84 protein-coding genes and 2 tRNA genes (1 of these 86 only partly in view) are annotated in these 115,343 nt (G+C 49.2%); 24 read left to right on the forward strand and 62 right to left on the reverse strand.

Annotated features, from left to right (window positions below; all coding sequences use genetic code 11):
• Positions 1 to 343: 343 nt before the first annotated feature.
• The 28 genes from Q0R57_RS00295 to Q0R57_RS00430 form a co-directional block, all read right to left on the reverse strand.
• Positions 344 to 1,567 carry a nucleotide sugar dehydrogenase gene (locus Q0R57_RS00295; protein ID WP_294742688.1) on the reverse strand — a complete coding sequence of 408 codons (1,224 nt, stop codon included), beginning with the start codon at positions 1,565 to 1,567 and terminating at the stop codon, positions 344 to 346.
• A 62-nt stretch (positions 1,568 to 1,629) separates the two neighbouring features.
• Complete coding sequence (wecB, locus tag Q0R57_RS00300) at positions 1,630 to 2,805, reverse strand: UDP-N-acetylglucosamine 2-epimerase (non-hydrolyzing) (RefSeq protein WP_294742690.1); 1,176 nt, start codon at positions 2,803 to 2,805, stop codon at positions 1,630 to 1,632.
• Positions 2,806 to 2,927: 122 nt separating this feature from the next.
• Positions 2,928 to 4,055, reverse strand: a complete 1,128-nt coding sequence (locus Q0R57_RS00305; protein WP_294742692.1) for a hypothetical protein — start codon at positions 4,053 to 4,055, stop codon at positions 2,928 to 2,930.
• 440 nt (positions 4,056 to 4,495) lie between these two features.
• Positions 4,496 to 5,371 (reverse strand): DUF2806 domain-containing protein, encoded by an 876-nt coding sequence (locus Q0R57_RS00310; RefSeq protein WP_294742695.1) that lies wholly within the window; start codon positions 5,369 to 5,371, stop codon positions 4,496 to 4,498.
• 219 nt (positions 5,372 to 5,590) lie between these two features.
• On the reverse strand, positions 5,591 to 6,310 hold the full coding sequence (locus Q0R57_RS00315; protein ID WP_294742696.1) for a hypothetical protein: 720 nt from the start codon (positions 6,308 to 6,310) through the stop codon (positions 5,591 to 5,593).
• Positions 6,307 to 7,371, reverse strand: coding sequence for an AAA family ATPase (locus Q0R57_RS00320; RefSeq protein ID WP_294742698.1), 1,065 nt, complete (start codon positions 7,369 to 7,371; stop codon positions 6,307 to 6,309). The genes Q0R57_RS00315 and Q0R57_RS00320 overlap by 4 nt, the downstream gene beginning before the upstream one ends.
• A gap of 1,098 nt (positions 7,372 to 8,469) precedes the next feature.
• A complete protein-coding gene (locus Q0R57_RS00325) occupies positions 8,470 to 8,787 on the reverse strand; it encodes a hypothetical protein (protein ID WP_294742702.1) in 318 nt (105 codons plus the stop codon).
• The gene (locus Q0R57_RS00330) at positions 8,784 to 9,077 is read right to left on the reverse strand and encodes a hypothetical protein (protein WP_294742705.1); all 294 of its coding nucleotides are present in this window, start codon (positions 9,075 to 9,077) and stop codon (positions 8,784 to 8,786) included. Before Q0R57_RS00330 ends, Q0R57_RS00325 begins: the two co-directional genes overlap by 4 nt.
• Positions 9,078 to 9,413: 336 nt before the next feature.
• Entirely contained in the window at positions 9,414 to 9,887 is a 474-nt protein-coding gene (locus Q0R57_RS00335; protein WP_294742707.1) for a hypothetical protein, read from the reverse strand.
• Positions 9,888 to 10,152: 265 nt separating this feature from the next.
• Entirely contained in the window at positions 10,153 to 10,500 is a 348-nt protein-coding gene (locus Q0R57_RS00340) for a DUF86 domain-containing protein (protein ID WP_294742710.1), read from the reverse strand.
• Positions 10,493 to 10,786 carry a nucleotidyltransferase family protein gene (locus Q0R57_RS00345; protein WP_294742713.1) on the reverse strand — a complete coding sequence of 98 codons (294 nt, stop codon included), beginning with the start codon at positions 10,784 to 10,786 and terminating at the stop codon, positions 10,493 to 10,495. The genes Q0R57_RS00340 and Q0R57_RS00345 overlap by 8 nt, the downstream gene beginning before the upstream one ends.
• A gap of 756 nt (positions 10,787 to 11,542) precedes the next feature.
• A complete protein-coding gene (locus Q0R57_RS00350; protein ID WP_294742715.1) occupies positions 11,543 to 12,028 on the reverse strand; it encodes a DUF3990 domain-containing protein in 486 nt (161 codons plus the stop codon).
• Positions 12,022 to 12,453, reverse strand: coding sequence for a DUF3791 domain-containing protein (locus Q0R57_RS00355; protein WP_294742717.1), 432 nt, complete (start codon positions 12,451 to 12,453; stop codon positions 12,022 to 12,024). Before Q0R57_RS00355 ends, Q0R57_RS00350 begins: the two co-directional genes overlap by 7 nt.
• Before the next feature lie 76 nt (positions 12,454 to 12,529).
• Positions 12,530 to 13,717 (reverse strand): NAD-dependent epimerase/dehydratase family protein, encoded by a 1,188-nt coding sequence (locus tag Q0R57_RS00360; protein WP_294742719.1) that lies wholly within the window; start codon positions 13,715 to 13,717, stop codon positions 12,530 to 12,532.
• 299 nt (positions 13,718 to 14,016) lie between these two features.
• Positions 14,017 to 14,940 carry a FimB/Mfa2 family fimbrial subunit gene (locus Q0R57_RS00365; RefSeq protein WP_294742722.1) on the reverse strand — a complete coding sequence of 308 codons (924 nt, stop codon included), beginning with the start codon at positions 14,938 to 14,940 and terminating at the stop codon, positions 14,017 to 14,019.
• 646 nt (positions 14,941 to 15,586) lie between these two features.
• Positions 15,587 to 16,048 carry a hypothetical protein gene (locus Q0R57_RS00370; RefSeq protein ID WP_294742725.1) on the reverse strand — a complete coding sequence of 154 codons (462 nt, stop codon included), beginning with the start codon at positions 16,046 to 16,048 and terminating at the stop codon, positions 15,587 to 15,589.
• Between the two features lie 216 nt (positions 16,049 to 16,264).
• Positions 16,265 to 17,305: a hypothetical protein gene (locus Q0R57_RS00375; RefSeq protein ID WP_294742727.1), complete on the reverse strand. Its 1,041-nt coding sequence runs from the start codon at positions 17,303 to 17,305 to the stop codon at positions 16,265 to 16,267.
• A 169-nt stretch (positions 17,306 to 17,474) separates the two neighbouring features.
• Entirely contained in the window at positions 17,475 to 18,329 is an 855-nt protein-coding gene (locus Q0R57_RS00380; RefSeq protein WP_294742730.1) for a hypothetical protein, read from the reverse strand.
• 9 nt (positions 18,330 to 18,338) lie between these two features.
• Positions 18,339 to 22,349, reverse strand: coding sequence for a glycoside hydrolase family 2 TIM barrel-domain containing protein (locus Q0R57_RS00385; protein WP_294742733.1), 4,011 nt, complete (start codon positions 22,347 to 22,349; stop codon positions 18,339 to 18,341).
• A gap of 11 nt (positions 22,350 to 22,360) precedes the next feature.
• Entirely contained in the window at positions 22,361 to 24,088 is a 1,728-nt protein-coding gene (locus Q0R57_RS00390; RefSeq protein ID WP_294742735.1) for a RagB/SusD family nutrient uptake outer membrane protein, read from the reverse strand.
• A 134-nt stretch (positions 24,089 to 24,222) separates the two neighbouring features.
• Positions 24,223 to 27,534, reverse strand: coding sequence for a SusC/RagA family TonB-linked outer membrane protein (locus Q0R57_RS00395; RefSeq protein WP_294742738.1), 3,312 nt, complete (start codon positions 27,532 to 27,534; stop codon positions 24,223 to 24,225).
• A gap of 13 nt (positions 27,535 to 27,547) precedes the next feature.
• Entirely contained in the window at positions 27,548 to 29,323 is a 1,776-nt protein-coding gene (locus Q0R57_RS00400) for a fasciclin domain-containing protein (RefSeq protein ID WP_294742739.1), read from the reverse strand.
• Between the two features lie 30 nt (positions 29,324 to 29,353).
• Positions 29,354 to 31,399, reverse strand: a complete 2,046-nt coding sequence (locus Q0R57_RS00405; RefSeq protein ID WP_294742741.1) for a fasciclin domain-containing protein — start codon at positions 31,397 to 31,399, stop codon at positions 29,354 to 29,356.
• Positions 31,400 to 31,436: 37 nt separating this feature from the next.
• Positions 31,437 to 33,203 (reverse strand): RagB/SusD family nutrient uptake outer membrane protein, encoded by a 1,767-nt coding sequence (locus Q0R57_RS00410; protein WP_294742743.1) that lies wholly within the window; start codon positions 33,201 to 33,203, stop codon positions 31,437 to 31,439.
• Between the two features lie 34 nt (positions 33,204 to 33,237).
• A complete protein-coding gene (locus Q0R57_RS00415; protein WP_294742747.1) occupies positions 33,238 to 36,585 on the reverse strand; it encodes a SusC/RagA family TonB-linked outer membrane protein in 3,348 nt (1,115 codons plus the stop codon).
• Between the two features lie 74 nt (positions 36,586 to 36,659).
• Positions 36,660 to 39,545: a fasciclin domain-containing protein gene (locus Q0R57_RS00420; RefSeq protein ID WP_294742749.1), complete on the reverse strand. Its 2,886-nt coding sequence runs from the start codon at positions 39,543 to 39,545 to the stop codon at positions 36,660 to 36,662.
• A 230-nt stretch (positions 39,546 to 39,775) separates the two neighbouring features.
• The gene (locus tag Q0R57_RS00425; RefSeq protein ID WP_294742752.1) at positions 39,776 to 43,108 is read right to left on the reverse strand and encodes a hypothetical protein; all 3,333 of its coding nucleotides are present in this window, start codon (positions 43,106 to 43,108) and stop codon (positions 39,776 to 39,778) included.
• A gap of 214 nt (positions 43,109 to 43,322) precedes the next feature.
• Positions 43,323 to 44,345, reverse strand: coding sequence for an aspartate-semialdehyde dehydrogenase (locus Q0R57_RS00430; RefSeq protein ID WP_294742755.1), 1,023 nt, complete (start codon positions 44,343 to 44,345; stop codon positions 43,323 to 43,325).
• Positions 44,346 to 44,468: 123 nt separating this feature from the next.
• Between Q0R57_RS00430 and Q0R57_RS00435 the strand changes: the two genes are divergently transcribed.
• The 3 genes from Q0R57_RS00435 to Q0R57_RS00445 are packed head-to-tail and all read left to right on the forward strand — an operon-like array spanning position 44,469 to position 48,160.
• Positions 44,469 to 46,604: a cation:proton antiporter gene (locus Q0R57_RS00435; protein WP_294742756.1), complete on the forward strand. Its 2,136-nt coding sequence runs from the start codon at positions 44,469 to 44,471 to the stop codon at positions 46,602 to 46,604.
• Positions 46,605 to 46,625: 21 nt separating this feature from the next.
• The gene (locus Q0R57_RS00440) at positions 46,626 to 47,318 is read left to right on the forward strand and encodes an ABC transporter ATP-binding protein (protein ID WP_294742759.1); all 693 of its coding nucleotides are present in this window, start codon (positions 46,626 to 46,628) and stop codon (positions 47,316 to 47,318) included.
• The gene (locus Q0R57_RS00445; protein ID WP_294742763.1) at positions 47,315 to 48,160 is read left to right on the forward strand and encodes a S1-like domain-containing RNA-binding protein; all 846 of its coding nucleotides are present in this window, start codon (positions 47,315 to 47,317) and stop codon (positions 48,158 to 48,160) included. The genes Q0R57_RS00440 and Q0R57_RS00445 overlap by 4 nt, the downstream gene beginning before the upstream one ends.
• Positions 48,161 to 48,170: 10 nt before the next feature.
• Here Q0R57_RS00445 and Q0R57_RS00450 read toward each other — a convergent pair whose 3' ends face one another.
• The 22 genes from Q0R57_RS00450 to Q0R57_RS00555 form a co-directional block, all read right to left on the reverse strand.
• Positions 48,171 to 49,034 (reverse strand): hypothetical protein, encoded by an 864-nt coding sequence (locus tag Q0R57_RS00450; RefSeq protein WP_294742765.1) that lies wholly within the window; start codon positions 49,032 to 49,034, stop codon positions 48,171 to 48,173.
• 116 nt (positions 49,035 to 49,150) lie between these two features.
• Positions 49,151 to 50,587, reverse strand: a complete 1,437-nt coding sequence (gene asnS, locus Q0R57_RS00455; protein WP_294742767.1) for an asparagine--tRNA ligase — start codon at positions 50,585 to 50,587, stop codon at positions 49,151 to 49,153.
• Positions 50,588 to 50,602: 15 nt separating this feature from the next.
• Entirely contained in the window at positions 50,603 to 52,030 is a 1,428-nt protein-coding gene (locus Q0R57_RS00460) for a pseudouridine synthase (RefSeq protein WP_294742769.1), read from the reverse strand.
• Between the two features lie 83 nt (positions 52,031 to 52,113).
• Positions 52,114 to 53,475: an adenylosuccinate lyase gene (gene purB, locus Q0R57_RS00465; protein ID WP_294742772.1), complete on the reverse strand. Its 1,362-nt coding sequence runs from the start codon at positions 53,473 to 53,475 to the stop codon at positions 52,114 to 52,116.
• Positions 53,476 to 53,685: 210 nt separating this feature from the next.
• Positions 53,686 to 53,760: transfer RNA gene (locus tag Q0R57_RS00470), tRNA-Val, on the reverse strand.
• 290 nt (positions 53,761 to 54,050) lie between these two features.
• Positions 54,051 to 55,184, reverse strand: a complete 1,134-nt coding sequence (locus Q0R57_RS00475; RefSeq protein ID WP_294742773.1) for a hypothetical protein — start codon at positions 55,182 to 55,184, stop codon at positions 54,051 to 54,053.
• Between the two features lie 35 nt (positions 55,185 to 55,219).
• Positions 55,220 to 56,389 (reverse strand): OmpA family protein, encoded by a 1,170-nt coding sequence (locus tag Q0R57_RS00480; protein ID WP_294742775.1) that lies wholly within the window; start codon positions 56,387 to 56,389, stop codon positions 55,220 to 55,222.
• A 153-nt stretch (positions 56,390 to 56,542) separates the two neighbouring features.
• A complete protein-coding gene (gene mutL, locus Q0R57_RS00485; protein WP_294742778.1) occupies positions 56,543 to 58,384 on the reverse strand; it encodes a DNA mismatch repair endonuclease MutL in 1,842 nt (613 codons plus the stop codon).
• A gap of 17 nt (positions 58,385 to 58,401) precedes the next feature.
• Positions 58,402 to 60,078 (reverse strand): OstA-like protein, encoded by a 1,677-nt coding sequence (locus Q0R57_RS00490; protein WP_294742780.1) that lies wholly within the window; start codon positions 60,076 to 60,078, stop codon positions 58,402 to 58,404.
• A 38-nt stretch (positions 60,079 to 60,116) separates the two neighbouring features.
• Entirely contained in the window at positions 60,117 to 61,526 is a 1,410-nt protein-coding gene (locus tag Q0R57_RS00495; RefSeq protein WP_294742782.1) for a peptidylprolyl isomerase, read from the reverse strand.
• Positions 61,526 to 62,953, reverse strand: a complete 1,428-nt coding sequence (locus tag Q0R57_RS00500) for a peptidylprolyl isomerase (protein WP_294742783.1) — start codon at positions 62,951 to 62,953, stop codon at positions 61,526 to 61,528. The genes Q0R57_RS00495 and Q0R57_RS00500 overlap by 1 nt, the downstream gene beginning before the upstream one ends.
• A gap of 36 nt (positions 62,954 to 62,989) precedes the next feature.
• Positions 62,990 to 64,471 carry an IMP dehydrogenase gene (gene guaB, locus Q0R57_RS00505; protein WP_294742785.1) on the reverse strand — a complete coding sequence of 494 codons (1,482 nt, stop codon included), beginning with the start codon at positions 64,469 to 64,471 and terminating at the stop codon, positions 62,990 to 62,992.
• 179 nt (positions 64,472 to 64,650) lie between these two features.
• Entirely contained in the window at positions 64,651 to 66,837 is a 2,187-nt protein-coding gene (gene recQ / locus Q0R57_RS00510; RefSeq protein WP_294742787.1) for a DNA helicase RecQ, read from the reverse strand.
• Between the two features lie 21 nt (positions 66,838 to 66,858).
• Positions 66,859 to 68,097, reverse strand: a complete 1,239-nt coding sequence (gene clpX, locus Q0R57_RS00515) for an ATP-dependent Clp protease ATP-binding subunit ClpX (protein WP_294742789.1) — start codon at positions 68,095 to 68,097, stop codon at positions 66,859 to 66,861.
• Between the two features lie 3 nt (positions 68,098 to 68,100).
• Positions 68,101 to 68,763, reverse strand: a complete 663-nt coding sequence (gene clpP / locus Q0R57_RS00520; RefSeq protein ID WP_294742791.1) for an ATP-dependent Clp endopeptidase proteolytic subunit ClpP — start codon at positions 68,761 to 68,763, stop codon at positions 68,101 to 68,103.
• 105 nt (positions 68,764 to 68,868) lie between these two features.
• Positions 68,869 to 70,224, reverse strand: a complete 1,356-nt coding sequence (gene tig, locus Q0R57_RS00525) for a trigger factor (RefSeq protein WP_294742792.1) — start codon at positions 70,222 to 70,224, stop codon at positions 68,869 to 68,871.
• A 140-nt stretch (positions 70,225 to 70,364) separates the two neighbouring features.
• A complete protein-coding gene (gene lptB, locus Q0R57_RS00530; protein WP_294742795.1) occupies positions 70,365 to 71,162 on the reverse strand; it encodes an LPS export ABC transporter ATP-binding protein in 798 nt (265 codons plus the stop codon).
• An 89-nt stretch (positions 71,163 to 71,251) separates the two neighbouring features.
• Positions 71,252 to 71,743: a C-GCAxxG-C-C family protein gene (locus Q0R57_RS00535; protein WP_294742797.1), complete on the reverse strand. Its 492-nt coding sequence runs from the start codon at positions 71,741 to 71,743 to the stop codon at positions 71,252 to 71,254.
• Positions 71,743 to 73,473 (reverse strand): acyl-CoA dehydrogenase family protein, encoded by a 1,731-nt coding sequence (locus tag Q0R57_RS00540; protein ID WP_294742800.1) that lies wholly within the window; start codon positions 73,471 to 73,473, stop codon positions 71,743 to 71,745. Before Q0R57_RS00540 ends, Q0R57_RS00535 begins: the two co-directional genes overlap by 1 nt.
• Before the next feature lie 2 nt (positions 73,474 to 73,475).
• Positions 73,476 to 74,498 (reverse strand): electron transfer flavoprotein subunit alpha/FixB family protein, encoded by a 1,023-nt coding sequence (locus tag Q0R57_RS00545; protein ID WP_294742801.1) that lies wholly within the window; start codon positions 74,496 to 74,498, stop codon positions 73,476 to 73,478.
• Between the two features lie 6 nt (positions 74,499 to 74,504).
• Entirely contained in the window at positions 74,505 to 75,377 is an 873-nt protein-coding gene (locus Q0R57_RS00550; RefSeq protein WP_294742803.1) for an electron transfer flavoprotein subunit beta/FixA family protein, read from the reverse strand.
• Positions 75,378 to 75,574: 197 nt separating this feature from the next.
• Positions 75,575 to 76,153, reverse strand: a complete 579-nt coding sequence (locus Q0R57_RS00555; protein WP_294742805.1) for a phosphoribosylglycinamide formyltransferase — start codon at positions 76,151 to 76,153, stop codon at positions 75,575 to 75,577.
• Between the two features lie 756 nt (positions 76,154 to 76,909).
• On the opposite strand from Q0R57_RS00555, the gene Q0R57_RS00560 reads away from it, so the two are divergent.
• Entirely contained in the window at positions 76,910 to 78,265 is a 1,356-nt protein-coding gene (locus Q0R57_RS00560) for a glucose-6-phosphate isomerase (RefSeq protein ID WP_294742807.1), read from the forward strand.
• 35 nt (positions 78,266 to 78,300) lie between these two features.
• Complete coding sequence (locus tag Q0R57_RS00565) at positions 78,301 to 79,017, forward strand: HAD hydrolase-like protein (protein WP_294742809.1); 717 nt, start codon at positions 78,301 to 78,303, stop codon at positions 79,015 to 79,017.
• Here Q0R57_RS00565 and Q0R57_RS00570 read toward each other — a convergent pair.
• A complete protein-coding gene (locus Q0R57_RS00570; RefSeq protein ID WP_294742810.1) occupies positions 79,014 to 79,583 on the reverse strand; it encodes a DUF4738 domain-containing protein in 570 nt (189 codons plus the stop codon). The genes Q0R57_RS00565 and Q0R57_RS00570 overlap by 4 nt on opposite strands.
• Positions 79,584 to 79,759: 176 nt before the next feature.
• The gene (locus Q0R57_RS00575) at positions 79,760 to 80,320 is read right to left on the reverse strand and encodes a DUF4890 domain-containing protein (RefSeq protein ID WP_294742813.1); all 561 of its coding nucleotides are present in this window, start codon (positions 80,318 to 80,320) and stop codon (positions 79,760 to 79,762) included.
• Positions 80,321 to 80,491: 171 nt separating this feature from the next.
• On the opposite strand from Q0R57_RS00575, the gene Q0R57_RS00580 reads away from it, so the two are divergent.
• Positions 80,492 to 81,154: a DUF4230 domain-containing protein gene (locus Q0R57_RS00580; protein ID WP_294742814.1), complete on the forward strand. Its 663-nt coding sequence runs from the start codon at positions 80,492 to 80,494 to the stop codon at positions 81,152 to 81,154.
• 3 nt (positions 81,155 to 81,157) lie between these two features.
• The gene (locus tag Q0R57_RS00585) at positions 81,158 to 81,772 is read left to right on the forward strand and encodes a DUF4230 domain-containing protein (RefSeq protein ID WP_294742816.1); all 615 of its coding nucleotides are present in this window, start codon (positions 81,158 to 81,160) and stop codon (positions 81,770 to 81,772) included.
• A 25-nt stretch (positions 81,773 to 81,797) separates the two neighbouring features.
• On the opposite strand, the gene tsaA is transcribed toward Q0R57_RS00585, so the two are convergent.
• Genes tsaA through sprA form a run of 3 tightly spaced genes read right to left on the reverse strand, consistent with a single transcriptional unit; the run spans position 81,798 to position 91,026 of the window.
• Positions 81,798 to 82,472: a tRNA (N6-threonylcarbamoyladenosine(37)-N6)-methyltransferase TrmO gene (tsaA, locus tag Q0R57_RS00590; RefSeq protein WP_294742819.1), complete on the reverse strand. Its 675-nt coding sequence runs from the start codon at positions 82,470 to 82,472 to the stop codon at positions 81,798 to 81,800.
• A 4-nt stretch (positions 82,473 to 82,476) separates the two neighbouring features.
• On the reverse strand, positions 82,477 to 83,478 hold the full coding sequence (gene mutY / locus Q0R57_RS00595) for an A/G-specific adenine glycosylase (RefSeq protein ID WP_294742822.1): 1,002 nt from the start codon (positions 83,476 to 83,478) through the stop codon (positions 82,477 to 82,479).
• 51 nt (positions 83,479 to 83,529) lie between these two features.
• On the reverse strand, positions 83,530 to 91,026 hold the full coding sequence (gene sprA, locus Q0R57_RS00600) for a cell surface protein SprA (protein WP_294743002.1): 7,497 nt from the start codon (positions 91,024 to 91,026) through the stop codon (positions 83,530 to 83,532).
• A gap of 185 nt (positions 91,027 to 91,211) precedes the next feature.
• Here sprA and Q0R57_RS00605 point away from each other — a divergent pair, with 185 nt between their 5' ends.
• Complete coding sequence (locus tag Q0R57_RS00605) at positions 91,212 to 91,580, forward strand: hypothetical protein (RefSeq protein WP_294742825.1); 369 nt, start codon at positions 91,212 to 91,214, stop codon at positions 91,578 to 91,580.
• 463 nt (positions 91,581 to 92,043) lie between these two features.
• On the opposite strand, the gene Q0R57_RS00610 is transcribed toward Q0R57_RS00605, so the two are convergent.
• A complete protein-coding gene (locus tag Q0R57_RS00610) occupies positions 92,044 to 92,787 on the reverse strand; it encodes a hypothetical protein (RefSeq protein WP_294742827.1) in 744 nt (247 codons plus the stop codon).
• A gap of 374 nt (positions 92,788 to 93,161) precedes the next feature.
• On the opposite strand from Q0R57_RS00610, the gene Q0R57_RS00615 reads away from it, so the two are divergent.
• On the forward strand, positions 93,162 to 94,175 hold the full coding sequence (locus Q0R57_RS00615) for a hypothetical protein (RefSeq protein ID WP_294742829.1): 1,014 nt from the start codon (positions 93,162 to 93,164) through the stop codon (positions 94,173 to 94,175).
• Here Q0R57_RS00615 and murQ read toward each other — a convergent pair.
• Positions 94,172 to 94,960 carry an N-acetylmuramic acid 6-phosphate etherase gene (gene murQ, locus Q0R57_RS00620; RefSeq protein WP_294742832.1) on the reverse strand — a complete coding sequence of 263 codons (789 nt, stop codon included), beginning with the start codon at positions 94,958 to 94,960 and terminating at the stop codon, positions 94,172 to 94,174. The genes Q0R57_RS00615 and murQ overlap by 4 nt on opposite strands.
• A gap of 3 nt (positions 94,961 to 94,963) precedes the next feature.
• Complete coding sequence (locus Q0R57_RS00625; RefSeq protein ID WP_294742835.1) at positions 94,964 to 95,719, reverse strand: amidohydrolase; 756 nt, start codon at positions 95,717 to 95,719, stop codon at positions 94,964 to 94,966.
• A 146-nt stretch (positions 95,720 to 95,865) separates the two neighbouring features.
• Between Q0R57_RS00625 and Q0R57_RS00630 the strand changes: the two genes are divergently transcribed.
• The 9 genes from Q0R57_RS00630 to trpA all read left to right on the forward strand — a co-directional run bounded on the left by Q0R57_RS00630 (position 95,866) and on the right by trpA (position 104,776).
• Complete coding sequence (locus Q0R57_RS00630; RefSeq protein ID WP_294742837.1) at positions 95,866 to 97,407, forward strand: glycine--tRNA ligase; 1,542 nt, start codon at positions 95,866 to 95,868, stop codon at positions 97,405 to 97,407.
• On the forward strand, positions 97,407 to 98,039 hold the full coding sequence (locus Q0R57_RS00635) for an FKBP-type peptidyl-prolyl cis-trans isomerase (RefSeq protein WP_294742842.1): 633 nt from the start codon (positions 97,407 to 97,409) through the stop codon (positions 98,037 to 98,039). Before Q0R57_RS00630 ends, Q0R57_RS00635 begins: the two co-directional genes overlap by 1 nt.
• A 281-nt stretch (positions 98,040 to 98,320) precedes the next feature.
• Positions 98,321 to 99,526, forward strand: coding sequence for a tryptophan synthase subunit beta (gene trpB / locus Q0R57_RS00640; protein WP_294742845.1), 1,206 nt, complete (start codon positions 98,321 to 98,323; stop codon positions 99,524 to 99,526).
• Between the two features lie 23 nt (positions 99,527 to 99,549).
• Positions 99,550 to 101,004 (forward strand): anthranilate synthase component I family protein, encoded by a 1,455-nt coding sequence (locus Q0R57_RS00645; protein WP_294742847.1) that lies wholly within the window; start codon positions 99,550 to 99,552, stop codon positions 101,002 to 101,004.
• Between the two features lie 4 nt (positions 101,005 to 101,008).
• On the forward strand, positions 101,009 to 101,572 hold the full coding sequence (locus Q0R57_RS00650; RefSeq protein ID WP_294742849.1) for an aminodeoxychorismate/anthranilate synthase component II: 564 nt from the start codon (positions 101,009 to 101,011) through the stop codon (positions 101,570 to 101,572).
• Positions 101,573 to 101,620: 48 nt separating this feature from the next.
• Positions 101,621 to 102,619, forward strand: a complete 999-nt coding sequence (trpD, locus tag Q0R57_RS00655) for an anthranilate phosphoribosyltransferase (RefSeq protein WP_294743004.1) — start codon at positions 101,621 to 101,623, stop codon at positions 102,617 to 102,619.
• A gap of 50 nt (positions 102,620 to 102,669) precedes the next feature.
• A complete protein-coding gene (trpC, locus tag Q0R57_RS00660; protein WP_294742851.1) occupies positions 102,670 to 103,407 on the forward strand; it encodes an indole-3-glycerol phosphate synthase TrpC in 738 nt (245 codons plus the stop codon).
• The gene (locus Q0R57_RS00665; RefSeq protein WP_294743008.1) at positions 103,407 to 104,006 is read left to right on the forward strand and encodes a phosphoribosylanthranilate isomerase; all 600 of its coding nucleotides are present in this window, start codon (positions 103,407 to 103,409) and stop codon (positions 104,004 to 104,006) included. Before trpC ends, Q0R57_RS00665 begins: the two co-directional genes overlap by 1 nt.
• Positions 104,003 to 104,776 (forward strand): tryptophan synthase subunit alpha, encoded by a 774-nt coding sequence (gene trpA, locus Q0R57_RS00670; protein WP_294742854.1) that lies wholly within the window; start codon positions 104,003 to 104,005, stop codon positions 104,774 to 104,776. Before Q0R57_RS00665 ends, trpA begins: the two co-directional genes overlap by 4 nt.
• 57 nt (positions 104,777 to 104,833) lie before the next feature.
• Here trpA and Q0R57_RS00675 read toward each other — a convergent pair.
• Positions 104,834 to 104,907 (reverse strand) — tRNA-Val (locus Q0R57_RS00675).
• 176 nt (positions 104,908 to 105,083) lie between these two features.
• Between Q0R57_RS00675 and Q0R57_RS00680 the strand changes: the two genes are divergently transcribed.
• Positions 105,084 to 105,890, forward strand: a complete 807-nt coding sequence (locus tag Q0R57_RS00680; RefSeq protein WP_294742858.1) for an AAA family ATPase — start codon at positions 105,084 to 105,086, stop codon at positions 105,888 to 105,890.
• A gap of 2 nt (positions 105,891 to 105,892) precedes the next feature.
• Positions 105,893 to 106,915 (forward strand): DUF4435 domain-containing protein, encoded by a 1,023-nt coding sequence (locus Q0R57_RS00685; RefSeq protein WP_294742861.1) that lies wholly within the window; start codon positions 105,893 to 105,895, stop codon positions 106,913 to 106,915.
• On the opposite strand, the gene Q0R57_RS00690 is transcribed toward Q0R57_RS00685, so the two are convergent.
• The 3 genes from Q0R57_RS00690 to dxs are packed head-to-tail and all read right to left on the reverse strand — an operon-like array spanning position 106,887 to position 111,606.
• Positions 106,887 to 108,341, reverse strand: a complete 1,455-nt coding sequence (locus Q0R57_RS00690; RefSeq protein ID WP_294742863.1) for a TrkH family potassium uptake protein — start codon at positions 108,339 to 108,341, stop codon at positions 106,887 to 106,889. The two genes, Q0R57_RS00685 and Q0R57_RS00690, sit on opposite strands and share 29 nt — an antisense overlap.
• Positions 108,335 to 109,693, reverse strand: a complete 1,359-nt coding sequence (gene trkA / locus Q0R57_RS00695; protein WP_294742865.1) for a Trk system potassium transporter TrkA — start codon at positions 109,691 to 109,693, stop codon at positions 108,335 to 108,337. The genes Q0R57_RS00690 and trkA overlap by 7 nt, the downstream gene beginning before the upstream one ends.
• A complete protein-coding gene (gene dxs / locus Q0R57_RS00700; protein ID WP_294742867.1) occupies positions 109,690 to 111,606 on the reverse strand; it encodes a 1-deoxy-D-xylulose-5-phosphate synthase in 1,917 nt (638 codons plus the stop codon). The genes trkA and dxs overlap by 4 nt, the downstream gene beginning before the upstream one ends.
• A 198-nt stretch (positions 111,607 to 111,804) precedes the next feature.
• Here dxs and Q0R57_RS00705 point away from each other — a divergent pair, with 198 nt between their 5' ends.
• The 4 genes in view from Q0R57_RS00705 to gcvPA are tightly spaced (at most 43 nt apart) and all read left to right on the forward strand, a layout consistent with a single transcriptional unit that may run on beyond the window.
• Positions 111,805 to 112,458, forward strand: coding sequence for a lipoate--protein ligase family protein (locus tag Q0R57_RS00705; RefSeq protein WP_294742869.1), 654 nt, complete (start codon positions 111,805 to 111,807; stop codon positions 112,456 to 112,458).
• Between the two features lie 14 nt (positions 112,459 to 112,472).
• Positions 112,473 to 113,576: a glycine cleavage system aminomethyltransferase GcvT gene (gene gcvT / locus Q0R57_RS00710; protein WP_294742870.1), complete on the forward strand. Its 1,104-nt coding sequence runs from the start codon at positions 112,473 to 112,475 to the stop codon at positions 113,574 to 113,576.
• Positions 113,577 to 113,619: 43 nt separating this feature from the next.
• Positions 113,620 to 114,000, forward strand: a complete 381-nt coding sequence (gene gcvH, locus Q0R57_RS00715) for a glycine cleavage system protein GcvH (protein ID WP_294742872.1) — start codon at positions 113,620 to 113,622, stop codon at positions 113,998 to 114,000.
• A gap of 36 nt (positions 114,001 to 114,036) precedes the next feature.
• On the forward strand, positions 114,037 to 115,343 hold the 5' portion of the coding sequence (gene gcvPA / locus Q0R57_RS00720) for an aminomethyl-transferring glycine dehydrogenase subunit GcvPA (protein WP_294742874.1). The gene runs 4 nt beyond the window's last position; only the first 1,307 of its 1,311 coding nucleotides appear in the window; the start codon lies at positions 114,037 to 114,039; the stop codon falls past the right edge of the window.

The raw sequence follows: 115,343 nt of genomic DNA on the forward strand, positions 1-115,343 counted from the left end.
ACCCGCTGTTATTGAACCTTTATTTTATGAGAGACCAGCGGGAAACCCGCCCTTATGGTTTCATATTTGCCACTTCGTTGACTTTCCCCTTCGGGCCGTCGAGCTAAACCTTCTTGCGTTTCGCCCGCGACCCCTTCGGCGTTCAGGATTCATGTACTAAGTCAAACACAGTTAAACCTAAAATGTTAATTGTTAACTGTTAAATTGCATTTTTGCTTCTTATTACTGAAGCCTTGCTTTTGTCATTATTAAAAAATCCGCTCTCTTCGAAGATGTGAGCGACACCTATATAGAGAAACCAAGGGGGGGGGGGCAAAATGCACTTCCTTTGGTTTCTTATGCCTTAAATATGATATACTCCTTCAAGTGGACAAATATTATGGCAATCCAGAATAACCTTACCCTTCAGCTTATCCCAATTCTGCTTGATGTGGTCGTGCTTCACCATAATCACCACCATATCGACCTCGTCCAAGAACTGGTCGAAGTCCAGAATCTGGTTCTTCACTATCTCCTTCTGGGTGAAGAAGGGATCGAAGGTCTTCAAGGGGCGAGCTAAGTGTCGCTCCTGAATGTCGAGCATCTGGAGTGTGGGGCTCTCACGGATGTCATCCACATTCTCTTTGTACGTAAGTCCGTATAATCCGACTCTCCGATTATCCGTTATATTGTGCTCCTCCATAATCTCATGGATGCGCTCCAGCACAAACACGGGCTGATAGTCGTTGGTCTTCATCGACTCGTCGATCACCTTAGCCAGCTGGGGATAGTCGCCCACGAGGAACCAAGGGTCAACACTGATGCAGTGGCCACCAACGCCAGGACCGGGCTGCAGGATGTTTACACGGGGGTGCATGTTACAGATCTTGATGATCTCGTACACGTCCATATTGTCGTGACGGCAGATACGAGAGAGCTCATTAGCGAAAGCGATGTTCACGGCACGATAGGTATTCTCAACCACCTTGGTCATCTCTGCGGTACGGATGTCGGTAACGACAATCTCGCCCTGGCAGAAGCTGGCATAGTACTGCTTTACCTTCTCGCCAATCTCCTTAGAGTCGGCACCAATGGTGCGGTTGTTATGCAGCAGCTCATACACCATGTTGCCGGGGATGATACGCTCAGGGGCGTGAACGAGGTTGATGTCCTCACCTATCTTAAAGCCGTTCTCCTCGATGACAGGACGCACGAACTTGTCGATAGTGCCGGGGCTGACGGTAGATTCAACGACTACGGTAGCGCCCTTGGGGCACACCTTCATCACTTCCTTGACGGCTGCCACCACATAGCAAGCGTCCACCTTCTTCGAGAACTTGTCGTAAGGGGTAGGAACGCTGACGATGTACATGTCAGTCTTCTGATACTCGGTGGTAAACTTGATGCCGGCCTTTACGGCAGCAGCAAACAGCTCGTCGAGACCGTCCTCCTTGAAGGTGGTCTTGCCAGCGTTCAGTGTGTTCACCAACTCTTTGTTGTAGTCTGTACCAATGACCTCCACACCGTGAGAAGCCATCATCAATGCTGTGGGCAATCCAATATAGCCCAGTCCAATTACGTTAATCATATTACTATTGAATTTAATTCTTATTTTCTCATTCGTTTTGGCAGAAGCCAAGCTCCTGTCATTTATTGTACTTCGTAACGATCTACGGCTTCGCCGTTGAGGGCACGAACAATGCGGTTACAGGCTTTGCCATCGCCATAAGGGTTGACGGCCTTGGACATCTTCTCGTAAGCTACTGCATCATCAAGGAGAGTACTTACTTCGTTTACAATGAGGTCGTGGTTTGTGCCAACGAGATGCACTGTGCCACTCTTCAGCGCCTCGGGGCGCTCTGTGGTGTCGCGCATTACGAGCACTGGCTTACCAAGGCCTGGGGCCTCTTCCTGAATGCCGCCTGAGTCGGTGAGTACAACGGTACTCTTCTCCATCAAGTAAACGAACTCCAAGTACTGCAGGGGCTCAATGAAAAAGAAATTGGGGCGGGTAAGGTCTTCACCAAACACCTCGTGAATGGGCTTGCGCACATTCGGGTTGAGGTGCATAGGGTAAACGAAATCTACCTCAGGATACTTCTCGCTGAGATCCTTCATGGCTGTTACCATGCTAATGAAGCCATCACCAAAGTTTTCTCTTCTATGTCCGGTAATGAGCACCAGCTTCTTACCACCATCCAGACGGGTGACATCGTAACCAGCATCCTTCAGCACATTGATTTGCTCGTCAGCCAGAGCCTTGTCGGTCTTGAGCTTATCAACCACCATGTGGAGGGCATCGATAACGGTATTACCGGTAACGAAGATCTGGCCTTGGGCCTTCTCCTCCTGCAGGTTATGCTCACTGAGAGGTGTAGGGGCAAAGTCGTATGTAGCAATACGGCCAGTAATCTGGCGGTTCATCTCCTCGGGCCAAGGCGAGTAAATGTTATGAGTGCGCAAGCCAGCTTCTACATGACCAACAGGTATCTGCTGGTAGAAAGCTGCCAAGGCAGCAGCTGTACTTGTTGTAGTATCACCATGAACTAAAACAACATCAGGCTTGCACTCCTTAAATACATCACGCATACCCGTGAGCACACGGGCAGTGACATCGTAGAGGTCCTGCCCCTGCTTCATGATGTTCAAGTCATAGTCGGGCTTGACATCGAATATGGTGAGTACCTGGTCCAGCATCTCGCGGTGCTGTCCCGTAACGCATACTATGGTTTCAAACTCATCGGGGTGTTTCTGGAACTCCTTTACCAGCGGGCACATCTTAATGGCCTCTGGGCGAGTGCCAAACACTAACATTACTTTTTTCATATCGTTACACTGAAATATATTTTATTATTTAAGTCACACAGATATCACAGAAATTATTTCTTTGTTGTCAGGAGCCTAGCTCCTGTCAGTAAATAATTATTTGTCGTAAAAAAATTGGGTTGTCAAATCCATTGAAGGCATCCTTTTGCATTAGAGTTTGCTAATGATAGCAAATAGGTCTGCATCTGGGGCGCTTTGTTATCAGCATTGGAATTCAAATATACGAAGGTACTGGTCTGTGTCAGATTGCCTCCATCACCAAGTATGCTTTTGTCTTCAATATATATAATTCCCGTCACCTTCCTTGTAACCTCAAAAATTGTTTCATTACCTAGATAAGTTGGTAATAGTGTATTCATGAGGTCTGATTTCCCTTTATAACCGTTAAAGAAACTATCAGAAAGATTCTCATAAAACTTTTTGTTCATTCCAGAAAATTCAGTGATTATATTGTTATACCAAGGAAACAAAACCATCACCAAGAAGAAAGGCTTATCTAAAAGGAACTTATCCGAATATTTAAACATCTGATGCAGAATATGCTTTGCATGAATCTCTGAATTGTATGAGCTTGTTGTTCCTACAATCCCTTTATCCTTGATTCTGAACAATACATTACAAACCTTACTCTGATACGTTGAATGGTTCGTTTTCAACTCAGTACATAACTCATTCAACAACTTACCGTAGTTACTTTCATAATCCCTGTAATCAGAATCTATGTCATATTCTGCTGCTATCAGATAATTAGAAACACCTGTTTTTTCTATTGCTTTTCTTATGATATCATCAAAGAGTTGCCTTGAAATATCAGCTAAACGCTTAATATCAAAATATACATCATACTCGGGTATATAGCCATCAGCATTTGTATTGCTTCTATTGGGGAATTTGGAAGCAAGTGATTGTACACCTGCAATATTCTTGTCCATCTCTATGGGCTGAGTGAGGATGTTATTTTGCAAGGTGTCAAATGCTGGTAGTTCTGCATAGGCACCCGTATAGTTAGCATTCTTTCCATTTGCCACCTCTTTCAACGTTGTTTTGAGATGGGCCAAAGAGGGCGTTCCTGAGAATTTGTTTTTCAGCCTCACCAGGCGATCCTCAAAGTTCTTTTTGAACTCATCAAAATCGCCTTTATAATTTAATGCCCCTATTATGTTATTTGACATTCGGTCATTGGGTATCTGAACGAATCCTGTTCCAAAGACTTTGTCAAGTAATTGCTGATAATGCTCCTTGTCGGTCATAGCATTAATTTATATTGCTCCCCTTTATTGGATTGCTATCTTTATATATTGTTTCAAGTCCCGCTGAAGGTATAGCTCGACAGCCGAAGGGAAAGTCAAATAAAGGAAATAGCAGAAAATGAATTTAACACCACAGATAACTATTTTATTGTATCGCAAATTCCACAGATGGTGCAGATATTATCACTTCATTGTCAGGAGACAGGCTTCTGTCATGTATGGAACCTCAGATCTGAAGTACGAGTTTTCGTAAGGTCCTTTTCGAACACGAATTGCATGGATTACACGAATTATCTATTGTCACACAGAGCAATATTATTTCATCTTACAATTATTTCAATAGGACACTCTTTGAGGGTGTTTCTTAACCCCTCCACGTCTATCATGTTTGAAGGTAGGTAGGGCTTTACGTAATAAATCCAACTTGTCATGACCCCCATCTATAGAAGGGTCGCCTTTGCCAATTTACTGCTATTTATTTTATCCACAAGACTTTGTGCAAAAGTCATGTCTGTTTCCACATTTACCAATCCACATATTTGCATACCCGTATCAGTAAATGTCATCACTTTCATGTGATAAGGATTATCTCCAACTTCCAAATTGAGGCTACATCCTTTCATTTTAAGAACAACATCCTTGTCAAAAACCACTTGACAATCACTCGAATTAAGAAATCCGCAATCCACCAAAGACTGATATTGATTCATAGGGAGAATTTCGTCTTGTAACACGAAATATGGTATATAAGCATCTTCTAACGTGTATTTACAGAGGTTCACAAACCACTCTGCTTCATGCTTCTCTAACTGCTTAAGATATGTCAGAGTTCGTTTGAAATACTTTCCAGGTGATTTAATCTCTCCAGCAAGTATCTTTGACCAGATTACTCGTATCTCATCATCAGAACAATCTTTTGCGCAATCATAGAAGTGAGCAGACCATTCATCACTTGGTAAAGTAGCAGGCAACTTTGACGGGTCAATGCCTTGGAACTCTGCCATTGCTCCTCCATATATTTCAGCAATATTATGGAGTTCGTTACGATCTCTTGAAGTTCTAGCAACATTAATCATATCCTGAGCCATTGCCTCCTTAAAAGCAATTATTGCATTCTGACTTGAACGCTCTTGCTCAATCACCATTTTTGCTCGTTCGTCCCTTTTGAACACATACGGATGCATTAAGGAACTGATGCCTTTATCAAGGCAATCAATCACTCGCTTAAGGGGCTCACTGAGTCCTGCCAAATCTTTTATGTCCATCGTAAACAATGATTTGCTTTCTTTCTCTTCTTCCCTCTCATCAATTGCCATACTCAATACTAATTATTAATATGTTCCTTTATTATTCGCTTGCACATTCCTAAGGTGTTGCATATATTGGGAAAACTAGGTTAAAAATGCAAAATAGCTTTCGCGACTGTCAGAGCAGATTCATTAGAACAAAACCCTATTGTCTCTTACGGCTTTCCATCTCCCCCACTATTCCTATCGTCAAGAGGAATAAGAATCCAACTTCAGACATTTGTTGTCTCAAAAGAATACAGAATCATAGAATTCGCGGAATGACTTACATTTCCCAGAATTATACAACGCTTCGAAGTCCGATTGATTCAACTTAAAGACTATCTCTTTAATCTCACGCCAATGCTTACTATAGCTTTTACCTACCGATTTGAAAATGTCTTCCAGTTTTGCATATGGATGAAAATATTCTGTCTGAGGATCACGATTCACATCAACGCTAGCTTTAGTTATCAAGCCATCAGCATCTAAACTACTATCTATCTTCTGAAAAACATCGCTCAAAGCCAACAACCAAGCCTCTGTCTCCATGACTGCAAATTGAACACGAATAAAGCCTGTGTTATCTAATTCTTCAAATGGTTCTTGTATATCCTTAATAAAATCCGCAATATTCTGTTGATCAAGATGTCTGCCATACAGATTGATATAACTTTCGCTATATACATCTCTTAAACCTACTACTTTATCAAAGCCTTGGTCCATATGACCTTGGAATCTTCCACGAATATCAGAAACAACCGATGTATCAGAACCCGAATCATAAATTAAGAAATAGTCAGGTGCATCATCAGCTCCGAAATCTCTAAGGTCATTTGCTGCATCCTGAGGGTCTAAGTTCAAACATTCTATCTGTACCTTCGTCCAGTCCCATTGGTATTTCTCGCCTATCAACTGATAAACAAAGCCTGCCTCAGTTATTCCTTCTACATATATGGCAACCTTCATACTTCCTTAGCTTTCTCAAGATATCTGTATATGAAGTCAGTACTAAGCATATCGAAATTATTCAGTCCCATCTTCTTAAACTTCAGGAACATATCAGGATGAGTTTTCTTACTAATGCCTGTTGTATGTTCACCATCACGCTGCAATATTACCCAGTAATCTAAATTGACTGCATTCATCAGGAAATTATCGTTTGAAGTAACAATCAACTGGATATCATGCGCCTCACAATAATCAAAGATAATCTTACTCAATTTACTAGACCTACTGAAATCAAGTCCCTCACCAAGATCATCCACAAGCAATGTCCTAGCTCCCTGCTCGGTAGAAAGGTATGCCATATAAGCAAAGATATATAACACACGAAGCATTCCATTAGATAACAGGGCTGAGTACAAAGGAGTATTCACTCCATGTTCTTTTACTATCACTATATTAAACTTATCGGAAATCTTGAAGGGTTCAATTGAGTCTATCTCATAATCCAGTTCCTTCATCTTGCTGATTACAAAATCCCTCTTTTCCTCTATTTGATAAATCTTCTCATACATATCTGAGAAATTAATCTTTTCATTAAATAGACTTGGGATTTCATAGGATTTAGTAGAAGACAATTCACTGAAAGAATAGCCTTTCAACTTCTCTGCCCACTGCATGATAGACTCAAACTCCGGATAATTCTTCGTATCCCGCTGAGATTGAACACACAACTTATTAGCTGGAGGATTTACCTCTGTATTGCCTATAAAAGCATGTTCTTTGTTTCTGGAAATAATCTTATCTGTGCCTCTATAAAGTGTTTCATCGGTGATTACATTGTCTGTATAATCGTAGCCATACGTCAAAATCGTGTTATCATCCGTCACGAACTCCACCTTACACCAATGTGAAGGAGTCGCTGCATTAACATCACCATTTAGGAATCTGACAAACAAGATAATAGCATTCAACGTCTTGGACTTGCCGACAGCATTCCTGCCGACTATCAAATTAAGATTACCAAAGGACACTTTATCAAGCGCCCAACTGTAATCACTATATTCAAACGACGTTATCTTCATTTTAAACTTTGTTACTTGTTATTTCAGTTTTCAATCTCTACAACCACACGCTTACAACGCTTGACGCGACGGATGTTATTAGGTGCAAAGATACTAATTTATTTTGAGATTTCTCTTAAAAAATAATAAAAAGTTGAAACTCCACACGGAAAAGAGGTTTTTTATTAGGTCACACAGATCACACAGATGACACAGATTATTTTCTATTCTCCCGTCACCCTTCACCACTCACCATTGACCATGATAAGGGCACACAGATAACACAGATGACACAGATTATTTCTAAGGTCGCAGGGAAGACATGTTTTTTCTTATGTCACACAGATACCACAGATAGCACAGATAACTTAAATGTCCCGCAGAAAGAAAAGAAATAAAAGAAATATTTCCATCAGACTTCAGACATCAGCCATCAGACTTCTTGCGTACAGACATTGGTTTTCCTTGTTCGCAAAATGTGATTTAGCGAACATAACGAATTGATTATAAGCTTATTAGGCTTACCAATGAGCTCATCTGCGCTTGCGGAGTCCCGAATAACCAACACAAAAGAGGGCCATCTTCCGACGGCAGAATCACCTGTTTTTAGGGTCTTGCGACCTGTTTCGGGTGCAAAGATACTAATTTATTTTGAGATTTCTCTTAAAAAATAATAAAAAGTTGAAACTCCACACGGAAAAGAGGTTTTTTATTAGGTCACACAGATATCACAGAAAGCACGGAAATATTTTTAAAGGTCACACAGATATCACAGATAACACAGATTCTATTATATCGAAAAAAAACTGGAAAAACACTTTTTGTGTTTGTAGCTCTTATAGAGCTCTAGTGATAAATGCTATGCCTTTGTCTTTAAGAACGAGTTCTTAAGCCTAAGTCCTACCAATTATCACATAACTTCGTTATTACAAACATCAAAAAGAAAAAACAACGCTTCGCTAAAAAACCTCTCTGTTCTCAGTTAATCGCAGCCTTGACTTCGTCGAGCCTGCTACCGCTCGGCAATGCCTGAGAGCGAGCTCTCGTCATTGCTCTCGCTTACTCGCAGCCTTCATGTTGACTATGTCGACATGAGACGCGACTCGGCAATGATCAAATTCATTTGTCATTGCTCTCGCTGCTCCTCATGTTTTGAGCGTGACAGGCATCCACAACCGTAATAGTATCATTGTCAATAGTGTAGGCGAAGTACCACTTGTCGGTGTTGGCCATGTGGTAGCCTTTCCACCTTGCTATCGTAGGTTTGCGCCTCAAAAGGCCATTCTCTATCTGGAACATGGCATCAACGGCAGCATCGATATTCCTGTGCATCAACCATTTAGAGTAAGTATGTCTATACTTCTTGGCCACATTATAGTAAAAAGAGCGTATCTTACGCTGAGCCAGAGGCTTAATCTTGTAACGATACTTCATCATGGCTCGGCATACACCTCTTCTATCATCTGATGCAGATCAGCACGAAAAGTCTCAAGGTCTATGGTTTCTTCTTCATCAGAAACCACATCCTTATTCTCTTCCTCTACCTCCTGCCAGATTTCACGGCACACATCATCAGGAATCAAGTCGCTCTGCGGCATCTTGCGCAACTGCTGGACATGTTCATCTACCAGCTTCTGGACCCACAAATGGATTGCCATATTGCTATCCAGCTCCGGCATCATCTCCCGCAGCACAGCCTCATCAACCTTTACACTAACTGTACACATAGTTGTTGTTTTGTTTCTTGGGTGCAAAGATAGGAAGAATTATTGATATTCGCAAATTTTGTCACACAGATATCACAGAAAGCACAGATTTTTTCTATTCCCCCGTCACCCTTCACCTTTCACCCTTAACCATGATAAGGTCACACAGATATCACAGATTACACAGATTTCTAATTGTCCCGCAGAAATGATGGAAATAAAAGAAATGTTTTAAACTAAGAAACGAATTGGAATAATTAGGAATAATTAGAATAATAATATCTTAAGGGCACACAGATGACACAGATCTCACGGATTGGGAATTATATGTTTTACCCTTACTTGTCCTCTCGGGGCTTAGCGTGTACCTGGCATATCGCCACTCCAGCCATGGCCAAGATCCCAGTGCTCGTCATACACGAACTCGAAGTACGGCAAGTGGAAGGTATCCTCAATCAACTGCGAGAGCTCCTCCTGCACAGGCTCAGCCCAATGGCCAACGAGCACAATGAACTTGTCGATATTCCAAGCCACACGCCCACGAGGAACTTGGGTATAGTCGCCCGTGAACTTAGAGGGGACATGCTTTGCCTGAGCCTTGAAGTATTCCTTCATCCAAACTTGACGATGCAAGCGAGGATAGTTAATAAAGGGCACGCCCTTCTGGGCTGCCTCCTCTACCTCGCGTGGGGTAATTTCCTTCTTGCCAACGCCAAACAGCGTGTGATCCTGAGGGTCGTACCAGAAGATGCCAATTGAGGGCATCTCCTCGTCGAACGACTTCATATCCGCCATTTGGGCCTTGCGGTCTTTATCGTTGAGTTGAGTCATAATTCTATCGTTGTTTTGGTTCTTGGGTGCAAAGATAAAAAGAATTATTGATATTCGCAAGATTTTGTCACACAGATATCACAGATAACACAGATTCTATTATATCGAAAAAAAACGGGAAAAACACTTTTTGTGTTTGTAGCTCTTATAGAGCTTAAGTGATAAATGCTATGCCTCCGTCTTTAAGAACGAGTTCTTAAGCCTAAGTCCTACCAATTATCACATAACTTCGTTATTACAAACATCAAAAAGAAAAAACCGACGGTTACGGATTATTAGAGCGGAGGATTTCTTCTATTTGCCCGGTAAGCGAAGGGATGATATTCTTGGCCACATCCCAGACAATATAATAGTTGACTCCCATATAATCATGAACAAGTCTGTCGCGCATACCCGCCATCTCACGCCAAGAAATGCTCTGCCAAGCATATTTCACATCAGCAGGAATCTTCTTCGTGGCTTCACCAATGATAGAGAGGCTACGAGTAACTGCCCGCTTCAAGGTTTCATCCCTTAAAAACTGGTCTTGCTGCATTTCAGGGGTTATCACCGAACGTATATAGAGACATTCGTCGAGGATATGCTGAAGATATGGTATATACGACTTATACATACTCTACTTCTTTAAGAATGGTCTCACCGATATAGGGGCTAAGGCCCTTCTTCGTGACAACATCAAGCTTCGTCTTGCCAAAGGCATCCTGAAGCAGGTTACAGGCATTGATATAATTGAGATATGTTTCCTCACCAGCGTTGAAGTCAATCAGAATGTCTATATCGCTCTTAGGCGTGTTCTCACCACGTACAGTGGATCCGAACAATCCCAACTGACAGACACCCACTGCCATCAGTGGCGTCTTCAATGCCAATAAACGTTTCTTAATTGTCTCTTTTTTCATATCCAAATTATTCTACTGTAGAGTCTTGCGACCTATTTCGGGTGCAAAGATAGGAAGAATTATTGATATTCGCAAAATTTTGTCACACAGATATCACAGAAAGCACAGAAATATTTAAAGGGCACACAGATAAACATGTTTTTTAAGGTCACACAGATTCCACAGATAGCACAGATTTTATTATAGCGAAAAAAACTGGAAAAACACTTTTTGTGTTTGGAGCTCCTATAGAGCTCTAGTGATAAATGCTATGCCTTTGTCTTTAAGAACGAGTTCTTAAGCCTAAGTCCTACCAATTATCACATAACTGCGTTATTCAAACATCAAAAAGAAAAAAAGAACGGGAATCATAGAAACTATGACTCCCGTGATTTATGAAGTAAAATGTTATCTTCTGCTGTTATTCTTCCTTACGAATTCCCAGCTTTCTATTCATTTTCTTTTGTTATAATAGAATAGGTTCTTCCTGGGTCGTGTAGTCCACCATAAGGCTTCACAAAACCATTATCTACCAATGTTTTTAAATGTGAACTAATTTCCAGTTACTCTCCAACTACTCTCCAACTACTCTCCAATTGAGGTGACAAAGGACAGTGCAATTAGATGTCTGAGGGATGTCTGATGAATGTCGTTAAGATGGCTGAAGGCTGATGGAAGAAGGCTGAGAGATGTCGGATGTATGATGGAAGAGGGCTGAGGGATTTGATGGAGATTCGTTTTCGAGCACGAATCTCTAAGAGAGATAATGATTATATTTTAGTCATTTACAACGTAACTCTCCACAAAACGCAAGGCATTAATGACACGAGGCGTATGGAAGGAGAGTTGGTTGTAGGTTTTATAGGCCTTGAGTTCAGAAATAGCGGCAGGGGCATCCAGGACGCCACTCTCATAAAGATTCACTACGGTGAACACTTTATCGTTGGCCACAGGACCAAATACAAGGTCATAATTGTGCTCAACACCTTTACGACTGTCAACCACAAAGTTTAGCCAGGCCTCATCGGGCCCGTGAAACTCGCGAATATTCAACTCGGGATTTGTCAGAAGACTGTCGTCCACCTCAAAAACAGACACGATTCTCCGGCCTGTCTTTGCCCTGTCTATCTTTATGGAGGTCCAGTGCTCAGCCTGCTCCTTCTGGGTAGTTGTATAGAAACCGCGGCCAAAATCTGTCTTCTTCCTGCTCTTACGAAGGCTGGGCTTGCGGACCTCAACATTTGAACCATGAAACACTAGCATCTCTTTTTTCTCCTCTGAATAAAGCGATCCAACTCGTCAATCACATAACCCGTGCCTTGTGTATGAAGAAGGTCGTAATGGTCTATCAGATAATCATCTGCATCGTAGCGCTTCAACAAGGCAAGAGCCTGAAGACCTGTAAGGCCTTTTGCCAAAGCATATTTCTCTAAGCAATAAGTATAGAACTCGAACTCCTCATGCGTCACTTTCTTACTCTCGGCATTGCGCGCTGACTCAAACTCATCGTAGAGAGCCTCGGTGCTAAGATACCACCACTTGGCTCCTTCGTCATATAACCGGTCGTACATGGGATTGGAATATATGTACACAAGGGCTTCCTCCAGAGCAATACGCTTCCTCTGGGACACATATTCTGCCAACCGCGATATCTTGATTGGAACTATCTGTTCTTCGTAAACGCCCATAATGGAGATGGATGAGAGATGTCGGATGTATGATGTGTATTCTACCCCCAACGAAAGACAACCTCATAAGTGCTGTTTAGCTTCTTGTTCCGTAGAATTCAGCGTACCATTCAGCGAAATGGCGGAGGCCCTCGCGTAAGGTGATTTTTGGCGTAAAGCCAAAATCTCTTTCCAGAGCCGTACTATCTGCATAAGTGACAGGCACGTCACCAGGTTGCATCGCAACCAATTGCTTGTGGGCCTCGAAGTCAAAGTCCTGGGGCAGCACGCCGGCACGGACAAGCTCCTCCTGAAGGATAGTAACAAAGTCGAGCAGGTTCTCGGGCTGGCCGCCACCGATGTTATAAACGGCATAGGGAGGAATGGGCAGGCCATCCTCACCCTTCTTGCGTTCAGGGGCGCCTGCCATGACACGGACAATGCCCTCAACGATATCATCTACATAGGTGAAGTCGCGGCGGCAGTTGCCATAGTTGAATATCTGGATGGTTTCGCCCTTCAACAGCTTGTTGGTAAAGCCAAAGTAGGCCATATCGGGACGACCGGCAGGGCCATAGACGGTGAAGAAGCGCAGGCCTGTAGAGGGGATGTTATACAGCTTGGAGTAGCAATGGGCCATGAGCTCGTTGCTCTTCTTGGTGGCTGCATAAAGGCTCACGGGGTTATCCACGCGGTCGTCGGTAGAGAAGGGCACCTTCTTATTGCCGCCATACACGGAGCTGCTGCTGGCGTACACCAGGTGCTCCACGCCACGATATGTCTGATGGTTGATGGCTGATGGCTGAGCATTCACATCTTCCTTCTTACATCTTACTTCATCCATCGAGTGTCTGCAGGCCTCGAGAATATTGTAGAAACCAATGAGATTGCTCTGAATGTAGGCATCGGGATTAGTGATAGAATAGCGCACACCGGCCTGGGCAGCAAGGTTTACCACCACCTGAGGCTTGTACTGGCTGAAGAGGCTGTCGACAGTCTCCTTTGAGGCGATATCGCCCTTAATGAAGACAAAAGACCCCCTCTTATCCCCCTGCTTAGGGGGAAGGTCTGAAGTCCTCCCTAAACAGGGAGGATTTAGGAGGGTCTCTATTTCCTTAAGGCGCCACTCCTTGAGGCTGACATCGTAATAATCGTTCATATTATCGATGCCAACGATGGTTGCATTATCCAGGTCCTTGAACAGGCGCTTCACCAGGTTGCTACCAATGAACCCAGCCGCCCCTGTCACAAGAATAGTTTTTCCATTCAGATTGATTCTTTCCATTTATTTTCTGTTTTTTTATTTTGCGGCCTATACTCAGCCGGCATGATTGGTTTCTTCATCGCACCTTTGACCATGATTAGGTCACACAGATATCACAGATCTCACAGATTTTATCTATTCTCCTTGACCTTCGGTCTAGTCTGCTCACGCTCGACAGAGTCGATGCAAGCATCACTCTGCACTCGCTTACTCGCAGCCTTCACCACTCACCATTGACCTTCGGTCTAGTCTGCTCACGCTCGACATAGCTCAAACAAGTTTGGCTCTGTTCTCGCTTACTCGCAGCCTTCACCTTTCAACTAGAAAGTTACCTCGTACCCGGGACCCCAGTCGGTGTTGAGCTTGATTCCGAAGGAAGAGGAGCCAGGGGTGAAGAGCTTGCCAGACACTATGGTGATATTGTTGCGCTTGAAGGGCACATCCTTCACTACCTTGGTGAAGAGCACATTATCACCGGCATCGAGCACTTCGATGGTGATATCAATCCTTTCTTCCTCATCATCAGCACTGGCCAGGAGTGGGCAACTATTGACCTTGATAGTGCTACCCACAGCCGCAGAAGGCGAGTTGGTCTGCCAGAAACCTGTGTTGCTAGTGGCCAGTCCTGTGGTAGGATTAAAGCTCTTGCCACCCTTAGAGTAGGTAGTGCGAATCTTAGAGATTCCTGCCGGACGACCATCAGTAGACTGGATGGTGAGCATGGCAGTGATACGGTCGAGGGTGACATCGAAGTCCAACGGAGAAGTGTTGGTCACTGTGATGCTCTGTACCTTGCAGAGGGTTTCTCTCGGACGCTCACTGGTATAGGCTGCCTCTGTAGGGCTGGTGAGTATAAACCCATCGCCATCGTAATACCCACGACCGATGGCCACCATCGTATAATGGCCTACGGGCAGATTGCAAGTAAACTCACCAAAGGTGGTATAGGTGCCTCCATCGGCCTTATATTGTGTCTTAGAATACGTTATGGAACCTGCTGCATCAAAAAACACCAGGTCGATAGCCCCTACCCCTTGGTAACTGGCGGGATCATCAGCAGCACGCGTTGTGCCGCCTTCAGCGGCCAGACTCTCCATCACGATGGAGAAATCATTGACATGAACCGTAACTGGGGCAGTGACATCACTGCCTTCAACGGGTTTTTCTACTTCATCATCATTACAATCGTTGCTGCAAGCAGCAGCCAGCAGTGCAAAAACTGCCACGAAAATTGTCTTTTTCATTGTTAGTTTGGTTATTATTTATTATTGACTAATATCATGATTTTTCACTCATTTTCTGAAACTGGTCGGTTATGACATAACTATTTCTTGTCCGCGTAAATACTATTACCGAACGTAACACATTGATTCTAAGCTTATTAGGCTTATCAATTAGATCATCTGCACCTGCGGAGTCCCGAATAACCAACACAAAAGCATGCCATCTTCCGACGGCAGAATCACCTGTTTTTAGGGTCTTGCGACCTGTTTCGGGTGCAAAGATACTAATTTATTTTGAGATTTCTCTTAAAAAAAACAAAAATTTGAAACTCCACACGGAAAACACGGAAAGCACAGATATTTTTCTATTCTCCCGTCACCCTTCACCACTCACCCTTCACCATTGACCATGATAAGGTCACACAGATATCACAGATAACACAGATATATTTTTAAAACCACGAATTTCTTGCGTCCCGATGGTAGCAAGAATCGCACGAGATTTGTCGAAGACCCCCGAGTGCTCGCAGTAATGACACGAATATTAATGGAAAATTAATGGCTATATTAACGGGAATTATATGTTTTACCCTTACTTGTCCTCTCGGGGCTTAGCGTGTACCTGGCATATCGCCACTCCAGCCATGGATTGAATAGATTAGCCCTCCTAGGCGGAAGCCGTTCCTCCCAATTCAATGGGAGGACACTCCGCATACACGAACTCGAAGTACGGCAAGTGGAAGGTATCCTCGATCAACTGCGAGAGCTCCTCCTGCACAGGCTCAGCCCAATGGCCAACGAGCACAATGAACTTGTCGATATTCCAAGCCACACGCCCACGAGGAACTTGGGTATAGTCGCCCGTGAACTTAGAGGGGACATGCTTTGCCTGAGCCTTGAAGTATTCCTTCATCCAAACTTGACGATGCAAGCGAGGATAGTTAATAAAGGGCACGCCCTTCTGGGCTGCCTCCTCTACCTCGCGTGGGGTAATTTCCTTCTTGCCAACGCCAAACAGCGTGTGATCCTGAGGGTCGTACCAGAAGATGCCAATTGAGGGCATCTCCTCGTCGAACGACTTCATATCCGCCATTTGGGCCTTGCGGTCTTTATCGTTGAGTTGAGTCATAATTCTATCGTTGTTTTGGTTCTTGGGTGCAAAGATAGGAAGAATTATTGATATTCGCAAAATTTTGTCACACAGATATCACAGATCTCACAGATTTTTTCTATTCTCCCGTCACCCTTCACCCTTCACCCTTCACCTGTCACCCTTCACCTGTCACCCTTCACCTTTCACCTTTCACCCTTCACCCTTCACCCTTCACCTGTCACCCTTCACCTTTCACCTTTCACCTTTCACCTTTTTGGCTTTAAGTTCCTTGACCTTTTTGAGGAGCTGGCGGATGATGTCGGGACAGTCGTCGGGATGGGACTTGCGATAGCGCTTAACGGCATCACGGAAAATGGGGTTGCGCGTGACCACAAAGAGCACTAACATGAGATAGGCATCGGTAGCTGATGCGGCCTCAGTATTCTCGCCAAGCCACTCACGGAGCTGAGAGGTATAGGCATCGCGAGCTTCTGCATCGTGGAGGAGATAGGCACAGAGGAGCATCAGGGCCGTGAAGCGCTTCTGGTCGTCAGGATTGTCAATCGAGATCTCGGAATAGCCATACATACGCGTGACACGGGAGGTGTCACGATGGGCTTCCAACTCAGAGACCTTGCGACAGTACTTATTATCGAGGATCTCGACCATCTCCTTCTCGAAGTTCTTCAGGAGGTTGCCACTGAGCAGGCGCTCCTTGCTGGCATCATCGAAGATGACATCGCCCTCCTTCACATCGGTGAAGTTGACACTCCACTGGTTGTCGGCAATATCGATGCGCACCGTCATATTGAGCTTGCCCTTCTTGACAGCCATCTTGGTGATGGTGCCTTTCTTGCCCACCCAGGGCGCCATCTGCACACAGACGGTATCACCCACAGTCATCTCGTCGATGGCATGACCAAAGAAGAACTTCAGCTGGCGACTCTGGATGGTCTCGCGCAACAGCTGCATCTCGGAGGAGGACACCTTGATGGGCTGGCCCTCATGATTGCGATAGTGATACATACGCAAACGCGCACCACGGTTCCAGTCGGAATCGACGATACTACGGATGTGCTCCTCGGTGGCATGGATAAACACGAAGTTATGGAGCTCATTACGGATGGCCTGGTCATCGGGCAGACGTTGCATCATCAAAAACGGAATGAAGTACTCCACCGGCTCAGCGTCAGCGCCAAGCAGGGAAGCCTCGTTCTCCTTCTGCAACATGATGTCGATGAGCTGGGGCTTCAAGTGGAGCATCACGTACCACGATTTAATATTTTCGCACACAGATATTATTTTTTAATGTCACACAGATATCACAGATAGCACAGATTATTTTCTATTCTCCCTTCACCCTTCACCATTCACCTTTCACCATGATAATGTCACACAGATATCACAGATAGCACAGATTTATTTTCTATTCTCCCTTCACCCTTCACCCTTCACCTTTCACCTAGAACGTGTAGTGTATATCACCTTCCCAGTCGGTGTCGACATCGATGGTGGAGGAGAGGGTCTGGGCGTTGGAGTCAGAGAAATAGGGACCGGAGAACCAGGAGATCTGGTTCTGGATCATGGGGATGTCGAACTCTTTCTCGTGGAGGATATTCGTATTGGCATCATACGCTGTCACCGTGAGATGGATAGTGCCTGTGGTGTCGTGCAGGAACGTGTACAGGTCGAACTGTTTCTTGCCCGCAGAGGCACTGAACTCAAGCGTCTGGGTGCTGTTGACACTGCCAAAGCCCGTAGCTGCATTGAAGGCACCACTGCCGCCCTTATACTGGAAGCGTAAGGTGGATACGTTCTGAGGATAATCGTCGGTGATGACAAAACGACAGAGCGACACATTGCGATGAAGGGTCACAGAGAGGTTCTGAGTGGTATCGCCAATAGTCACCTCCTGATAGTAATAGAAGGTATCGGTATAGCCTGTAGCATTGGTGAACTGAACCTTGGCGGGGTCAGTCATCGTGGGGTTACCACTGGCGCTATGACCCACGACCAACACCTTATAGGTGCCCTTGGCGAGCTGGAAGGAGGCCTTGCCGAAATCGGCTTCGGCAGAGGTCTGGTTGACCTGCTTGACACGAGAGCCTTCCTCGTCGTAAACGGCAAAGTTCAGGCGTGTGCAGGCATCAGCAGCAGGGGTACGGGAGATGGCAGAGAAAGGCGTCTGCTCCAGTTGGAACACACTCACCACGAGATTGGCCTCTGCGTCCTGCCCTTTCTTTCCGGCTTCGAACTCCGGTTTCTCACAGCCTAACAGGAGAAGGGCGAGAAGACAACAAGAAATGAGTTTTTTCATCACTGTATTTTACTTTAAGATTTTCTTTCCTTGCGAAAGATAGAGGCCCTTGGAAGGGTGAGACACCTGACGGCCCTGGAGGTCATAGACCACCAGGGACTGGGAGGTTTTTAGTGTGGTCACAGGCTGAATGGCCGTGACATCAGCCTCAGCCTGGATGCCTACTTCAGCAGCAGAGGTCCATGCCTTGCCGTTGATCTCGCTCTTAGCCACGAACTTCAGGTAACGCGCCACCTTGGGGGTCCTGAGCTTAGCCACCTGCAGAGAGGTGGTGTTCTTGAACTCACCCGAAGCCACTGCCGTACCCCAGGTCTGACCATCGGTACTGAGATAGACCTCATAGGCCTTGACCATACCATTCTGAGAGCCATCCTGACGAGCCAGATAGGTAAAGGCTGTGACCTTATAAAGGGCTGACATATCGACAATCAGGGTGTGTGGACACTGGGGCTCACTGCCCTGATACTCCGTGTGCCAGAACGTGTTGTTCTTGCCATCGAAGGCCAGCTTCGCCTCGTTGCCACTATGTTGGCTGTCAGCACTGACCAGTTTCCAGGCGCTCTTGTTGACATAATAGTCGAACTCATAGGTTGCCACAGGACTGGGCAGCAGACCATCGGCTGTGCAATAGGTTTGGATGGTGCAGGCATCAACATGATTAATCAGCGTTGAGTATTTCTGATACTCGCCACCATCGATGCTGTAATAGATCTCAGCATTCTTGGTGGGAGTGGTCATCTTGATGCGACCATTGGACTGACGCTCAACCTGCACGTACGAGCACATGGGGAGCTCGTAACGAGCGAGGGAAGATGTCTGATGTAAGATGGAAGATGTAAGAGGTCGGAGGAAGAAACGGAAAGAGGTGGGAGCCATGCGGAGCTCATAGCGCTCGAGGACCTCAGGACCACAGCTGGCATTACCCAAGCCACGGGTAGCAGCATCGAGAGACACCACGGTGGTGTTACAGGTCTTGAACTGATAGGTGTGCTTAGAACGATTACCACGATCGGTATAGTTATCCTCTGCACGGAAATGAACAGCAGAGGCTGCCATCTGGTCGGGGGCTACAAAGAGCATACCCGTGCCCTCATCATTGGTGACAGAGAGCCAACGCACCTCTTGTTTGGTGCCATGTTCCTGCGGCAGGATATAATCCTCGCGCTGGGCTGTCACTGTGCTCTGCCAGATACCAGGCAGACAGGCTTCCTTACGGTCGCGATAGCTATCCCACGGACCACGACCAAACCATGCAAGCTGTTCCATGCCAGCGGGCATCTCCAAGCGGAAGCCCATCTTGGGGATGATAGCACCCTCGGTAGAGGGACGAATCATCGCGTTGACCATCAACGTACCATCAGCACACACCACAAAGCCCAGGGTGACTGCAAACGACACGCCATTCTTACCGGTATGGGTGCTGTTCATGGTGAGGGTCACCGTCTTCTTATCGTCAGCCGTCTGCACATCTGTGCCTGTGCCTTTGACGGTAAGTTTACGCAGGCCCATATTATCCCAGCTGCCACTCTGATGGCCATCATTATCGGTTGGCAAACGGAAGACATTGAGCAACAGGGGTTTGCTGACCAGCTGCACATCATGATAGGTATAGCTGGAGAGGGTGCCCTGCGTCTTGCTGAACACCGCCTTGAACTGGCCATTGGAGATGGTTACTGAGGAAGTGTTCTCTGCGACCTCCAGGTTCTCGCAGCTGCTCAGGGCTGACAGGTCGTACATAGGCTTCTCGGCAGTCTGGATAGGGAGTTTCTCCTCGGCTACGATGTAGCCGGCTTCAGACCAGAGAGTGGGTTCTTTCTGAGAAGCTACGAAATGGAGGAAAAATTCTTTTTCAGGTGAAGGGTGAAGGGTGACAGGTGAAAGGTCGATAGTGATAGTTGTACTATCATTGGGGGCGACCTCCTGATCGATGGGGACTGTGGCAAGGACGGTGCCTTCCTCATCCTCGATGGTATAACGCACATCATAGGTGGTGCTGGGCAGGAAAGCCATCTTGTTCTTATAGCGGAACTGATTGGTCTTGCCCTTGATGGCCTTAAACTCCAGGGGCTGATAGACCTTCTTGGTGTTATACGACTTAGCCGTGAGGCTCCAGTCGGGACGTACCAAACCATTGATGCAGAAGTTACCATCGTTGGGATTATCACCAAAGTCGCCACCATAGGCCCAATACTCCTGACCAGAAGAGGTCTTGGTGAGCAGACCCTGGTCCTTGAAGTCCCAGATGAACTCACCCGTGAGACAGGTATATTTCTCGTAGAGGTCAAACATATCGCGCACATTACCCATGGAGTTGCCCATAGAGTGAGAGTTCTCGCACTGGATATGGGGGCGCTGACCACTCTTGCCCTGACGCTGTGAGCCTATCATATTGATATAGTCCCAGCTGCCATACATCGAAGAGGAGACATCAGCATAGTCGCTATTGCCCTCATAATGCGTCAGGCGCGTCTTATCGAGCGCCTTGATGGCCTGCGCCACATATTTGAAGTTCTCGCCACCGCCACTCTCGTTGCCAAACGACCAGATGAAGATACAGGGGTGATTGCGCATCCAACGTACATGGTTCTCGGAACGCTCTACCATGGCATTGCGGAAGAGCTGGACAGAGGAGAGCTTCTGATAGGCATGACACTCCACATCAGCCTCGGCCAGCACATAGAGGCCGTACTTATCGCAGAGATCATAGAAGATAGGATCATTGGGATAGTGACTGGTGCGCACTGCATTGATATTGAGGCGCTTCATGGTCTTGATATCCTCTTCAATCTCAGCATCAGTGATGGCACGACCATTCACAGGAGAAAAATCATGGCGGTTGACACCATGGAACACCATGCGCTTGCCATTGATAATCAGCGCACCATCGCTACGGATGCCCACCTCACGGAAGCCCACCTTACCACCACGGATATCCTTGACATGGCCCTCGGCATCCTTGAGCGTCAGGATGAGATCGTAGAGATATGGAGATTCAGCGGACCACAAATGTGGTGCGCTGACCTCCAAGGTGAAAGGTGAAAGGTGAGAGGTGAAAGGTGAGGATTCTGATTTGAGAGGTGAAAGGTGAGAGGTGAGAGGTGAGGTTTGAGAGGCGATAACTGTGGCGCCATCGAGGATTTTGGCCTCGAGGGTCATGCCATCAGTGATGGCACCCTCAATGGTGCACTGCACAGAGGCAGTGGCATTGACATACTGGTTATCGAGATCGGTAGTGAAGAAATAATCTCGGATCTGGACCTTGGGGGCTGCCCACAGGAAACAGTGACGCTGGATACCCGTGAGGCGCCAGTAGTCCTGACACTCAAGGAAAGAGCCACTGGTGAAGCGATAGACCTGGAGGGCCATGACGTTCTCGCCCACTGTGAGATAATCGGTAATATTAAACTCGGCCGGCACATAAGAGTCCTCGCTATAGCCCACACGCTGTCCGTTGACCCAGAGATAGAAGCCATGCCCTACCCCATTGAAGCGCACATAGACATCATGGTCGGTGAGCATCTCAGCAGACACGTTGAATGTCTTGCGATAGGTGCCTACCGGATTGGGCATGCTGCTGTTGTACTGGAACCAATCGGGGCGACTGGCCATGACACTATACGTGGACTCGTTGAACGAGAAGGGATAGGCCACATTACAATAGAGGGGCTTATCCCATGACTTGTTGTGGTGCAAGCCCCACACCTGCCAGCTGCTGGGCACATCGATATCGGTCCAGGAGGCATCGTCATAGTCCTTGGCGCACATGGCTGCCGTGGCTTTTGTGGGTGTGTTGACCCAATAGAACTTCCACACGCCATCGAGCGACTGATAGTATGGCGAGAGCTTAGGATTGTTCTGCTGTACATCAGCCTCGCTGGCCATGGGCAGTGCCACGGTGTGTGACACCTCACGATTGACACTGGTAATGGCAGGGTCGTCCCACTCCTTACCCGTTTGTGCATAAGTGGCACTGAGGGATGTCAGTGCCACTATGCCAAGAATATTTCTTCTTAGATTCATGCGTTGCGGTATTATTTAAACGGCAAGTACCAGTTCTTCTTGTCTGTCAGGTCCTTCTTAGGGTTCTTGTAAGCCAGCTTACGGGCCAGCCAACGTGAACCGAAGTCAGCACCATAGAGGCCAGCCTCGTTCTTATGGAGCGCCATACGAGTGAGGTCACCAAAACGATTGCCTTCGAAGGCCAGCTCGAGGGCCATCTCATCACAGATGATATCCTCCATGGCATTGATGGTATCGTTGAGATTGCCTGTGGGCGTGATGCCAAAGGCCGTCTTGAACTCGTTGAGCTTCACAGTGACCAGAGAGTCCATCTGATAAGGTGAGAAAGCACCCTGGGTGTAGTTGGTACCACGGCTGTGGATACCCCAGTTGTTGTCGAAGACAGCACTGTTCTCGGTGGACAGGAAGGGCACCTTGGTGGTGAGGAACTCGAGCGTTCCCATACGACCATCGTAGTTGCTGGGATGGAAATAGTTATACGTGGCTGCAGGGTCATCCTTGATACCATCCTTCAGGATGGCAAAGGCAGCCTCAGGCTGTTCCATACGGTTCAGGGCCTCTGCCAGACGCAGATAGATAGTGGCTGTGCGATAGATGGGCACGTTGGCACTGAAGAACTTGGTCATGACAGAGAAGATAGAGTCTTCCTTGGAGACCTGCTTCATGGTGACATACTGGCGCATATCGCCCAGCTCCAGCGTCTTCACGATATCTGTTGCCGTGCTTGGCATGTAATACCACAGCTGCTGTTTGTTGAGCTGGGTATAGGTCTTAGAGGCATCAATCTGACGTTCTACGAGATAACGATCATTCGTTGATGTCACATTGGTGTTGTAGAAGTCATAACCGAAATAACGAGGCAGCTCTGTGACCTCACCACGGAACTTATTAGAAGCCAGGGGGATGTAGGTCACGATATCCTGCGGGCTGGACATGCTGAAGATGTTGCTCCAGTCGAAGCGGCTCTCGTCATTGGCATTACGGTATAACTCAATATCCTTGGGCAGTGTCTCCCTGTCAATCTGACTGAAGTCACCAGGATAGAGATAAGCCTGATGGATGACCAGCTTGTTCATCAAGATATAGTTGAAGTAATACTGGGCAGCAAGGGCATACTGATGGGTCTCGAGGAACAGGTCGCCCAGCACTGCATCGACAGGCAGCATAGCCTTGGATGAGTTGATGGTCTTACCCTTACCATCATCGATATTGCCATAGGCAGGCACAGGTGTGCCACTGTACTTCATCATCTCGGGAGACAGCTCATCGCAGATGCCCTGGAGGTCCTTGGTGGGCAGGTTACGATTAGCATCGCCAATGCTCACCAGCGGGTCGGTATAGAAAGGTACCTCGCCATAGGTCTTGGCCAACTGCATATAAGCCCAGGCACGTACTGCCAGCGCCTCCACATACTCGGGGATGGCCACCTTACGGCTACCAGTGAGCAGTGTGGTGTCACGATGGGCAATGTAGTAGTTACAGTTGTTGATGACACGGTAGTACAGATAGGCCGAGTCGTACTTGTTGGTGACATCAGCTGAGAAGTCAGCCAAGTCGAGCAGGTCGGCCTCTGTATAGGCATTGGTAGCCACCAGGTCGCCTCGCATCTCACCAGTGAGCACATACTGGTCGGCAGCCTGCTGTAAGCCCTTGAGGATGCCCAACGTATAGAACATAGAGTCGGTCTTCTGGTCGAGAGCAGGGTCAAAGATCTGACGGTCAGACTCTGTCTCGAACATATCCTCACAACTACTTAGCAAAGGTAAAAGGGTAAAAAGGCAAAGAGGTAAAAGCAACTTCACCAAACCCTTCTCCTTATTGAAAATGAATGTATTCATAAGTTTTTCTGTTTTTACTTTTTACTGTTTTACCTTTACAAGTTAATTCTCATGCCAAGGGTGAAAGCACGTCCCTGAGCCACATTGCCAGCATCGATGCCCTGATAGAGCACAGCATTGTTGACAGAGAACTCAGGATCGCTACCCAGATAACGGGTCACGGTGAAGAGGTTATTAGCCTCAGCCCATACGGAGAGACCCTGCAGCCAGTCGAACTGTACAGGCACCTTATAGCTGAGACGGAGGGTCTTCAGACGAATATAAGAGCCATCCTCGATCCAACGGTCGCTGAAGCGACTGTTGCCCATGGGATCACCATAGGTAGCACGAGGCACCTCAGTCTGCTGTCCCTCAGCACGCCAGCGGTTGGTCATCGTGGTGGACTGGTTATAGAAGTTTTTACCACCCTCGAGGATGCTACGCTGATAGTTGTACACATCATTACCCAGCGAGTAGTTGATGCCCATGTAGAGCGACAGGTTCTTCCAGGTGATATTAGCGAAGATATTACCATAGATATCGGGGTTAGGATCACCGATGATGGTCTTATCAGCCTCGGAGATCATGCCATCGCCATTGAGGTCATCGAACCACACATCACCAGCCTTGAAGTACTGGTTGGTCTTGGTCTCATCCTTCAGATAGAGATAACCCTCAGGATTCTCAGCTGTGACAATACCCACACGGGCTGCAGCATCATTGCTGAACACGCCCTTGGTGCGATAGCCATAGAACACGCCCAGAGGCTGTCCTACGATGGTAGCGATATTGTCGGTGCCATAGATAGAAGAGGTATAGCCCTGAGCTGACTGCTGACCACCCACATAGATAAGGTTATCGTTAGGCAGCGACTTCACCTCGTTGACATAATGGCCCATAGAAGCACCTACCTCCACCTGCAGTGACTTAGCCACGATGGGCTTGCCAGTGACAGACAGCTCGAAACCAGTGTTGGTGAGTGAGCCACCATTGCTCCAGTAGGTGTTGATACCTGCCACAGGATTATCGAAGTTCTTCAGGGTGAGCAGGTTATTGGTGCGATGGTGATAATAGTCGAAGTCAACACCCAGGCGGTTGTTGAGGAAATAAGCCTTGAAGCCCACGTTCAGCTTACGAGTCTGCTCCCAGGTGATCTCCTCATTACCAATATTATTGAGCTGGGCAGCAGAAGCCTTCCACAGGTACTTACCTACACCAAACGAGGTACGGGCAGCATAGTTGCTGATATCATCGTTACCGCTGAGATCCCAGCCAGCACGCAACAGCAGGTAGTTGATGCCCTTGGTCTTGGGGAACCAGCACTCGTTAGTGATGGCCCATCCCAGCTGTACGCTGGGGAAGAGTCCCCACTTCACGCCACCAATCTTGATGCCATCAGCCTCCTTACCAAAGCGGCTGCTGCTCTCCACGGCCAGTGAAGCCTCAACGAAATAACGATTGCGGTAGTTATAGTCAACGTTGGCATACCATGTGAGGCTGCGCCACTCGTCGTTAGCACCTGTGGCACCATAGAAGTCCATATTGGTGCTCAGGTTAGGCGTCTGGTCATTACCAGCGCTGGAGTACATTCCATCAGGCTGGTTGTCATCGAAGGCAAACGACAGGAAGCGTGCACCTACGAAGGCGTTCACATAATGCTCGCCCATCTGTTTCTCCCACTGCAGACGCGTATCACTGCTGATGCTGGTCTCCTTGGAGAACATAGACACGACCTTGTTCTGTACCCTACCGATACCATCGATGAGGAAGGTGGGCATGCCATCCTTCGGACGATAATAACGCTGAGAGATACGATCAAGCGTATAGCTGAAGGTCTCGGTGAGCGTCAGCTGGCGATTGATCTCATAACGTGGTGCGATAACTGCATTGAAATGTGTAGACTCCATACGGTTCTTGTTGATGGCGCTACCATTGGCGAGCAGTGCCGTGGGGTTACCCAGGCTGAGGTTCTCGTCGAGCATGGTCAGGAAGTCATCAGCATCAGACAGCGTTGAAGAGAAGCTACGTGCCACATTATTATAGGTATAAGGATTCAGGATAGGAGACTTGATCAGCGCCAGGAATGTGGGTGATGACACAGGACCTGCTGTGAGATCCTCAGGAGCACCATTGTCGAACACATCACGATTGATCTTGGTGTAAGACATATCGAAACGTGTGGACAGCTTATCGAGGATGCTGATATCCGTGTTGAAACGCACATTCAAACGGTTGAAGCCATTATCCTTGGCAGTGCTCTGACCATCGGTATAACCCAGTGAGAGGTTGTACATACCGATATTATCACCACCCTGCACATTGATGTTGTAGTTCTGCGTCATGGCAGTGCGATAGACCTCCTTGGTCCAGTCGGTATCATTATGGTACATGCCATAGTAATACTTCGTAGGATCATCGATGAGGAACTTAAAGGTGGTGGGGTCTGTGAACTGACTGATGGTGGGATAGGTTCCCAGCATCTCAGAAGCATAGAGACGATACTCTGCTGCATTCATCAGACTGGGCAGGCGAGGCTGCAAAGAGACACCCACACCCACGTTAGCATCGATACGGGTGGCCATAGAGTGACCACGTTTGGTATCGATGAGGATGACACCATTACCACCCTTGGCACCATAGAGTGCCGTGGCATTCTTCAATACCGTGACCTTCTCGATATCCTCGGGGTTGATGTTCAACAGCAGGTTGGCATAGTCGCCATCATGCAGAGCAGCACGTGTCTGCTGCATATCCTGGACAACACCATCGACAACAATCAACGGCTGTGCATTGGCTGTCAGAGAGTTAAGACCACGGATGAACATGGCAGTGCCATAGCCAGGACCACCAGAACGTGTGATGGCACGCACATCGGCACCAAGGACACCCTCGATATCGGTCTCGATGGTCTGTGATGTGGTGTTAGGCAGGCTCTGAGAAGCCTGAGCGGTGATATCCGTCTGGTCGGTGTACATAGGACGATAACTGTCGGGCAGCATCTCAATACGTAATACACGTCCTGCAGGACCGATACCCACCTGCTGGCTGAGATACTCTGGGGTGTGGACATAGAGTGCCGTGGTGAAGGTGGGCACCTTGATCACGAACTCACCATTATCGTCGGTCATGGCGGTATAGTTGGCATTACCCAGGGCCCTGACCATGATACCAGCCAACGGGGTCTTCGTGGCAGCATCCACACAGATACCCTTTACCTCCATGGTGGGATAGGTGGGCAATACTACTTTCTTTTCCTTTTTCACTACCGGTGTCTCTTCTTCAGTCATGTCCTCATCGTCTTGAGCGAAGACAGGCATGGCAGTAAAAAGACCTAAAAGAGACAGGAATAAAATATTGTATCTTTTCATAACTCAATCTGTTTTAATTGTAGAGACCTCGGTCATATTTATACTCGGGGTGAGCCTTGATATAGTTGTCAAGGTCCTTCGGACGAAGGATGATGCAGTCAATACGCATGGTACGGTCATAGGTGGCCGCCTGCTTACTGCTCACACGACTTCTGATACGCATATAGGGGGCGTAGCTCTGATCAGAGGTGTACAGTCCCACATACGATGTCTTGAAAGTGATATCGCCCACATAGGTGGTATCAACCTTTGCCGTCATGCCCGGTACGTTCTGCAGGGTGTCGACAGCAGTGTCAATATCCTTGATCACCTCCTCGGTCATCTTTCCTTTCTCGTCAGCATAGGCAAAGGTGAACTCCAGGTGGTTCTTCTTCAGCGGCTCTGCATAGTACTTACTGTTGATGTTAGCAGGTACGAAGACCACATAGACGCTATACTCTGTAGAACGTACATTGGGGAGGTAGAAGAATATCTCGGGGTTCACAGACTTACTGGCCGGTTCCACCTCGATATACCTGTTATTAGAGATGGTGCCCAGCACCTCCTCGTTCTGTTTGTTGACAGTCTTGATGTCAGGCTCGCCATTGACACTGGCATAGTCAGCCCAGTAGGTAAAGTTTTCTGCCTCAAGACGGATCTCGGGGTTCCAGATGGTCCAGGTGCGCATGCGCAGGGTATCGTCAGTGGTCACCCACAAAGAGCCGTTACTGTTCTCGATACGTTTGGTATTGGCAAACAGGTCGGCAGCATCCTCACCATACATCTTCACACGGCTGGTAGATACCAAAGAGTCGCAGTTGAGGGTCTCCCCTTCCTTGAGGTTCTTCAGCTTCTTGTTGTCGTAGATGTTATTGTTATAGAACAAGCTGGAGATCATGGCCACCTTAGAGATAGAGTCCTGCATGGCCACAGCATCCTGGATCTTCACCTTCTCGACAACCCTTGAGTCAGCAGGTTTCTCGATGAACTCGAACTCGGGCACATAGTTGAAATAGCTATGGATGGTAGCCATGGCCTTGTCCCATGCCTTATTGGTAGGAGCAATCATGGTGTAGCTACTATCCTCTTTGTTGATATAAGCGTCGTATATCTCGAGGAGATCATTGTGCTCGTAATAGACCGTGTCGAGATAGGTCTGCTCACCATTGGTCACAGGACCTTTCTTACTCTTGGTCTCGTCGATCTTCTTTTCATCGAAGCTTAAGATATAGCTGCTGATAGAGTCGATCTCATCATCGAAGTTGACGAGAGACTCATAGATGCTTGACAGGAAAGGCAAGCGTCCCTTAATGGCATGGAGTGTACCATTGCTGCAGCTGCTGAGGTTAGGAGTAACCAATGAGACGCCCTGGATATCATACTGTGATGACCCAGAGAAGAGCATCTTCTTCTCGTTGAGCATATAGATGCTCTGGTCAAGCTGTCCTGAAGCCGGATAGTTGTTACGAGCGATATGGTTCTCGATGAACTCTCTGGTGATACGGTCATTGCTCTGATTAGACAATGTGGCATAGTCGAAAGAGTCATCGACAGGAGCCCATACCGTGAAGGTCTGAGAGGCTGACAACTGTTCATCGTAGCCTGTCTTCTTCAAGAGTGAGGCAAACTGTGAGAGATTGCCCGTTTTCTCTATGTTCTGCCACAGGGAAGAATGCTGTGACTCCAACACCGACGTGTTGGCATCAAAGTGGTCGTCCCAGTCAGAGCATGCCGTGAGGGTCATGGCAGCCACAACAGTGCAGCATGCCATGCCCTTCCAGCCGTTATATAAATTCTTGATACTCATCATAATCGTTTATTTTCAGTTATCAGTTATCAATTAGTACATATCCTCAACGTAAGTCGTACTATTGTAGACATTCTCAGGGCAGAACTCAATATAGTCCAGATGGAACTGAGCACTGTTATCGTCGAGCACGCTCTTGAAGCGCAGCCAATGGTCGCCCTGCTCCAGCTTACCCTTGTAGATGATGCGACGCAGGTCCTTAGGATTGTTGCGGGCATAGTTACCAGAGTTAACACCTACGGTATAATAGAGAGGACCACGCATATAACCCAGGTTACGCATGTTAGCATCGCTCTCCACGCCCTTGTCATCGAGCTTAGACCAGTCGCACCAGCCTGTATAGACGTCTGGTGTCAGGTTAGCATTGTTGGCGGGGATGATACGCATATCCAAGGGGATATCCAAGGCCTTCATGGTGTTCAGGTCGGAAGAAGAGCCCATGTAGATCTGCACCATACCACGCTTAGCCTCTGCGGTATAACCCATGCGCAGCTCATAAGTACCATCGGGTACTGGCGGGAGACGCATAGCGAAGTCATAGTTACCTTCACCCATCAGCTCGTCACCCTGATAGTTACTCCAGCCACTGCTCTGTCCGGGCAGGTACAGCATCACGGTAGAGTTGTTATAGATCTTCATGTTCTGCAGGAAGCCAGAAGCCAGACAGATATAGTTACCTGACAGCTGCGCAGCGGACCAGTTACCTTCCTTACCACCATTCAACGCCTTCACCTCTTTATCAGAGATACGACGGAAAGAGTTGGACATCATCTCACCAAACAGAACAGTGTCATCGAAGCGCAAGCGCTCGTTCAGCGCACCACGAGGCACATTCTTGTTATAGGTGAGCATGCCCTTGATGGGATGGATATAACCATTAGAAGGAGCAATCTGTGCCTTCTGTCCTACCAGCTCGATGCCGGGGAACAGCACCGTGTGCATATCCTTTGTGCCCAGCTCAGCCACCTGATTAGTCAGTGAGGAGTTAGCCTCCCAGCGGTTCATCATCAGCTTACCACTGTTACGGGTAATCTTAACCAGCGTATAGGGCAGCATGGTCTCGTAATACTCTACCAGGGTGACCTTCGAGATCTGGTTATGATCATTGGTCAGCTTGTCATAAGGAATCTTATAGCTCAGGATGTGATAGCGCACAAACATGCTCAGCACGTTCCACGGGTTCTTATAGTCTGTGCCTGTGCTGATCTGAATATTGTTGTTGCGTACATAGTCGTACCACTCCGCACAGTTCTCATACTCCTGTTTGGCGTAGGCAGCCATCGTTTCGACATCAGTGATGCCCATCTCTGCCAATACATCATCCGTCTCGGCAAAGATGGTATAACCCATCTCACACTTCTCAGGCACATAGAAGCCATAAGACTTCTCGATGGTGCCGAAGTCATGACTCGTCTCTGTGAGCGAGTCGGCCAGACCAGTAGCCTTCAGCGCATTAGAGAATACGGTGTAGATGTCACTGTGAGCTTCCATCTCACCAGCAATCAACTGGTTAGAGCGGGTGATTACATGGTCGATCTCATGGAGCACACCATTCTCCAGGTCCTTGTCGATACCGTCTTTCAGAATCATGGCATCACGGTTGATGGCCACACACTTTGCGATAGAGTCGAATGATGTGGTGATCTCACGACCAAGGATGGTCTTGATGGTCATACCATTACCCATATAGACACTCATCACTTCCGTTCCCAAGAGGTGGAACAGGGCGATATCCTCACAGAGAGAGTCTGTCAGGCCTTCCAGTCCAGGTCCTGTCATACCGTTATGCGGCAGCTCCTTATTGCTCATGTCAGCATAGAGGCTGTCAACATAGGTCTGCACTGCCTCGTTGCTGGGTGCAAAACAGGTATATGTGCCATAGGCAGCCAGGATCTTATCGTAGCCAATACGCTTCAGAATATAATTGAAGTTGCTATACTGCTCACTACGATTCTCCAAATAATCCTCGATGGTCTCACCCGTAAAGGTATAGAGGTTTGACTCATCAATATCCTCCTTACAGGAATTGAAGATTAAAATATTAAGGAATAAAAATATAAAAATACTCAATCGTTTCATAATTGTAACCTTTCTAATTCTTTAATTTTTTAATCTCTTAGTTCTTTGAAGTAGATTTCTCCTGAATCCACACGGGATTTTGCTTCAGCAGGTTGTTCACCTTCATCTCACTCTCTAAGACAGGCCAATAGAGATAGGGCTCGATGTCCATCTTATAGGTAACAGCATCGCCCTCACCAGCCTTATACTTGCGGGTGATGAACTCCGTCATCTGCTTGCGCAGCTTAGGAGCAGTAGCCTGACTGTTCAGGGTCTCGAAGATATCAACGCCTTCCATGCCACGATAGCAATAGCGCAACAGGTCGAACCAGCGCTTGCCCTCGAAGCAGAGCTCACGTTCACGTTCTGCCAAGACCAGCAGTTCCATATCGTCCTTGGTAGGATAATCAGTTACATTCAGAGAGTCCTTGGCATTCTTCACCATAGAGCGCTTGTTGACCACCTGCACCAGGTTGAATGCCTGTGTCAGCTTGGCAGCATCAGCATCTGTGGCCATGGCCACCAGGGCTTCTGCCTTCATCAGCATCAGGTCTGTGATACGATATACAATCCAGTTCTGCTGGTAGTTATCAAAAGATCTTGAGCTACTCTTGTTCATGCTTGCTGTGGTGACAGTAGGAGAGCTCTCTGCATAGACCATCTTTCGGATAGGCAGCTGCTCAGCCTCGGTATTGTTGACATCCACCTTATAGACATTGTTCCAGAAGCGATAGTCATTCTCTGAGAAGTACACCTTCTGTCCCTGGGCCTTATTAGCTGTTGCCTCGATAGAGTTAAAGATCTTTGATGCCATCAATGTGCCATCGGTAGCATCCTTGTTCATCTTGTAATAGTGAGACTCCAGCGCGCTGTTAGAGTTGTTCACACCATTATACTGCCACTCCAGGATGCTCTCGCGAGAGTTCTGATAGTCGGGATGGAACAGCTGCAGCAAGGCCGTCAATCCTGTGAGCAGATGATAACGGTCTTCTTCGCCCGTACCAATCTTGTCGGTGTTGTTCAGCTTATAATAAGCGTCCTTGGAGTCAATGACCTTATCCACACACTCCACCACCTTCTGGTAGTCTTCGTTGCTGTGGGTCATAGAGGCGCGCCACAGATAGATGTCGGCCATGATAGCATCGACAGCATCGAGGGTGATATAACCCCAGTTACGCCAGTCGTTCTCGCCATAGCCGCCAGACTTCATGATATACTTACGTGCCTCCTGCAGGTCGTCAAGACAGTACTGCAGCACCTCGCCAGGAGCGCTCTGCGGCAGGTACTCCACCTGACTGTCGTCTTCTACAGAGTGCGTGATGTAAGGCACATCGCGGAAGGCTCTGACCAGATAGAAATAACAGAGTGAGCGCAGGGCCAGCATCTGTGCACGTACCACCTGATAGTCGCCCTCGGTAAACTCAGGGTCAAGCTCCATGACCTCTGGTGCATGGTTCAATACGATATTACAGTTGTTGATGACCTTGTAGAAATGCTCCCAAGAGCAGTAGCCCATTGTGGGGAGGATGTTCAGCGCATTGATATTATCCAGCGTCGTGTTGTTATAGGATGACAGCTTCACCAGCTCATCAGAGCGGTAGGCTCCCCAGATGATGGCACGGGTCTGGATCTCGCTATTGATCATACTCAGATAGCAGCCATCCACCATCTGGTCGACATCAGACTTGTTCTTCCAGAAATTCTCACCTACGATACGGTCGGTGGGATATATGGTAAGAAAGTCGGTGCAACTGGAGAGAGCTACGGAGAGACCGCAGCAAACGAAGCCAGCAGCAAGATATTTCTTTATATTATTTGTAATCATAATGTTGTATATTCTATGTTCAACGTTCAAGGTGTTAGAATCCCACTTGGATATTCAGAGTCACTGACTTGCTTCGTGGTGTCTGTGAATTATCGTAGGCAATACCCCATGAACCAGGAGAGTGCTCGGGGTCGGTGCCGCTATACTTGCTCCAGCACAGCAGGTTCTGGCCGGAGAGACTCATATTCAACCTGCGCAAGCCAAGTGCCTTCAGCGTCTTCTGCTTGAAGTTGTAGGACAGCTGGACATAGCTCATACGGACAAACGATGCATCTTCCACATAGCGGTCGCTACCCAGGAAGTTGTAACCCGTGTTGAACATGGCACGTGGAATCTCGGTGACATCACCGTTCTTACGCCAGCGCCAGTTCACAGCAGAGCTCTGGTTGTAGGCATCGAACATCTGCTCCAGACCCATCTTGGCGCTGTTGACCACCTTACATCCCTCACGGTAGTTGAAGCTGGTCTTCAGTGTCCAGTTGTCATACTGGAAGTTGAATCCGAAACCACCATTGAGATGAGGGTTAGAGTTACCAAGATAGACTACGTCGAGCGAGTTGATCTGACCATCGTGGTTGATATCCTCGTAGATAGCATCACCACCCTGGAAGCTGTATGTAGATGTTCCTTCGCTGAAGTTATAGACCTGACGGATAGGATTACCCTTGGCGTCCATCATCACCTTACCATCCTTGTCGATGGCGATAGGAGCCGTCTTACCAGATGCCAGGAAGTCATTATTGATATAATCACGGAACTCTGCATCCGTCCAGCCATTGCTGGTCTTCATGTTGGTGAGATACTCATAGGTGTACTGGTAAACGCCCTTATAACGCAGACCATAGATAGAACCCAGAGGATTACCCTTCTGGATACGGTTCATATACTGACCACGGCTGTCGAAGTTCCACTCAGAGTTGATGCTCTCGAGCACGCTCTCGTCCATCTCCACGATCTCGTTGAAGTTCTGAGAGATGTTGAAATTAGCCGTTACAGAGAACTTGCCAATCTTGATGAACTTATTAGCCTGGACGTTCAACTCCCAACCCTTGTTGGTCATCTCGCCCACATTAGCCCATGTGAGGCTTGAGAAACCAGAGGTAGAGGGGATACGCACGCCACCCATGAGCAGGTCCTTGGTGCGCTTGAAATAGTAGTTGAAGTCACCAGTGATACGGTCATCCAGGAATCCGAAGTTACCACCAATATTATACTGTGTGGTACGCTCCCACTTCAGGGTGTTGAGCTGCAAGCCTTCCAGATAGGTGACGCTATGGGTATTGTTCATACCACCATAGACGCCATCGGTCTTATACTTGGCATACTGCAGATACTCTGATCCAGGGGGACGACCCACGATACCCCATGAGGGACGGAATGACAACATGCTGAGCCAGCTCTTTGACCATTTCATGAATGGCTCATCGCTGATGTTCCATCGGCCAGAGAGACCAGGGAACCAACCCCATTTCTTGTCGTCACCGAACTTCGTGGTACCATCGGCACGTAGAGAGAAGTCAACCACATATCTCTCCTTATAAGAAAGGTGTCCTGTGTAGATCATTGACATAGAGCGCCACTGACCGTTACCAGAGCTCATGCTCTCGATGTTGACATCGACAGTGGGAGAGGTGATGCCATTAGGTGTGTTTCTGTTGACAACCGTCTGGTTGTTATCATTACCAATGGTCATTTCCCAACGTCCCAGCATAGTAGCATAGAAGTCCTCGTTCTTGAAATGCGGGGTGAAGGTCAGGGTGTGACGTGTGGTCACTGCCTGAGAGTTATAGTCGTAAACCTCATTACGGTTGTACTTACCATCAGTATGACCCTTGGTCTCCAGAGAGCCTGGCCAGAACTTTGGCTCGCTCTTAGAGAAGATATCCAGGTAGACCAGACCCGTGTACTTCAGACGGGTATGCTGGTCGTCCTTGCTCAGCAGGTCATAGTCGAGCTTGAACTCAGGCGAGATACGATAGGTCTTCTCCTTACGCCAAGCCAGGTTAGCAATGGCAACAGGGTTACCCAGGTCACGAATCTTGCTCAACTGCAATGATGATGTACCAGCAACATAAGAACCGATATCGTTGTTAGCACCTAAAGGCAGCATGGCATAGTATTCATCCGTATTGCTGCCATCGGCATTCTGACGATATACGCTCATGTTTGGCGCAATCTTCTGGGCACGTCCCAGGATGTTATCATCATAGTTACGGTTGTTAGCCGTATAGGTGAGCGGGAAGGTGGTACTGAACTTGATACGGTCACTCACGAAATAGTCCAACGCCAGTTTCGTGGTGAAACGGTCCAGCGTCTGCTTGATGATAGTACCATTCTGATGGTCATAACCAGCAGACACACGGAAGTTAGCCTTCTCACCACCACCAGAGATGGTTACATAGTGATACTGGCTCCATGATGTCTGTGTGACCTCATCAACCCAGTCGGTATTGTTGTTCCAGTTCTCGAACTCTGCCCACGAGCGGTTGTAGTTAATCTCGTTGATATTCGTTGTGGCAGAAGAGCTCTGCTGGGGGTTATAGTACATCTCCTTGAGCATCATGGTGTAGTCATCACCATTCAGCAGGTTATAACCCTTAGGCTGCCAGCTGGCCTGCACACGGAGAGAGTAGTCTACTCGCACAGCACCACGTGCACCACGTTTTGTGCGGATAGAGATAACACCGTTAGCACCGCGAGAACCCCAGATTGCCGTAGCAGCAGCGTCCTTCAGTACTTGGATATCCTCGATATCAGAGGGGTTCACAGAAAGCAGTGAGGCATAGGTCTCCTCGTTAGCATTCTGGAAGTCGAAGTTCTCGTCAGGATTATCGAAGATGTTATCATCGACCACAATCAGCGGGTTAGAGTTACCATTGATAGAGGTGACACCACGCAGACGCATGGTAGTACCGGCACCCAGGTTACCAGAGTTAGAGATAATATCCAGACCGGCAATCTGACCTTGCAGGGCCTCATCGGCAGAGGTAAAGGCAAGACCTTCCACCTCGCTCATGTTAAATGTCTGTGCGGCCACAGAGACCTCCTTCTCAGGGATGGCCAGACCACCCTGGTTGAACTTACGCTTGGCAGTAATGGTTACCTCCTTGATCTGCGTTGCATCCTGCAGGGTTACATTAAACTTCGTACGTGTGCCAATGGCGAGTGTCTGCGTCTTGTAACCCACATACGATATTCTCAGTTTGTTCTTTGCATTCTTTACGGTCATCGAGAAGTTACCGTTGAAATCGGTCTGTGCGTTAGACACGATACGGTTGTTATTATCGATTTCCACCACGTTACACATCATGATGGGACCCATAGCATCGTTCACAGTACCCGAGATACGAAGCTGCTGTGCATGTGCGCTGATAGCGAACATGAAAATATTAAAAAATGCAAGTATTAAAATATTTCGTAGTCTCATAATCTTTCAGTTTTTAATTCTTCCTTTTTCTAATATTTCAAAGTCACATCATAACGGTCAAAGAAACGACTCTCGAACTGCTTACGGTAGGCACCAAGACGCGCTCTGGAGTTAGCACCATTCCACAAAGCGTCGTAACGAGCACCATCAGCATGAGAATTCAGCGGAGTACTGATCTGATGTACTACGGCAAACGAAGAATTGTTGATGACATGCGACTTCTTATTCAATTCGTAGTCGCGAGCCATAATGTTCACATACTTTGATGTACTGCTGGCATCAATAGTAATAACCTGACCAGAGTTGTCGGTAACAGTCATCTGACCACCACCACCGCCTACTGTCAGGCGCTGACGGATACCCAGGGTATCGGTACAAGCGGTAGAATAGACACCTGCGTCAATGACATTGTCAGAATAGACAGAGTTGTCCTGGAAGTGATAACGGATAAAGTCGTTGATGGCCTCAACCATTGCCAGAGCCTTGTCGCGAGCAGCCTGAATCTCAGGACTGATGTTCTTAGCGGCCTTCTCTGTCTCGAACTGATCCTTGATAGGATCGTAGATGGCCTTGATATCGCTCCACTTGGGCAGACCCAGGGCATAAGCCTTCTGCATAGCGTCGTTGTCAGGCGCATATACCGTATAGTTATATGAGTTGAAGTAGTTCACGTTATCGGTCAGACCATTCTTATTGGCAAAGGGATGATAGGCCTCATAACGGAACTTCTTTGTCACATCGTTCTTTTCTGCCAGACGGTCGCTGGCAAACATCATCAGCTCATCCATATCCAAATCGCTACACAGCGTCAGGAACTCAGAGAAGCGTGCTGTAGTGGCGCTATCCTCTTCGAGCACAGCCAACACAGAGCGCTGAGGAGCCTGGATGATATGGTCAATGGCATAGGCACTACCGTTTTTCTGGGGATAGACCTGTGTGATGGTTGACACAGGAACGCTTCCTTCAATCTGAGCGCCACTCTTCACCACACCATTCTCAAACAGTACTGCGCCACCATGCTTGGTCTTATAGAACTTGTTGCCATTGGCTCCCATCACCTCGCCATCGCCAAGGACGATGGTGTGATAGTTCAGGATATCCTTGAACTGTGATGTGAAGGCAGAAGAAGTCACACGACCGACAGAGTCGCCAATCTCCCACTGTCCTTCAGCATTCTTCAGGCATTTCCATGCTGAGCAATATACGAAAGGTGTCTTGTCCTGATAGTAGAACTTCAGGGCACGAGGCTCATCATCTGACAATGACGAAGGATCAATATAATAACGCTCGAAAGCATCGTCGGTAGGGATAAAGAAGCCGTAGTTAGCACTCATAGCCAACAGATAAGCATAGTAGTTCAGGTTGAGTCCCAACGGTGTGGTCTTCTTACCATCGTTGACAGCCACCCTCATAATGCGCATGTTGCTCTTCAGCGTAACAGGAGCCGACACAGCCACCAGCGAAGGAGGAGCAAACATCTTGTTCAGCATGTAGATGACACCATTGTTGGCAATCTTCACATTATACTTATTATCCTTACGGTCGAGCACATTCAGCGAGATACCCATGGGGTCGTTAGCCTCATCCATCACATTGCCGAACTTCGAAGGCACGTTGCCCACGAAAGAACGCTTCATGAGGTTGTCTACCAGCTGCTGTACGTTCAGCAAGGGGATAGAGTCGATATTCTCGGCCAGATGTTCTTTATCGTTCTTGACCACGCCACCTTCCTTGACGCCAAACTCCTCCATCAGGAACTTACCCTCGCCATTGATGAAGAACTCAGCCAAGGCAGAGTCGGTAGGAGCAAACATACAAGCGATGTCGCTATAACTGTCTTCGCCCGTACCATTGTCGTAGTTGTTCCATCCCGGGTCGTATGACAAGCCATTGTCAACAGTCACATTATTGGGATCTTTCATCAGCGATGCACCCTGAGAATAGCCGCTCAGGTATCGCATCTGGAAGATACTGTCAATCTGTGGCAGATTGTTGGCCTGGGCATAGTCATTATAGTTGCGGGTGGTACCTGCATCATAATAGGGAGCTGCAAAGCGGTCGAGCATACGACTGAAGAGCGAGCTCTCGCTGCTATTGCGAAGCACCTGAGCCATGTTGCCCGGTGGCACCAGCACGTCTTCCATCTGGTGGATATAACCGTTCTTACAGGTAATATCAGCACTGATAATCTTATTGCGGAAGACATAGGCAGAATGCTCGGTCGGGTCGTATTTGGTACCTGTGATGACTTCGAAGTCGCTGTCTGCGCCACGTGTGGTGATACCATTTGTGGTCATCTGCTCTTCTGTGAAGTGCACCATCATTGGACGGGTATTATCCATGACCAGATGAATACCGCGATTATAATATTTTTTCCAATAGTCGTTGTTGAGAGGCATCTCAGACTGATCTTTCAGATAGGTGATGGTGTCAAGGACCGTGGAACTGGTCAGATGTTTCATGGCCATACCTGGAACGATAGGTTCGTCGGAAGTACCTGAAATGTTTGACAACATCTCAACCAACAGGGCATTGTCGAGCATCGATGCATAAAGCAGCTGCTTCTTCATGGAGACTGTCAGGTCGTCATAGGACTTGACACCCCACTGGTTGTTAGCATAAAAGCGTTCGAAGGCCTCATCATTAGCCACGAACACAGTCTTAGAACCCGTTCTGGACATTGTTTCTGCGTAGCCCAAATCATCAATCAACCTGAGGTAATTGTTGAAAGAACCCGTCAGAACAAGACCGTCCGACTTCTGTAGGGATTCTGGATTCTTCAGGGCTTCGTAGATGCTACCTCCAAGCCATGAGGGGTAGTTACCCTCATCGTCCAGGTCGTAGTCATCCTTACATGCCGTGAATCCCCCACAAATCATGGCAGCGGAAAACGCAATGCATATCTTCCTTGCCAAAACACTAAAGCGGTTATTCATACATTTTTAAGTTATTAATTGTTTTTAAAATTTAATCCCTCTTTTATATATTGTGAAGCACATCTCTCACGCGTGCGTGTATATTAATAAGGTGTGCTTTCTTTGTTTTCATCTTTGTTGGGCTATCCTATCGGACCGCCATTAAGTTTGTTGTTTTGTATGAAAGCCCTGTGCTCTCTGTTGAAAGCACAGGGCCTATAGTTATACGATCATTTCATCATAATCTTCATAGCCTTGCCATTGCGAACAACGATATTCAAACCGCGCTGCAGCTTGCCCGTCTTCACACCGGCAACAGTATAGATACCGTCAGCAACGGTATTGTCGTTCATGATGGTCTCGATACCTGTCAACGGACCTTCCCATCCTGTGTTGTCACCCTTGGTGATGAGTGTCAGCGTCCATCCGCCCACAGAATACCAGTTGCCTGCGAAGACCTTCTCCGTCTTGCTTGCCTCGGTGCCGCACATGGTACCAATGAACAGCTCGTGGTTGGTCACCACCAGGTCGGTAATCTCCTGATGCTTCCAGCCGCGTCCCTGTGAGCTGTTGGCATTGTAGATGTCATACTGCAGGTCGGTAGCAACACCCTGATCCACAGCATCCCTTGCCTCTTCCCAGATAGGACCGTACTTATCGCTGGCAATAGCGGGCTCGCCAGTGCTCTCGTCGATGTAGTAGTCCAGAGGAATCTCTACGAAGATGGTGTCGGTCACACCAGCGAAGATGTAAGCACCCTCAGCAGGCGTACGGGTATAGACACCCACCTTATAGGTTCCGTTGGGCAGGTCTTTCACCAGCTGCGAGGCCTTGAAGCCAATGAGACCGATATGTGTGGTCTCGCCAGTAGTCTCGTCGTTGATATCCTCAGAGTGATAAGAGTCGAAATAGCGTGTGCCAGTACCGTCATACCACTGTCCGCTCTTCTCGCCATTGCCATCGCCATTACCCAGCACGATGTCCCATCCGTCGAGGGCCTCAGCATTAGGATTGGTGATATAAACGGTATAGTCGTCGGCATTGGTATCGTCCCAGATATTCTGCTTCTCCACGCCAATCATCGCCTTCTTCAGGTCGCTGACATAGGTATCGACAACGCTCTTGGGCTGCATCTCGGCCGTGAGTGAAGCCATCTGTTCTGCCATCAGGTCGGTGAGCACCTTCTTACCAGTGGGCTGGGCAGCGCTAGCCACCTCGTCGGCCTCACGATAGACAGGAGCATAGGTGTTCACGTAGTTCTTCAGCAGCTCTACGGTAGCATCCATCTTGGTATAGGTAGCCTCGTCGCTGGCAATCCACATCATCACATAGTTATAAGCAAAACGGGCGATAGGCATTGAAACACCGAAGGGCTCATGGTCTTCCACTTCCCTACCCTCGATAAGCTCCTTCACCCAAAGCAGGGTCTTGCTGCTCAGCAGGTCAGGATTCTCGTCGATGGTCTCCTGTGTAGGCAGGTAGTCATAGTACTTTGCCTCACTGGTCTTGGCCACGTTCAGAGCTTCGGTCATCACATTGATGGCATTCACATAACCCTGTACGTCCTTCTCGGCCTTGTTGAAATAAGCTGCGAGGGTATCGTTCAGCGCCTTCTTGTCAGCAGCGAAGTGCATGGTCTCTGCCAGCTGGACAGCCTCAGTACCAATGGTATTATAGGTAGCCTCCAGCGCCTGGAGCATATCAGCTTCGGTAGCCTCGCCCAGATAGTAGAGCTTGAAATTGGTAGCGCAGAACCAACCTGTAGCACCGCTGCCAGTACCAGTACCTTCGGCACCGATGGTCAGCTTGCCGTCAACCACCAATACCTTGTCCTCGGCAGTCATGCTGATGGTCTCCCACTCGTTGGTATCCATACCTTCAAAAGAGAGTGTCTGCGTAGAAATCTTCTTGCCTGCGGTGGTCTGTGCATAGACATGCTGGTCGTTCAGGCAGCCAGACTGTGTAATCAGGTCGGCAGCCACTGTATAGTAACCATTAGGCAGGTCGGTGATGGTCTGTCCCACAGACTCGATACCTGTGAAGTTGTTGTTCCAAGCATTCCAGCAGCTACGCTCTGCCTTCCAGTTCAGACGGTTGTCGCCACCGCCAGCAGTACTGTTGTTCACCCAGCCATCGCTGTTCAGGTCAGGACTTGAGGCGCTACCATCAATATAGCGGTCCTCGCTAGTCTCCTCGTCATACCTCTTGGGGAATACCCATGTATTATCCTGCCACAGAGGTTCTGCATCGGTATTGATGAACCAGGGATGCTGGATGAAGATGGTATAGTCAGCAGGATTATCAATGGTAGCCACCTGCGACAGGTAGTAAGCCTTGATAGCTGCTGTAGCCTCTTCTACGGCACCCAGAATCTGAGCCACCACGTCAACGCCCTCGCCAGGCTGATTCTGCTTGTAGCCCAGAATCTTCTGGTAGGCTGCCTCAAACGCGGTCTTACCGGCATAGTTAGTGGTCTTGAGCAGGTTATCCATCTTGTTCAGCATGGCATTGACGGTTGACATCTCGGCAATGGCCTGACGGAACTCTGCCACACGGGCGTTGGCTGCCCTCAGCGCAGCCTCCATCTCGTCGGCATCACCTCCCATAGCGTCTTCAATCTCGAAGATATAGTCTGTTATATAGGCTGCCAGACCGTCAAAACGGGCACCAGCGGCAGTATTGGCCAGGTCCTGACACTCAACAGCCAGGTCGTCAAGGTCTGACTTCAGCAGCTCCTCGCGGTTGGCCTCACCTATCTTATAAAGCTTGATACCATCGATAAACACCCAAGGGGTATTGTTCGAGCTGGAATTAGCAGCCTGGAATCCAAACTGGATAGTAAACTCTGCGGTGGGAGTAAACTCAAACTCGTGCTTGGTCCATTCCTTGGCTGTCAGCGCTGCACCACCTTCTTCCTTGAAGACCTCCTTACGGCAAACGATCTGAGACAGGTCGGTAGCAGTAGCCGAGGTGCCATTGTTGACGTTGATGGTCCAGTACTCAAGACGATACTTGGCGCAAGGCAGATTCACCACCTGCTTGTAGGCAAACGAGTTACCCCATCCGGCACGGAGGTAAAGGGCACCGTCGCCACCTTCGAAAGCAGAAGGCTTGGCTGGAACGCTCAGATAGCCAGTGCCATCGTCGGCAATAGGTACTGCAGTAGCACCAAGCTCATAGGGAAGAACACCGAAATAAACCCATTCGCAAGCCTTACTCTCAATGCGTGGATTGGGTTTATCAGGATTGTCAAGATTGACCCACTCCCATCCCTGAATCTGACCAACGAAACCGTTGGTAGCATCGAAGGTACGACCGTCTTGACGGCTCTTAGGGGTCGTAGGATTCACAATAGCATAGAGCGAACCGTCAGCAGCAACACCTGCTAAACTACGGTCACTCAGCACTTTAGACTGGTCGACGATCTCCTTCTTGGAGCCATCGGCCTGCCAAGTCAAGTCAGCATCAAAGCTGGCATTTTGGATGTAATGGGTAACATCCTCTTGTGCATACGATGATATCGACATCATCGCACTCACAATGAAAAGTGATAGTTTTTTCATTTGTAGTAAAAGTTAGTTAGAATAGTAAAAATAAATTAATATTAATTTGCAGGTGCAAAAATACAAAAAATCTTTTAAACTACCGCACTTTCTTCTAAAAAAATTAAGAAAAGGGCTTTATAGGGCAAAAAGATAGGGCCTTTGAAGCAAAGACCCTATCAGAATGAATATAAAGATGTAATTCGTGTCGTATTTTTTTGCGAACTCCGTGATATTATGCGAAGCAGGGCAAATCTTTCTTCTGCACCAGATATTCGCCAATCTGCACGGCATTGAGGGCCGCACCCTTGCGAATCTGGTCGCCAGAGAGCCAGAAAGTGAGACCATTCTCGTCAGAGATATCCTTGCGAACGCGTCCCACGAACACATCATCCTTGCCAGCAGTCTCCAGAGGCATGGGATAGACGAGGTTTGCAGGGTCATCGACCAGCGTACAGCCAGGAGCTGCAGCGATAGCTTTCTGGGCCTCCTCAACGCTGATAGGCTTCTCAGTCTCAATCCAAACAGACTCAGAGTGAGAGCGTAACGAGCTGACACGCACACACATAGCCGAACACTTGGCATCGGTATGCATAATCTTACGCGTCTCGTTGTACATCTTCATCTCCTCCTTGGTATAACCGTTGGGCTGGAAGACGTCAATCTGGGGAATGACGTTGTAGGCCAGCTGATGCGGGAATTTTTTCACCGTCTTCACCTCGCCAGTCTCTACCATCTCCTTATACTGCTGCTGCAACTCGGCCATAGCAGCGGCACCAGCACCAGAGGCACTCTGATAAGAAGAGACGTGGATGCGCTTGATGTGCGAGATATTCTCCAGCGGCTGCAGTACAACCACCATCATAATAGTGGTGCAATTGGGGTTGGCAATAATGCCACGAGGGCGCTTCAGGGCATCCTCAGCATTGCACTCAGGCACCACCAAGGGCACATCGTCGTCCATACGGAAGGCTGAGCTGTTGTCAATCATCACGGCACCATACTTGGTAATGGTCTCGGCAAACTCCTTCGAGGTGCCAGCACCAGCAGAGGTGAAGGCAATATCGATATCCTTGAAGTCATCATTATGCTGCAAAAGCTTGACGGTGAGTTCCTTGCCACGGAAGGTGTATTTGGTGCCGGCAGAACGCTCAGAACCAAACAAAACCAGTTCGTCCATAGGGAAATTTCTCTCGTCGAGCAGTCTCAGGAACTCCTGACCAACGGCGCCGCTCGCGCCTACAATAGCTACTTTCATATCCTGTTTATTTAATTTTTGCGTGCAAAATTACAACTTTTCCGCCAATAATCTATCATTTTGGCAGAAAAATTTGGTTTTTAACCAAGGATTTGCAGAAAAATGAGTATCTTTGCAAACAAAATGCAAACACCAGACATCATAGAGCCGCTGATAAAGGACCCCACGCTGATTTTCTTCGTGGTGCTGCTCATCATTCTCTTCGCACCTATTGTGATGAGTAAGCTGCGTATTCCGCATATCATCGGCATGGTGCTGGCTGGTGTACTCATTGGCGAGCACGGCTTTAACCTGCTGCAACGTGACATCTCGTTTGAGGTGTTCGGACAGGTGGGTCTTTACTACATCATGTTTCTGGCTGGTCTGGAGATGGACTTGGAGAGTATCAAGAAGAACTCGAAACGCCTGGTTATCTTCGGGCTGCTCACCTGTCTGGTACCGCTTATCCTCACCTATGTAATGTCCATCAGCATACTGGGATACTCGGCAAAAGCCTCGTTCCTGCTGGGATGTATCATGGCCTCGAACACGCTGGTGGCCTACCCTATCATTGGACGCTATGGTCTGCAACAGAACTCGAGCGTGATGCTCAGTGTAGGATCGTCCATGCTCTCCTTGTTTATGGCGCTGGTGATGCTGGCAGGACTGGTAGGAACGTTCAGCGAGGACAGCGGATGGCTGTTCTGGCTACTTTTCGTTGTGAAGTTCGCAGCATTCTGTGCTGGCAGCATCTTACTGATACCCCGTCTGACACGTTATTTCCTGCGACGCTATAGTGACTCCGTGATGCAGTATATCTTCGTCATCGCCGTCATGTTCCTTAGTGCTGCGCTGTCAGCCTTTATCGGGCTGGAGGGCATCTTTGGTGCGTTCTTCTCCGGACTTATATTAAATAGGTATATACCGCACGTGTCGCCCTTGATGAACCGCACTGAGTTCATTGGTAATGCCATCTTCATTCCCTACTTCCTGATTGGCGTGGGAATGCTCATCAACCTGCGGTCGCTGACTGGTGGAGCAGAGATTTGGGGTATCGTACTGCTCATCGCTTTCTTCGGCACCTTCGGAAAGGCGCTGGCTGCTTATGTCTCAGCCTTACTGTTCAGGCTGACGAAAGCAGAGGGTCACATGATGTTCGGACTCACCTCGGCACATGCCGCTGGCGCCATTGCTATGGTGATGGTTGGTAGAAGACTGCTCATGGATGACGGGACGACACTGGCTGACGATAATATGCTCAATGGTGTGGTTATCATGATTCTTGTCACCTGCGTCATCTCAACCCTGATGACAGAACATGCTTCTCAGGAAATCGTGTTCAACGAAAGGGCACTGCCCGACATGAAAAAGCCTCAGCAGGACGACGAGAAGATCATGGTCTGCGTAAAGTATCCTGAGATTGCCCCGCAGCTGCTGGAGCTGGCACAGCTGACCAAGAACCAGAAGCTGAAACGCGAACTCGTAGCACTCAACGTGGTTTACGATGGAGAGAACAGCGCCAAGGACCGTGAACAGGGCATACAACTGCTGGAACTGCTGCAACGTCAGGCCAGCGCCTCGGATATTCAGATGCAGACGCAAGTACGACTGGCCACCAACATTGCCAACGGCATCAAGCATGCTTTCCGTGAGAGTGGCTGCTCTGAGATTGTGATGGGTATGCACGTTCACACCGAGGTGACCAAGAAGTTCTGGGGAGAGTTCATCCAGAGCCTCTACAACGGCCTGAACCGTCAGATTCTACTGATGCGATTCACACAGCCCCTCAGCACCCTGCGCCGCATTCAGGTGGCCGTGCCCAGCAGGGCTGAGTTCGAGCCTGGCTTCAATCGCTGGCTGGAGCGTCTCTGTCGTTTTGCAGGTCAGCTGGACTGTCGCGTGCAGTTTCATGGTCGCGAGGACTCGCTAAAGCTTATCAAGCAATACATCAACAACCAGCACCCCAACGTAAGGGCAGAATACACACAGATGTCGCATTGGAACGAGCTGCCCAATCTGGCCAGCCATATTGCCAATGATAATCTCCTGGTAGTCGTTACTGCCCGTAAAGGCACCATCAGCTATAAGACAGCCCTCGACCGTCTGCCCGATGAACTCACCAAGTATTTCTCGGGTACTAACCTGATGATTATCTTCCCTGACCAGTATGGTAATACGAAGGAAGAGAAGATGAGCTTCACCGAAGCCCAGCACCACGAGGAGAGCAGTATCTACGACACCCTACTCCACTGGTTTCAGAAGTCACACAACGCCCACTAACCCATTAGACCCATAATTCCCATGATAAAAATAGAAAATATCACCAAGAGCTTCGGCTCACTACAAGTGCTCAAGGGCATTGACCTCCACATCGACAAAGGCGAGGTGGTGAGCATCGTTGGCCCCAGCGGAGCCGGAAAGACCACACTCCTACAGATCATAGGCACCCTTGATAAGCCCGACACTGGTTCCGTATGTATCGACTCTGTCGATACCAGCACCCTCTCGCAACGCAAGCTGGCCGACTTCCGCAACAAGCACCTGGGCTTCGTGTTCCAGTTTCATCAACTGCTGCCAGAGTTCACAGCTATCGAGAACATCATGATTCCATCCTATATCGCTGGAACCTCAAAAAAGGCAGCAAAAGAACGTGCCACAGAGCTCTTGCAGTTTATGGGGCTGGCCGACCGCGCCAACCACAAGCCCAACGAACTAAGTGGTGGCGAGAAGCAGCGTGTTGCTGTGGCCCGTGCCTTGGTCAACAACCCTGCCGTTATCTTGGCAGACGAGCCCAGTGGTTCACTCGACACAAAGAACAAGGAAGAACTGCATAAGCTTTTCTTCGACCTTCGCGACAAATTCGGACAGACCTTCGTCATTGTCACACATGATGAGCAACTGGCTACCATCACAGACCGCACTATCCACATGAAGGACGGTTTGTTAGACACTCCTGTGAGTATCATCAGTCCTTTAAATTCCACAGAACCATGATTAAGCTCGGAGACTACAACACCCTGAAAGTCATCAGACATGCTGAGCAGGGACTCTATTTAGAAGGCGACGAACAGAGTGGCGACATCCTGCTCCCTAAGCGATATGTGCCGCAGGGCCTGTCTATTGGGCAAGATATTGAGGTATTCCTTTATTTAGACCAGGACGAGCGCCTCGTAGCCACCACAGAACAGCCGCTGGCCAAGGTTGGAGAGTTTGCCTGTCTGGAGGTAGCATGGACTAACCAATACGGGGCTTTCCTCAAATGGGGGTTGATGAAAGACCTCTTCTGTCCCTTCCGTGAGCAGAAACAGCGCATGGAGGTGGGCAAGCACTATGTGGTCTATGTGATGGAAGACACAGAGACCCATCGACTGATGGCCACTGCCAAGGTGGAGAAGCATATTGAAGTACCATCTGTTGAGGAACTGCCACAGCTCACTCATGGCACTAACGTGGATTGTCTTGTTTGGCAGAAGACCGACCTGGGCTTTAAGACCATCATCAACAACCGCTATCAGGGACAGATCTATGATAATCAGATATTCCAGTCTCTGCATACTGGCGACCGTCTCTCGGCCTATGTGGACCATGTGAGGCAGGATGGAAAGATTGACATCACGCTACAGCCTACAGGGCGTCAGCACACGCTTGACTTTGCCGAGGTTCTATTACGTTATCTCTACGAAAACGATGGCCACTGCGACTTAGGAGACAAGAGCGATGCCACGCTTATCTACGACCGCTTCAAGGTATCGAAGAAAGCATACAAAAAAGCCATCGGCGACTTATACCGCCGACGACTTATCACTATTTCTGACGAGGGGATTGCTCTCGTCTAAGACTTTTCTATTAGAAGATTCTTCCTACCAAACGGACGGTAAGCTGCGGATAAACCGTAATCTTACTGAGGATATCGAGAACCTCGTCACCATCGTTGCCGAGGTCTTTCTTCTCCAGCTTCTTCTCGCCATCGCTACCATTCAGATAAATCTCAGGCTTGCCCCAGAACTGCACACCAAAGTCAAAGTTACAGGTCAGGCGACTGTTCTTTGGCACCATACGGCCAACACCAATACCTACATAAGGACGAACCGCGTTCACCTTAATACTGGCATCCACATGACCATTCTCATCAGGAGCCAAGAAGTAGTCGCCCATCTCTACACCAATGCGAGGCAGTGAGCCACCATGAAGGGCTGCAAGAGCAGCAAGGTCAGCTGGCATAGGAGTTGCCTGCACATCCTTGTTCCAGTTTGCGATACCTATGAAATCGGCATTATCCTTGTTCTGCACCGTGATAATCTCTTTTTTACCGAAATATAGACCTGTAGTAACGCGGAATGCGTTCTTGAAAGGATGGATATCGAACAACAGATGACCTGCGCCCAAACCTGTCTTACCCTCAATCTTCACTTTGTTATTAGGAACAGCATAACGGGCAGGGACATCACTCTTCTTGAATGAAGACTCAAAACCAATATTCACATCAAAGTCCTTCGAAACAGAAGGGAAGATGTCCATACCACCACGAATGGTGAGATAATCGGTAATATCAGAACCTACATCGATGGTGATACCCGTGAGACCAAAACCAACGCCAACACCTACATGCTCGAAGATGTTGTTGCCATTCCATTCATTCCACTCCTGTGACTGTGCCTGCATGGAGGTAACACCCAGCAGCATGCAACCTAAGACCAATAATTTCTTCATAAGCTTAGTTTTTTAAGTTAATATTCGTTTCTGGGTGCAAATATAAGCAAAATAATCGAAACGACAAATAATTATAACAAAAAAAAAAGGAAGCGGGTGCTTCCTTTTCTTTATTCTTAGAACTCTGCAGACTTCGGTGTGCGTGGGAAAGGTATCACGTCGCGAATGTTCTGCATACCTGTTACAAACAGGATGAGACGCTCGAAACCTAAGCCGAAACCTGCGTGAGGGCATGAGCCCCACTTGCGGGTGTCGAGATACCACCACAGATGAGTCTTGTCCATCTGGCGACGCTCTACCTCGCTCATCAGCTTATCGTAGCTCTCCTCACGAACAGAACCACCGATAATCTCACCAATCTGCGGGAACAGCACGTCAGTACCCTGCATGGTAGGACCAGGAGCCACAGCGCCCTTGTAGCCTACGCTACCCTCGCCCTGCTCTTCATTCTGCTTCATATAGAACGACTTGAAGGCACGGGGATAGTCAGTCATGATAACGGGCTTCTTGAAGTGCTCCTCTACGAGGTAGCGCTCGTGCTCAGAAGCGAGGTCATCGCCCCAGTTGCAGGGGAACTCGAACTTCTTGCCGTTCTTGATAGCCTCCTGCAGGATCTTGATACCCTCAGTATAAGGCAGGCGAACGAAGGTCTCCTTCAACACGCCTTCCAGACGCTCTATCAGCGTCTTGTCGATCATCTTATTAAGGAATGCAAGGTCGTCCTTACAGTTATCGAGGGCCCACTTCACACAGTACTTGATGAAGTCCTCTTCAAGGTCCATCAGCTCTTCCTGGTCAATGAAGGCCACCTCAGGCTCCACCATCCAGAACTCTGCCAAGTGACGAGGGGTGTTTGAGTTCTCAGCACGGAAGGTAGGTCCGAAGGTGTAGATAGCACCCAGAGCCGTAGCTCCCAGCTCACCCTCTAGCTGTCCACTAACGGTCAGTGAGGTCTGCTCGCCAAAGAAATCATCGTCGTAGATAATCTTTCCCTGCTCGTCCTTCTTCAGGTCGTAGAGGTTCTTGGTGGTCACCTGGAACATATTTCCTGCGCCCTCACAGTCAGAAGCTGTGATCAGCGGGGTGTGGAAATAATAGAAGCCGTGCTCGTGGAAATAGGTGTGAATTGCCATCGCCATATTGTGACGGATACGCATCACAGCACCAAAGGTATTGGTACGCAGACGCATGTGAGCATTCTTACGCATGGCCTCAAAGCTCTGACCCTTCTTCTGCATAGGATAGTCATTGCCGCAGAGACCGTAAACCACCAGATTGGTAGCCTGAATCTCTGAAGACTGACCAGCACCCTGGCTCTCTACCAAGATACCCTCGGCACAGATACAAGCACCAGTCGTGATGTCTTTCAGCAACTGCTCATCGAACTTAGTGGGGTCGACCACCACCTGAACGTTGTTGATGGTAGAGCCATCGTTCAATGCTATAAAGTCTACTGCCTTTGAAGAGCGATGCGTGCGCACCCAGCCTTTCACGCAGACTTCCTTTCCAAATTCCGTGCTTTTCAGCACGTCAATTATCTTAGTTCTTTTCATATTATTAATTAATCACTATTCGTAAGATCCCATACGCAGACGGTCTACCTCTTCCTCGGTGAGGTAACGCCAGTCACCACGACGCAGGTTCTTCTTGGTGAGACCAGCAAACTGCACACGGTCCAGCTTCAGCACCTTATAGCCGAAGCTCTCGAAGATACGACGTACGATACGGTTCTTACCTGAATGGATCTCGATGCCAACCTGCTTCTTATCCACGGGATCAGCATACTGAATATCGTCAGCCTTGATTTCACCATCATCGAGTGTGATACCCTCAGCAATCTGCTGCATATCGTGAGCCGTCACATTACGGTCCAGATAAACATGATAGATCTTCTTCTTCAGGAACTTAGGATGGGTCAGTTTAGAAGCCAGGTCGCCATCATTGGTCAGCAGCAGCACACCAGTAGTGTTTCTGTCGAGACGACCAACGGGGTAGATACGCTCAGGACAAGCATTCTTCACCAGATCCATCACAGTCTTGCGCTGCTGGGGATCATCGCTCGTTGTCACATAATCCTTGGGCTTATTGAGCAGTACATATACCTTCTTCTCAAGCAATACGGGCTCTTCGTGGAACTTCACCACATCAGTACGCAGCACCTTGGTACCCAGCTCGGTAACAACCTCGCCATTGACGGTCACCACACCTGCCTGGATGAACTCATCGGCCTCACGACGGCTGCAAACACCTGCATTAGCCAGGAACTTGTTCAGACGGATAGGCTCACTGGGATCGTAGTTAACCTCCTTATACTCAATACGTTTCTTCATTGAGTACTTAGCATTGGGATCGTAGTCGGCTGTACGCTGACGGAAGCCACCCTGAGGACGCTGGCCATAGCCGCCACGCTGCTGATAGCCACTACGTGGCTGACCGTATTCACCTTGGGGCTGAGGACGCTGACCATAGCCGCCACGCTGCTGAGGACGCTGCTGGTAGCCGCCACGCTGCTGATAGCCACTACGTGGCTGACCGTATTCACCTTGGGGCTGAGGACGCTGGCCATAACCGCCACGCTGCTGATAGCCGCCCTGCTGGCGAGGCTGGTAGCCCTGCTCGTCGCCATCCTGATTGTAACGGGGACGATAGCCACCCTGAGGACGCTGCTGATAGCCACCACGCTGCTGACCATAGTCACCCTGCTGGCGGGGCTGATAGCCACCATTATTGTAATTATTATTAGGACGGGGACGATAGCTACGCTGAGGGGCCTGACTCTGCAATCCTGCACCAAAACCCTCAGGACGGAAGCCGCCCTCATCTTCTTGACCTTGTTTGTTAAAACCGGCACGTTCATAGTTGACAGGACGCTGACCAGTGTGAATACGTGGACGGGGCGAACGTCCTACTGGACGAAACTCTTTCTGGTAACCCTCACGGCTAGCGCTACTGTCCACCTGCTGTTCTTCTTGTTTCTTTTCGTTTTCAAAATCCATAATTCATAAATCTTTTAATAGGTTAATATGTGCCTCACGGCTTTTTACTCTGTTTACTTTTATATAATTGTTATTAATCACATTTACACTCCAGTGTAGTTCCAAGGCGTAATGGCCATCAATTCCTGCTTCACCTCGTCGCTGACCTCAAGCGTCTGAATGAACTCGTGGATGGTCTGTTCGTCCATCTTCTTATTCGTTCTCGTCAGAGCCTTCAGCGTCTCGTAAGGATTAGGATAAGCCTCACGACGAAGGATGGTCTGAATAGCTTCTGCCACCACAGCCCAGGTATTCTCAAGGTCTTCATGCAGCTTCTCTTCATTGAGAATAAGCTTACGCAGACCCTTCAAAGTGCTCTGGAAAGCGATAAGAGCATGACCCATAGGCACTCCAACATTACGAAGTACAGTAGAGTCGGTCAAATCGCGCTGCAAACGACTAACAGGCAATTTCTGTGCCAGGAAGCCCAGAATAGCATTAGCTATGCCAAGATTACCCTCACTATTCTCATAATCGATGGGGTTCACCTTATGAGGCATCGCGCTTGAGCCTACCTCACCAGCCTTGATCTTCTGCTTGAAGTACTCCATTGAGATGTACATCCAGAAGTCGCGATCCAAGTCGATAATGATAGTGTTGATACGGCGCATAGCGTCAAAGATAGCTGCCAACCAGTCGTAGTTCGAAATCTGAGTGGTATACTGCTCACGCTCCAAGCCCAGTTTCTCGCTGACAAACTTATTGCCAAATTCACGCCAGTCATATTGCGGATAAGCCACATGATGAGCGTTATAGTTACCCGTTGCCCCACCAAACTTGGCTGTCACAGGAACATCCTTCAAGCCATTCAGCTGCTCTTCAAGGCGATAGACATAAACCATGATCTCCTTGCCCAAGCGAGTAGGAGAAGCAGGCTGTCCGTGAGTCTTGGCCAGCATAGCCACATTCTTCCATTCCTCAGCATAGTCGTGAAGCTGCTCGATGAGCTCCTCCAGCAGAGGCACATACACCTCGTCGATAGCCTCCTTCACAGAGAGAGGCACGCTGGTGTTGTTGATATCCTGAGAAGTCAGGCCAAAGTGAATGAACTCCTTGAAAGGATTCAAATCCACTGACAGACTCTTCGATATAGCATCAATCTGTTCCTTGATAAAGTACTCTACGGCCTTGACATCATGATTAGTCACAGACTCAATCTCCTTCACGCGGGCAGCATCCTGCTCGCTGAAGTTACGATAGATGTCACGAAACCGTTCAAAGAGACTATGGTCAAAGTTCTCCAGTTGAGGAAGAGGCAATTCACAGAGTGCGATGAAATACTCTATTTCCACGCGAACGCGGTAACGAATCAATGCATACTCAGAAAAATAGCCTGCCAGTTGTTCGGTTTTGTTTCTGTAACGGCCATCAATAGGCGAGATGGCAGTCAGTACGTCCAGTTCCATTTAATGTTATTAATTCCTAATTATACTATGTTGTGTTATCACATTATCCAATGAGATTGCAAAGGTACAAAGAATAAATGAGAAAAGAGAAATGAGAAATAAGAAATTTCAAGCAAAGATACGCTTTTTTTGATATTTAACAAATATCACACCACAAAGGAGCCGAAAAAGAGAAGAGGTTGCAACATTTCTGTTGCAACCTCTCTTTTGTGGGCGTTGACGGATTCGAACCGCCGACCCTCTGCTTGTAAGGCAGATGCTCTAAACCAACTGAGCTAAACGCCCTCACTTCTTGTAAGCGGGTGCAAAGGTACGCACTTTTTTTGAAACCACCAAATTTTTTCGCACTTTTCTTGCTATTTTATCTAAAAAAAGCATTTTTGCGCCTAGAAAACAACATTTAATCCTCAATTAAACACTATCTTAATACATTTACAAAGTAAAACATGTTTTACTTTCGCCTGGTCTATTCCCTACTCCACGTTAGATAATGTCTGGATACATAATAAATAAAAGAATGCCATGCAGGAAACCTGCATGGCACACTTTATTTAGTGTTATAACAATCTAATTAATTAGTTGCTACCACCACCGTGGGTCTTAACTTCCTCAGGAGTTGTGGTCTCGATAGAAACAGAGGTTGTAACCTTACCGTAAACAGTGACCTCAAGATTCTTCTGAGCAGAATTGAACTTGTAGGTCTTAACAACCTGAGAAGCCTTTACAGTAGCAGTACCATCAACCTTCTCCCAAGCAACAGTCTTAGAAACCTGTTCTGTATTCTCTCTACCGAACATCTTCTTCAGCAGCTTCTTAGCGATAAGAGAATTCTTAGTCTGCTCATCAGCCTCATAACCATAATCAACCTTAAGGGTAGCCTTACCATCGCTTGCAGCTGCAACAGTCTCATACTCCTTAGTTGTAGTGGTCAGATCACCACAGGTAATAACCAAGAGAACGTCCCAAACAGAGAAGTGAGGAATGTCAGCGGTAAGTTTGTCACCATCCCGAGCAGGAATAACAACATCGTTACCGTTCTTAACATTAAATTCATAACCAGCACTTCCAGGGATATTCAAAGAAACCTTAATAGGAGAGCTGAATACAGCGCCATCAGGTTTGCACTCGATAGCCAGAGGAGCCTCTGCGACTTTGTCATTCTTCTTAATACCATCAACAGAAGTATTAGTTGCATCGGGAGTGAACACGGTGATTGAATAGTCACCAGTAGCAGAAGCGTTAGTATTGGTAGCACCATTGAAGTCAATAGAAGCATCAACACCAGTCTGCTCAGCGTTATCACTACCATCAGTATTGTTCACAGTTCCAGCAGGAGCAGCCTCAGCAGTAGCCTGAGGAACGCCCTTACCTGCAGATACCAGTTCGATATCGAAGTACAGAACAGCACCGTCCTGGAAGTTGAAGCTGATAGTCTTAGTCTGACGACCGTCAGCAGAAACCTTGAACTGACCACTTGCAGGAGCATTGGTAATCTCTACATTCTCACCAGTCTTAGAGAAATTGAAGCCTACACCCTGAACCGTTGCACTTACGTTAGTGTGAACGAAAAGTGTACGAGTCTCCAACTGAATAACATTGTTCACGACAGTGGTCTCTTCCTGCTCCTCACCGCTGTGGCATGAAGTCAAAGCCGTTGCCACGCAGAGACCAAGAGCGAGACTAGCGAATTTCAAAACATTCTTTTTCATCTTTGTCTTATTTTTATTATTTCTTTTATACTTACTTATTTAATGCTAACAACAGCACGACGGTTGTAAGATACGGGTGAGATATCGTCTACACCACCAGCAGCAACAACCTGAATCTTGCTCTCAGCAACGCCCATCTTAACGAGCTCGTCCTTAACGGTGTTAGCACGCTTCTCAGACAGAGTCTGGTTGAAGCTAGCGCTACCAGTCTGAGAGTCAGCATAACCAGTAACTACGAGAGACTTGTCGCTATTCTTTGCGAGGTCAGCCAGAGCCTGCAGGTTAACGAGGTCCTTCTTAGAGGCAACCTTAGCCTGACCGATGTTGAAGAATACAGATACGGGAGCAGCAGAAACCTCCTTAACAGTGATAGTCTTGGGAGCCTCGGGCTTGGGCTGGTTCTTCAGCAGGTTGTTCAGACGAGCGTTCTCGGCGTTAGCGTCAGCGAGCTGAGCGTTGAGAGCGTCGATCTGGCTCTGATGGAGAGCGTTGATAGCGTCAACATCGGGCACCTTGTCCCAAGTAGCCTTACCCAGGTTGAAGGTCAGACCAACCTCAGCAGCGAAGTAACGATCGGTAGAAGGAATGCTGTGACCATAAGCATCACCGTTGCCAGCGTTGAAGCCAGGCTTTGCGGGGAATACATCGTCATCAGAGATATTGAAGCTGAGGTCGATGTTGAAAGCAACATGCTTAGACAGCTTCCAAGTGTTCAACAGACCAAGGCTTCCAGCATGACCGTTAAGATTGTCATCAAAGTTACGGATCATACCAACACCAGCGTAAGGAATCAGGTTCCAAACACGAGTCTCATTGTAACCACAGAACAGATTGCTCAGGTTGAACAGAACCTGCTCCTGAACGTTCATGAACTTAATGGCATTGTTGCTAGCGTCCTCTGACTGTACGTTGCGGCCCCAGATACCAGTAGCCTTTGTACGAAGTCCCAAGCCGGGAGTAAACCACTTACCAATAGCAACAGAAGCACCAAGGTTACGACGGAAGTCCTTAAACAGACCCTTAGCGAAGTCATTTCCCTTTTCTTCGTTTGTGTAGAATGCACCATAAGCGAGATCAGCTGAAATGAACCAGTTGCTCCAGAATGAGTTTGTTGCAACGCTATACTTCAGAGAAGCTGCGTCTTCCTGTGCCATACCGGCAACAGATACACCGGCAAAAGCCAGTACCATCAAAAACTTTTTCATACAATTTTAGTATTTTATAAAACAATAATATCAATAATTTGGTTGCAAAAGTAGATAATTTATTTTAAACTGCCAACAAAAAAGGCAACAAAATGCATTTTTAACATAAAAAAACTTTAAAAACCGTGATTTTTTCACAATTTTAGAGTAAAATTAGCCAAAAAGCTGTTCAATATCATGTTGAGGCATTATACAGAGTATTGTATGCCCATCTGGGGTGTAGTTTACATTAGGACAGGAAAAGAGCTCATTGACAAGATGTTCCATTTCCTCATTACTCAGGACCTGCCCATAAGGAACAGCTGCATGGCGAGCCAGACCGAGGGCCAGAGATGCATATACACCCTCAGCGTCACTACATCCTTTGTCAATAGCATCAGCCACCACACTACGAACTAAGTTCACAGGATTCAGTCCTTCGAGTCCTGAAGGGATGCCATTAACCACGAAGCTACCCCCGCCAAGGAATGTGATATCAAACCCCATCTGCCTGAGGTCTGGCAAGAACTTCTGTACCAAGATGCTGTCAGAAGGAGAAAATTCTATCATCTCAGGGAAGAGCACACGCTGTGAACTGGCAGGCTTCTGCCTCATGGCACTCATATATTGTTCATAGCGGATGCGAATATCTGCTCGCTGCTGGTCAATAATCATCAGGCCAGACTTTACTGCCGTCATGATATACCGTCCCTTATATTGATAATGTACGGGCGACTTCTCAGAGATAAGCATATCTGAGAACCCTTCACTCTCAACTTCAGAAAACAGTTTGCCTTCCGTTTGCTCTACAACAGGTTGTTCGTATAGCTTCTCCCAATCTGGCAAAGCTGATGACTTGGGCTTCTTGTCATAAGAGCCAGAACGTGTACTTTTAGGGGAAGATGATTCGAAGGGGTTATAGGTAGGACTATAATGTACCTGCGGCATCTGCACCGATTCATGCTGGGGGTCAAATATCGGGATATCTGGACGACCTTCCGTATCAAAGTTAATGGTAGGAACATCACAGAACTTACCAATGGCATCCTTGACTGCAGCTAAGAGAATCTGCCAGATGTTCTGCTCATTCTCAAATTTGATTTCTGTTTTCGTAGGATGGATATTGACATCTATGCCAGAAGGATCTACCTCTATGTAAATCAAATAAGGAACCTGCATCCCAACAGGCACCAAGCGCTCGAAAGCACTACATACTGCCTTATGGAAATAAGGATGCTTCATGAAACGGCCATTGACGAAGAAATAGTCATGACCTCCTTTCTTACGAGCCGACTCTGGTTTTCCTACGAATCCCGTAATACGACAAAGGGACGTCTCCACCTCAACAGGCAGCAAATCCTGACTCATCTTCTTTCCAAAGACATCAGTGATACGCTGTTTCAGACTGCCTGCCTTAAGACTCATCAGTTCCATCCCATTACTATAAAGCGTGAACTCGATAGAGGGATAGACCAGCACGATACGCTCAAAGGCTATTAAGATATTATTCAGTTCCGTCGCGTTTGTCTTGAGGAACTTACGACGAGCCGGAACATTAAAGAATATATTATCGACCTTGAAATTACTACCCACAGGACATGAGGCTGGTTCCTGTCCAGTTACCCGAGACCCTTGAAGTGTGAGGCGCACGCCAACATCCTCAGTTGCCATACGAGTAGTCAGCTCCACCTGCGACACAGCAGCTATTGACGGTAATGCCTCGCCACGGAAGCCCATCGTCTGAAGAGAGAACAAATCTTCGGCTTGACGAATCTTAGAGGTGGCGTGACGTTCAAAAGCCAAACGGGCATCCGTTTCAGACATACCACAGCCATCATCAATGACCTGAATACTCGTACGACCTGCATCAACAACCAGCACTTTGATATGACTGGCACCAGCATCAACAGCATTCTCAACCAGCTCCTTAATCACAGAAGCTGGTCGCTGTATAACCTCACCAGCAGCAATCTGGTTGGCTACCGAATCTGGTAATAACTGTATGACATCACTCATAACACTCTGGTAATTGACTATAGGGTCTTCACTTTATCTTGCTTCGTTCCTGCTCCTCTCCTTCGCAGCGTCTTCAGTTCTGTTCCAGGCTTCTTGGGTCGCCAGTTGAAGATATCCTCCTTTGAGACTGGCCTGACATAGTCAAACCAATAGAAGCCATCCAGGAAACGTTTCTCTGGTGGTATCTGTGACATAGGATACATGACTCCTTCGGCCTTGGGCGTCCAGATACTTCCCAATTTCTTTTTTATCATCAGCATACGCAGTTCACTGGTAGTCAGGCTGACCAGTCCTTCGTAAGTACTGTCCGACTCATTCACTGGATAGTAGACCGCCAGGACATTATCTACTGCCCTAGCCTCGTGAATCTCGCCATCCACGAAGAATGCAAACATCTCTTTCGACGACACCTGATTGAAAAGATCTGGGTCAGGCAGTTTCTCTACAGAAAGCGCCTGATTGATAACATGAGCATGGTCCACCACAGAATCGTTCAGAAACAATTCTATGACCTCACCTAAGAGTTGCTGATTCTGATTCCACACGATAGGATCACGATACATGGTGATACACGAGTCTTTCGATATGTACACCATCGAGTCACACACAGCCTGAACGTCTTTCCTATACGCGCGTACCTTATTATACGCGTATAGCTCCCTGTAAACAGAGTCAGTATCCAGATTATACGAGAATATCTTGAAGGTATCCGCATGGATAAAAAGCGTGTCGGGCTGTGAGTAGTCAAATGACACAGCACTATCGGTAGACATTGCATAGCCTGTAGCATCGTCATAGTAGCCATAGTTACAGAGGAGTCCGTTACGATTGACGGAATCTGTATAGACCACATTCCAGAATGCCTCACTGACGCTTGTCTTGCCATCATACCATATACTGTCTCCTACCAACGATTTCCCCTCATTATGTAACACCGACCGCTTCAGGAGCTCAGCCTGCTCAGTATCTGTGTTATAATAACCCATCTCAGAGTAGATATGGCTTTTGCCAGAATAGATGTCCGAGGGTCCCATCACATTAGCCAGCTTGGTTCGTGTATTATATGCTAACGTATCTGTGAGTAGTGTCGAGCTCTTATCCACCATCTTCACCTGGTCGGTGAAGAAAGCATCTTTCGTATCAGTGTGATATTCACCATGTATAGAGGTCAGCGTCGTTGTTTTATCTACCAGTTTTCCCCCGTCATTATAATATCCCATATTATCAATACGGTCGAAATATAGGGTATCGGTATAGAGCGTTGTGGCACGATTGCGAAGTTCCACCTGTTTGTCAGACGAGAACACCTTGGCTTCCATGAACTTATTATTACCATCATAGTAGCCATAATCGCTGGTCAGCGACAGCGTGTCTCCCTGCACCATTCGTACGTTACCCCACGCCTCAAACGAGTTGCTAGCCTCAAAGAAATTAGCGCTGTCACAATAAAGATGAGCTCCATCATGTTCAAACTCTACCTTTCCACGCAGCACCTGAGCATCGTTATTACGCCATTTATCATACCACAGCTCATCAGCATGAACCAGATAGACACGTTTTCCTTCGGTTTTCTTCAAAGGCTTCACAGGAAGTGAGGTCGTGCCAGCAAACACCATCAAACATAGCGCACACAGAAGCATCACAACGATGCTTCTGCTGCCTTTTATATTATTATGAGAATGATTGTTTCTCAAACCTCAAATATCAAACCTTAAACCTCAAAAAACGCAAATCACCTATTCCAGCCTTCATACTCGAACTGGCAGTCCTTATAGTCCTCACCCAAACGCACGTAGGTACTCTTGATTTTTTGGACCACCCAATCGTGAAGCATCTTCTCACGTCGCTTCTCCATCACCAGTTCCTTCATCACCTGGAAATCCTCGGTGATAGTAGCTTTATGACCTTCAGTACGACTCTTCAGCTTAGCAATGACACACACCGTTTTTCCCTGGTCATTAATCATAGGGAATGCTGCTGATATCTGTCCCACCTTCAGTGTGTCCACTACCTTTGCCACCTCAGGAGGTAAATCCTGCAACTGGAAACGTGATGTCTGTCCACTTTCCGAACGGTTAGCCATCAGTCCTCGGTTGTTTCGGGTATCCTTGTCATCAGAGAAAACAGTGACAGCATCTTCGAACGAGAAATGATCAGGAACCGTGATAAGCTGACTACGAATCATCTCTGGCACCACATTGGCGCGGATGGCATCGGCAATTGTATCAAGACGCGAAAGACAGATATTTACTGCCGAGTCGCTCACCACTGGTTTGCGCAGAATATGACGTACCTTAATCTTATCACCTCGTTTGTCTATCAACTGGATGATATGATAGCCGAACTCCGACTCCACAATCTTCGACACTTTAGTAGGGTCTGTCAGGTTGAAAGCCACAGCAGCAAAAGCAGGATCCAACAGGCCTCGACCTGTATAGTCCAGTTCACCACCCTGACGGCGCGACCCTGGGTCTTCAGAATAAAGACGAGCCAGTGTTGAGAACGATGTCTCACCTTTGTTAATACGATCAGTATAATCTCTCAGCTCATCCTTCACGCGGTTGATTTCCTCTATTGATACGCGTGGTGTCAGTGCAACAATCTGCACTTCCACCTCTGTAGGAACATAGGGGATACTATCCGTCGGCATGTTCTTAAAGTAACGACGCACTTCTGCAGGTGTCACCACGAGATCCTTTACCAGATGCTCCTTCATGCGCTGAATCAGCAACTGGTCACGCAGGTCATCATGCATAGACTGACGCATCTGACTCATACTCTGCTTTCTGTACTCCTCAAGTTTCTCGCGTGATCCAATCTGCTGAATCATATAGTCCAGACGACGCTCTGTCGCTGCAGAGATTTCTGTTTCCTTAACCTCTATACTGTCGATGGCAGCCTGATGCAGAAACAATTTTTGCACGGCCAGATGCTCTGGGATGGCACAATCAGGATCACCGTTCCAGCGCATACCTTCCATCGCAGCCTGAATACGAGTCACCTCCACCTCACTCTTCAAGATGGCTTCGTCGCCTACAACCCAGATAACTTCATCGACCACCGAACTAATGCTATCTTTCTGCTGTGCACAGACAGGTAGCAAAGAGAACAGCCCGGCCCAAAGAATAAGATATTTCTTCATTAGTGCTTATTGACGGTTTTCAACACCTCTTCATTGACTTTAACGGCATATTTACGACGCAGGTCAGCCACCCACTCTTTCTCCAGAGCCTCCTGATAGTCTGCTACCACCAGACCACGCACATCGGTATAGTCCTCAGGTCCTTTCTTCAACAGCTTGCCATAGACGGCATCAATGGGATAGTCAGTCAGATGGGTCACCGTTGTGTCTTTCTTGAACACGATGCTGTCAATCAGAGCGTTATCACCTTTCTTAAATATACCTTTCTCCACACGGATGCGGATAACAGAGTCAGCATTGAAAGTAGAACGCAAGGCCTCTGCCCACTTATCAAAAGCAAGCTTCTTCACGCAGTCACGCACGGCTTTCACATCGCCCAGCTCCTTCACATGATAGGCCATACCCTTATAACGAGGCTCGTCCCAGGTATAGTTCTTCTTGTTTTTCTTGTAGTAGTTAGCCAGTCCGGCCTCATCCTTTGCAGCTTTCTCCCACACTAAGTTATTGCTGATCTCATAGAGCAGCAGACCATCGTGATACTCTTTGATGAGGTATTTCATTTCCTGGTCCTGAGCCGACAGCTCGTCTGCTTTCTGCTCCATCAGCTGAGCCTTCGTCACGGCACCATTGCTGGACTTCACCATATCGTTCACTTTCTGCGAGGCAATCTGGTCGCGCATATTGCGCTGCTCCATGAACTTGAGAATATTATCGTGATGGAACTCGAAGGGCTCCAGCATCTTACGTTCCTTCATCAGAATCACATGATAACCGTAGGGAGACTGGATAACACCCGACATCTCACCAGGCTGCAAGGCATAGGCAGCATCCTCAAACTCCTTAACCAGTCGACCACGCTGCACGAAAGGCAGTAAGCCACCTTCACGGGCAGAACCAGGATCCTGCGACACTTTCTTTGCCAGTTCTGCAAAATCGGCACCATTTTTCAGAGCCTGATAGATAGAGTCTATACGCACCTTGGCAGCGTCCCATTCGGATTGTGGTGCCTGTTGTTTAGCCATTATCAGAATATGAGCCACCTGAATCAGTCCATCAGGACCAATCTGTTCCACTGTCTGGTCATAAATCTTATGGGCTTCAGCCTCCATATCAGCATCCGTCACAAAAGCAGGCAGTACCTGCTGGTCACGATACTGTGCAAACTCTGCTTGGAACGACTGCAACGTGTCATATTTTGCATCGAGTGCAGCAGCCACTTTCAGCTTATAATTAATAAAGAGGTCTACATATTCCTCAACACTTTTCTTGTCGATGACACCCTCTGAATTGTTCTTATTAAAAGAATACTCAAATTCCGAACGCAACACAGGCACACCGTTGATCGTCATGATAACGGGATCATCGGCAGTCTGCGCACTTACAGATGCGCAAGCCAGTAACCCGGCAAAAAGCATTTTCAGTTTCATAATACGTAAAAGTCGTAAAAATCTTATTTAAAAGTATCAGTCGTTTGGCCTTGAATAGTTAGGAGCCTCACTGGTAATCGTGATATCATGTGGATGACTCTCCATCACGCCAGCGTTGGTGATGCGGGTAAACTTGGCATCATGCAGCTTCTCGATAGAGGCGGCACCACAGTAACCCATACCCGAGCGAAGACCACCCGTCAACTGGTAGATTACCTCCTGAACAGTTCCTTTGTAAGGCACACGACCTGCGATACCCTCAGGTACCAACTTCTTCACATCCTTTGTGTCAGCCTGGAAATAGCGATCCTTAGAGCCATGCTCCATAGCTTCCAGCGAACCCATACCGCGATAGCTTTTGAACTTACGTCCATTAAAGATAATGGTCTCACCAGGACTCTCCTCCGTACCTGCCACCAGCGAACCAATCATCACACTTGAGCCACCAGCTGCCAGTGCCTTCACGATATCACCAGAATAGCGCAGACCACCATCAGCAATCAAGGGAACGCCTGTGCCTTTCAGGGCGCTGTACACATCGTAAACAGCACTCAGCTGGGGCACGCCGACACCAGCAACCACACGCGTGGTGCAGATAGAGCCTGGTCCAATACCTACTTTCACGGCATCAGCACCATTATCTACCAACATCTTGGCAGCAGCGCCTGTAGCAATGTTACCCACTACGATATCAATATCCTTGAAGGCATTCTTAGCCTCACGCAGTTTGTCAATCACGCCCTTTGAATGTCCGTGAGCCGTATCAATGACGATGGCATCAGCGCCAGCATTCACCAGAGCCTGCATACGCTCCAGCGTGTCGGCAGTAACACCCACGCCGGCGGCTACTCTCAGTCGGCCCTTCTCATCCTTACAAGCCATCGGCTTATCCTTTGCCTTCGTAATATCCTTATAGGTGATAAGACCCACCAAGTGATTGTCCTTATCCACCACAGGCAGCTTTTCGATTTTGTTCTCCTGCAGAATCTGGGCAGCAGCAGCCAAGTCGGTCTGCTGGTGAGTTGTCACCAGATTCTCCTTTGACATGATTTCATCAACGGGTCTGTCCAGACGACGCTCAAAGCGCAGGTCACGGTTCGTCACGATGCCCACTAAGTGATTTTCATCGTCAACAACGGGAATACCACCAATATGATACTCCGACATGATGTCGAGAGCCTGTGCCACAGTAGAACCACGACGAATGGTAACAGGATCGTAGATCATACCATTCTCAGCACGTTTCACGATGGCCACCTCACGAGCCTGATTTTCAATAGACATATTCTTGTGAATCACGCCGATACCGCCTTCGCGGGCAATAGCAATAGCCATCTGGCTCTCGGTCACAGTATCCATAGCAGCCGTTACGAACGGCACGTTCAAGATAATGTTACGCGAGAAACGTGTTTGCAACTCCACCGTCTTTGGCAGCACTTCCGAATAAGCGGGAATCAGCAGGACGTCGTCAAATGTGAGGCCGTCCATCACAATCTTATCTGCAATAAATGATGACATAATTTGGGTACCTTAAATTTTATTGCGTGCAAAGATACACATTTTTTTTGAGGTTTAAGGTTTGAGGTTTGAGAATTATGCTTCGCCTTGGTAATTTTTAACACAAACAGGCCAAACCTTAATTCTCAACCCTCAATTATTAAACCTTAAACCTCAAATCTTAAATTTCAAACCAACTATTAGTTTGCCATATCGCTGATGAACTTGATACGCACCAAACGTATCTCGTCATCCGAGAAGTCAGCGCCAAACTCATCGATGGCAGCTTCCAAATCATCGGTTTCCTGCTCTGCGAAGTAGTCACAGATATCTGCGATATCATCAGGATCCATAATCTCCGTGAGGAAATAGTCAATATTGATCTTGTTACCGCTATAAAGCACGATACCTTCCAGTTCGTCGAGCAACTCCTCAAAGTCAATGCCCAGAGCGTTGGCAATATCATCCAAAGCTATTCTACGGTCAATATTCTGAAGAATCTTCAGCTTACGCATCGAGTCTTTGGCCTTGGTACGAACACGCAGGTCTGACTGACGCTCTATCTCGTTCTCTTCGCAGTAGCGCTTGATGAGATCCACGAACTCCTTGGCATAGGGCTGACGCGTCTTACCATCGCCCACACCCTGTATATTCTTCAGCTCCTCAAGGGTAACAGGATATTCGGTAGCCATCTGCTCTAACGACACATCCTGGAAGATGACATAAGGTGGACGTTCCAGCTTGCGCGACCATTTCTTACGCAGGTCGTGGAGCATAGCCGAGAGCGTGGGGTCGAGTGCGCTGGTGCCGCCTTCAGGTGTTGCCGGCTCTTCTTCCTCACTAAACTCATGGTCTTCAACCACCATGAAAGTCTGAGGATTCTTGATAAACTTCTTTCCTGCGCTAGTTACCTTCAGCAAGCCGTAGTTCTCTACCTCTTTCTTCAGATAGCCGGCTATCAGCGCCTGACGAATAACGGGATTCCATATCTTCGGATTCTCATCCTCGCCAGAGCCGAACTCATCAAGGTCCTGATGTTTATGGGCCACTATCTCGTTAGTGTCGCGCCCCGTGATAAAGTCAATCACATAGTCGCTACGGAAGTTCTCTTTGATGGCCAGTATAGCCTTCAGAGCTATCACCAGCTGGTTGCGGGCATCAATCTTGGTGCCTGGATGCAGACAGTTATCGCAATTACCACAGTTGTCTTTGTTATACTGCTCACCAAAATAGTGCAACAGCATCTTACGGCGACAAACCGATGTCTCGGCATAGGCTGCCGTCTCCTGTAACAACTGTCGGCCGATATCCTGTTCAGCCACAGGCTTACCCTCCATAAACTTATCCAGTTTCTGCAGGTCCTTATAGCTATAAAATGCCAGACAAATACCCTCGCCGCCATCACGACCAGCACGACCAGTTTCCTGATAGTAGCCTTCCAGCGACTTGGGGATATCGTAGTGAATAACGAATCGCACATCGGGCTTGTCGATACCCATACCAAAAGCGATGGTAGCCACAATGACGTCGATACGTTCCATCAGAAAGTCATCCTGCGTCTGTGAACGCGTGCTGCTATCCAGTCCGGCATGATAGCACTGTGCCTTGATATCATTGGCACGCAACACATCAGCCAAGTCCTCTACCTTCTTTCTCGACAGGCAGTAGATGATGCCACTCTTGCCAGGATGCTGTTTAATGAAACGCACGATATCCTTATCAATATCCTTCGTCTTGGGCCTTACTTCGTAATACAGGTTAGGACGGTTAAATGAGCTCTTGAACTCGGTGGCATCGAGAATGCCGAGACTCTTCTTGATATCTGTACGCACCTTATCGGTGGCAGTAGCAGTCAGAGCGATGACAGGCGCCTTGCCTATTTCGTTGATGATAGGACGGATTCGACGGTACTCTGGGCGGAAATCATGTCCCCACTCTGAGATACAATGCGCCTCATCGACGGCATAGAACGAAATCTTCACCGTCTTCAGGAATTCCACATTATCTTCCTTGGTAAGCGACTCTGGAGCCACATACAGCAGCTTGGTTCTTCCCTCACGTATATCCTTCTTCACCTGGTCTATAGCCGATTTGTTGAGCGAGGAGTTCAGGAAGTGTGCCGTTCCCTCTTGCTCACTAAGATGGGCAATGAAGTCCACCTGATTCTTCATCAAGGCTATCAGAGGCGAGATGACGATGGCCACGCCGTCCATCAGCAATGATGGCAGCTGATAGCACAACGACTTGCCGCCGCCAGTAGGCATCAGCACGAAGGTATCCTTGCCTTCCAGCAGGTTGCAGATAATCGCCTCCTGGTCTCCCTTGAAGGAATCAAAGCCAAAATAGCGTTTCAGCGCATCTGTCAGATTTTTCTTTTCTTTTGTCATAGGCTGCTCATATAGGGCTTACTAGCCAAGTGTATTACTCTTTTCAAGTTGCTCTTTGGCATAGTCTTCTGTCACTTCAAATTGTTTCACTTTCTTTGATGGAACCTCAAACATCGCATCCATCATGATACACTCCACGATAGAACGCAGTCCGCGTGCACCCAGTTTGTACTCCACTGCCTTGTCAACGATGTAGCGCAAGGCCTCTGGTGTGAATGTCAGCTTCACGCCGTCCATCTCAAACAGCTTCACATACTGCTTCATGATGGAGTTCTTCGGCTCTGTCAGAATCTTCTCCAAAGCAGGACGGTCCAGCGGGTTCAGATACGTCAGCACAGGCAGACGACCGATAATCTCGGGGATGAGTCCGAACGACTTCAGATCCTGCGGCTGCACATACTTCATCAGGTCTTCCTTGTCCAGCTTTCTCACGTTCTGAACAGAGTTGAAGCCCACGGTATGGGTATTCAGTCGCTGTGCTATCTTGCGCTCAATGCCGTCGAAGGCACCACCGCAAATAAACAGGATGTTGCGTGTATCAACGGCGATATACTCCTGGTCGGGATGCTTACGGCCACCCTTTGGCGGCACGTTCACCATCGTTCCTTCCAGCAGTTTCAGGAGTCCCTGCTGCACGCCCTCACCACTCACGTCGCGAGTGATGCTGGGATTGTCGCTCTTACGGGCAATCTTATCAATCTCATCGATGAAGACGATACCTCGCTGAGTAGCCTCAACATTATAGTCGGCCACCTGCAGCAGACGCGTCAGAATGCTCTCCACATCCTCGCCTACATAGCCAGCTTCCGTGAATACGGTAGCATCGACAATGGTAAAAGGCACATCGAGCAGCTTGGCGATGGTGCGTGCCAGCAACGTCTTGCCAGTACCCGTCGAGCCTACCATGATGATATTGCTCTTCTCTATCTCTACGTCGTCAGACTTGTCAGCTTTCTGTTGCAGACGCTTGTAGTGGTTATACACCGCCACAGAGAGGAAGCGTTTGGCCTCATCCTGCCCAATGACATACTGGTCCAGATAGGCCTTGATATCACGAGGTTTGGGCACAGAGCCCTCCTTCGGTTTGAACTTCGATGCTTTGGTATCCTTGCCTTTCGGATGCTCAGGGTCGAAACCAGACTCCTGCACTATCTTATAGGCTTGGACGGAGCACTGTTCACAGATATAGCCACTAACGCCCGATATGAGAAGCTTGACATCGTTCTCACTACGTCCGCAGAAATTACATACTTTTCTCATTCCTTACTTCTTCACCAACACTTGGTCAATCATGCCATACTCCTTAGCTTCCTCGGCCGTCATCCAGTAGTTACGGTCGCTGTCGGCCCACACCTTGTCATATTCGGTGTGCGAATGGTTGGCAATAATGGTATAGAGTTCTTTCTTCAGCTTCTGAATCTCACGGGCCTCAATCTCAATGTCTGAAGCCTGACCCTGCACGCCACCCAGCGGCTGGTGAATCATCACGCGACTGTGGGTCAGTGCTGAGCGCTTGCCCTCAGTACCAGCCACCAGCAGCACGGCAGCCATCGATGCAGCCATACCTGTACAAATAGTAGCCACATCACTTTGAATGAACTGCATGGTGTCGTAGATGCCCAGTCCGGCATAGACGCTTCCACCAGGCGAGTTGATATAGAGGTTGATATCCTTGCCCGGGTCGGTAGCGTCGAGATAGAGCAACTGTGCCTGCAGCACGTTGGCCGTATAATCGTTGACCTCGGTACCCAGGAAAATGACGCGGTCCATCATCAGTCGTGAAAACACATCCATCTGAGTCACGTTCAACTGACGCTCCTCCAGAATATAGGGATTCATATACTGGGCCTGAGCGGCCATCACGTCGTCAAACACCTGACCATTAACGCCCAGATGTCGGGTTGCGTATTTTCTAAAATCATTCATAATCTCTCTTTACTTTTGTTTTTTCAATACAAAATTACAAAAAAAATGTCGGAATGCAAGACATCCCGACATTTTTTTTGGTTAAAGAAATATAATGAGGTCTCTTTATGCTTCCTGCATCATCTTATTGAAAGCATCGAGAGTCACTTCTTTCTCGTTCAGTTTCACGATACCCTTCAGGGCAGCAGTCAACTTCACATCGACAGCACGGTCAACGAAGTTGTCCACATTTTCACGCTTCTTCAGCTGCTCGGCAGCATAGTTGTCCAGCACGTCATCGGGCACATTGCTCATGCCATACTGTGCAAACTGAGCGCGGATAGCCTCCTTGGCCACAGCCTTCAGGTCGGTCTCTTCCACCTTGATTTGGGCGGCAGCTACCAGCTGCTCCTTGATGAGGTGCCACTTCAGCTCAGCGATAGAAGCAGCGAAGTTCTTCTCTACGAACTCCTCGCCCTTATCCTGGTTGTTCTGCAGCATGATGCGCTTCAACAGAGCCTCGGGGAACTGCAGATCGCCCACCTTCTTCTCAACATACTTACGGACATCCTGCAGGAACTTATAGTCGCTGTTAGCCACCAGCTGAGCCTTCAGGGTGTCGGCAATACGCTGACGGAAGTCAGCCTCGTCCTTCACGCCCTCACCAAATACGCGCTCAAACAGCTTAGCGTCAACGGCAGCGGGCTGGAAATGACGAATCTCAGTAATCTGGAAGCTGAACTCGCAGTCCAGGTCCTTCACCTGATCCTTCTCAACCTTCAGCAGGGCAGCCACCTCAGCATCGTTGTCGGGATAAGCCTTCTTAGGACTGAAGGTGATGATGTCGCCCAGCTTAGCGCCGTCGAACTTCTTCTTCTCGTCCTCACCCTTCATGTATGAAGGCATAATCATGCCACCCTCGGTGGTAATACCGCCTTCCAGCGTGTTGCCCTTGGCATCGAGCTGACGCAAGTCACCCTTCAGGGTGTCGTTGCCGCTCCACTCCTTAGCCTCAACAAACTCACCGGCCTGCGATGCATACATCTGCACATGGTCGTCAATCAGCTTGTCGTCCACCTTGATGGTGTAGAAGTCAATCTTATCCTTATTGGTCAGCTCTGCCTTGAACTCGGGAGCCACAGCGATATCGAACACAAACTCGAAGGGACCGTCGCCAGCCAGATCCTGAGGCTTCTGACCCTCAGCAGACATGGGCTCGCCCAGCATCTGAATCTTGTTCTCACGAACATATTCGTAGAGTTTCTCGCCCAGGATGCGGTTCACCTCGTCGGCCTTGACAGCAGTACCATACTGCTTCTTCACCAAGCCCATGGGCACCATACCCGGACGGAAACCGGGCACCTGAGCCTTCTTGCGATAGTCCTTCAACTTCTTCTCTACTGCTTCCTGATAGTCTGCCTGCTCAATGGTTATAGTCATCAAACCATTGATTTTATCGGCACTTTCAAACTTAATATTCATCCTTTTTATACCTTATTTATATAATATACATCGATTTTGGCCTGCAAAATTACACATAATTAGCCGAAAAACCGCACGATTACGATTTTTTAACTACTCTTCTTCTGTCTTTGAACTTTGTGGTGGTGCTCACGCTTCGTTCACCCCTCAGTGGCTTCAGCCTCTCTATTACGTTCCTCCTCCAGTTTCTGGAAGTCTTTCTGGCGCAGCACAAACGAGTCAGTAAGGTAGTTCTTACGCACTATCTGGTTGGCTGCCAGCTCCTCAGGCGTGCCATGAAACAGGATACGTCCCTCGAACAGCAGATATGCACGGTCAGTAATACAGAGCGTATCCTCCACATTGTGGTCGGTAATCAGAATGCCGATGTTGCGGTCCTTCAGTTTCCACACAATAAACTGGATATCCTCCACAGCGATGGGGTCCACACCAGCGAAGGGTTCGTCGAGCATGATGAACTTCGGTTCGATGGCCAGACAGCGAGCTATCTCACAGCGACGACGCTCACCACCTGACAGCTGGTCGCCTTTGTTCTTGCGCACCTTCTGCAGACGGAACTCCTTAATCAGACTCTCCAGCTTCTCCAGTTGATACTCACGCGGTTTGCCCGTCATCTCCAGCACCGACAGGATATTGTCCTCTACGCTCATCTTACGGAACACGCTAGCCTCCTGAGCCAGATAGCCTATGCCGAGTCTGGCCCGCTTATACACAGGGTAGTCCGTCACTTCCTGATCTCCCAGGTAGATATGTCCGCCGTTTGGAAGCACCAGACCTGTGGTCATATAGAAAGAGGTGGTCTTACCGGCACCATTAGGGCCCAGCAGTCCCACAATCTCGCCCTGTCGCACATCGAAGCTCACATCGCTCACCACGGTGCGCTTTCCGTATCGTTTGATGAGGCCTTCGGTCCTCAACACAATATGCTCTTCTTCCATCGTCTTGCAGTTGTATTTTTATGGAGTACTCGTTTTCGGCTACAAAAGTAGTGAGAATTTTCCGAAAAACAATTCCCACCACTTATTTTTTAAGATTCATTGTGACCATCTTTGCTCTTCAGATAGTCCGCAAAGATGCGTGCCGCACTCTCTACCTTGGCAGCGCAGGGTCTTTTCTTGTAATACTCGGCCGTACGGGCAGAGGCTACATAACTGGAATGAGCCTTCTCATGACCTTGGATGCCAAGAATCTCGGCACAAATGATACTGCCGTTCTCTTCTTTGGATTTTGCCAGAAGGTCCTGAACAACTTTGTAACAGGCCGACTTGCCTTCGCGGTCTGAGCCCTCTGTCTGACCACAGTCGAGACCTACGAGAATGACGATGCCAGAGACGGCACCACACATCATTCGCATGCGCCCTACCCCGCCGCCAAAGCCGGCACCGATGCGCTTGGCCATCGTCTCGTCTAAACCATAAAGGTCGGAAAAGGCTGCCACCACACTTTGGCAGCAGCCATATCCGGCCATGAAATTATCGACTGCGCGCTGTACGCGCTCGTCTAATTCTTTGTCAGTCATTAAGCCTCAGCTTCTTCGTCGTTTGCCTTAAAGCTTGCGAGATCCTCTACCTGGAAGGCCTTGATGTATGCGCTCTTACCGAGAACATCCTCCTCGGCCATGCGAACGTATACGTTGGCGCTCTTCTCGAAGAGCTCTGGAGCCTTGGTGGCGTCGCGCAGGATGAGCAGGCTCATTACCAACTCGGCGGTCATGTCGTACAGACGACGAGCAAGGAAGTCCTGAGCGTCCTGATTCTCAAGGGCCTTAACATTGTTAAGTGCCTCCTCGTAAACAGGGATGAGCTTCTCAACGCGAGCTTTCAGGTTCTTCAAGCTATCGCTAACCTCGAGACCTGCCAGCATGTCCTTGATGTTGTTGAGCATAGTGCCGTTGGTGATGTAGCGGATAGCGGCTACAACCTGCAACTGTGTGGTACCCTCGTAGATAGAGAAGATACGTGCGTCGCGGAACAGGCGCTGGCTCTTGTACTCCATGATGAAACCTGAACCACCGTGGATGCTGATAGCATCGTAAGCGTTCTGGTTGGCGTACTCTGAGTTCATACCCTTGGCCAGTGGTGTGAATGCATCGGCCAGGCGCTGGTACTTCTTGCGCTCCTGTTTCTCCTCGGGAGTGAGCTTGCGGTCGCGCTCGATATCCTCGAGGCACTTGTAGATATCAACGTAAGCGGCTGTCTCGTACAGCAGTGAACGACCAGCATCGAGCTTGGCCTTCATGCGAGAGAGCATATCGTAAACAGCGGGGAAGTTGATGATCTTATCACCAAACTGCTGACGCTCCTTGGCGTAAGCCAGACCCTCGTTGTAAGCCTCCTGCTCAACACCTACACTCTGTGCGGCGATACCCAGACGGGCACCGTTCATCAGAGCCATCACGTACTTGATCAGACCCAGACGTGTGCTACCGCAGAGCTCGGCCTTAGCGTTCTTATAGGTGAGCTCACAGGTAGGTGAGCCGTGGATACCCAGCTTGTGCTCGATGTGACGAACGTCAACACCGCCCTGGCGCTTGTCGTAGATGAACATTGACAGACCACGTCCGTCCTTGGTGCCCTCCTCAGAACGAGCCAGCACGAGGTGGATGTCGCTATCACCGTTGGTGATGAAGCGCTTCACACCGTTCAGGCGCCAGCAGTTCTCCTTCTCGTCGAAGGTAGCCTTCAGCATCACGCGCTGCAGGTCAGAACCAGCATCAGGCTCGGTCAGGTCCATACTCATACCCTCACCAGCGCAAACGCGTGGGATGTACTTCTGGCGCTGCTCCTCGCTACCGAACTCATACAGAGTGTCGATACAGCTCTGCAGGCTCCAGATGTTCTGGAAACCGGCATCAGCAGCCGAAATCATCTCAGAGAGCATAGAGAATACTGCGTTAGGCAGGTTCAGACCGCCGTAACGACGAGGCATTGATACACCCCACAGACCAGCCTTGCGGGTGGCGTCGAGGTTCTCGTAAGTCTTAGAGGCGTAGATCATACGACCATTCTCGAGGTGTGGACCTTCGAGGTCGACGCTCTCAGAGTTTGGCTCGATGATATTGGCAGCCACGTCGCCAGTGATGTCGAGAATCTGCTTGTAGTTCTCGATGGCATCGCCCAGGTCAACGGGAGCATAATCATATTCCTTTGCATCAGCAAAGCCTTTTTCCTTCAGCTCAACGATACGAGCCATCAGGGGGTGGTTCAAGTAGAACCCGATCTCAGGATGATCGCTATAATAGTTTGCCATAATTATTTGCTATTCTGCTTATAGTACTTAATTAACTTTGGAACAACCTCCTCAACGGTGCCAACAATCACGTAGTCGGCAATCTTGTTGATAGGAGCATCGGGATCGCTGTTTACAGAGATGATGATACCAGAATCCTGCATACCAGCGATGTGCTGAATCTGTCCAGAGATACCACAGGCGATGTACACCTTGGGGTGAACGGTAACACCTGTCTGACCAATCTGACGGTCGTGATCCAACCAGCCAGCATCTACAGCGGCACGAGAACCACCAACCTCACCATGCAGAACCTTTGCCAACTCGAACAGCTGGTCGAAGTTCTCCTTGCAGCCCATACCGTAACCACCGGCTACAACTATAGGCGCACCCTTCAGGTTGTGCTTAGCAGCCTCTACATGGTGATCCAGAACCTTTACTACGAAAGCCTCAGGGCTTACATACTTGCTTACCTCAGGATAAACAACCTCCTTGCGGCACTCGCCATCGTACAGAGCCTTCTGCATAACGCCAGAGCGTACAGTAGCCATCTGTGGACGGTGGTCGGGGTTAACGATGGTAGCTACGATGTTACCACCGAAAGCAGGACGAATCTGATAGAGCAGATTCTCGTATGTCTTGTTGTTCTTCTTATCCTCGAAAGGACCAATCTCCAGCTCTGTGCAGTCGGCAGTCAGACCAGAGGTCAGTGATGATGATACACGTGGACCGAGGTCGCGACCGATAACGGTAGCACCCATCAGGCAGATCTGTGGCTGCTCCTCCTTGAAGAGGTTAACCAGAATATCAGTGTGGGGAGCTGAGGTGTAAGGGAACAGGTCCTTAGCGTCGAAAACAAACAGCTTGTCAACACCGTAAGGCAGAATCTGATCCTCGACCTTACCAGAAATACCGGTACCGGCAACAACGGCGTGCAGCTCTACGTTCAGTTCATTGGCGAGCTTGCGACCCTTGGTCAGCAACTCCTGAGAAACTTCTTGAACAGTTGTTCCTTCGATTTCTACATAAACAAAAACATTATTCATATCTCGTTATCCAATGATTTTCTCTTCCAACAATTCTTTGATCATTCCCTCGATATCAGCATCAGAAGCCGTCAAAGTCTTCGACTCCTTAGCCTGGAACACGATGTTCTTGATGGTCTTCACCTTGGTGGGTGAGCCACTCAGACCGCACTGGTTTACATCGCCATCCACGTCGGCCACGCTCCACTGGTTCAGTGTCAGCTCAGGGCGCTCGTCATACAGATAGTCGTATGGTGTACCCTCTGCAGGACGCTCCATAGGACAGGTTGCGCGCTTGTACTTCATCACCAGCTTAGCATTCTGGGGGCGACAAGGAGCAGCGCTTCCGTTAACTGTGATAACAACAGGCAGAGGAGCCTCTACGGTCTCAACACCACCGTCGATCACACGCTTGATGGTAGCCTTACCGTCCTTAACACTGAGTACCTCCTCGGCGTAAGTAACCTGGTTCAGGCCCAGCTTCTGAGCCACCTGAGGACCTACCTGAGCAGTATCACCGTCGATAGCCTGACGACCACCGATTACGATGTCAACATCGCCAATCTTCTTGATGGCAGTAGCCAGCGCATAAGATGTAGCGAGGGTATCAGCACCAGCGAAGAGACGGTCGGTAAGCAACCAACCGGTATCAGCGCCACGATAAAGTCCCTGACGGATAATCTCACCTGCACGTGGAGGACCCATCGTGAGGATTCCTACTGTTGAGCCTGGGTTCTGCTCCTTCAGGCGAAGGGCCTGCTCCAGGGCATTCAAATCTTCTGGATTGAAGATGGCGGGCAGGGCAGCACGGTTTACGGTGCCTTCGGCAGTCATTGCGTCCTTACCCACGTTACGGGTGTCTGGCACTTGCTTGGCCAGCACAACAATTTTCAAAGCCATAATTATTATAATAATGTGTAAAATTGATATCCTTTTTTAAAATGGTGCAAGGACAGTACGAAGCCTGTTCTCGCTGCGCTTTCTCAAAAAGCGCTGCAAAGGTAGTACTTTTTGCGCACACAGCCAAACAAATTGCACAAAATCGACTCTTTTGTGCGCATTTTGGCGATTTTGTGCAATCTTAAAACAGCAAAAAACTAAAAGCTGTCGTTCAGTATCCTTTCTATGACCTGTGGGAAGTACTTCATCTCCAGCTGATGCTCCTTCGCCGCTATGTCGTCGGCGCTATCCTCAGCAGTCAGCGCCACCTTATACTGTACAATGATGTCGCCACCGTCGCAGACAGGCGTCACCCAGTGCACCGTCATGCCCGTTTCCTTCTCGCCAGCAGCCTTCACAGCCTCGTGCACGTGGTGGCCCCACATGCCCTTGCCGCCGTACTTTGGCAACAGCGACGGGTGGATATTGATGATGCGGCGCGGAAAGGCATCCACCAGGAAGTTGGGCACCAGCGGCAGGAAGCCCGCCAGCACGATGAAGTCAATACCATATTCCTTCATCATCGGCATCATCACAGCCTCGTCGTTCAGCTCAGCCTTCGTCACCACCTTCGTGGCCACCTCCAGCCGCTGCGCCTTCTCAAGCGCAGGCGCATCCGCCTTATTACTGACCACCAAGGCCGTGCACACCTTCTCAGAACCCTTGAAATACCGGATGATATTCTCGCAGTTCGTTCCGCCGCCTGATACAAATATCGCAATGTTGACTTTCTTCATTGTCTGTCTGGTTTCTTTTTTCGTCGGCAAAATTACAAAATAACAGCGTAAAAGCCAAAACAATTCACACAGATTTTCATATCTAACCGAAATCTCCCGGATTCTTGCCGATTTTAAGCACTCGGCGCTGTGCAATAATACGAATTGCCATAGTTTAGTTTGTGTGTTTTTTAAGGGTTAAACATTTAGTTTAGTTCTCGTGTTTTTGCTCGGATTAATCCTCGCAATTTTTTGTCTTAATAGTAGCAGCTGCAGCGCTTAATTTTTGACAACGACAAGTGAAGTGCAAGAGCGAATGCAGAGCCGAGCTCGCTCGAGCTATGCTGAGCCACAGCCTTCACTCGCGATGCATCTCAAATGCATTGCAAAGGTACGAAATTTTTCGTGCGCTACCAAATTTCGGTATACCATAACCTGTAAAAAATCTGTTAAGAACCGTCATTTTCTGCAAGTTGCTCCCAATCGTGACAATGACTTCGTGACAAAGTGACATTAAGCACCCTCGCAGAGTGCATAAGCATTGTTAGAATATAATATATAATATATTATATATTATATTCTAAAATAATTGTCTTACAATTTTTCATTTTTCAAGCCCCTCTGTATGTGGAATCTCCTTAATGTCACGATGTCACTTTGTCATTATGTCACGTCTTCTGCTAAAAAGAATTAACTCGTACAAGAATATTTGCACGGGTGATTCTTTTTTGTTACCTTTGCACGGAAATATACGAACAACTTTATAAATGAATCAATATGAAGAATATCACGCTTGACATTACGAAGGCTTCCTGCTTTCTGGCAGAAGGCGCTGTAGCTGCTTTTGAACCAAAGGTGAAGGCAGCACAGGAAGCACTTGAGAACGGCACTTGCCCTGGTAACGATTTCTTAGGATGGCTGCACCTCCCCTCTTCTATCACTCCTGCTTTCCTGGCAGAGATTCAGGCCTGCGCCGACACGCTGCGCCAGAACTGCGAGGTAGTGGTTGTGGCTGGTATCGGTGGCTCTTATCTGGGTGCCCGCGCCGTGATTGAAGCCCTGGGCAACAGCTTTGCCTGGCTCATCCAGGAGAAGAAAAATCCAACTATCCTGTTTGCTGGTAACAACATCGGCGAGGACTATCTGTTCGAGATGACTGAATACCTGAAGGACAAGAAGTTCGGTGTTATCAATATCTCAAAGAGTGGTACCACCACCGAGACAGCCCTGACCTTCCGTCTGCTGAAGAAGCAATGCGAGGCTCAGCGCGGCAAGGAGGAGGCTAAGAAGGTGATTGTGGCTGTGACCGACGCCAAGCGTGGTGCTGCCCGTACCTGTGCCGACAAGGAGGGGTACAAGAGCTTTATCATCCCCGACAACGTGGGTGGTCGCTTCTCTGTGCTGACTCCTGTTGGTCTGCTGCCTATCGCCTGCGCTGGTTTCGACATCAAGGCTTTGGTAGAGGGTGCTCAGGATATGGAGAAGGCCTGCGGTAAGGACGTGCCTTTCGCTGAGAACCTCGCTGCCCAGTATGCTGCCGTACGCAACGGTCTGTATCAGAGTGGCAAGAAGATTGAGATCATGGTGAACTATCAGCCCAAGCTGCACTTCGTCAGCGAGTGGTGGAAGCAGCTCTACGGAGAGAGTGAGGGTAAGGACAAGAAGGGTATCTTCCCTGCTTCTGTTGACTTCACCACCGACCTGCACTCTATGGGTCAGTGGATTCAGGACGGCGAGCGCACCATCTTCGAGACCGTTATCTCTATCGAGGAGCCAGAGAAGAAGTTGCTGTTCCCCAGCGACGAGGAGAACCTGGACGGTCTGAACTTCCTGGCTGGCAAGCGCGTGGACGAGGTGAACAAGATGGCAGAGCTGGGTACTCGTCTGGCTCACGTCGATGGTGGTGTGCCCAACATCCGCATCAGCGTTCCCAAGTTGAACGAATACTACATCGGCCAGCTCATCTACTTCTTCGAGATTGGTTGCGGCATCAGCGGCAACGTGCTCGGCGTGAACCCCTTCAACCAGCCTGGTGTGGAGGCTTACAAGAAGAATATGTTTGCCCTGCTCGACAAGCCCGGCTACGAGGAAGACTCGAAAGCTATCAAGGAACGCTTGAAAAGTGAAAGGTGAAAGGTGAAAGGTGAAATGTTTGCTTCCGCATTGAAGTGAAAGAAATTATTCAGCAATACTTAGAGAAACACGGCTTTGAGGCACTTTGCCCCAAGGCCGTGCTTTTCGATATGGATGGCGTGCTCTATAACTCGATGCCCAACCACGCCATTGCGTGGCAGCGCTCGATGGAGATGTTTGGCATCCACATGACAGAGGCCGACGCCTACGCCACCGAGGGCGCTCGCGGCGTTGACACCATCCGCATGATGGTGAAGAAACAACAGGGCCGCGACATCGACGAGGCCGAGGCACAACTGATGTACGACGAGAAGACGCGCCAGTTTCACGCCCTACCAGAAACGCACATCATGCCTGGCATTCCTGAGCTGATGGCACAAATAAACGCCAACGGAATGACCATCGGCGTAGTAACAGGTAGCGGACAGCGTCCGCTTATCAATCGTCTGATGAAGGACTTCGGCGATTATCTGGACGAGAGTCACATCGTCACCGCCTACGACGTAAAACACGGCAAACCCAATCCCGACCCCTATCTGATGGGCCTGCAAAAGGCGGGCAACCTGAAGCCTTGGGAGGCTATCGTAGTAGAGAACGCACCCTTAGGCGTGAAGGCAGGCGTAGCAGCAAGAATCTTTACTATTGCTGTCAATACCGGTCCGCTACCAGACGACGTTCTCAAGCGAGAAGGTGCCGACTTGGTAATTTCCGATATGCCCACCCTCAGCAAGGGCTGGCATTCGCTCTTCTAATCATCATCATCTTCATCGTCAGCATCGACATAGTCGAGCATCTCCATATCGTCATCCTGACGAATATTGATGATGCCCTGCTTGTCTACTGTCATCTCCAACGGGATAAAGACATCGTCAACAGCATCAGGCAGGGCGATGACGACAGAGAACTCCAGCTTGCCATTGTCCACCTCGTCATAGCGGATGCTGGCCAGAATACCATTCTTCTTGAACGTCTCATCGATATACGACGAGAACGAGCCCTTGGTGAAGGTGCGACTAAACAGAGAGCTGCCATCGGGACGGTTGACAGAGACCTTCACCACATTGTCGAAATACTTCTGGTTGTTCTCGTCCTTCACCATCGACGAGCTGTCGGCTGGTGTACGCACTACTGAGACGGCATACTGGCTTCCACCCCAGTTGACCGAAGTGTTCTGTGTTGTCGCCTCCATAGCGATAGGGTCCACAGGTTGCTTAGGAACATACTTGGTGGTGATGATGTCGTCAGACTTTTTCTTTTCTTTGCAAGCACCCAGCATCATGATGCCGAATACCAGGATAAGGGGTAGTAATCGTTTCATAATTTTCTATTGACGAAGCAAAAGTACAAAATATTTTCGATACAACACAAAAAAACGCCCACTATTTTAATAGCGGGCGCCAAAATCATCAGTCACACGACTGATTCGTTTCGGGTTGAGGACACGCCTGTCCTTCTTCAAAATACTATGTTAACCTAAATCACTATGAAAAAATCTCAATTGTTGTTATTCTCTCTCTGGGGACGATCGCCACCGCGACGCATCTGCGCACGACGGTTCTCATTGTCCTTCTTGTAAGCCGCATACTGCTCCTCGGTCATGATGGCCTTCAGCTCAGCATCGTAGGCTTCCTGATTCTTCTGCATCTCCTCGCGGTTGGCACCAAAGTTGCCCTGAGGACGCTGAGGTCTGTCACCTCTTACGCTATCGTTCTGAGGACGCTGGGGTCTTTCGGCCATCTGGGGTCTGTTGCCGCCCTGAGGTCTGTTGCCACCTCCCATCTGAGGTCCGCGACCACCCTGACCACGCATGCCACGCATGCCTCCTCCCATTGGGAGCTTACCCTGGAAACGAGTGTTCAGGTCCAGCAGCTTAGCTGCCTGCTCCTCGTTGAGTCCATATCTCTGCACAGTAGCGTCTGTGCGCTGCTTGATCATCTCTTTAGGGTCGAACTGTCTGCGCTCACCATTGTTTGGAGCAGCAGGATTAGCTTCCTGAGCCATTGCGGTAACACCCATCATCATCGCAGCTATCATTGTTAAAACGATCTTCTTCATTTTCTTCTTTACTTTTTAAAAATTAGACATTGGTTTGTAGCTTTCTGTGTTGCAACTGTTCCTTTGACGCAGGAAAGTAACAAAAGTTTAACCAGATAATAAAAAAAATTGCATTTTTCTTATTTTACCTTCTTTTTTTTATTAATTTTGCAAGGTAAAAAAGAGAAAACGATGAGAAAAGTCATAGCATTCTTACTGGCCATCACCCTTGTATCACCCCTGTTTTGCGGATGTCAGAAGCAAGACGGGACAACAGATGATGATGCGAATGCCATACCCCAACTGGTCAACCACATCCAGCAATGCTCGCGCCTCTACACCACCGACTATCGTATTCATAAGGTGGTGATGGTGCAGGCCGACAAGCAGTTGGAGACCAGCTTCCTGGGTGTAGGCTTCAACGTGCCGTTGGGCGAGCGTCGTCTGCTCATCCCCATGGAGGCCACGCTGAAAGGCTATATTGACTTTAGCAATTTCTCGGAGGACGATATCGAGAACGACGGCGAGAAGGTGACCATCACCCTACCCGACCCAGAGGTGATGCTGACCAGCAGTCGTATTGACCACGACGGCACCAAGCAGTATGTGTCGTGGTATCTGTCGAACTTCGACACCACGGAGCAGACGGCTCACGCCGCCAAAGGCCGACAGGACATTATAGATAAGGTGAAGAACGACAGCCAGCAGAAGCGCCATATTGTGGAGGCAGCTCGCCAGAATGCAGCCAACCTGCTGATACCCCTTATCAGTAGGATGGGTTTTAACGAGCAGAACATCACCATCACCTTCCGTCAGGACTTCAGTTTCGAGAACCTCAAAATCCATATTGACTAAACGATGACCAAGGAACAGAAGAATCTCATCATAGGCACGCTGGTGGCTCTGGCCGTATTTGGCACGGTAGCCTTCTTCGTGGTGAAAGCCATCATCAACAAGGTGGGCGATGCCGCTCCAAAGATTGGCGTCACCACCACCGTGAGCTATGCGCAGACACCTATTATCATCAAGAGCATGCGCCATATAGGTCAGTGGGAATTTATGACGATTACTGACGAAGAGGTGGTGGAACGCAGTCGCAAGAACCTGATACTGAGCGACGACAAGCTGGTGCGCATCTACTACGGCACGCTGCGTCTGGGCATTGACCTCGAGAAGCTTAGGGAGGATGCCATCAGCACGCAAGGCGACAGCATCAGTATGGTGTTGCCACCCGTACAACTGCTAGACGACGACTTCATTGACGAAGCCCTCACCAAGACATTCTATGAGTCGGGCGAGTGGGACGCGAAGATACAGAAAGAGATGTATGATGAAGCAAAAAGCATCATGATACGCTATGCGATGAATGTGGAGAACCAGGAGCAGACGCGCCAGTTGGCCGAGACGCAGATGCGCCAGTTGCTACAGGGCCTAGGCTTCCGCTATATCACTATCAGCTTTGAGTCCCGATAGCCTCAGCTTAGAACCCCGATAATCTTTAGCTTTGTATTTCGACGATTGTCAACACGCCGTTGCTGACACGAAAGCGAATATCGCGCCCAGCAAAGGGCATCCCATAGACACGATTAGGGTCATCATGATAGCGTGGACGAGGGTCTTGCGCCAGCACTTGACGCAGTCCGGCCTGCTCTTCCTCTGAAAACAACTGGGCCAGTTCCTCTGGCAGCTCTACCTGTAATGGTTCCCACGTGGTCTGGTCAACAAACCCGCTGCGAGCCTCAGGATGACTGTCGGCATAGGTCACATAAGGCTTGATGTCGTAGATAGGCGTTCCGTCCATCAGGTCGGCACCCTTCACATGAATCACGGGCCCTTCATTTTCCGTCATCTCCACCTTATTAATATACACGCAAGAGAGTCCCAGACGGTTGGGACGGAATGGCGAACGCGAGGCGAACACCCCTACCCGTTCGTTGCCTCCCAATCGGGGTGGACGAACCGTAAGTCCCTGCTGCTCGTGCGGATTGCCGCTAAACTCCCATATCAGCCACAGATAATCGAACTGCTCCAAGCCTCGCAGCGCCTCTTCGCGACGGTATTCCGGCTCGAGCACGATGCGTCCTGAGAGGTCGCCAGCCAGTCCGCTCTGTCTGGGCAGTCCGAACTTTGACGTCAGCGGAGAACGAAAATATGCCACAGGTTTGATGTCCATAATCCTATACCAAAGAAATAAGATGTTCTATGAGTCGGGGCTTGCCGTAGTCGTCAAGTTCCTTTTCCTTAATCCAGAAATAGCCCTCGGGCAATGCAGGACGCTCTGCAGGCTGCCACAGCCAGAAGTCGGCCAGCAGGATGCGATGGGTCAGCACATGCTTCACCCCCTGTCGCAGCAACACAGCACCCTGAGGCACCTTTTCCGTGAGCAGAGGCTCGTAAAGTCCCTGCCAGATATCGCCCTCCCCACGTCGATGAATAGCCGTCTCGCCTTGATAGCGCACATAGACATAAGTCATGCGACGCTCCTTAACCTTCAGCGTCTTCAGCTTCACAGGCAGCTCGCCCACCCTACCCTCACGGAAAGCCACGCACGTTTCCATCAAGGGACAAGCGGCGCAGTCAGGACTGGATGGGGTGCATTGCGTAGCGCCAAAGTCCATGATGGCCTGGTTGTAAATAGAAAGTTGAAAGGTGAAAGGTGAAAGGTGAAAAGTTGAAAGTTGAGATTGAGCCAGGAGTGCAAACTCTTTCTTTCCTTCTGTGGTGTTGATAGGTGTAGAGATGCCGAAATAGCGACTCAGCACGCGATACACATTTCCATCGACCACAGCGGCAGGCAGGTCGAAGGCAAACGAACCTATAGCAGCAGCGGTATAGTCACCCACACCCTTCAGGCTTTTAATGCCTTCGAGCGTGGTGGGGAAGCCTCCCATCTCCACAATCTGTCGTGCTGCCGCATGCAGGTTGCGAGCCCGAGAATAGTAGCCCAGTCCCTGCCACTCACGCAGCACCTCGTCCTCCGTGGCAGCAGCCAGCAGTTCCACCCTGGGCCATCGCTTCATAAAGCGCTCCCAGTAGGCCCAGCCCTGCTTCACCTGCGTCTGCTGGAGAATAATCTCCGAGAGCCAGATGGCATAGGGGTCACGAGTCTGTCGCCAGGGCAGGTCGCGCCCATGCTCATGAAACCAATGTAATAATGTGGGCGCGAAATTATTTGCCATAACTTCTTAACTTCTGACTTCTTAACTTCTGACTTCTTAACTACTAAAAAATCATCGTGTCAGCGAGAACTTCATCGATACGCCGAAGTCCTGCGTTGTTGTAGGATAACTGCTCGACGACAGCAACGGCGTGTTGGTCTGACGATCGTAATAAGCCGAGAGAGTCAGCAGGCGCGACATCGTATAGTCGGCAGCAAACGAGATCTTCAGGGCTGAGTTGCCGCTGCTGGCTGACGACACTCCCGTTGCAATATCGCGAGTGATGGCCGCCTGCTTACGGAACGAGATATCCACACGCGTATTCAGGTCGTGGTTAATGCCCTTCTTGCTGGTTTGCTGTTGGTTTTTGTCGTTATCATTCGACTTCTTGCTGCCCTTGGCCTTGCGCGAGCCACCACCGCCGAAGAGCTTGAAGTCCGTAATCTTATAACCCATACCAATGACCCAGTCCTTCGAGTTCGACTCGTTGATCTGCACACTCGTCATCGAGAGGTTCAGCACGCGCGTGGTGCGATATTCCACCTTACACGTCAGGTTGTTGTTGAACGTTACATCGACACCCAGCAGCGGCGAGAAGGCCTCGTTAATGCTCACCGTCGAGATGTTATAGCGCGACGACGGCGTGTACGAGCCATCGGCAGCCTGCACATAACCCAGGTCGCCCATATACTCCATCCACGAGCTGTAGGAAGCATAGGAGCCCACAGAGTAGATGCTCTTATAGCTATGATTGATGTTGACGCTCTTGAAATGGTCGCGCAGCCAGGGTAGCTTCGACAGTCCAGAATAGCGCATCGTCCAGTTGGGCAACAAGCGCGTGAGTACAGGGAACACATCGAGCGAGCCGCCAGCACCCATCGTATAGGTGTCGAGGAAGGCAGGAATCAGCACGTCGCCGCTATAGCCATCCACTTGATTGACGGTGGCACCGTTGAGGGCTGCAGGACCTTTGGCAGGATACTGCGACTGCACACGATTGCGGAACGAAGCAACCTTATTGCAGAACTCATTGAACGAGGGACTGTCGTAGCCGTTGTTAGCATCGCCCATACCCTCCAACGCACTACGAATAGAGATGGTGGTCATATTGAACGAACCACTATAGGTAGTGGGCGAGCCGGCATACATAAACTGCACGCTGCGAGCCTTGTTGACGGTTCGTGTGGCGGTGAGGTCAATCTTCAGGTCGCGGATGGGCTCCAAGGTAGCACGAATCTGCAGGTCCTCCGTAGCCGACGAGCTGGCAGGCGTAGCGATGTTATCGTTGCAGAGCAGCCATCCATTGTTGCGAGCCGTCTCTACATACTCGTCGCCAGTAAGTCCGAAGGCGAAGCCCAGACCAGGCGCCAACACGCTACTGTTCGACTGTCCGAAGGCATCGCCCACATTAGGCAGGAAGCCTGGCAGCGTCATTGCATACTGACTGCGATAGCTAATGCTGACGTTGCGCAGCATCATCAGCAGGCGCGAAGCCGACTGTGCTGATTTATACCACCACTGGTCGTCGAGCGGTTCCTTAGGAGTGATGCTGAGCTTCAGCTGCAGCGAGTCAGCACCATAGACCTTGATACTGTTATCATCAACCACCTTCCACTTCACAGGCACCACGCGACCGTCCTTATTGCGGGCCGATACAAGGAGTCGCTTCGACTTCTTGCCATGCTGCACCACCACCTGACTGTCGGGCACCAATGTAATCTCCTTCTGGAAGGTGTTTTTATTCTTGGGCAGCTCGGCATTCTCTTTATTTGCCTGTTTGTCGTCAGCATTCGCCTTTGCCTTCGCGTCAGTCTTAGAATCGCCCTTCTTCTCGCCCACAGGTTTCTTTGGCGTCTGCTTGTTCTTCTGCGAGTTGTTGGCAGGGGCCTTCTTGAAACGCTCGTTGGCCTTCTTCAGGAAGGGGATATGGTTATAGAGCGTCTCCATATTGAGCGTGCTGTTGATAATCAGGTTGCGGTTGTTCGAGATGGTATTACCCAGCGAGGTGCCATCGTCGAGCTCTGTGCCACGCATCCACGAATAGGTGGCATTATACGAGGCATCCACCTTGAGCCAGTCGAAGATAGGCAGTTTGTCGATAGGCACCTGATAACTGGCCGAGAACGACTGCTGATAGTCGAGCGGCGTACCCCAATGTTTGATACTGGTCCACACAGAGTCCTTCCAAGCCGAATAGCGGTCGGGATAGAGGTCTTTGTTCACAGGCGTGTAGGGTTCCTCAATCTCAGCATGGGTGGCACTCTGGAAGTTCATGTGCAGGTTCTTCGTCAGGTCCCAACGCAACTGGAACTCACGGTTCCACAAGAACTGCTGGCTGAACGTCAACGGCAGGTTGGGGTTCTCCGTATTCTCCAGGTCGCGCTCCTGCAACTCATAGTAGTTACGACTCATCTCCGTGTTGAACGCGATGGACTGCGGCAGATAGTTGAAGCCCAGCGCCTTGGGGAAGTTCATCCACTTCGACTTGCTCTTCGAGTTCTTGAAGGGCTCCCAGGTCTTAAACACGGGCGAATAGTTGTAGTTCATCGAGCCTCGCCACTGATCGTCGTTCTCATAGACAGTAGTCTCGCCAGTGGTGTTACGATGGGAGTGACTATACGAGAACGAGAAGTTGGCAGGGTCGATGGGCAAGGGGTGACGCTTGTTCTTGATGTCCACCCTTACGTTGCTCAACGAGAAGTTGCGCGATGTATGCTTGGTCACCGCTATCGACTCGATAGAGTCACGCTCGCGCTGGTTGGCAGCCGACTCGAGGGCGTCGTCCAGTTCCATATCCGTATCCAGCGGGTTGTACTTCGGACTGATAATCTCCTTAGAATACGAGTAATAGAGCGGTGCCGACACTTTGGCTTTATCGGGGAAGAGTTTTCCTAATTCCAGGTTGGCTGTTACGGCATACGACTTCTGCGTGTCGGTAGAGCGTTGCAGGATAGACTCCTCCAGACCTCCGAAGCCGTCGCTCACATAGCGGCCCGTCATATTCAGGCTGCCGAAGTCAGACAACTGCAGGTTCATAGCTCCCGATGCAGCCCAACCGCCTTCGTTGTTGGTCTCACGCAGACGCAGTTCGTTGACCCACACCTCGCCCGACTTGATTGAGCTACTCAGGTTGCGCACACCAATCACCATCGTCTTCACCTCCGACAGCGAGGGGTTACCCATCACACTCACCTTATTATTAGGTTTGTCAGGGTCGTACTCAGAATAAATGGTGGTAAAGTTGGCCAAGCCCTCTGCACGCGCCTTGTTGCGGTTCTTCTTCACAGCGGTGAAGATGCTCATGTCGATGTCGAGCATATTTTCCTCAGGCCATACCAAAGGACGGTCGGAAGGCACGTTCCAGCGGTAGTTGCCCTGCGGCGTGAGCTTCAGGGGGATGAGGTACTCGTAGTAGTTGTTCTTATAGTCAGAGCCTATGCGGATGAAGATAGCCAACTGGTTGTCCTCCAGCTGAGTATTGTTGGGCACCAGATGGTTGGCGTGAACAAACATCTGCAGACGCTTATACTGTCGCAGGTTCAGGTTCTGGTTCTTATAGACCGCCTTCGACTCGTTCTGCGAGAGGTTCTTCACCGTGAGGCACAATGCCTGCTCGTTGCTCTCTGTAAGCTGAGGCTGGTTGGGGTCGGTCATTCGGGTGATGCCTGGAGGCAGCACATAAGCCACAGGCTGACGGTCTGTGTTTTCCTCCACGTTGACGGCACTCATCTCCAACACGCCCGTCTCGGCTCCTGCCGAAGTCATGAGGTTCTGCTTATACTGTCGCCACTCGCCACGCACCAGGTCGAGCGAGCCGAAACGCAGCACGATAGGCTCCTGGAATCCAGTCAAGAACATGCGCATATAGCGAATGCTGGTGAAGTCGCTGATAGAACCGATCTTATCGTCATATTCAGCCAATGGGATGCGATACTGATACCAGCGCACGGTGATAGAGTCGCCATTGCGCAACTTGGCGGTATAGTCGCGATGGTCCACAATATGCGACTTGTCCGACTTGACGCCTCGGTTATAGGCCTGCAGCTCATCGTCGCTGATGGGGATATGATACTGATAGTAGCGTTCGTATTCGTTCAGGGTGTAGTCCTGATTGATATCCTCCACATCAGGTCCCGTCTTGTACGAGGTGTCGTAGCCCTCTGTCTGGTTGTCGTTCGATGGTGAGTTGCCCTGTGGGTTGTTGATGCGCTTGTAGCGCTGGAGGATAGGCGTGCGCTCGTTGTCGAAGTCAGAGCCTCGGAAGTAATGGTAGTCGTCGCCGGCAGGGTCGTCGCGCCAGGCCTGCAGCAGCGAGTCGTTGCTCACGATGGTGCTCACGCTGTTCAACCAGTCGGCATAGGCGCCAAAGGTGCGCTCCTCCTCATCGGTCAGTCCGTTGAGTCCCACATCCTGCTTCTCACGCGAGCCGCTGGTGGTGGCGAAGGCATAGGTCTGCGTGGCCTGCACGGGAATCTTACCCCATTGTGTCTCCTCGAAGGTCGAGGTGCCATCGACGGGCATACCGCTCTCGTAGAACTTCTTACCGTCGCGCAGCACATCCTCGCACACCTCGCCGAGGTTGATATAGAGATCGCCACTATGACGACTGGCTGTGCCGTCCTTACGAGTGTAGATGAAGGGGTCGAGCATCCAGAACTCCACATATTCTATATTAGCCTGCTCAAAGTCGGTGGTCTCCAGCTTGCGCATCATGCCGCCCCACTTCTGCTTGGGGTTCTTCAGCGTTCCGTCGCTGTTGAGGTCGAGTGTCAGGTTATAAGGTCCGCGCTCCTGGGGATAGTAGGCCAGGTCGAGGATAGGCAGCGTGGAAATGGCGCCGTTGTAGCTCGACTGGTCGCGGTTGGGATAGAGCTCTCGTACATAGACCTCACGCACATAGTGGTTGGAGAGCTGCTCCAGGTCGTTCTTGATATGTGTTGGCGTGAGGCTCGACGAACGGCGCGTGAAGATGGGGTCGACGTTATACCAGGCCAGCAGGGCGCGGTCGTAGCCGCTGTTCACCGAAGTCTTGTTGTTGTAGTTGGCAAACATCGAAGGCACGCTGCACAGCACCCACGCCTTGGGGTCGCTCACATCGCGCAGGTCCTTGGTATTCTCGAAGTCGTCGATATACGAGGCGTTGTCCTGTGTGCCGCTGGCATTACGGGCTATGAGGTGGGCAAACTCACCCGTGAACGATATCTGCGAGGGCTGCGTGACGTGCAGCAGAGGCAGTTTGTCGAGCATCTTCGTCAACCACTGGCTCTCCTGCTTCCAGTTCACGTTGAGTCCCCAGATGGTGTTGTTCAGCGGCTCGTCGCCCATGTTCACCTTGGTGGTCATAGGCTGCTCGGTGAGGTGCATCAGCGTACCTCCCATCGTAAAGTTCTTCGAGAAGTCGTACTCCCAGTTCACGCCCAGCATGGTCTTTCGCTGCATGCCGTAGCTGGTATTGTCTTCGAGCGACACGCTGACGTTGGTGCCGGCATCGATGATGCTCTGGTTCAGGATGGTCACCTCGCCCACCGAATAGTCGACGGTATAGTCGGAGCCTTCCTTCAGGGTGACACCACCAGCAGTTACCACCACCGATCCTGGCGGCACGTTGGCAGCACCCAGCGAGATGACGTTGGCGCTGGTGCCCTTGAACTGTCCTGTGAGTATGAACTTGTCCTTCTCGGCATTCTGCTTGGCCACCGTCTTGGTAGAGTCGTACAACTGGTCGAAGCAGTATTTGTCGGCCAGATGCTCCATACCCTTCTGTTTCAAGTAGTTGCGCAGGTATTCGCCAAAGGGCTCAGCGGCAGGCATGAAGATGCGACCGTTGCTGATGGTGTAGCCCTGCACAAAGTCGAACTGTCCATTACTGTGGGGCTTCATGTTGGCATCCAGGCGGTCCAGTCCCATCACCTTCAGCAGCGTCGTCGACTTCAGCTGCTCCTCGGGCAGATAGGTCAGATAGGTACCTGTGGTGTCGCTCTGGTATTTGATGTCCATGCGGAACTTTTCTTTCTCGACGGTAGAGGCCAGATAATAGACGTTCTTCATCATCAGGCGCCAGTTGGCCTGCATCGGACTGTTCTGGGTGTTCTTCAGGGCCTTCACGAAGAGGCACTTGTTGGTCTGCGTCAGGTCGGTAGAGAACTCACCCACCTGATAGGTCTGTCCGCCATAGGTGTATTCGTAGGCCACAGCCAGCACCTGGTCGGTCTGCAGTCCTGTCTTCAGCGACACATAGCCCAGGGCCGTGTTCACCGTATATTCGCTCGATGTCAGCAGGCGGGCCGAGGCCAGCTTCTCGTAGTCCACACCACCCACCATCGCTGTGCCGAAGCCCTCGAGCTTCACGGTGACCTCGTCGATGTTGCGCGAGGCAGAGTCGATGTTCTGCACCAGCGTAGAGTAGATATCGTTGGCCAGATTGCTGGGCACCGACATGCCTGTGGTGTGCCAGTTGGTATTCTTCAGATATTTATTCTCACCCAACTCGCTGAATGCCACGATGTTGCGCGAATTAGAGGTACTTCCCGTCTTGTTGGTCACCCAAATCTCCACACGGTTAATCTTGATGCCCGTGGTGAGGTTGGGCAGCGTGCTCATAGCCATGTCGTAGGTCTCGCGGAAGAAGTGCGAGAGGAAGAAGTGGTGGTTCTCCTCATAGTCCACCACGTCAATCTCGTAGGGGTTGGTCTGAGTGCCGCCACGCGACGACACGCTCTTCGACGTTGATTTCTTCTGCGAGATGACCGTTCCCAGCTTCAGCTTGCCAAACTGCATCTCGGTGTGGATACCGAAGAGTGCCGACGAGCCGTGCACCAGCGAGTTGTTAGAGGGGAAGGTGACATTACCCGCCTCCACCAGCTTGATAATCTCGTCCTCCTTGCCGTCATACTTCAGCTTCAGACTCTTGGTGTCAAACTCAAAGGTGGCGTCGGTGTTGTAGTCCAGCTTCAGGTTCACCTTGTCGCCCACGCTTCCATTGACGCTCAAGTTGATTTTCTCGTCAAAGTCGAAGGCCGTGGTCTTACGGTTTCGGATAGGCAGCGAGGGGTTCTCAATGTTCTTGATTGTGGCGCCAATCTTTAGCTCGGCAGTACCCTGCGTCTTCACCCTCACGCCTCCAGGACCGAAGATTTTCTCGGCAGGACCCAGGTCGAACTGCATATCGCTGAAGTCGAACATCTCCTTGCCCTTCGCCTTCACATTCTCGGCATCCTTGTTGCGGAAGAACTGCTGACGAGCCCTGCGCTCGCTCCATTGCATATACTCCTCTGGTGTCATCACGATGGGCGCATTCAGATACGAGTCGCCTATCTTCGAACCAATAATATACACGTTGAGCGAGTCGTTGTACTCCACCTGCTGCTTCACGTTCTCAGGCATTCTCAGGTCGAGGGCACTCGAATCCAGGTCAGCAGTAAGCACGGGAGCCGTCTTCTGAATCTTCCAGCGGGGGTGCAACAAAGAATCGGGGATGGTTTCATCCTCTATCACCATACCTTTGGGCTGCGCCTTCGGCACGGGCTTGTTTTGTTGGCTGTTACCGTTCTGTTGTGGCGTTTGGGCCATCGCACCCACACCCATCAGCACGATGAGCAGCAAATATATGAGTCGTTTCAAAACCAGTTCTATAGAATCTTGTTCCTTCATATAACGCAATTTGTGCACTTTTATTGCATTTTTTCACGAATACCTCGCATTTCTCGAAGAAAAGTTGTAACTTTGCGCTCTGAGAACTAAAAAACTAAAGAGTTATGATTAAGAAACTATTTGTGCTGCTGGGCCTCGTCGTTATCGTTGCCTTGGTGGCTATGACCTTTACAAAGCCCGACAGACAGGCACATTTCAATGCCGTGGCGCAGCTGGCGCAAAACATGGTGGACAAAGAGCTGAGCAACATTCCCCTACCCCTGCCCGATGAAGTCGTCAACTTCGGCTCGGAAACGGCTATGGGAGCCGCAAACATGTATCTGCTCAGCAACCTCATGGTCAACGACTACTTCTTCGTCAACGTGGGCACCGTCAATCATCACGGCACGGCCTACCCTGTCACCGTGGGCGTCTTCAACAAGGTGTTCCTCCTGGTCGATGAAGAGCAGGTGCGACAAGCCATCAAGCCGTAATCTCTTACCCTCGAAGATTACGGCTTCATGCCCTCGAGCTGCCTTCTTCGCCTCGTCCTGATACCTTCTACTATTCGTTCCGATAGGACTTTACTCTCGTTCCGATAGGACTTTACCCCCTTAAAGGATGCCTCCTTACACCGTAAAGTCCCATTCCTTACACCCGTAGAGCCTATCTCTTTCACCCTAAGTTGGCATCTCCATAAAAATCTCTGCCCAGTTTTTGATAATTAGGACAGAAAACTTTTCAAAACGCCTAAACACCTACTTGAGGTGGCTTGAAACGCCGATAAACACTGGTATTTCAAGAGATTCAGGTAGGAGGGTAGGTGTTTTTGTGAAAAAATCAAATAAATGCAATATAGCCGCTCGTTAAAACGAAGAAGGCAGCTCGAGGGCACGGAGCAAACTAAAATCCCGCTCCTCAAAGAGGAACGGGACAAAAAAATTGGTATTATGAAAATTATTCTGTCATAAATGAATCCAACTCTTTCTTTATTCTTTTTTTATACTCTATATTGTCCGAAGAACGCGTATTGGCTTTATTGCTGGCAATATATGCTACTTCCCAGGTTTTCGTATTATACATGTCCATATAAACAAATGTATTTGAATGCTCTACGTCGATACCATCTACACCTGCAAAATATGTCTTTTCTCCTTGATACATCGGAATCATAAGAAATCTTTCGGCAAGATAACTACCAAGTGTAGATGTATGGTTAGTACTTACCATTGCCATGACAGTCGTCAATTTGTTATCTTCAAACATATACGCCAGAAGAGTCGCACCCCCAGCATTGTCGTATGCTAAAATCTTTTCTGTAGATTTTGAGTTAAACGTACCTTCCTTTTGATGAGACTTGACGTAATCCATTGAGCAGCCCCATTCGCATACAGGATCATCATAAAGATAATACTGTGGACTAACGGTGATGGAAATCGTCTTTTTGTCATTAACCAACAAAGACGTTTCTCCAACATGCCATGCATGTACAGTATTGTTTAAACCATAGGCAACAAACCTATTAGATGACGAAATGGTGTCAGCGCCTTGGATAATCTTATCAGCGCCAGCCACCATCTTAATTGGAGTGGTGTCAATGCCATCATCCTTGTCATCATCGTCATCTCCACAAGAAATGAAACTAAAACTCAGCATTGTCACCAATGCAATACCCAACAAATAAAAATAGTTCTTTTTCATAATTAGTAAACTTTTGGTTATTAGTTAATGTAAAAACATACAAAAAAAACGTGGACAAATTACTTCGTCTACGTTCTATCTGGTATCGGCAAACACCATGTAATCCTAAACGAGTAAAAGCCCACGCCATCAGGCGCGAACAATCTACTTCAGTTCTTGATTACGTTTTGAAATTTTGCCGATTTCGATAGAACAAGAATCAAAAGTGGATGTTCATCCTATATGTCCTTTTTATGTTAACTTAGCCCATAGGCATTCAGTTTTATGAGTTCAACATTGAGTTAATTCGAGGGCAAATTTACAAATTATTTCTGAATAAACGAAGAAAGTAAAGGAAAAAGTTGTAACTTTGCAAGGTAAACCCTCCGAAGACAGTGGATAGAGCGAAGTTTGAAAGCAAGAAAGCATTTGCAGGAGAGAAGAAGCCATCGATGCTGCGGCGCTGTGTGGATAATGACTACACAGCACGAAGGATGTATATGGTGACGTTGGTGACTGAGGGGCGTAAGCCGCTCTTTGGAAAGGTGATGGGACGTAGTGAGGCCTTAGAGCCTTCGGCAGAGGCGCCTCACATCGAACTGTCGCCCTTAGGAGAAGCCATTGCAGATATTTGGCAGACGATAGGCTGCTATCACCGCGAGGTGAAGGTGATAGCGCTGCAGATGATGCCCGACCATCTGCACGCCATCCTCTTTGTGAGGGAGCAGATGGAGAAGCCGCTGGGGAAGGTGCTGCTGGGTGTGAAGCATGCCTGCAATCAGGCGTTTCGTGAGGTGATGCCTGTGGAGTTCGTTGCTGTGGCACAGCAACATGCACGACAGGAACGGGACAACGGGCTGCTTTTCGCGAAGGGCTTTAACGACCAGATACTGCTGAGGGACGGACAACTGGAGCGCTGGCTCAACTATCTGAAGGAGAACCCTCGCCGCTTATTGATGAAACGCGAGAACCCTGACCTATTCAGGGTGCAGAGGGGGCTAAGCTTCGGTGAGCAGAGCTTTTCGGCTATTGGCAACCGCTTTTTATTAGAGCGTCCTGTAAAGCTGCAAGTGCAATGTTCGAGAAGCATCACTGAGGCCGACCTACAGGCAAAGCTCTCTGCCTTTATGAAAGCGGCCCGCCAAGGTGCGGTGCTCGTATCACCAGCTATCTCGCAGGGCGAGAAAGTCATTATGCGGGCGGCCTTCGAGGAAGGGCTTCCGCTGATTTATCTGGAAGAAAACGGGTTTACTGATTTGGCGAAGCCTGGCGGAAAACGCATGGAGGCCTGCGCCAAAGGGCAACTGCTGATTCTTGCCCCCTGGGAGCATCATAACGAGAAACTGACCATCAAAAGGGGACAATGTCTGGAACTGAATGAGATGGCGAGGGCCATCTGTACTTCCTAATCCAAACAACTGCTGACGCTGCCAGCCTCAAGGAGGCGCTGACGGGCTTCGTCGTAGCTGAGGCCGAGGGAATCCTGAAGCATGCGGGTGCCTCGGTCGATGAGCTTATTGTTGGTGAGCTGCATGTTCACCATGCGGTTGCCCTGCACTCGCCCCAAGCGAATCATGAGGGTGGTGGAAATCATGTTGAGCACCATCTTCTGGGCCGTGCCGCTCTTCATGCGACTGGAGCCAGTGACGAACTCGGGGCCGACGATGGTCTCGATGGGATGCTCGGCAGCCTGAGCCAGCGGGGTGTCGGGATTGCTGGTGATGCAACCCGTGAGAAGGCCGTTTTCGCGAGCCTGGCGGATAGCCTCGACCACATAGGGTGTGGTGCCAGAGGCGGCAACACCCAAGAGGGTATCGTCGGCGGTGGGATGATAGGCCAGGAGGTCGCGCCAGCCCTGCTCGGCATGATCCTCAGCGCCCTCTACGGCCTGTCGTAGGGCTTTGTCGCCACCTGCTATGATGCCAATGACCCAGTCGGGCGACACGCCAAACGTTGGTGGCAGCTCGCTGGCATCGAGCACTCCCAGTCGGCCGCTGGTGCCTGCTCCGATGTAGAACAGTCGGCCCCCACGCCTCATCCTCGGCTCGATGGCTTCTACCAGCGCCTCGATTTGTGGGAGGGCCCTATTCACAGCCTCAGCCACCAGCGCATCTTCTTCGTTGATGTGCTGTAACAGCTCACCCACCGGCATCTGCTCGAGGTGGTCGTAGTGCGAAGGCTCTTCTGTAATCATCTTCTATTTCAAAATAAAGGTGTCGGCATCGGCCAGCACAGGGAATTTCTGACGAAAGCGGAGCTGTCGCTGCATGTCGAGCTCGGCAACGGCTGCCTCAATCTGACCTGGGGTACAGGCGGCAATGGTGCGTCCATAGGCATCGATGACGACCGAGTCGCCCTGATACTCGCAGGCGCTGTCGGTGCCCACCCTGTTGACTCCAATTACAAAACATTGGTTCTCGAGGGCACGGGCCTTCAGCAGCGTTTGCCACACATCGCGACGCTTGTCTGGCCAGTTAGCCACGTAGATAATGGCATCGTAGTCGCCCTGATTGCGCGAAAACACGGGGAAGCGCAGGTCGTAGCACACCTGAAGCAGGAAACGCACGCCTCGCCATTCTGTCACCACACGCCTGGCGCCAGCCACATACTCGTCGGTCTCGCCGGCATAGCCAAAGAGATGGCGCTTGTCGTAATAGTCGTAAGTGCCGTCAGGACGTACAAAGAAGAGGCGGTTGCGCATCAGTCCCTCCTCATCGGTGATAGCCACGCTGCCTGCGATAGCCGCGTTGAGCTGCTGCGCCTGCCGTTGCATCCAGGCGAGCACGGGCTGTCCGTCGGCATGGGCGCCCTGCTTCATAAACCCTGTGGCAAAGGTCTCGGCCAGCACGTAGAGGTCGGCCTCTGGCTGCTGATTGAGCAGCAGGGCGAGGTTTTGGAGATTCTGCTCCAGATGGTCCTCTCTGATGTCGTGTTGTACGATGACGGTCTTCATTCTGGCTGCAAAGTTACGAATAACACTTGGAAATACCAAAAATTACACCTATATTTAAATATTTCTTAATTCTCCTTTGTCAATTCACCTTTTTCCATTATAATTGTGTACCTTTGCAGGCAAAATTTCTAGAAATTAAAAGATTTATGGCACAAGAAGATGTATTTAAGAAGATTGTAAGCCACTGTAAGGAGTATGGCTTTGTGTTCCCCTCAAGTGAGATTTACGATGGTTTAGGAGCCGTTTATGACTACGGTCAGAACGGTGTTGAGTTGAAGAATAACATTAAGCAGTACTGGTGGAAGGCCATGACGATGCTTCACGAGAACATCGTGGGTATAGACAGCGCCATCTTTATGCACCCAACAATATGGAAGGCTTCAGGTCACGTTGATGCCTTCAATGATCCCCTTATCGACAACCGTGACTCTAAGAAGCGTTATCGTGCCGATGTACTTATCGAGGACCAGATTGCCAAGTACGACGAGAAGATCCAGAAGGAAGTAGAGAAGGCTCGCAAGCGTTTCGGCGACAGCTTCGACGAGGCTAAGTATTTGGAGACCAGTGAGCGCGTGAAGGAGACGAAGGAGAAGCGCGACGCTCTCCACGCCCGTTATGCTGCTGCTATGCAGGGTCCGGATCTCGATGAACTGAAGCAGATCATCCTCGACGAGGAGATTGTCGACCCAATCAGCGGCACTAAGAACTGGACCGACGTTCGTCAGTTCAACCTGATGTTCTCTACTGAGATGGGCGCCAGCGCCGATGCTTCGATGAAGATCTACCTGCGTCCTGAGACCGCTCAGGGTATCTTTGTGAACTACCTGAACGTGCAGAAGACCGGTCGTATGAAGATTCCTTTCGGTATTGCCCAGATTGGTAAGGCTTTCCGTAACGAGATTGTGGCTCGTCAGTTCATCTTCCGTATGCGTGAGTTCGAGCAGATGGAGATGCAGTTCTTTGTAGCTCCTGGCACTGAGCTCGAGTGGTTCCCCAAGTGGAAGGAGACACGTATGAAGTGGCACCAGGCTCTGGGCTTCGGCGCTGAGAACTATCGTTTCCACGACCACGACAAGCTGGCTCACTATGCCAACGCAGCTACAGATATCGAATTTAAGATGCCATTCGGCTTCAAGGAGGTAGAGGGTATCCACTCTCGTACAAACTTCGACCTGAGCCAGCACGAGAAATACTCTGGCAAGAGCATCAAGTACTTCGATCCTCAGACCAACGAGAGCTACACGCCGTATGTTATCGAGACATCAATCGGTGTGGACCGTATGTTCCTGAGTATTATGTGTCACGCCTACGAGGAGGAGAAGCTGGAGAACGGCGAGACCCGCGTGGTGCTGAAGTTGCCCGCAGCCCTGGCTCCTGTAAAGTGTGCCGTGATGCCTCTGGTGAAGAAAGACGGTCTGCCCGAGAAGGCTCGCGAGATTATCGACCAGCTGAAGTATCACTTCACTTGTCAGTACGATGAGAAGGATTCTATCGGTAAGCGCTATCGCCGTCAGGACGCCATCGGCACGCCTTACTGCGTTACCGTTGACCACGACACGCTGAACGACGGTTGCGTCACCCTGCGTTTCCGCGACACCATGGAGCAGGAGCGTGTGAAGATTAGCGACCTGAACTCTATCATCGAGGACAAGGTGAGCATTGCAAGTCTTTTGAAGAAACTCCAATAATGAAGAAGTTTATCATCTATCTGTTCGCTGTGACGATGGGCCTTTGCGGCCTGTCGTCATGCAGCGAGGAGACTGCCGAGGACGAAGAGTTTGCCAACTGGGAGTCGCGCAACGACGTGTATCTCGCCTCGCTGGTAAACGACTCGCTGAAGCAGCAAGGCTGGACGCGCATCAAGAAATTCTCGCTCAACGACAGTATCGAGGGCAGCGCCTCTGAGTATGTCTATATTCATGCCATGGATAGCAACCTCATTGACAAGAGCCATGTGGACAGCAAGAAATGGAAAGTAAGTCCAGCCTATACCGACTCTGTGCGCGTGATTTACCAGGGACACCTCATCCCCTCGGAATCCTATCCGCAGGGAAAGGTGTTCGACCCAGGAACCGTCTATGGCAAATTCTCGATGGAGACCAGTTCTACCACGCGTTTCAAGGTATCGAATATGGTTGACGGGTTCGCAACAGCACTCCAAAGAATGCATGTTGGCGACTACTGGCGCGTCTATATCCCCAGCGAGCTGGCCTACGGCGAGTCGGGTAACTCCAGCGTTCCTGGCTACAGCCTGTTGATTTTCGACCTGATACTGATTGACTATACTTCTGCAGGCACGGCGTTGAATCCCTGGCAGTAAAATAACGGATTTTTGTCAAAATTGCAATAAATCGTAAAAAAGAAGGCGAAAAATTTGGCAGATTGAAAGATAATGCGTACTTTTGCAGCCGAAATATAATCAAAACAGCAAAACGGACATGAAAGTCATAGCAAACAACTATTGGTGGTGGCGCAACTCAAGATTCGGACAATCGTGAGAAGATAGCCGCGTACCCATAGGTGGGAGCAAGAAATATAGAGGCCTGTCGTTCTTACGACGGGCCTCTTTTCATAAAGTAATAACACAAAAACAAAAAATATATGAGCAAGTATCAAGTTGACAAAAACGGTTTCTACGGAGAGTTCGGAGGCGCTTACGTTCCCGAGATACTCTACAAGTGTGTAAAAGACCTGCAAGAGGCTTATCTGCCAATCATCGAGAGTGAGGAGTTCAAACAGGAGTATCACGCCCTGTTGAAGGACTATGTAGGCAGACCGTCACCACTTTATTACGCAAAGAGGATGAGCGAGCAGTATGGCTGTCAGCTGTACCTGAAGCGCGAGGACCTGAACCACACGGGCGCCCACAAAATCAACAACACCATTGGACAGATTCTGCTGGCCAAGAAGATGGGCAAGACCCGCATCATCGCCGAGACAGGAGCCGGACAGCATGGCGTGGCCACCGCTACGGTATGTGCGCTGATGAACATGAAGTGCGAGGTGTTTATGGGTGCTACCGATGTGGAGCGCCAGCACACCAACGTAGAGCGCATGAAGATGCTGGGCGCCGAGGTGCATCCTGTACGCACAGGCAACATGACGCTGAGCGATGCCTGCAGCGAGGCCATCCGCGACTGGTGCTGTCATCCTGCCGACACCTTTTATATTGTAGGCAGCACGATGGGTCCTCACCCCTACCCTGACCTCGTGGCTCGCATGCAGAGCGTCATCAGCGAAGAGATAAAATGGCAGCTGGAGGAAAAGATCGGGCGCAACTACCCCGACTATCTCATCGCCTGCATCGGCGGTGGCTCGAATGCCGCAGGCACCATCTTCCACTATATGGACGACGAGCGCGTAAAGATAGTGCTGGCAGAGGCAGGCGGTCACGGCTGGCAGACGGACTATACCGCAGCCACTATCCATAAAGGAACCACAGGCATTCTGCACGGCGCCAAGATGCTGGTGATGCAGGATGAGGACGGTCAGATTCAGGAGGCCTTCACCATCTCAGCAGGTCTGGACTATCCTGGCGTTGGTCCCATGCATTGCAACATGGCCAAGAAGGGTCGCACCCAGGTGCTGAGCATCAACGACGACGAGGCTATCTACGGCGGTTACGAGCTGACCCGCATGGAGGGCATCATCCCTGCCATAGAGAGTGCTCACGCCATTGCCGCCCTGAAGAAGCTGTCGTTCAAACCCAACGACGTGGTGGTGCTCACCGTCAGCGGTCGTGGCGACAAGGACGTCGAGACGTATCTGAAGAACAAAGAAATGGCAAAAGAATACGGGAATTTTTAATTGAGAATTGAAAATTGAGAATTATGAATACATTCAATTATACGGCGACAAGCAAGACCATTCTGGCAGACCTCTATACCCCTGTGGGCGTCTATATGCGATTGCGCGACCTGTATCCACAGAGTGCGCTGATGGAGAGCTCGGACTATCACGACTCGAACAACTCGCGCTCGTTTATCGGCATCGAGCCAATGGCCAGCGTAGCTATTGGTCATGGACTGGCTACAGTCACCTATCCTGACGGAAGCACTTTTTCGCACGAGGTTAATAAGGAGTACCGCTCTGATAAGGCTATACATGAGTTGATAGACCGCATTCATGTGGAGGGCGACGAGGACAAGGTGTGTGGACTGTTTGGCTATACCAGCTTCAACGCCGTGCGCTATTTTGAGGATATCAATGTAAAAGACGAGACTCAAGCGAAAAACGACGCGCCCGACCTGCTCTATATATTATATAAGGTGGTGATTGTGTTCGACCACTTTAACAACACGCTGAAGGTGGTTAATTTAGAGGAAAGTGGAAAGAGAAAAGAGGAAGGAGGTTACTCTGCTATTGATAAAATTATGCTGGCCATGAACAAGGCCAATGTGAAGGCTTACGATTTCCACCCTGTGGGCGAGACAACATCTCCTCTCACAGACGAACAGCACAAAGCCAATATCCGCAAGGGCATTCAGCATTGTCTGCGTGGCGACGTGTTCCAGATCGTGCTCTCGCGACGATTCATCCAGAAATACGAGGGTGATGACTTCAAGCTCTATCGTGCCCTGAGAAGCATCAACCCCTCACCCTACCTGTTTTATTTCGACTTTGGCGGCTTCCGCATCTTCGGCTCTTCGCCAGAAACGCATTGTAGAATAGAACGGAAAGAGGAAGGAGGAAAGAGGAATGAGAATAGTTCATTCCGCGCTTATATTGACCCAATCGCAGGAACCACCAAGCGTACTGGCGATGCAGAGGCTGACCGCCGTGGTGCCGAATACCTGCGCAACGACCCCAAGGAGAATGCGGAGCACGTGATGCTGGTGGACCTGGCACGCAACGACCTGAGTCGTAACTGTCACGGCGTGAAGGTGGACTTCTACAAGGATCTGCAGTACTACAGTCATGTGATTCATCTGGTATCGAGAGTGAGTGGTGAGCTCGACAAGGATGCCGACCCCATCAAGGCTTTTATCGACACCTTCCCTGCCGGCACGCTCTCTGGTGCCCCGAAGGTTCGCGCCATGCAACTCATCAGCGAGTACGAGCCACACAACCGTGGTGCCTATGGTGGCTGCATCGGCTATATCGGACTCGACGGCTCGTTGAACCAGGCCATCACCATCCGTACCTTCGTCAGTCGTAATGGCGAACTGTGGTTCCAAGCCGGTGGCGGCATCGTAGCCAAGAGCGACGAGGAGTATGAACTCCAGGAAGTGAACAACAAACTCGGCGCCCTGCGTCGTGCTATTCTAATGGCAGAAAAAATGTAAGGTTATGAAGATAGTCATCATTGATAATTACGACTCATTTACATATAATCTGAGTCATCTGGTCAAGGAACTGGGAGCCGAAGTAACGGTATATCGCAACGACCAATTCGAACTGTCGCAGCTGGAGGAGTTCAGCAAGATTATCCTCTCGCCAGGTCCTGGCATTCCCTCTGAGGCTGGCCTGCTGCTCGATGTCATCAAGGCTTATGCTGGCAAGAAGCCCATCCTGGGTGTGTGTTTAGGTCATCAGGCCATCGGTGAGGCCTTCGGCGGTAAACTGGAGAACCTGAGTGACGTGTTCCACGGGGTGGCTACGCCCTGTCATCTCACAAGTGACGATGCACTCTTCTCTGGCATCTCAAAAGAATTTACCGTAGGGCGCTACCACTCGTGGGTGGTATCAAAACAGGACTTCCCCGACTGTCTTGAGATTACTGCCGAGAGCGACGAAGGACAGATCATGGCCCTGAAGCACAAGACGCTCAACGTTCGTGGCATTCAGTTCCACCCCGAGAGCGTGCTCACCCCCGACGGCAAGAAGATGTTGCAGAACTGGATGTTTCTTTAAAATTGAAAAATTGAAGAATTGAAAAATTGAAGAGATATGGCACAAACAATGAAAGACATCCTGAACAGGATGCTGAACCACGAGGAGCTGTCTCGTGAAGAAATGAAGAATATTCTGATTGGCATTACTCAGAGCGAGTTTCCCACAGAACAAATCACAGCGTTATTAACTGCCCTGCAGATGCGCGGCGTCACCGTTGACGAGCTCTTGGGCTTCCGCGATGGTATTCTGGAAACAGGCGTGCCTGCCATCTTGAATGCTGACCGCTACATCGACGTGGTGGGTACTGGCGGCGACCGTAAGAACACCTTTAATATTTCTACCACCTCGTGCTTTGTCATCGCAGGTGCCGGCTATAAGGTGGCCAAACACGGCAACTACGCTGCAACCTCTGTCTCTGGCGCATCGAACGTGATTCAGCACCACGGCATCAAGTTTACTGACGACATCGACAAACTGAACCGTAGCCTCAACGAGGCTGGCATCGTCTATCTGCATGCCCAGCTCTTCGCCAAGGCCATGAAGTTCGTGGGTCCTATCCGCAAGGCGCTGCAGTTCCCTACCATCTTCAACCTGTTAGGTCCGCTGGTCAACCCCAGTCAGCCTCAATGTCAGTTGCTGGGTGTGGCTAACCTCGACCAGATGCGCCTCTACAGTCAGGTTTACCAGAAGATTGGTATCGACTATGGTATCGTAAACTCTATCGATGGCTACGACGAGATCTCGCTGACGGGCGACTTCAAGGTGACTACCAAGCAATACGAGCGCATCTTCAAGCCCAGCGACCTCGGCTTCGAGATTGCCAAACCCGAAGAGCTGGTGGGTGGTGCTACTGAGGAAGAGGCTGCACAGATCTTCGACAGCGTACTCGAGAATCGTGCCCTACCCGCTCAGAAGAACATCGTGCTGGCCAACGCTGCCTTCGGCATCCAGGTACTGGAGAAGGGCGAGAAGAGCATTGAGGAATGCATCGCCATCGCACGCGAGAGTATCGACAGCGGCGCTGCCCTCCGCACCTTCAAGAAGTTCGTGGAACTCAATAGTTGATTCGTAATAACGTAATAACGGTATAACGAAATAACGTATTAACGAAGATTATGCAAGATATTCTAAAAGAGATCGTTGCTCACAAGCATCTGGAACTGGAGCAGCTTTGCGCCAAGAAAGCTTCTCTGCGTGAGGCATTGCTCCAGAGCGAGACTGGCATCATCGCTGAGTTTAAGCGAAAGTCACCGTCGAAGGGGTGGATCAAGGAGGATGGACGAGCCGACATCATCCCACTGAGTTACCAGCAGAATGGTGCTGCTGCTATCAGCATCCTCACCGATGAGCATTACTTCGGTGGGCACGACGATTTCATTCGCATGGCTCGTCAGTCGGGAGTAACGATACCCATCCTCTACAAGAACTTCGTCATCGATGAGTTTCAGCTCTACGAAGCGGCTCTCTGCGGTGCCTCTGCCGTACTGCTTATCGCAGCATGCTTAACGAAAGCCCAATGTAAGAGTCTCTTGACTAAAGCCCATGAGCTTGGTTTGGAGGTGTTGCTCGAGATGCACTCTGAGGCCGAGTTGGAATATGCGGAACTGGGACCAGACCTCTGCGGCATTAACAACCGCAACCTCGGCTCCTTCGTGACAAATGTCGAGAACTCGTTCCGTCTGGCCGAGCTACTGCCTAAGGACGCCGTAAAAGTGAGCGAGAGCGGTATATCAAATCCTGACACAGTAAGCAAACTGCGTGAGGCTGGTTTCCGCGGCTTTCTCATCGGTGAGAACTTTATGAAGACTGCCGACCCAGGCCAGGCTCTTAACGAATTCATTTCGAAGCTATGATGATTAAGGTCTGTGGCATGCGTGATGCGGAGAACATCCGTGAGGTGGAAGCAATGGGTATCGACCTGATGGGATTTATCTTCTGGCCGAAGTCGAGTCGATATGTCAGCGAGCGTCCAGCCTATCTGCCTACAAAATGCAAGCGCGTGGGGGTATTTGTCGATGAGGATATCGAAAAGGTAAGACATATTGCCGATGACTATGCCCTCGACTATATCCAGCTTCATGGCCACGAGTCGCCCGAATATTGCGTTCTGTTAAAAGGCCACAAGCTCATCAAAGCCTTTAACATCGCCACCAAGGAGGATTTAGAGGCTACCAAGCCCTACGAAGGCCTCGTCGACTACTTCCTTTTCGACACGAAAGGCAAGTCCGTAGGCGGCAATGGCGAGAAGTTCGACTGGACGGTCCTTGAAGCCTATCAGGGCAACACGCCATTCCTGCTTAGTGGCGGCATTGGTCCTGATGATGCAGAACGTGTAAAAGCCATTAATCACCCTAAGTGCATCGGCATCGACCTGAACTCACGTTTCGAAACAGCCCCTGCGATTAAAGATGTCAATAAACTCAAAGAATTCATTAAAACAGTAAGGATATGAACAAGATTAATAAGCTCTTTGCCAACCGAGGCGACAAGAAATTCCTTTCGCTCTACTTCTGTGCTGGTTGTCCAACACTTGAGAGTACAGGCGACGTGATTCTGACAATGCAGAAAAGAGGCATCGACTTCATTGAGGTCGGCATTCCCTTCAGCGACCCCCTGGCCGACGGTCCCGTTATTCAGAGCGCTGCCACCAAAGCCCTTAAGAACGGCATGAACCTGAAGACACTCTTCGCCCAGCTGAAGACCATCAAGGATCAGGTGGAGATTCCACTTATTATGATGGGTTATCTGAACCCTATTCTGCACTACGGCATCGAGGCGTTCTGCCAGTCGTGCGTAGAGAGCGGTGTGAGCGGTGCCATCATCCCTGACCTGCCTTTCAAGGACTATCAGGAGGTGGTAAAACCCATTGCCGACAAGTACGACCTGCGTATCATCATGCTCATCACTCCTGAGACCAGCGAGGAACGCATCCGCTTTATCGACGATAATACCGATGGCTTTATCTATATGGTATCGAGTGCCGCCATCACTGGTGCCCAGAAATCGTTCGATGATGCCAAACAGGAATATTTCCGTCGTATCAACGCCATGAACCTGCGCAACCCCCGCATGATTGGCTTCGGCATCAGCAACCGTCAGACACTCGAGGCTGCCCAGCAGAATGCAGCAGGAGCCATTATCGGCTCAAAGTTTGTCACCCTGCTCAACGAGAGCAAGGATGCCGACGAGGCCCTCGACAAGTTGTTCGAGGCATTGGCATAAACACTTGAATAAACAAAGACCGCAAGTCTCTCAAACGGGAAACTTGCGGTCTTTTTGTGTCGACACTTGGATTCGAACCAAGGACCCCCACCATGTCAAGGTGATACTCTAACCAACTGAGCTATGCCGACTTTTGCGATAAGCGGATGCAAAGGTACGCATTTTAATTGAGAATTGAGAATCGAGAATTGAGATTTTTGACAGCAACGGCGTTATTTAACATTTGTTTTATAAAAATACTGGCCACGATGCTTCACTATTCAGAAAAATGTTGTATATTTGCGACATGATTAAAAACCTATAGAATATGCAGAAATATGCTGACTATATCCAAAAGATAGAGATTGACTCGCTGTGGAGCGGCAAGAAGCACATTGTGTGGGAGCTGGACCCTCATGTAAATATTCTGAGCGGCATCAACGGCGTGGGTAAGAGTACCATATTAAATAAGGTGGTGAAGAGCGTCAACACCAATGGTGACATTCTGAACCATCTGTTGAAGGGCGTTCATGTGACAGCCTCGCCAGCCGATGCCACCCATGTGCGTTTCGACCTGATACGTTCGCTCGACTCGCCTGTGCTCGACCTTGACACGATGGCGCATGTTGACTCGCGCATCTCGTCAGCCCTTGACTTCCAGCTCTATCACTTGCAGCGAAAATACCTGGATTATCAGGTAAACATCGGGAACCGTATCATTGAGCAGTTGCAGCAGGGACATGCTGATGCTGCGCAGGAGCTGTCGCAGAAGAAGATGCGCTTTCAGGATATGGTGGACGAGCTGTTTACTGAAACTGGCAAACAGATTATCCGCACAGAGAATGAGATTCGCTTTACACAAATTGGCGAGATCTTGATGCCTTATCAGTTGTCAAGCGGTGAAAAGCAGATGCTGGCCATCCTGCTCACCGTACTTGTAGAAGATAATCTGCCCTATGTGCTCTTCATGGACGAGCCGGAGGTGAGCCTACATGTGGAATGGCAGAAACGCCTCATCGACCTGATACTGGAGTTGAATCCTAACGTTCAGATTATCCTAACCACCCATAGTCCTGCTGTTGTCATGAACGGTTGGGTGGACTGCGTAACGGAAGTGTCGGATATCACCGTGTGATTATGCCCAGCAGACTAAGGGACAACATAGACAGTCGTTACTTCGAAGCGGCCAATGCGCTGAGGGGTAAAAAATCGCGACGCAGGATTGTGGCCTACGTTGAAAGTTACGATGATATCTATTTCTGGCGCACCGTTCTCAGCCGTTTCGAGAACAATAATCGCTATTTCGAGGTGATGCTGCCTTCGAAAGGAAACCTGACTCGTGGTAAGAAGTCGGTGCTCATGAACTTTGTGGGAGAACATGTTGGACCTGATATGATTGCCTGTGTTGATGCCGACTACGACTACCTGTTGCAAGGCGTCACAGAGCAATCGCGCAGAGTATTGGAAAGCCCTTATGTGTTTCACACCTATGTCTATGCCATCGAGAATTTCCAGTGTTATGTCCCTTCTTTGCATGATGTCTGTGTGGCAGTAACGCTCAACGACCACCGCATCTTCGACTTTCAAGAGTATTTCCGACTGTACAGCGAATCATGTTTCCCCCTGTTTGTATGGTCGGTTTGGGCATACCGCACAGGACATCACGGCCGGTTCTCGCTCACCGATTTTAATCGCGTTACTGATCCTGGCGGTTTCACCATACAAGCCCCAGAGGCATCCATCAACCATCTACGCCGCAAGGTGAGAACCAAGATAAACGAGTTGCAGCATCAGTTTCCCGACAATAAAGAAGCGTATCTGAAAACCAAATCAGATATCCTTTCGCTGGGTGTCACCCCTCAGACCACCTATCTCTATATGCAAGGGCATCATCTCTTTGATACTGTTGTAGCACCCATCCTGACGAAAATCTGTAACCAGTTGCGACAAGAACGTCAGAACGAGATTTATTTCGCTCAGGCACATCGCACCCAGAAACAAAACGAGATGTCGTGCTATGAGAATTCATTGCAGGACATTAAGGTGATGTTGAAAAAGAATACAGGTTACCTACAGTCGGAGCGTTTCTTGCAGTTACAGAAAGACGTGGAACAATACCTGAATACCTGCACTAATTCTCCTTCCAGAACGAACGAGTAAAGAGTACCAACACCGTAATAATCTCGAGACGGCCTACCAACATCAAAAACGAGCAGAGCCACTTGATGCCATCAGACAAGTCTGCCCACGACATCTGTGGTCCGATGTTGGTATCGAGACCTGCTCCCACATTACTGATAAGGCTTAATGAGATGGTGGCAGCATTCGTGATATCGACACCTGAGACTACCATAATAATCGTGGTGATAAACAAGGTGAGAACATAGATGGTGAAGAAGGCCAGCAAAGTCACCAGTCGTCCCTGCGGAATGCTCTGTCCGCTCATCTTCACAGGCAGCACAGCATTAGGATGAAGGATATGACGGAACTCATTACGCAGCACCTTCAGTAGCATCAGTACGCGAATACTCTTGAAACCACCAGTGGTAGAACCAGCACAGGCTCCCATAAACATCAGAACGCCCAGAATAGCCCAGGTGATGTGGGGCCAGGTACCTGCATCCATATTGCTGAGACCAGTGGTAGTAATGAATGATACCACCTGGAACAAAGCCGAACGGAAGGCCAGTTCGAAGTCATAGTCCATGCGAGTAAGCAGCAAATACATAATCCACACGGTAGCCAGTGCAATGGTGATAATATATATCTTGAACTCAGAATTACGGAACAGCAAACTATACTTGAACTTAAAGATGCTCATATAGAGCAACGTAAAGTTGATACCTGCCAGGAACTGAAACAGAATGGCCAGATATTCGATAAGCGGTGAGGCGAGGAAGATGGTACCATTGTGAATGGAGAAACCACCCGTGGCTGTTGTCGACATAGAATAGTTGGTGGCTTCAAACCACTCCATTCCTGCCAACCAGAACGACAAACCGCAGGCAATGGTCAGCAGCATATAGATGCTCCATATCCATTTGGCTGTTGTCGACAAACGAGGATGCATCTTAGAGCGCATCGGTCCGGTGGCCTCTGCAGCAAACACCTTCACACTTCCGCCTACCAACTGCGGCAGCAGGGCTACGGTAAAGAACACGATTCCCAAACCGCCTATCCACTGCATCAGCGAGCGCCAGAACAGCAGACCGTGGGGCAGCGACTCTACATCATCGATGACAGTAGCGCCTGTCGTGGTGAAACCCGACATTGTCTCAAAGTAGGCATCGGTAATGCTGGAAACAGATCCATGAATCAGGAAGGGGAACATGCCAAAAAACGAGAATATCACCCAAGAAGCCGCCACCACCACATAGGCATCGCGACGACTCAATGAGTTCTTGGCTTCATGTCCGAAGAACAAGAAGATAAAGGCACCACCGAAGGTCAGCAGGGTCGAAACAATAAAAGCCATCACGTCATCCTCATGGAACGAGAAAGCCATTGCCAGACACACTCCCATGAAGAACGACTCGATGAAGAGCAGCGACCCGATAATCTTCGATATGATGCGGAAGTTTACCATAAGAAGGATTTCTTGAAGTATTTCTCAGCTTCCTCCAGATGATGCTTATGACAGAACACCATCACAGAGTCGCCTGCCAGTATCTGGGTGTTACCATTAACCAGGATACCCTTACCGTCACGAACCAGTCCACCAATGGTAATGCCGAAGCGAAGTCCTAAGTCCTTCACGGGTTTCTTCGTCACCTTCGAGCCCTCGGCAGCCACAAACTCCGCCACATCAGCATCCACCATCATCAGCGAACGTAGGTTGCGCACATCAGCCTTCAGCATCATCTGGAAGATATGACTGGCAGCCACCGTCTTTTTATTGATAACAGTACCAATGTCCAGACTGTCGGCCATAGGCACATAATCCAGGTTCTCTACCATAGCCACCGTCTTGCGGACTCCCAGCTTCTTGGCTGTCAGACAAGCCAGAATATTGGTTTCAGCATTACCTGTCAGAGCTACGAAAGCCTGTGTGTGTTTGATGCCTTCCTCATTAAGCAGGCCCAAGTCACGTCCATCACCATGAATCACCATCGCATCCGTCTCGGTGAGCAACTGGTTCAGGCGCTCACAGCGGTCGGCATTGATCTCTATAATCTTGGTGTTCATATAATCGGGCATCGTCAGCGCAGCTCTTACTGCCGTCTTTCCGCCACCCATGATAATAACGTTGTGCACATCCTCATAGTGTTCTTTGCCCACAATCTTGCGGATATATGGAATATATTCGCTGGTAGTCATGAAATAGGCCAAGTCGTGAAGATACAACTCGTCCATACCACCAGGGATGATGGTTTCCCTGCCACGTTTGATGGCAACGACTATATAGGGATCCTCAGGACCGCAGAGGTCTTTCAGTGGCTGGTTCAGAATCTCGCAGCCTTCGCGCAGCTTGATACCTAACAGCACAAGGGCTCCATCATGCACATCCCAACGCTGACGAACCCACGACAGCTTCAATCCATTGATGATATCAGTTGCTGCCAGCACCTCGGGATAAACCAGCGAGTCGATGCCCAGATCGTGGAAGAAGGGCAGGTTCTGGGGCGACAGATACTCGTAGTTGTCAATGCGTGCTACAGTTTTCTTTGCTCCCAACGCATGAGCTAGCGTACAGGCTGTGATGTTACGACTCTCGTAACGGGTCACACCAACAAACAGGTCGGCGCTGCCCACACCTGCGTCCTTCAACGCTTTAATGCTGGTAGGCGACGCATTGAGAGCCATGATGTCGTAGTTGGAGTCTATGCCCGCCAACCGTTCCTCGTCATCATCAATCAACACACAGTCGTGATGCTCTGTCGACAGTAGTTTTGACAAGTGTTTTCCTACGGCTCCTGCGCCCGCAATCACAATCTTCATTTCAGTATCTCCTTTTTAATGGTTTCGTCGTCCATACCTACAATCTGTCGCAACTCGTCAATAGTGCCATGCTCCACAAAGTTGTCAGGCAGACCTATGCGTGTGATGGTTGGCTGATAGCCGTGATCGTTCATCCACTCCATGACAGCACTACCCATACCACCATTGCGCACACCATCCTCGATGGTGATGATACGTTTAAACTTACGACCTACCTCATGGAGGACATTCTCGTCAAGGGGTTTCAGGAAGCGCATGTCATAATGGGCAATGCTGGGTGTGCTTGTAGGACTCGTTGTATTATAAATATCAGTAATGATGTTCTCAACGTCATTGCCAATAGGACCAATAGTCAACACAGCCACATCATCGCCATCACGCAACTTACGAGACGTTCCGACCTCTATCTCTTCCAGCGGACAACGCCAGTCAACCAGCACGCCACGACCTCGAGGATAGCGAATCACGAAAGGACCTTTACCATCCAACTGGGCCGTATACATCATTCGACGCAACTCATGCTCATTCATTGGCGAGGCAATGGTCAGATTAGGAACACACCGCAGAGCAGCCATATCGAAGGCGCCATGATGCGTAGGACCATCCTCACCCACCAGTCCAGCACGGTCGAAACACAGAACTACAGGAAGTTTCAGGATAGCCACATCATGGATGATATTATCGTAGGCTCGCTGTGCAAATGCGCTATAGATATTACAGAAAGGTATCAGTCCGTCCTTTGCCATACCTGCAGAGAACGTCACGGCATGACCCTCAGCAATACCCACATCAAACATTCTGTTAGGCAACTCCTTCATGGGAATGTTCATCGAACAACCCGTAGGCATGGCTGGCGTGACGCCAACTATCTTTTCATTCTCACGGGCCAGTTCAAGTAGCGTCTCTCCAAACACATCCTGATACTTCGGAGGCATATCCTTCGTATCACCCTGAATCAGTTCACCAGTATCCGGATCAAACTTTCCTGGCGCATGCCAAACAGGCTGATAGTTTTCGGCAGGGGCATAACCATGACCCTTCTTCGTGTGCAGATGCAGCAGCTTCGGGCCTTTCATGTCCTTTAGCTGTTTCAGAATACGCACCAGTTCCTTGACGTCATGTCCGTCAAAGGGACCGAAGTAGCGGATATTCATGCCCTCAAAAATATTCTGCTGTTGGGCAATAGCGCTCTTCACGGCATTGGTCAGTCTGATGATACCTTTCTTACGGTTATCCGTCAGCAGTCCCTGCTCTGCCAGCCATTTCGCAGCTCTGTAGCGCAGAGAATTATAGGTACTATTTGTGCTCAGTCCCAGCAGATAGTCCTTCATGCCACCCACAGAGCGGTCAATGCTCATGTCGTTATCATTCAGGACAATCAGCAGGTCGTTAGGCGTACTCGACACATTATTCAGACCCTCGAATGCCAGTCCACCGCTCATGGCACCATCGCCAATCACAGCAACCACCTTAGGTGGCCTGAGCGTAGAATCCTGGTATTTCAGGTTGGCAGCAACAGCCATTCCCAATGCGGCAGAGATACTGTTTGAGGCGTGACCACAGATAAAAGAGTCATACTCACTCTCCTGTGGTGTGGGGAAAGGACGAATACCACCCAGTTTGCGGTTGGTAGAGAACTGATCCCTGCGTCCTGTCAATATCTTATGGCCATAAGCCTGGTGTCCCACATCCCATACAATCCTGTCATTAGGCGTATTGAACACATAATGTAGCGCCACCGTCAGCTCCACCACACCCAGACTTGAAGCCAGGTGTCCTGGGTTCTCAGCAAGTTCCTCTACGATGTCCTGTCGTAGTTCAGAACATAGTTTCGGCAGCAGTTCCGGCTTCATCTGTCGCAGTTGCTCCGGCGTGTCAATGCTGTTTAATATCTTAAAATTTTTATGTTCCACGATTTAAGAATAATCATTTATGGCGACAAAGTTACAAATAATCGTTCATATTTCAAAAAGAAAAGCCGTTTTATTTTGGCTATTACATAATTATTTCATAAATTTGCAGGCAAATCGTAACCTTGAATTAATTGAAGTATGAGATATATCGTCCTAAAAGGGGACCAAGGCGCCAGACGCCTATCGTTTTATCTTGCTATGGAAGAATATGTAGCCCGTCATATCGATGAGGACGACTTATTCTTCATGTGGCAGGTACGCCCAACGGTCATCTTCGGACGTAACCAGTCTCTGGAAAACGAGGTGAACGTGGACTATTGTCGTGCCAACGAGATTGAGATGTACAGGCGCAAAAGCGGTGGTGGCTGCGTCTATGCAGATATGGGCAACGTCATGTTATCCTACATCTCTAAGGAAGAGAATGTTGGTCTCACTTTCAATCGCTTTATCAATATGCTCCTGCTGGTGTTGCGCCGAATGGGCATCGAAGCAACTGGGACCAGTCATAATGATGTGATGATTGGCGACAGAAAAGTCTGTGGCACAGCATTTTACCACATACCAGGACGCAGCATCGTACATAGCACCATGCTCTACGACACGAATATGGATCACATGCTCAACGCCATCACCCCCAGTCAGGAGAAACTTCAGTCGAAGGGCATCAAGAGTGTGCGTCAGCGTATTACCTTCCTGAAAGACCACACATCGCTGAGCCTCAACGAGATAAAGAGTATTGTGAGGACGACCCTTTGTGAAGGCGAACTAATTCTGTCACAGGCCGATATCGAAGGCATAGAGCAGCTGGAGCAGACCTATTTACGCAAAGAATTCATTAACAGAATACAATAAACATATTGACTACTATGGATAATTACCAACAACTGAACCAACAAAACAAAAGAACCTGTCTCTACGACAAACACGTGGCACTACAAGCCCTGATATCTCCTTTCGGAGGCTTTGAGATGCCTATCCAGTATGCTGGCATTGCCCCTGAGCATCAGGCTGTTCGCGAACATGTGGGAGTGTTCGATGTCAGTCACATGGGTGAGGTAACAGCCAAAGGCAAGGATGCCGAACGCTACGTGCAGCATATCTTTACGAATGACATCGCTGACGCTCCCATTGGCAAGATTCTTTATGGCATGATGTGCTACGAGAACGGTGGAACCGTCGATGACCTGCTCGTCTATAAGTTTGGCGAGAACGACTTCTTCCTCGTCATCAACGCTGCCAATATCGACAAAGACTGGGCGTGGATGCAGGAACAGGCCAAAGGTTTCGACATCGACCTTCAGAACCGTAGCGAATTCTATGGTCAGATAGCTGTTCAGGGACCAGAAAGTGAACATATCGTAGAAACCGTCTTAGGACTGGAATGCAAGGAACTGACATTCTATACCTTCAAGACTATCGGCGACGTTATTATCAGTCGTACTGGCTACACAGGAGAAGACGGCTTTGAGATCTATGCAGACCACGACTATATTCGCACTTGCTGGGATAAGCTGATGGCTGCAGGCATTCAGCCCTGTGGACTGGGGTGCCGCGACACCCTGCGCTTCGAGGTGGGTCTGCCGCTTTATGGCGATGAGCTCTCTGAGGAGATCACCCCTATCATGGCTGGACTGGGTATGTTTGTGAAACTCGACAAGGCTGAGTTTATCGGCAAAGAGGCGTTGGCCAAACAGAAGGCCGAGGGTCCTGCCAAGAAACTCATTGGCATCGAGCTTGCAGACAAGGCCATCCCTCGTCACGGCTATACAGTATTGAATATGTCAGGCGAACCTATCGGCGAAGTAACTACCGGCTATCATGCGCTATCGACAGACAAAAGCGTATGCATGGCACTTGTCGATGCCCAATATGCCAAGTTGGATACTGAATTGCAAATCCAAATCCGCAAGAAGGTATTCCCTGGCAAGGTTGTCAAGAAGCAGTTCTACAACAAGAGCTATAAAAGGTAAAAAAAGAAAACGATAATAGTAAAACTAAAAACTATAAAGTATTATGGCTAAAGTAATTGAAGGACTCTACTACTCAGAGTCACACGAATTTGTAAGAGTAGAAGGTAATTATGGCTTTATTGGTATCACCGACTATGCCCAAAACGCACTAGGCAATGTGGTCTATGTCGATATGCCAGAGGTGGATGACGAAGTAACTGCTGGCGAGGAGTTTGGCGCTGTGGAAAGTGTCAAGGCTGCCAGCGATCTCTTTGCACCAGTTAGCGGTACTGTGGTTGAGATTAACGAAGCTCTTGAGGACCAGCCCGAGCTCATCAACCAAGATGCTTTCGAGAACTGGATCATCAAGGTTGAACTCAGCGACAAGTCCGAGCTCGACGCCCTCATGGATGTTGCTGCCTATGAAGCTTTCTGCGCCAAATAGTCAAATAGTGAAATTGTGAAATAGTCAAATAGTAAAATGTATAAGTATTTCCCGCATACAGATAATGATCTGAAGGCGATGTTAAAAAGAGTGGGCGTTGATTCCATGGACGCCCTCTACGCTCAGATTCCTGAGAGCATCCGCTTCCGGGGCGACTATAAGATTCCCTCAGAGATGAGTGAGATGGAGGTGCGCCAGCTCTTCGAAAAGCTCGGGTCTCTGAACAAACAGCTCACCTGCTTTGCAGGCATGGGAGTCTATGACCACTATACGCCTGCCGTCATACCACAACTGCTACAGCGTTCAGAGTTTCTGACCTCATACACCCCGTATCAGGCCGAGATTTCGCAAGGCACGCTACATTATATCTTTGAGTACCAGTCGATGATGGCAGAACTGACAGGCATGGATGTCTCTAATGCCTCGATGTACGACGGCACCACTGCTGCCGCTGAGGCCATGATGATGGCTGTAACTGCCAGCAAGAAGGCCCGTCGTGTACTCATCTCTGGTACGATGAACCCGCTGACTGTCAAGGTGATGACACATTATGCCCATCATCAGGGTATCGACCTCTATGCCTTGCCTATCAAAGATGGTGTGACTGACATGGAAGACCTCAAAGCCGAGTTGGCTAAGGGTGATGTTGCTGGTTTGATGGTGCAACAACCTAATGTCTTTGGCATTGTGGAAGACTATACAGGCTTTGCTGATGCTTGTCACGAACAGAAGGCCCTCTTCATGATGAACTGTGTGGCTGCCGACCTCGCTGTGCTGAAGACGCCAGGCGAATGGGGAGCCGACATTGCTGTAGGCGATGGTCAATCGCTGGGCATCCCTATGCAGTTTGGCGGTCCTTATGTGGGCTATATGTGCTGTACAGAGAAGCTGATTCGTAAGATGCCAGGCCGCATTGTAGGCATGACCAAAGACAACCGCGACCAGCGTGCCTTCGTGCTTACCTTGCAGGCTCGCGAACAGCATATCCGTCGTCAGAAAGCCACCTCGAATATCTGTTCAAATCAGTCACTCATGGCACTTTGGGTTACGGTTTATCTGTCGCTGATGGGTAAGCAAGGCATGAAGGAGGCGACACAGTTCTCCTATGCTGGTGCCCACTATCTCTACGACGAGCTTAAGAAGACGGGCCGCTTTAAGTTGGTGTATGAACAGCCGTTCTTCAATGAGTTCTACGTGAATTACGACGGTGATGTCGAGACGCTCTACCAGCGAATCATCGAAGCAGGCTTCCTGGTTGTCAGGATGGAGGAAGGACTCTTGATTGCTGTCACAGAGAAGCGTACGAAAGAAGAAATTGACAACTTCGTAAAGATTGCTGCCCT

The organism is uncultured Prevotella sp. (genome assembly GCF_946407605.1).
GTDB lineage: Bacteria > Bacteroidota > Bacteroidia > Bacteroidales > Bacteroidaceae > Prevotella.

Excerpts from the sequence above, each read along its gene's own strand:
- Q0R57_RS00295 (WP_294742688.1), bottom strand. The coding sequence starts at position 1,567 with ATGATTAACGTAATTGGACTGGGCTATATTGGATTGCCCACAGCATTG.
- wecB (WP_294742690.1), bottom strand. The coding sequence starts at position 2,805 with ATGAAAAAAGTAATGTTAGTGTTTGGCACTCGCCCAGAGGCCATTAAG.
- Q0R57_RS00305 (WP_294742692.1), bottom strand. The coding sequence starts at position 4,055 with ATGACCGACAAGGAGCATTATCAGCAATTACTTGACAAAGTCTTTGGA.
- Q0R57_RS00310 (WP_294742695.1), bottom strand. The coding sequence starts at position 5,371 with ATGGCAATTGATGAGAGGGAAGAAGAGAAAGAAAGCAAATCATTGTTT.
- Q0R57_RS00315 (WP_294742696.1), bottom strand. The coding sequence starts at position 6,310 with ATGAAGGTTGCCATATATGTAGAAGGAATAACTGAGGCAGGCTTTGTT.
- Q0R57_RS00320 (WP_294742698.1), bottom strand. The coding sequence starts at position 7,371 with ATGAAGATAACGTCGTTTGAATATAGTGATTACAGTTGGGCGCTTGAT.
- Q0R57_RS00325 (WP_294742702.1), bottom strand. The coding sequence starts at position 8,787 with ATGATGAAGTATCGTTACAAGATTAAGCCTCTGGCTCAGCGTAAGATA.
- Q0R57_RS00330 (WP_294742705.1), bottom strand. The coding sequence starts at position 9,077 with ATGTGTACAGTTAGTGTAAAGGTTGATGAGGCTGTGCTGCGGGAGATG.
- Q0R57_RS00335 (WP_294742707.1), bottom strand. The coding sequence starts at position 9,887 with ATGACTCAACTCAACGATAAAGACCGCAAGGCCCAAATGGCGGATATG.
- Q0R57_RS00340 (WP_294742710.1), bottom strand. The coding sequence starts at position 10,500 with ATGTATAAGTCGTATATACCATATCTTCAGCATATCCTCGACGAATGT.
- Q0R57_RS00345 (WP_294742713.1), bottom strand. The coding sequence starts at position 10,786 with ATGAAAAAAGAGACAATTAAGAAACGTTTATTGGCATTGAAGACGCCA.
- Q0R57_RS00350 (WP_294742715.1), bottom strand. The coding sequence starts at position 12,028 with ATGCTAGTGTTTCATGGTTCAAATGTTGAGGTCCGCAAGCCCAGCCTT.
- Q0R57_RS00355 (WP_294742717.1), bottom strand. The coding sequence starts at position 12,453 with ATGGGCGTTTACGAAGAACAGATAGTTCCAATCAAGATATCGCGGTTG.
- Q0R57_RS00360 (WP_294742719.1), bottom strand. The coding sequence starts at position 13,717 with ATGGAAAGAATCAATCTGAATGGAAAAACTATTCTTGTGACAGGGGCG.
- Q0R57_RS00365 (WP_294742722.1), bottom strand. The coding sequence starts at position 14,940 with ATGAAAAAGACAATTTTCGTGGCAGTTTTTGCACTGCTGGCTGCTGCT.
- Q0R57_RS00370 (WP_294742725.1), bottom strand. The coding sequence starts at position 16,048 with ATGACTCAACTCAACGATAAAGACCGCAAGGCCCAAATGGCGGATATG.
- Q0R57_RS00380 (WP_294742730.1), bottom strand. The coding sequence starts at position 18,329 with ATGAAAAAACTCATTTCTTGTTGTCTTCTCGCCCTTCTCCTGTTAGGC.
- Q0R57_RS00385 (WP_294742733.1), bottom strand. The coding sequence starts at position 22,349 with ATGAATCTAAGAAGAAATATTCTTGGCATAGTGGCACTGACATCCCTC.
- Q0R57_RS00390 (WP_294742735.1), bottom strand. The coding sequence starts at position 24,088 with ATGTTCGAGACAGAGTCTGACCGTCAGATCTTTGACCCTGCTCTCGAC.
- Q0R57_RS00395 (WP_294742738.1), bottom strand. The coding sequence starts at position 27,534 with ATGAAAAGATACAATATTTTATTCCTGTCTCTTTTAGGTCTTTTTACT.
- Q0R57_RS00400 (WP_294742739.1), bottom strand. The coding sequence starts at position 29,323 with ATGATGAGTATCAAGAATTTATATAACGGCTGGAAGGGCATGGCATGC.
- Q0R57_RS00405 (WP_294742741.1), bottom strand. The coding sequence starts at position 31,399 with ATGAAACGATTGAGTATTTTTATATTTTTATTCCTTAATATTTTAATC.
- Q0R57_RS00410 (WP_294742743.1), bottom strand. The coding sequence starts at position 33,203 with ATGATTACAAATAATATAAAGAAATATCTTGCTGCTGGCTTCGTTTGC.
- Q0R57_RS00415 (WP_294742747.1), bottom strand. The coding sequence starts at position 36,585 with ATGTTCGCTATCAGCGCACATGCACAGCAGCTTCGTATCTCGGGTACT.
- Q0R57_RS00425 (WP_294742752.1), bottom strand. The coding sequence starts at position 43,108 with ATGAAAAAACTATCACTTTTCATTGTGAGTGCGATGATGTCGATATCA.
- Q0R57_RS00430 (WP_294742755.1), bottom strand. The coding sequence starts at position 44,345 with ATGAAAGTAGCTATTGTAGGCGCGAGCGGCGCCGTTGGTCAGGAGTTC.
- Q0R57_RS00435 (WP_294742756.1), top strand. The coding sequence starts at position 44,469 with ATGCAAACACCAGACATCATAGAGCCGCTGATAAAGGACCCCACGCTG.
- Q0R57_RS00440 (WP_294742759.1), top strand. The coding sequence starts at position 46,626 with ATGATAAAAATAGAAAATATCACCAAGAGCTTCGGCTCACTACAAGTG.
- Q0R57_RS00445 (WP_294742763.1), top strand. The coding sequence starts at position 47,315 with ATGATTAAGCTCGGAGACTACAACACCCTGAAAGTCATCAGACATGCT.
- Q0R57_RS00450 (WP_294742765.1), bottom strand. The coding sequence starts at position 49,034 with ATGAAGAAATTATTGGTCTTAGGTTGCATGCTGCTGGGTGTTACCTCC.
- asnS (WP_294742767.1), bottom strand. The coding sequence starts at position 50,587 with ATGAAAAGAACTAAGATAATTGACGTGCTGAAAAGCACGGAATTTGGA.
- Q0R57_RS00460 (WP_294742769.1), bottom strand. The coding sequence starts at position 52,030 with ATGGATTTTGAAAACGAAAAGAAACAAGAAGAACAGCAGGTGGACAGT.
- purB (WP_294742772.1), bottom strand. The coding sequence starts at position 53,475 with ATGGAACTGGACGTACTGACTGCCATCTCGCCTATTGATGGCCGTTAC.
- Q0R57_RS00475 (WP_294742773.1), bottom strand. The coding sequence starts at position 55,184 with ATGAAAAAGAATGTTTTGAAATTCGCTAGTCTCGCTCTTGGTCTCTGC.
- Q0R57_RS00480 (WP_294742775.1), bottom strand. The coding sequence starts at position 56,389 with ATGAAAAAGTTTTTGATGGTACTGGCTTTTGCCGGTGTATCTGTTGCC.
- mutL (WP_294742778.1), bottom strand. The coding sequence starts at position 58,384 with ATGAGTGATGTCATACAGTTATTACCAGATTCGGTAGCCAACCAGATT.
- Q0R57_RS00495 (WP_294742782.1), bottom strand. The coding sequence starts at position 61,526 with ATGAAGAAATATCTTATTCTTTGGGCCGGGCTGTTCTCTTTGCTACCT.
- Q0R57_RS00500 (WP_294742783.1), bottom strand. The coding sequence starts at position 62,953 with ATGAAACTGAAAATGCTTTTTGCCGGGTTACTGGCTTGCGCATCTGTA.
- guaB (WP_294742785.1), bottom strand. The coding sequence starts at position 64,471 with ATGTCATCATTTATTGCAGATAAGATTGTGATGGACGGCCTCACATTT.
- recQ (WP_294742787.1), bottom strand. The coding sequence starts at position 66,837 with ATGACAAAAGAAAAGAAAAATCTGACAGATGCGCTGAAACGCTATTTT.
- clpX (WP_294742789.1), bottom strand. The coding sequence starts at position 68,097 with ATGAGAAAAGTATGTAATTTCTGCGGACGTAGTGAGAACGATGTCAAG.
- clpP (WP_294742791.1), bottom strand. The coding sequence starts at position 68,763 with ATGAATGATTTTAGAAAATACGCAACCCGACATCTGGGCGTTAATGGT.
- tig (WP_294742792.1), bottom strand. The coding sequence starts at position 70,224 with ATGAATATTAAGTTTGAAAGTGCCGATAAAATCAATGGTTTGATGACT.
- lptB (WP_294742795.1), bottom strand. The coding sequence starts at position 71,162 with ATGGAAGAAGAGCATATTGTGTTGAGGACCGAAGGCCTCATCAAACGA.
- Q0R57_RS00535 (WP_294742797.1), bottom strand. The coding sequence starts at position 71,743 with ATGACTGACAAAGAATTAGACGAGCGCGTACAGCGCGCAGTCGATAAT.
- Q0R57_RS00540 (WP_294742800.1), bottom strand. The coding sequence starts at position 73,473 with ATGGCAAACTATTATAGCGATCATCCTGAGATCGGGTTCTACTTGAAC.
- Q0R57_RS00545 (WP_294742801.1), bottom strand. The coding sequence starts at position 74,498 with ATGAATAATGTTTTTGTTTATGTAGAAATCGAAGGAACAACTGTTCAA.
- Q0R57_RS00550 (WP_294742803.1), bottom strand. The coding sequence starts at position 75,377 with ATGGCTTTGAAAATTGTTGTGCTGGCCAAGCAAGTGCCAGACACCCGT.
- Q0R57_RS00555 (WP_294742805.1), bottom strand. The coding sequence starts at position 76,153 with ATGAAGAAAGTCAACATTGCGATATTTGTATCAGGCGGCGGAACGAAC.
- Q0R57_RS00560 (WP_294742807.1), top strand. The coding sequence starts at position 76,910 with ATGAAGAATATCACGCTTGACATTACGAAGGCTTCCTGCTTTCTGGCA.
- Q0R57_RS00570 (WP_294742810.1), bottom strand. The coding sequence starts at position 79,583 with ATGAAACGATTACTACCCCTTATCCTGGTATTCGGCATCATGATGCTG.
- Q0R57_RS00575 (WP_294742813.1), bottom strand. The coding sequence starts at position 80,320 with ATGAAGAAGATCGTTTTAACAATGATAGCTGCGATGATGATGGGTGTT.
- Q0R57_RS00580 (WP_294742814.1), top strand. The coding sequence starts at position 80,492 with ATGAGAAAAGTCATAGCATTCTTACTGGCCATCACCCTTGTATCACCC.
- Q0R57_RS00585 (WP_294742816.1), top strand. The coding sequence starts at position 81,158 with ATGACCAAGGAACAGAAGAATCTCATCATAGGCACGCTGGTGGCTCTG.
- tsaA (WP_294742819.1), bottom strand. The coding sequence starts at position 82,472 with ATGGACATCAAACCTGTGGCATATTTTCGTTCTCCGCTGACGTCAAAG.
- mutY (WP_294742822.1), bottom strand. The coding sequence starts at position 83,478 with ATGGCAAATAATTTCGCGCCCACATTATTACATTGGTTTCATGAGCAT.
- sprA (WP_294743002.1), bottom strand. The coding sequence starts at position 91,026 with ATGGCCCAAACGCCACAACAGAACGGTAACAGCCAACAAAACAAGCCC.
- Q0R57_RS00605 (WP_294742825.1), top strand. The coding sequence starts at position 91,212 with ATGATTAAGAAACTATTTGTGCTGCTGGGCCTCGTCGTTATCGTTGCC.
- Q0R57_RS00610 (WP_294742827.1), bottom strand. The coding sequence starts at position 92,787 with ATGAAAAAGAACTATTTTTATTTGTTGGGTATTGCATTGGTGACAATG.
- murQ (WP_294742832.1), bottom strand. The coding sequence starts at position 94,960 with ATGATTACAGAAGAGCCTTCGCACTACGACCACCTCGAGCAGATGCCG.
- Q0R57_RS00625 (WP_294742835.1), bottom strand. The coding sequence starts at position 95,719 with ATGAAGACCGTCATCGTACAACACGACATCAGAGAGGACCATCTGGAG.
- Q0R57_RS00630 (WP_294742837.1), top strand. The coding sequence starts at position 95,866 with ATGGCACAAGAAGATGTATTTAAGAAGATTGTAAGCCACTGTAAGGAG.
- Q0R57_RS00635 (WP_294742842.1), top strand. The coding sequence starts at position 97,407 with ATGAAGAAGTTTATCATCTATCTGTTCGCTGTGACGATGGGCCTTTGC.
- trpB (WP_294742845.1), top strand. The coding sequence starts at position 98,321 with ATGAGCAAGTATCAAGTTGACAAAAACGGTTTCTACGGAGAGTTCGGA.
- Q0R57_RS00645 (WP_294742847.1), top strand. The coding sequence starts at position 99,550 with ATGAATACATTCAATTATACGGCGACAAGCAAGACCATTCTGGCAGAC.
- Q0R57_RS00650 (WP_294742849.1), top strand. The coding sequence starts at position 101,009 with ATGAAGATAGTCATCATTGATAATTACGACTCATTTACATATAATCTG.
- trpD (WP_294743004.1), top strand. The coding sequence starts at position 101,621 with ATGAAAGACATCCTGAACAGGATGCTGAACCACGAGGAGCTGTCTCGT.
- trpC (WP_294742851.1), top strand. The coding sequence starts at position 102,670 with ATGCAAGATATTCTAAAAGAGATCGTTGCTCACAAGCATCTGGAACTG.
- Q0R57_RS00665 (WP_294743008.1), top strand. The coding sequence starts at position 103,407 with ATGATTAAGGTCTGTGGCATGCGTGATGCGGAGAACATCCGTGAGGTG.
- trpA (WP_294742854.1), top strand. The coding sequence starts at position 104,003 with ATGAACAAGATTAATAAGCTCTTTGCCAACCGAGGCGACAAGAAATTC.
- Q0R57_RS00680 (WP_294742858.1), top strand. The coding sequence starts at position 105,084 with ATGCAGAAATATGCTGACTATATCCAAAAGATAGAGATTGACTCGCTG.
- Q0R57_RS00685 (WP_294742861.1), top strand. The coding sequence starts at position 105,893 with ATGCCCAGCAGACTAAGGGACAACATAGACAGTCGTTACTTCGAAGCG.
- Q0R57_RS00690 (WP_294742863.1), bottom strand. The coding sequence starts at position 108,341 with ATGGTAAACTTCCGCATCATATCGAAGATTATCGGGTCGCTGCTCTTC.
- trkA (WP_294742865.1), bottom strand. The coding sequence starts at position 109,693 with ATGAAGATTGTGATTGCGGGCGCAGGAGCCGTAGGAAAACACTTGTCA.
- Q0R57_RS00705 (WP_294742869.1), top strand. The coding sequence starts at position 111,805 with ATGGAAGAATATGTAGCCCGTCATATCGATGAGGACGACTTATTCTTC.
- gcvT (WP_294742870.1), top strand. The coding sequence starts at position 112,473 with ATGGATAATTACCAACAACTGAACCAACAAAACAAAAGAACCTGTCTC.
- gcvH (WP_294742872.1), top strand. The coding sequence starts at position 113,620 with ATGGCTAAAGTAATTGAAGGACTCTACTACTCAGAGTCACACGAATTT.